At 63.3% G+C, this 110,841-nt stretch carries 118 protein-coding genes, 1 tRNA gene and 3 pseudogenes (2 of these 122 running past the window's edge); 76 read left to right on the forward strand and 46 right to left on the reverse strand.

What is annotated here, in order from left to right; translation table 11 throughout:
• Positions 1-366: pseudogene (locus tag FJ548_RS03755) on the reverse strand (Kazal-type serine protease inhibitor domain-containing protein); it reaches 38 nt to the left of the window's first position.
• Between the two features lie 478 nt (positions 367-844).
• On the opposite strand from FJ548_RS03755, the gene FJ548_RS03760 reads away from it, so the two are divergent.
• The 3 genes from FJ548_RS03760 to FJ548_RS03770 all read left to right on the forward strand — a co-directional run bounded on the left by FJ548_RS03760 (position 845) and on the right by FJ548_RS03770 (position 2,211).
• Entirely contained in the window at positions 845-1,057 is a 213-nt protein-coding gene (locus FJ548_RS03760) for a cold-shock protein (RefSeq protein ID WP_006202520.1), read from the forward strand.
• Between the two features lie 323 nt (positions 1,058-1,380).
• Entirely contained in the window at positions 1,381-1,593 is a 213-nt protein-coding gene (locus FJ548_RS03765; RefSeq protein WP_006202521.1) for a cold-shock protein, read from the forward strand.
• Positions 1,594-1,779: 186 nt separating this feature from the next.
• Positions 1,780-2,211: a BA14K family protein gene (locus tag FJ548_RS03770; RefSeq protein ID WP_140776891.1), complete on the forward strand. Its 432-nt coding sequence runs from the start codon at positions 1,780-1,782 to the stop codon at positions 2,209-2,211.
• A gap of 377 nt (positions 2,212-2,588) precedes the next feature.
• On the opposite strand, the gene FJ548_RS03780 is transcribed toward FJ548_RS03770, so the two are convergent.
• The 3 genes from FJ548_RS03780 to FJ548_RS03790 form a co-directional block, all read right to left on the reverse strand.
• Positions 2,589-3,227, reverse strand: coding sequence for an MBL fold metallo-hydrolase (locus FJ548_RS03780; RefSeq protein WP_140776893.1), 639 nt, complete (start codon positions 3,225-3,227; stop codon positions 2,589-2,591).
• A 139-nt stretch (positions 3,228-3,366) separates the two neighbouring features.
• The gene (locus FJ548_RS03785) at positions 3,367-3,684 is read right to left on the reverse strand and encodes a hypothetical protein (protein ID WP_140776895.1); all 318 of its coding nucleotides are present in this window, start codon (positions 3,682-3,684) and stop codon (positions 3,367-3,369) included.
• A gap of 145 nt (positions 3,685-3,829) precedes the next feature.
• Positions 3,830-4,723 carry a branched-chain amino acid aminotransferase gene (locus tag FJ548_RS03790; protein ID WP_140613158.1) on the reverse strand — a complete coding sequence of 298 codons (894 nt, stop codon included), beginning with the start codon at positions 4,721-4,723 and terminating at the stop codon, positions 3,830-3,832.
• Between the two features lie 263 nt (positions 4,724-4,986).
• On the opposite strand from FJ548_RS03790, the gene FJ548_RS03795 reads away from it, so the two are divergent.
• The 5 genes from FJ548_RS03795 to FJ548_RS03810 all read left to right on the forward strand — a co-directional run bounded on the left by FJ548_RS03795 (position 4,987) and on the right by FJ548_RS03810 (position 9,021).
• Positions 4,987-5,520, forward strand: a complete 534-nt coding sequence (locus FJ548_RS03795; RefSeq protein ID WP_181165768.1) for a MarR family transcriptional regulator — start codon at positions 4,987-4,989, stop codon at positions 5,518-5,520.
• Positions 5,507-6,226 carry a response regulator transcription factor gene (locus FJ548_RS03800; protein WP_140613160.1) on the forward strand — a complete coding sequence of 240 codons (720 nt, stop codon included), beginning with the start codon at positions 5,507-5,509 and terminating at the stop codon, positions 6,224-6,226. Before FJ548_RS03795 ends, FJ548_RS03800 begins: the two co-directional genes overlap by 14 nt.
• A 46-nt stretch (positions 6,227-6,272) precedes the next feature.
• Positions 6,273-7,688: an ATP-binding protein gene (locus FJ548_RS03805; protein WP_140613161.1), complete on the forward strand. Its 1,416-nt coding sequence runs from the start codon at positions 6,273-6,275 to the stop codon at positions 7,686-7,688.
• Positions 7,689-7,846: 158 nt separating this feature from the next.
• A complete protein-coding gene (locus tag FJ548_RS29750; RefSeq protein WP_181165769.1) occupies positions 7,847-8,011 on the forward strand; it encodes a hypothetical protein in 165 nt (54 codons plus the stop codon).
• Complete coding sequence (locus FJ548_RS03810) at positions 7,999-9,021, forward strand: glycosyltransferase family 1 protein (RefSeq protein WP_140692190.1); 1,023 nt, start codon at positions 7,999-8,001, stop codon at positions 9,019-9,021. Before FJ548_RS29750 ends, FJ548_RS03810 begins: the two co-directional genes overlap by 13 nt.
• A 61-nt stretch (positions 9,022-9,082) precedes the next feature.
• Here the strand turns inward: FJ548_RS03810 and FJ548_RS03815 are convergent, their stop codons facing one another.
• The 3 genes from FJ548_RS03815 to FJ548_RS03825 form a co-directional block, all read right to left on the reverse strand.
• On the reverse strand, positions 9,083-9,442 hold the full coding sequence (locus FJ548_RS03815) for a tRNA-binding protein (RefSeq protein ID WP_064980596.1): 360 nt from the start codon (positions 9,440-9,442) through the stop codon (positions 9,083-9,085).
• A gap of 19 nt (positions 9,443-9,461) precedes the next feature.
• Complete coding sequence (locus FJ548_RS03820) at positions 9,462-9,962, reverse strand: YbjN domain-containing protein (RefSeq protein ID WP_013893499.1); 501 nt, start codon at positions 9,960-9,962, stop codon at positions 9,462-9,464.
• Between the two features lie 324 nt (positions 9,963-10,286).
• On the reverse strand, positions 10,287-10,589 hold the full coding sequence (locus tag FJ548_RS03825) for an accessory factor UbiK family protein (RefSeq protein ID WP_140613163.1): 303 nt from the start codon (positions 10,587-10,589) through the stop codon (positions 10,287-10,289).
• Positions 10,590-10,803: 214 nt separating this feature from the next.
• Between FJ548_RS03825 and FJ548_RS03830 the strand changes: the two genes are divergently transcribed.
• The 7 genes from FJ548_RS03830 to FJ548_RS03860 all read left to right on the forward strand — a co-directional run bounded on the left by FJ548_RS03830 (position 10,804) and on the right by FJ548_RS03860 (position 16,969).
• Positions 10,804-11,043, forward strand: a complete 240-nt coding sequence (locus FJ548_RS03830) for a BrnA antitoxin family protein (RefSeq protein ID WP_140776897.1) — start codon at positions 10,804-10,806, stop codon at positions 11,041-11,043.
• A 134-nt stretch (positions 11,044-11,177) separates the two neighbouring features.
• On the forward strand, positions 11,178-12,071 hold the full coding sequence (gene lgt / locus FJ548_RS03835; protein WP_140776899.1) for a prolipoprotein diacylglyceryl transferase: 894 nt from the start codon (positions 11,178-11,180) through the stop codon (positions 12,069-12,071).
• On the forward strand, positions 12,068-13,156 hold the full coding sequence (locus FJ548_RS03840) for a class I SAM-dependent methyltransferase (protein ID WP_140776901.1): 1,089 nt from the start codon (positions 12,068-12,070) through the stop codon (positions 13,154-13,156). The genes lgt and FJ548_RS03840 overlap by 4 nt, the downstream gene beginning before the upstream one ends.
• Positions 13,157-13,259: 103 nt before the next feature.
• The gene (gene pgeF / locus FJ548_RS03845) at positions 13,260-14,054 is read left to right on the forward strand and encodes a peptidoglycan editing factor PgeF (protein WP_140776903.1); all 795 of its coding nucleotides are present in this window, start codon (positions 13,260-13,262) and stop codon (positions 14,052-14,054) included.
• A complete protein-coding gene (locus FJ548_RS03850; protein ID WP_140692183.1) occupies positions 14,054-15,205 on the forward strand; it encodes a Xaa-Pro peptidase family protein in 1,152 nt (383 codons plus the stop codon). The genes pgeF and FJ548_RS03850 overlap by 1 nt, the downstream gene beginning before the upstream one ends.
• A gap of 43 nt (positions 15,206-15,248) precedes the next feature.
• Positions 15,249-15,878 (forward strand): hypothetical protein, encoded by a 630-nt coding sequence (locus FJ548_RS03855; protein ID WP_140692180.1) that lies wholly within the window; start codon positions 15,249-15,251, stop codon positions 15,876-15,878.
• Positions 15,879-16,033: 155 nt separating this feature from the next.
• Positions 16,034-16,969: a ribose-phosphate pyrophosphokinase gene (locus FJ548_RS03860; RefSeq protein WP_140613170.1), complete on the forward strand. Its 936-nt coding sequence runs from the start codon at positions 16,034-16,036 to the stop codon at positions 16,967-16,969.
• On the opposite strand, the gene FJ548_RS03865 is transcribed toward FJ548_RS03860, so the two are convergent.
• Positions 16,966-17,856: a helix-turn-helix transcriptional regulator gene (locus FJ548_RS03865; protein WP_140613180.1), complete on the reverse strand. Its 891-nt coding sequence runs from the start codon at positions 17,854-17,856 to the stop codon at positions 16,966-16,968. The genes FJ548_RS03860 and FJ548_RS03865 overlap by 4 nt on opposite strands.
• 179 nt (positions 17,857-18,035) lie before the next feature.
• Between FJ548_RS03865 and FJ548_RS03870 the strand changes: the two genes are divergently transcribed.
• Positions 18,036-19,277, forward strand: a complete 1,242-nt coding sequence (locus FJ548_RS03870; protein ID WP_181168705.1) for an MFS transporter — start codon at positions 18,036-18,038, stop codon at positions 19,275-19,277.
• 135 nt (positions 19,278-19,412) lie between these two features.
• Here FJ548_RS03870 and FJ548_RS03875 read toward each other — a convergent pair whose 3' ends face one another.
• Positions 19,413-20,270 (reverse strand): alpha/beta hydrolase, encoded by an 858-nt coding sequence (locus FJ548_RS03875; protein WP_140692175.1) that lies wholly within the window; start codon positions 20,268-20,270, stop codon positions 19,413-19,415.
• Positions 20,271-20,417: 147 nt separating this feature from the next.
• Here FJ548_RS03875 and FJ548_RS03880 point away from each other — a divergent pair, with 147 nt between their 5' ends.
• The 7 genes from FJ548_RS03880 to FJ548_RS03910 all read left to right on the forward strand — a co-directional run bounded on the left by FJ548_RS03880 (position 20,418) and on the right by FJ548_RS03910 (position 26,144).
• Entirely contained in the window at positions 20,418-20,846 is a 429-nt protein-coding gene (locus FJ548_RS03880; RefSeq protein ID WP_140692173.1) for a MarR family transcriptional regulator, read from the forward strand.
• A gap of 236 nt (positions 20,847-21,082) precedes the next feature.
• A complete protein-coding gene (locus tag FJ548_RS03885) occupies positions 21,083-21,724 on the forward strand; it encodes a 50S ribosomal protein L25/general stress protein Ctc (protein ID WP_140776907.1) in 642 nt (213 codons plus the stop codon).
• 23 nt (positions 21,725-21,747) lie between these two features.
• Positions 21,748-22,473, forward strand: a complete 726-nt coding sequence (gene pth / locus FJ548_RS03890) for an aminoacyl-tRNA hydrolase (protein ID WP_140692167.1) — start codon at positions 21,748-21,750, stop codon at positions 22,471-22,473.
• 96 nt (positions 22,474-22,569) lie between these two features.
• Complete coding sequence (gene ychF / locus FJ548_RS03895) at positions 22,570-23,673, forward strand: redox-regulated ATPase YchF (RefSeq protein ID WP_140776909.1); 1,104 nt, start codon at positions 22,570-22,572, stop codon at positions 23,671-23,673.
• 308 nt (positions 23,674-23,981) lie between these two features.
• Positions 23,982-24,956, forward strand: coding sequence for a magnesium/cobalt transporter CorA (gene corA, locus FJ548_RS03900; protein WP_140692155.1), 975 nt, complete (start codon positions 23,982-23,984; stop codon positions 24,954-24,956).
• A 226-nt stretch (positions 24,957-25,182) separates the two neighbouring features.
• Positions 25,183-25,680, forward strand: a complete 498-nt coding sequence (locus FJ548_RS03905) for a MaoC family dehydratase (RefSeq protein ID WP_181168706.1) — start codon at positions 25,183-25,185, stop codon at positions 25,678-25,680.
• Positions 25,677-26,144, forward strand: a complete 468-nt coding sequence (locus FJ548_RS03910) for a MaoC family dehydratase (RefSeq protein WP_140692153.1) — start codon at positions 25,677-25,679, stop codon at positions 26,142-26,144. The genes FJ548_RS03905 and FJ548_RS03910 overlap by 4 nt, the downstream gene beginning before the upstream one ends.
• A gap of 111 nt (positions 26,145-26,255) precedes the next feature.
• On the opposite strand, the gene FJ548_RS03915 is transcribed toward FJ548_RS03910, so the two are convergent.
• From FJ548_RS03915 to petA, 5 genes are all read right to left on the reverse strand, one after another.
• Positions 26,256-26,801, reverse strand: a complete 546-nt coding sequence (locus FJ548_RS03915) for an adenine phosphoribosyltransferase (protein WP_140610724.1) — start codon at positions 26,799-26,801, stop codon at positions 26,256-26,258.
• Positions 26,802-26,876: 75 nt separating this feature from the next.
• Positions 26,877-27,332, reverse strand: a complete 456-nt coding sequence (locus tag FJ548_RS03920) for a hypothetical protein (RefSeq protein ID WP_140692150.1) — start codon at positions 27,330-27,332, stop codon at positions 26,877-26,879.
• Positions 27,333-27,473: 141 nt separating this feature from the next.
• Positions 27,474-28,331: a cytochrome c1 gene (locus FJ548_RS03925; RefSeq protein WP_140692146.1), complete on the reverse strand. Its 858-nt coding sequence runs from the start codon at positions 28,329-28,331 to the stop codon at positions 27,474-27,476.
• Positions 28,332-28,358: 27 nt separating this feature from the next.
• Complete coding sequence (locus FJ548_RS03930; protein WP_140692143.1) at positions 28,359-29,660, reverse strand: cytochrome b N-terminal domain-containing protein; 1,302 nt, start codon at positions 29,658-29,660, stop codon at positions 28,359-28,361.
• Positions 29,661-29,676: 16 nt separating this feature from the next.
• Positions 29,677-30,237 carry a ubiquinol-cytochrome c reductase iron-sulfur subunit gene (gene petA, locus FJ548_RS03935; protein WP_140692140.1) on the reverse strand — a complete coding sequence of 187 codons (561 nt, stop codon included), beginning with the start codon at positions 30,235-30,237 and terminating at the stop codon, positions 29,677-29,679.
• A 290-nt stretch (positions 30,238-30,527) separates the two neighbouring features.
• On the opposite strand from petA, the pseudogene FJ548_RS03940 reads away from it, so the two are divergent.
• Positions 30,528-30,869 (forward strand): annotated as a pseudogene (locus tag FJ548_RS03940) (cupin domain-containing protein).
• Positions 30,870-30,938: 69 nt separating this feature from the next.
• Complete coding sequence (locus FJ548_RS03945) at positions 30,939-31,823, forward strand: alpha/beta hydrolase (RefSeq protein WP_140776911.1); 885 nt, start codon at positions 30,939-30,941, stop codon at positions 31,821-31,823.
• On the opposite strand, the gene FJ548_RS03950 is transcribed toward FJ548_RS03945, so the two are convergent.
• Genes FJ548_RS03950 through FJ548_RS03970 form a run of 5 tightly spaced genes read right to left on the reverse strand, consistent with a single transcriptional unit; the run spans position 31,804 to position 36,809 of the window.
• Positions 31,804-32,115, reverse strand: a complete 312-nt coding sequence (locus FJ548_RS03950) for a DUF6665 family protein (RefSeq protein WP_140776913.1) — start codon at positions 32,113-32,115, stop codon at positions 31,804-31,806. The two genes, FJ548_RS03945 and FJ548_RS03950, sit on opposite strands and share 20 nt — an antisense overlap.
• Position 32,116: 1 nt before the next feature.
• Positions 32,117-32,584 (reverse strand): GNAT family N-acetyltransferase, encoded by a 468-nt coding sequence (locus FJ548_RS03955; protein WP_140776915.1) that lies wholly within the window; start codon positions 32,582-32,584, stop codon positions 32,117-32,119.
• A 4-nt stretch (positions 32,585-32,588) separates the two neighbouring features.
• Positions 32,589-34,472, reverse strand: coding sequence for an ABC transporter ATP-binding protein (locus tag FJ548_RS03960; protein ID WP_140776917.1), 1,884 nt, complete (start codon positions 34,470-34,472; stop codon positions 32,589-32,591).
• 10 nt (positions 34,473-34,482) lie between these two features.
• Positions 34,483-36,384, reverse strand: a complete 1,902-nt coding sequence (locus FJ548_RS03965) for an ABC transporter ATP-binding protein (RefSeq protein ID WP_140776919.1) — start codon at positions 36,382-36,384, stop codon at positions 34,483-34,485.
• Positions 36,385-36,413: 29 nt separating this feature from the next.
• Positions 36,414-36,809 (reverse strand): hypothetical protein, encoded by a 396-nt coding sequence (locus FJ548_RS03970; protein WP_140776921.1) that lies wholly within the window; start codon positions 36,807-36,809, stop codon positions 36,414-36,416.
• A gap of 470 nt (positions 36,810-37,279) precedes the next feature.
• Here FJ548_RS03970 and FJ548_RS03975 point away from each other — a divergent pair, with 470 nt between their 5' ends.
• The gene (locus FJ548_RS03975) at positions 37,280-37,738 is read left to right on the forward strand and encodes a tRNA (cytidine(34)-2'-O)-methyltransferase (protein ID WP_140692122.1); all 459 of its coding nucleotides are present in this window, start codon (positions 37,280-37,282) and stop codon (positions 37,736-37,738) included.
• Positions 37,739-37,897: 159 nt separating this feature from the next.
• Positions 37,898-38,344 (forward strand): redox-sensitive transcriptional activator SoxR, encoded by a 447-nt coding sequence (soxR, locus tag FJ548_RS03980; RefSeq protein WP_140776923.1) that lies wholly within the window; start codon positions 37,898-37,900, stop codon positions 38,342-38,344.
• Here the strand turns inward: soxR and FJ548_RS03985 are convergent.
• Entirely contained in the window at positions 38,341-38,598 is a 258-nt protein-coding gene (locus FJ548_RS03985; protein ID WP_023770299.1) for a hypothetical protein, read from the reverse strand. The genes soxR and FJ548_RS03985 overlap by 4 nt on opposite strands.
• A gap of 215 nt (positions 38,599-38,813) precedes the next feature.
• Here FJ548_RS03985 and hemF point away from each other — a divergent pair, with 215 nt between their 5' ends.
• The 5 genes from hemF to FJ548_RS04010 all read left to right on the forward strand — a co-directional run bounded on the left by hemF (position 38,814) and on the right by FJ548_RS04010 (position 42,650).
• Entirely contained in the window at positions 38,814-39,728 is a 915-nt protein-coding gene (gene hemF / locus FJ548_RS03990) for an oxygen-dependent coproporphyrinogen oxidase (RefSeq protein WP_140776925.1), read from the forward strand.
• 293 nt (positions 39,729-40,021) lie between these two features.
• Positions 40,022-40,282, forward strand: coding sequence for a DUF1344 domain-containing protein (locus FJ548_RS03995; protein WP_140610739.1), 261 nt, complete (start codon positions 40,022-40,024; stop codon positions 40,280-40,282).
• A gap of 243 nt (positions 40,283-40,525) precedes the next feature.
• Positions 40,526-40,711 carry a DUF1059 domain-containing protein gene (locus FJ548_RS04000; protein WP_140610740.1) on the forward strand — a complete coding sequence of 62 codons (186 nt, stop codon included), beginning with the start codon at positions 40,526-40,528 and terminating at the stop codon, positions 40,709-40,711.
• A 295-nt stretch (positions 40,712-41,006) separates the two neighbouring features.
• On the forward strand, positions 41,007-41,585 hold the full coding sequence (locus FJ548_RS04005; protein WP_140610741.1) for a hypothetical protein: 579 nt from the start codon (positions 41,007-41,009) through the stop codon (positions 41,583-41,585).
• Between the two features lie 6 nt (positions 41,586-41,591).
• The gene (locus FJ548_RS04010; RefSeq protein WP_246671537.1) at positions 41,592-42,650 is read left to right on the forward strand and encodes a S8 family serine peptidase; all 1,059 of its coding nucleotides are present in this window, start codon (positions 41,592-41,594) and stop codon (positions 42,648-42,650) included.
• Between the two features lie 103 nt (positions 42,651-42,753).
• Here FJ548_RS04010 and FJ548_RS04015 read toward each other — a convergent pair whose 3' ends face one another.
• From FJ548_RS04015 to FJ548_RS04025, 3 genes are read right to left on the reverse strand one after another with little or no spacing between them, the layout of a single operon-like run.
• Positions 42,754-44,016 (reverse strand): CCA tRNA nucleotidyltransferase, encoded by a 1,263-nt coding sequence (locus FJ548_RS04015; RefSeq protein WP_140776927.1) that lies wholly within the window; start codon positions 44,014-44,016, stop codon positions 42,754-42,756.
• Complete coding sequence (locus FJ548_RS04020; RefSeq protein ID WP_140776929.1) at positions 44,013-44,645, reverse strand: CoA pyrophosphatase; 633 nt, start codon at positions 44,643-44,645, stop codon at positions 44,013-44,015. Before FJ548_RS04020 ends, FJ548_RS04015 begins: the two co-directional genes overlap by 4 nt.
• Positions 44,645-45,274 carry a DUF1285 domain-containing protein gene (locus FJ548_RS04025; RefSeq protein WP_140759949.1) on the reverse strand — a complete coding sequence of 210 codons (630 nt, stop codon included), beginning with the start codon at positions 45,272-45,274 and terminating at the stop codon, positions 44,645-44,647. Before FJ548_RS04025 ends, FJ548_RS04020 begins: the two co-directional genes overlap by 1 nt.
• A 142-nt stretch (positions 45,275-45,416) precedes the next feature.
• Between FJ548_RS04025 and FJ548_RS04030 the strand changes: the two genes are divergently transcribed.
• The 4 genes from FJ548_RS04030 (at position 45,417) to FJ548_RS04045 (ending at position 52,380) form a co-directional block, all read left to right on the forward strand.
• Entirely contained in the window at positions 45,417-46,421 is a 1,005-nt protein-coding gene (locus tag FJ548_RS04030) for a MoxR family ATPase (RefSeq protein ID WP_140610744.1), read from the forward strand.
• On the forward strand, positions 46,421-47,419 hold the full coding sequence (locus tag FJ548_RS04035) for a DUF58 domain-containing protein (RefSeq protein ID WP_246671538.1): 999 nt from the start codon (positions 46,421-46,423) through the stop codon (positions 47,417-47,419). The genes FJ548_RS04030 and FJ548_RS04035 overlap by 1 nt, the downstream gene beginning before the upstream one ends.
• Positions 47,416-50,238: a DUF4159 domain-containing protein gene (locus tag FJ548_RS04040; RefSeq protein WP_140610745.1), complete on the forward strand. Its 2,823-nt coding sequence runs from the start codon at positions 47,416-47,418 to the stop codon at positions 50,236-50,238. Before FJ548_RS04035 ends, FJ548_RS04040 begins: the two co-directional genes overlap by 4 nt.
• 63 nt (positions 50,239-50,301) lie before the next feature.
• A complete protein-coding gene (locus FJ548_RS04045; RefSeq protein ID WP_140610746.1) occupies positions 50,302-52,380 on the forward strand; it encodes a hypothetical protein in 2,079 nt (692 codons plus the stop codon).
• Positions 52,381-52,549: 169 nt separating this feature from the next.
• Here the strand turns inward: FJ548_RS04045 and clpS are convergent, their stop codons facing one another.
• From clpS to FJ548_RS04065, 4 genes are all read right to left on the reverse strand, one after another.
• On the reverse strand, positions 52,550-52,855 hold the full coding sequence (clpS, locus tag FJ548_RS04050) for an ATP-dependent Clp protease adapter ClpS (RefSeq protein ID WP_010911143.1): 306 nt from the start codon (positions 52,853-52,855) through the stop codon (positions 52,550-52,552).
• Between the two features lie 140 nt (positions 52,856-52,995).
• Complete coding sequence (locus FJ548_RS04055; protein ID WP_140610747.1) at positions 52,996-53,310, reverse strand: hypothetical protein; 315 nt, start codon at positions 53,308-53,310, stop codon at positions 52,996-52,998.
• Positions 53,311-53,473: 163 nt separating this feature from the next.
• Entirely contained in the window at positions 53,474-53,746 is a 273-nt protein-coding gene (locus tag FJ548_RS04060) for a hypothetical protein (RefSeq protein ID WP_140610748.1), read from the reverse strand.
• Between the two features lie 38 nt (positions 53,747-53,784).
• Positions 53,785-54,084 carry a hypothetical protein gene (locus FJ548_RS04065; protein ID WP_140610749.1) on the reverse strand — a complete coding sequence of 100 codons (300 nt, stop codon included), beginning with the start codon at positions 54,082-54,084 and terminating at the stop codon, positions 53,785-53,787.
• A gap of 280 nt (positions 54,085-54,364) precedes the next feature.
• Between FJ548_RS04065 and FJ548_RS04070 the strand changes: the two genes are divergently transcribed.
• Positions 54,365-55,081: a response regulator transcription factor gene (locus FJ548_RS04070; RefSeq protein ID WP_140610750.1), complete on the forward strand. Its 717-nt coding sequence runs from the start codon at positions 54,365-54,367 to the stop codon at positions 55,079-55,081.
• Positions 55,078-56,487 (forward strand): ATP-binding protein, encoded by a 1,410-nt coding sequence (locus FJ548_RS04075; RefSeq protein ID WP_140776931.1) that lies wholly within the window; start codon positions 55,078-55,080, stop codon positions 56,485-56,487. The genes FJ548_RS04070 and FJ548_RS04075 overlap by 4 nt, the downstream gene beginning before the upstream one ends.
• A 65-nt stretch (positions 56,488-56,552) precedes the next feature.
• On the opposite strand, the gene choV is transcribed toward FJ548_RS04075, so the two are convergent.
• From choV to FJ548_RS04090, 3 genes are all read right to left on the reverse strand, one after another.
• Entirely contained in the window at positions 56,553-57,734 is a 1,182-nt protein-coding gene (gene choV, locus FJ548_RS04080) for a choline ABC transporter ATP-binding protein (RefSeq protein WP_140610752.1), read from the reverse strand.
• On the reverse strand, positions 57,731-58,585 hold the full coding sequence (gene choW, locus FJ548_RS04085) for a choline ABC transporter permease subunit (RefSeq protein WP_140610753.1): 855 nt from the start codon (positions 58,583-58,585) through the stop codon (positions 57,731-57,733). The genes choV and choW overlap by 4 nt, the downstream gene beginning before the upstream one ends.
• Before the next feature lie 135 nt (positions 58,586-58,720).
• Positions 58,721-59,656 (reverse strand): choline ABC transporter substrate-binding protein, encoded by a 936-nt coding sequence (locus tag FJ548_RS04090; protein WP_140610754.1) that lies wholly within the window; start codon positions 59,654-59,656, stop codon positions 58,721-58,723.
• Between the two features lie 261 nt (positions 59,657-59,917).
• Between FJ548_RS04090 and FJ548_RS04095 the strand changes: the two genes are divergently transcribed.
• The 9 genes from FJ548_RS04095 (at position 59,918) to FJ548_RS04135 (ending at position 70,575) form a co-directional block, all read left to right on the forward strand.
• The gene (locus FJ548_RS04095; RefSeq protein WP_140692097.1) at positions 59,918-60,529 is read left to right on the forward strand and encodes a thymidine kinase; all 612 of its coding nucleotides are present in this window, start codon (positions 59,918-59,920) and stop codon (positions 60,527-60,529) included.
• A 99-nt stretch (positions 60,530-60,628) separates the two neighbouring features.
• Complete coding sequence (locus FJ548_RS04100) at positions 60,629-61,012, forward strand: cytochrome c family protein (protein ID WP_140692094.1); 384 nt, start codon at positions 60,629-60,631, stop codon at positions 61,010-61,012.
• A gap of 276 nt (positions 61,013-61,288) precedes the next feature.
• Complete coding sequence (locus FJ548_RS04105; RefSeq protein ID WP_140692092.1) at positions 61,289-62,377, forward strand: hypothetical protein; 1,089 nt, start codon at positions 61,289-61,291, stop codon at positions 62,375-62,377.
• 39 nt (positions 62,378-62,416) lie between these two features.
• On the forward strand, positions 62,417-63,562 hold the full coding sequence (locus FJ548_RS04110) for a hypothetical protein (RefSeq protein WP_140776932.1): 1,146 nt from the start codon (positions 62,417-62,419) through the stop codon (positions 63,560-63,562).
• Between the two features lie 24 nt (positions 63,563-63,586).
• Positions 63,587-65,497, forward strand: a complete 1,911-nt coding sequence (locus FJ548_RS04115) for an ATP-binding protein (protein ID WP_140776934.1) — start codon at positions 63,587-63,589, stop codon at positions 65,495-65,497.
• 124 nt (positions 65,498-65,621) lie between these two features.
• Entirely contained in the window at positions 65,622-66,038 is a 417-nt protein-coding gene (locus FJ548_RS04120) for a DUF559 domain-containing protein (RefSeq protein WP_140610759.1), read from the forward strand.
• Positions 66,039-66,147: 109 nt separating this feature from the next.
• Positions 66,148-67,449 (forward strand): DUF6638 family protein, encoded by a 1,302-nt coding sequence (locus tag FJ548_RS04125; RefSeq protein WP_140776936.1) that lies wholly within the window; start codon positions 66,148-66,150, stop codon positions 67,447-67,449.
• Between the two features lie 14 nt (positions 67,450-67,463).
• Complete coding sequence (locus tag FJ548_RS04130; protein ID WP_140610761.1) at positions 67,464-68,582, forward strand: DUF2333 family protein; 1,119 nt, start codon at positions 67,464-67,466, stop codon at positions 68,580-68,582.
• A 313-nt stretch (positions 68,583-68,895) separates the two neighbouring features.
• Positions 68,896-70,575 (forward strand): formate--tetrahydrofolate ligase, encoded by a 1,680-nt coding sequence (locus FJ548_RS04135; RefSeq protein WP_140692086.1) that lies wholly within the window; start codon positions 68,896-68,898, stop codon positions 70,573-70,575.
• 65 nt (positions 70,576-70,640) lie between these two features.
• Here the strand turns inward: FJ548_RS04135 and FJ548_RS04140 are convergent, their stop codons facing one another.
• Positions 70,641-71,285 (reverse strand): cysteine hydrolase family protein, encoded by a 645-nt coding sequence (locus FJ548_RS04140; RefSeq protein ID WP_140690082.1) that lies wholly within the window; start codon positions 71,283-71,285, stop codon positions 70,641-70,643.
• A 126-nt stretch (positions 71,286-71,411) separates the two neighbouring features.
• On the opposite strand from FJ548_RS04140, the gene FJ548_RS04145 reads away from it, so the two are divergent.
• A complete protein-coding gene (locus FJ548_RS04145; protein WP_140776938.1) occupies positions 71,412-72,392 on the forward strand; it encodes a helix-turn-helix domain-containing protein in 981 nt (326 codons plus the stop codon).
• A 14-nt stretch (positions 72,393-72,406) separates the two neighbouring features.
• Here the strand turns inward: FJ548_RS04145 and FJ548_RS04150 are convergent.
• Positions 72,407-72,962, reverse strand: a pseudogene (locus FJ548_RS04150) (sugar O-acetyltransferase).
• 143 nt (positions 72,963-73,105) lie between these two features.
• Between FJ548_RS04150 and FJ548_RS04155 the strand changes: the two are divergent.
• From FJ548_RS04155 to FJ548_RS04180, 6 genes are all read left to right on the forward strand, one after another.
• On the forward strand, positions 73,106-73,567 hold the full coding sequence (locus FJ548_RS04155; protein ID WP_140610765.1) for a DUF4126 domain-containing protein: 462 nt from the start codon (positions 73,106-73,108) through the stop codon (positions 73,565-73,567).
• Positions 73,564-74,940 (forward strand): FAD-containing oxidoreductase, encoded by a 1,377-nt coding sequence (locus FJ548_RS04160; RefSeq protein ID WP_140776940.1) that lies wholly within the window; start codon positions 73,564-73,566, stop codon positions 74,938-74,940. The genes FJ548_RS04155 and FJ548_RS04160 overlap by 4 nt, the downstream gene beginning before the upstream one ends.
• A gap of 179 nt (positions 74,941-75,119) precedes the next feature.
• Positions 75,120-76,298: an MFS transporter gene (locus FJ548_RS04165; RefSeq protein ID WP_140610767.1), complete on the forward strand. Its 1,179-nt coding sequence runs from the start codon at positions 75,120-75,122 to the stop codon at positions 76,296-76,298.
• 86 nt (positions 76,299-76,384) lie between these two features.
• Positions 76,385-77,440: a succinylglutamate desuccinylase/aspartoacylase family protein gene (locus FJ548_RS04170; RefSeq protein ID WP_140610768.1), complete on the forward strand. Its 1,056-nt coding sequence runs from the start codon at positions 76,385-76,387 to the stop codon at positions 77,438-77,440.
• Positions 77,441-77,671: 231 nt separating this feature from the next.
• Positions 77,672-79,861: an anthranilate synthase gene (locus FJ548_RS04175; protein WP_140610769.1), complete on the forward strand. Its 2,190-nt coding sequence runs from the start codon at positions 77,672-77,674 to the stop codon at positions 79,859-79,861.
• 5 nt (positions 79,862-79,866) lie between these two features.
• Complete coding sequence (locus FJ548_RS04180; RefSeq protein ID WP_140690088.1) at positions 79,867-80,814, forward strand: cation diffusion facilitator family transporter; 948 nt, start codon at positions 79,867-79,869, stop codon at positions 80,812-80,814.
• 2 nt (positions 80,815-80,816) lie between these two features.
• On the opposite strand, the gene FJ548_RS04185 is transcribed toward FJ548_RS04180, so the two are convergent.
• From FJ548_RS04185 to FJ548_RS04195, 3 genes are all read right to left on the reverse strand, one after another.
• Entirely contained in the window at positions 80,817-81,203 is a 387-nt protein-coding gene (locus FJ548_RS04185; RefSeq protein WP_140690090.1) for a type II toxin-antitoxin system VapC family toxin, read from the reverse strand.
• A complete protein-coding gene (gene vapB, locus FJ548_RS04190; RefSeq protein ID WP_140690092.1) occupies positions 81,200-81,445 on the reverse strand; it encodes a type II toxin-antitoxin system VapB family antitoxin in 246 nt (81 codons plus the stop codon). Before vapB ends, FJ548_RS04185 begins: the two co-directional genes overlap by 4 nt.
• A 68-nt stretch (positions 81,446-81,513) precedes the next feature.
• A complete protein-coding gene (locus FJ548_RS04195) occupies positions 81,514-82,614 on the reverse strand; it encodes a hypothetical protein (RefSeq protein WP_140690094.1) in 1,101 nt (366 codons plus the stop codon).
• Between the two features lie 100 nt (positions 82,615-82,714).
• On the opposite strand from FJ548_RS04195, the gene FJ548_RS04200 reads away from it, so the two are divergent.
• The 6 genes from FJ548_RS04200 (at position 82,715) to FJ548_RS04225 (ending at position 86,273) form a co-directional block, all read left to right on the forward strand.
• The gene (locus tag FJ548_RS04200) at positions 82,715-83,152 is read left to right on the forward strand and encodes a DsrE family protein (protein WP_140690097.1); all 438 of its coding nucleotides are present in this window, start codon (positions 82,715-82,717) and stop codon (positions 83,150-83,152) included.
• Positions 83,153-83,213: 61 nt separating this feature from the next.
• Positions 83,214-83,996, forward strand: coding sequence for an SDR family oxidoreductase (locus tag FJ548_RS04205; protein WP_140690099.1), 783 nt, complete (start codon positions 83,214-83,216; stop codon positions 83,994-83,996).
• A gap of 63 nt (positions 83,997-84,059) precedes the next feature.
• A complete protein-coding gene (locus FJ548_RS04210; protein ID WP_140776942.1) occupies positions 84,060-84,368 on the forward strand; it encodes a putative quinol monooxygenase in 309 nt (102 codons plus the stop codon).
• Between the two features lie 77 nt (positions 84,369-84,445).
• Positions 84,446-84,691, forward strand: a complete 246-nt coding sequence (locus FJ548_RS04215; RefSeq protein ID WP_140690616.1) for a type II toxin-antitoxin system prevent-host-death family antitoxin — start codon at positions 84,446-84,448, stop codon at positions 84,689-84,691.
• The gene (locus FJ548_RS04220) at positions 84,688-85,074 is read left to right on the forward strand and encodes a type II toxin-antitoxin system VapC family toxin (RefSeq protein ID WP_140610776.1); all 387 of its coding nucleotides are present in this window, start codon (positions 84,688-84,690) and stop codon (positions 85,072-85,074) included. Before FJ548_RS04215 ends, FJ548_RS04220 begins: the two co-directional genes overlap by 4 nt.
• Before the next feature lie 95 nt (positions 85,075-85,169).
• Positions 85,170-86,273, forward strand: a complete 1,104-nt coding sequence (locus FJ548_RS04225) for an AbrB family transcriptional regulator (protein ID WP_140776944.1) — start codon at positions 85,170-85,172, stop codon at positions 86,271-86,273.
• A gap of 23 nt (positions 86,274-86,296) precedes the next feature.
• Here FJ548_RS04225 and FJ548_RS04230 read toward each other — a convergent pair whose 3' ends face one another.
• Both FJ548_RS04230 and FJ548_RS04235 read right to left on the reverse strand, forming a co-directional pair.
• Positions 86,297-87,073 carry an alpha/beta hydrolase-fold protein gene (locus tag FJ548_RS04230; protein ID WP_140610791.1) on the reverse strand — a complete coding sequence of 259 codons (777 nt, stop codon included), beginning with the start codon at positions 87,071-87,073 and terminating at the stop codon, positions 86,297-86,299.
• Positions 87,074-87,078: 5 nt separating this feature from the next.
• Positions 87,079-88,245, reverse strand: a complete 1,167-nt coding sequence (locus tag FJ548_RS04235) for an ATP-grasp domain-containing protein (RefSeq protein ID WP_140610778.1) — start codon at positions 88,243-88,245, stop codon at positions 87,079-87,081.
• Positions 88,246-88,756: 511 nt separating this feature from the next.
• Here FJ548_RS04235 and leuA point away from each other — a divergent pair.
• The 4 genes from leuA to FJ548_RS04260 all read left to right on the forward strand — a co-directional run bounded on the left by leuA (position 88,757) and on the right by FJ548_RS04260 (position 94,192).
• Positions 88,757-90,433, forward strand: coding sequence for a 2-isopropylmalate synthase (gene leuA / locus FJ548_RS04245; RefSeq protein WP_181168712.1), 1,677 nt, complete (start codon positions 88,757-88,759; stop codon positions 90,431-90,433).
• A gap of 241 nt (positions 90,434-90,674) precedes the next feature.
• Positions 90,675-92,438, forward strand: coding sequence for a hypothetical protein (locus FJ548_RS04250; RefSeq protein ID WP_140776948.1), 1,764 nt, complete (start codon positions 90,675-90,677; stop codon positions 92,436-92,438).
• Positions 92,439-92,661: 223 nt separating this feature from the next.
• Positions 92,662-93,465 carry an alpha/beta fold hydrolase gene (locus tag FJ548_RS04255; RefSeq protein ID WP_140759781.1) on the forward strand — a complete coding sequence of 268 codons (804 nt, stop codon included), beginning with the start codon at positions 92,662-92,664 and terminating at the stop codon, positions 93,463-93,465.
• A gap of 112 nt (positions 93,466-93,577) precedes the next feature.
• Positions 93,578-94,192, forward strand: coding sequence for a hypothetical protein (locus FJ548_RS04260; RefSeq protein ID WP_140776950.1), 615 nt, complete (start codon positions 93,578-93,580; stop codon positions 94,190-94,192).
• Here the strand turns inward: FJ548_RS04260 and FJ548_RS04265 are convergent.
• Entirely contained in the window at positions 94,176-95,105 is a 930-nt protein-coding gene (locus FJ548_RS04265; protein WP_140759778.1) for a metallophosphoesterase, read from the reverse strand. The two genes, FJ548_RS04260 and FJ548_RS04265, sit on opposite strands and share 17 nt — an antisense overlap.
• Positions 95,106-95,176: 71 nt before the next feature.
• Between FJ548_RS04265 and FJ548_RS04270 the strand changes: the two genes are divergently transcribed.
• On the forward strand, positions 95,177-95,671 hold the full coding sequence (locus FJ548_RS04270; RefSeq protein ID WP_140776952.1) for an NUDIX domain-containing protein: 495 nt from the start codon (positions 95,177-95,179) through the stop codon (positions 95,669-95,671).
• Position 95,672: 1 nt separating this feature from the next.
• On the opposite strand, the gene FJ548_RS04275 is transcribed toward FJ548_RS04270, so the two are convergent.
• Positions 95,673-96,662 (reverse strand): glutathione S-transferase family protein, encoded by a 990-nt coding sequence (locus tag FJ548_RS04275; RefSeq protein ID WP_140776954.1) that lies wholly within the window; start codon positions 96,660-96,662, stop codon positions 95,673-95,675.
• Between the two features lie 259 nt (positions 96,663-96,921).
• On the opposite strand from FJ548_RS04275, the gene FJ548_RS04280 reads away from it, so the two are divergent.
• The 5 genes from FJ548_RS04280 (at position 96,922) to FJ548_RS04300 (ending at position 100,587) form a co-directional block, all read left to right on the forward strand.
• Positions 96,922-97,458 carry an N-acetyltransferase gene (locus tag FJ548_RS04280; RefSeq protein ID WP_140776956.1) on the forward strand — a complete coding sequence of 179 codons (537 nt, stop codon included), beginning with the start codon at positions 96,922-96,924 and terminating at the stop codon, positions 97,456-97,458.
• Positions 97,459-97,612: 154 nt separating this feature from the next.
• Entirely contained in the window at positions 97,613-98,374 is a 762-nt protein-coding gene (locus FJ548_RS04285; protein WP_140610787.1) for a 3-hydroxyacyl-CoA dehydrogenase, read from the forward strand.
• Between the two features lie 27 nt (positions 98,375-98,401).
• On the forward strand, positions 98,402-99,181 hold the full coding sequence (locus FJ548_RS04290) for a HugZ family protein (RefSeq protein WP_140776957.1): 780 nt from the start codon (positions 98,402-98,404) through the stop codon (positions 99,179-99,181).
• A gap of 156 nt (positions 99,182-99,337) precedes the next feature.
• Positions 99,338-99,682, forward strand: a complete 345-nt coding sequence (locus FJ548_RS04295; protein WP_140610792.1) for a metalloregulator ArsR/SmtB family transcription factor — start codon at positions 99,338-99,340, stop codon at positions 99,680-99,682.
• A gap of 107 nt (positions 99,683-99,789) precedes the next feature.
• Positions 99,790-100,587 (forward strand): RNA methyltransferase, encoded by a 798-nt coding sequence (locus FJ548_RS04300; protein ID WP_140776959.1) that lies wholly within the window; start codon positions 99,790-99,792, stop codon positions 100,585-100,587.
• A 33-nt stretch (positions 100,588-100,620) separates the two neighbouring features.
• On the opposite strand, the gene FJ548_RS04305 is transcribed toward FJ548_RS04300, so the two are convergent.
• Complete coding sequence (locus FJ548_RS04305) at positions 100,621-101,772, reverse strand: hypothetical protein (protein ID WP_140776961.1); 1,152 nt, start codon at positions 101,770-101,772, stop codon at positions 100,621-100,623.
• 156 nt (positions 101,773-101,928) lie between these two features.
• Positions 101,929-102,465, reverse strand: a complete 537-nt coding sequence (locus FJ548_RS04310) for an EipA family protein (RefSeq protein WP_226890392.1) — start codon at positions 102,463-102,465, stop codon at positions 101,929-101,931.
• A gap of 389 nt (positions 102,466-102,854) precedes the next feature.
• Between FJ548_RS04310 and FJ548_RS04315 the strand changes: the two genes are divergently transcribed.
• Together FJ548_RS04315 and FJ548_RS04320 are read left to right on the forward strand one after the other, a co-directional pair.
• The gene (locus FJ548_RS04315; protein WP_140607089.1) at positions 102,855-103,484 is read left to right on the forward strand and encodes a histidine phosphotransferase family protein; all 630 of its coding nucleotides are present in this window, start codon (positions 102,855-102,857) and stop codon (positions 103,482-103,484) included.
• A gap of 249 nt (positions 103,485-103,733) precedes the next feature.
• Positions 103,734-104,102: a response regulator gene (locus tag FJ548_RS04320; protein ID WP_140607090.1), complete on the forward strand. Its 369-nt coding sequence runs from the start codon at positions 103,734-103,736 to the stop codon at positions 104,100-104,102.
• 114 nt (positions 104,103-104,216) lie between these two features.
• Here the strand turns inward: FJ548_RS04320 and ctrA are convergent, their stop codons facing one another.
• Positions 104,217-104,912, reverse strand: a complete 696-nt coding sequence (ctrA, locus tag FJ548_RS04325) for a cell cycle two-component system response regulator CtrA (RefSeq protein WP_006203583.1) — start codon at positions 104,910-104,912, stop codon at positions 104,217-104,219.
• 451 nt (positions 104,913-105,363) lie between these two features.
• Here ctrA and FJ548_RS04330 point away from each other — a divergent pair, with 451 nt between their 5' ends.
• Positions 105,364-105,741: a flagellar export protein FliJ gene (locus FJ548_RS04330; RefSeq protein WP_140776963.1), complete on the forward strand. Its 378-nt coding sequence runs from the start codon at positions 105,364-105,366 to the stop codon at positions 105,739-105,741.
• Between the two features lie 108 nt (positions 105,742-105,849).
• Here FJ548_RS04330 and FJ548_RS04335 read toward each other — a convergent pair whose 3' ends face one another.
• On the reverse strand, positions 105,850-106,146 hold the full coding sequence (locus tag FJ548_RS04335; protein WP_246678550.1) for a helix-turn-helix domain-containing protein: 297 nt from the start codon (positions 106,144-106,146) through the stop codon (positions 105,850-105,852).
• Between the two features lie 8 nt (positions 106,147-106,154).
• On the opposite strand from FJ548_RS04335, the gene FJ548_RS04340 reads away from it, so the two are divergent.
• A complete protein-coding gene (locus FJ548_RS04340) occupies positions 106,155-107,081 on the forward strand; it encodes an NADP-dependent oxidoreductase (protein ID WP_140776967.1) in 927 nt (308 codons plus the stop codon).
• 89 nt (positions 107,082-107,170) lie between these two features.
• Here FJ548_RS04340 and FJ548_RS04345 read toward each other — a convergent pair whose 3' ends face one another.
• Positions 107,171-107,446, reverse strand: a complete 276-nt coding sequence (locus FJ548_RS04345) for a DUF1153 domain-containing protein (protein ID WP_006203587.1) — start codon at positions 107,444-107,446, stop codon at positions 107,171-107,173.
• 285 nt (positions 107,447-107,731) lie between these two features.
• On the opposite strand from FJ548_RS04345, the gene mnmA reads away from it, so the two are divergent.
• Positions 107,732-108,922, forward strand: coding sequence for a tRNA 2-thiouridine(34) synthase MnmA (gene mnmA / locus FJ548_RS04350; RefSeq protein ID WP_140776969.1), 1,191 nt, complete (start codon positions 107,732-107,734; stop codon positions 108,920-108,922).
• Between the two features lie 63 nt (positions 108,923-108,985).
• Here the strand turns inward: mnmA and FJ548_RS04355 are convergent, their stop codons facing one another.
• A complete protein-coding gene (locus tag FJ548_RS04355) occupies positions 108,986-109,945 on the reverse strand; it encodes a Gfo/Idh/MocA family oxidoreductase (RefSeq protein ID WP_140777062.1) in 960 nt (319 codons plus the stop codon).
• Between the two features lie 240 nt (positions 109,946-110,185).
• Here FJ548_RS04355 and FJ548_RS04360 point away from each other — a divergent pair.
• A tRNA-Met gene (locus tag FJ548_RS04360) sits at positions 110,186-110,262 on the forward strand.
• A gap of 250 nt (positions 110,263-110,512) precedes the next feature.
• Here FJ548_RS04360 and FJ548_RS04365 read toward each other — a convergent pair.
• Positions 110,513-110,841, reverse strand: the final stretch of a protein-coding gene (locus FJ548_RS04365; RefSeq protein ID WP_140776971.1) for a PcfJ domain-containing protein. The gene runs 847 nt beyond the window's last position; the window shows 329 of its 1,176 coding nt (coding positions 848-1,176); its start codon lies beyond the right edge, outside the window; its stop codon occupies positions 110,513-110,515.

The following is a 110,841-nucleotide window of genomic DNA, read 5'->3' on the forward strand; positions in this document are numbered from 1 at the left end:
CGCGGGCTTCGCAGGCGTTGGGGAAGGTACGCGTCTCGCCATGCCGACGGGCGCAGACGGGCGCGTATTCACGAGTACAGAAGGTTTGCTCTTCGCCACCACCACCGCCGTCGCGGCAGGGGCCGTCGCGCACGATGCGATAGCCGGCGCGGTCGGCAAGGCAGGCATTGGCGAAGGTCTGGCGGTCGCCGCCGCGCCGGGCGCAGACCGGCTCGTACCGCTTGGTGCAGAATTGCGGTTCGGGACGTGGCGGACGCGGACGGGGTCCAGGCCTTTCGTCGACGACGACGGTGCAGGCGGCCAGAATCGCCGACAGGAACAGGACGGCCAGCCTTGCCGCGAAAGGATTGACGCCAGAAACTTCATGCTGATCTCTCCCCAAATCCTGGCCATTCCCTTGTCAAATGCAACCCCGTCGCGGCTCCCCACACGGGAAAAGGGGTATGGACCGTGGCGGGCTGGGTCGAAGATCTCCCTGGCCCATGCGTGACTGCGGCTGTGGGCCGATGACCCGCCAGGCGACGAGGCTTATCTGCGGCCGGTCGACGCTCAAATCGGTCGATTCTCGCGTCGGGATGCGCTCATAATGGCGGCCCGCGGCGCTATCTTGCAACCTTCACGTTTCCATGCGATAAATTCCGTGTTCGGGCATTTGCGACCCGGAGAGCGGAACGTTTTGGACGACCTTTCCCCGATACTGTGAATCTCTGACGGCCCCGTTTTTCGGCGGGGGGTTTTGACCATGCGCCAATGCATGACTGCCGAAGCAACCACCGGGAACTGCCCTCGACGCCAGGTGGCGGGCAGGACCACCAAAGACTGAACGGGTGAAGGAGTTTCCCCAATGGCCCAGACCGGCACCGTTAAATTCTTCAACGCGACCAAAGGCTTCGGTTTCATCACGCCCGATGGCGGCGCCAAGGACGTGTTCGTCCACATTTCCGCGATCGAGGCATCGGGCCTGCGCACGCTCGTTGACGGCCAGAAGGTTACCTTCGACGTCGAGCCGGACCGCATGGGCAAGGGCCCGAAGGCGGTCAATCTCCGCGCGGCCTGAACCATCGGGACGCCGCCCGCTCTTGATGGCGGGCGAATGAGGGGGCGGAGCTTGCCCAGCCTCTGGGCACGCAGACAGATTTTTGAAGGCGCGGCGTTTTTTGTCGCGCCTTTTTCATGTCCGCGGGACAGCATAAAAGCATGTCGCCCAAAACGGTTCCGGTTTTGGGTCAACGACATGCGTCATAACAAGGACTTAAAGCGCAACGCGCTTTAAGTCTCCGCAAAACTTTCTCTTGCCGATGACGCTAAAATAAAGGACAAATTTCCTCTCGGGCATTTGCCGGCCCGAGACTGGAGTTTATGGGATCAAAGGAGCTTCCCATGCCGCAGACCGGCACCGTCAAATTCTTCAACCATGCCAAAGGCTTCGGCTTCATCACGCCGGACGATGGCGCGAAGGATGTCTTCGTCCATATTTCGGCCGTGCAGGCGTCGGGTCTTCCCGGTCTCGAAGATGGGCAGAAAGTGACATTCGACACCGAGCCGGATAAACGCGGCAAGGGTCCGAAGGCCGTCAACCTGTCGATCGGCTGAGCCGGCTTCAGGCCGAACGCTCCGGCAGGCCAGGTCCGCTCCCCGGAGCGTGCGTTTTTTGATGCTTGTGGCGGCGCGGCACATAAAATCCGTTCAGCCCCCGTTCAGCCACGGTCTCATATTAATCTTCGTAAAGCCGGACCGCATTCCCGAAAAATCATACGGGCTGGCACGAAGGAGATCGACATGAACCGAATTTTCAAGACAGCCGTGCTGTCTGCCGCCGTGGCCGCCACGATGCTTGTGGCCCTGCCCGCGGCCAACGCCGATGACTGGCATCGTTGGCATCATCGCGGTCACGGCCATGGCGACGCCGTCGCAGCCGGCGTCCTCGGCCTCGCCGCCGGCGCGCTGATCGGCGGTGCATTGGCCAACCAGCAACCGCCGCCGCCAGACTATTACGATGACGGTTACTATTACGATCGTGACGTGAGCGTGCGCCCGGCCCCTGTCCGCCGCTACTACGCGGAGCCTCGGGTGGTGTACGCCGACCGTTATGCCGAACCGTGGACGCGCGACTGGTACGAGTATTGCTCGGACCGTTACCGCACCTTCAATTCCCGCACCGGCACCTTCACCGGCAATGACGGCGAACAGCATTTCTGCACGGCCAACTGAGGCTTCCCTGCCCCAAAACAAAAAGCGCTGACCGCGAGGTCGGCGCTTTTTGTTTGGGCTCTAGGATTTCGAGGGCAATCTGCGGCTGCAAAAGTCAGCGCCGCCCCTCATCCGCCTGCCGGCACCTTCTCCCCGTATAGGGACGGGGAGAAGAGAACTGGCCGCAATGCTGGCGCTGGTACTGCGACGCTGGAGATTGGCGAAATCCTCTGTGCAGGCTGTCTTTCTCCCCGTCCCTATACGGGGAGTTGAGAAGTGGTCCGCACAGCGGACGAAAAAGCCAATTGCTTGGCTTTTTCAACGACGAACGTCCGGCGGCGCCAGCTTTCGGAAACGGCCTGGTCAAGTTGTTCGGGATCGTCTGAATCCCTACCGAATTAGACCAAAAACGGATTGGTCCGCCGCTCCTCGCCGAAGCGGCCGCCCGGCCCATGGCCGCAGATGAAACCGATATCGTCGCCGAGCGGCAGAAGCTTGTCCTTTATCGAAGCGATCAGCGCCGCATGGTCGCCACCCGGCAGGTCGGTGCGGCCGACCGAGCCGCGAAACAGCACGTCGCCGACATGGGCGAATTTGGCCGCCCGGTTGTAATAGACGACGTGGCCCGGCGCGTGGCCGGGGCAATGCAGCACCTCGAAGCGATGCGAGCCGAACGACACCGTCTCCCCCTCGGTCAGGAACCGGTCGGGCACGCAATTGCGCGAACCGGCGATGCCGTAGCGCCTGCCCTGGTTTTCCAGATTGTCGAGCAAGGGTTTGTCGGCCTCGTGCGGGCCGACGATCTCGACGCCCAGCGCCGCCTTGAGCTCCATCGCACCGCCGGCATGATCGATGTGGCCATGCGTGATCCAGATGGCCCCGGCCGTGATCGCGTTGTCCTTCAACACGCCCAACACCTTGTCGATGTCGCCGCCCGGATCGACGACGACGCCGTGCTTGTCGTCCATGTCGAACAGGATGGTGCAGTTCTGCTGGAACGGTGTGACCGGTACGATGCCGGCGTTGAGCTGACCCATGATCGTCCTTTCGATGTCCAAGCGGTCATGTAGAGGCGCCGGTGAAAGGCGTCCACCCCTCGAAAGACGAACAGTCAGTCGTCTTAAAACGGAATGGGCGGCCGAAGCCGCCCATTTGAAAACCTTAGACAGAAATCGCCTACTTCTTCATGGCGCCCATGACCGCGCCGACGATGGCGGTCAGGATCGCGCCGCCGCCGGCGCCGCCGACGATGTTCTTCAGGTTGAGCGCGCTGCCGAGACTGCTCGTCGCCGCCGCGGCTGCGTCCGGAGTGATCGTGCCCCCGCCGAGCAGGCTGCCGAGGATCGCCGCGCCGCCGACGCCGCCAACCGCGCCGGCCAGGATTTTGGGAAGCTGCCCCATCGCTGCCGTCTTGATCGCCGCGCCGACCGCCTGACCACCGATAATGCCTGTAATGATCTGAATGATGATCGGAAGAAGCGTGTTCGTGTCCATATTGCCAGTCCCTCCATAGCTGCCAGCCTCCCGGGCCGACGCCATCATGAGACGCCGAATTGGATGAAAGTCAAATGCACAGACGCTGAAATAAAAGGGGCGGTTCGAAAACCGCCCCTACTTGCGCGAAAAGCTGTGACTTTCGTTATTCTGCGGCGATCGCATGCTTGGGCTGAACGGCGACAGAATAGTCGTTCATCAGGTTCTTGGCGATCTCGCCGACCTCGAATCGGTAGGGGCCGATCTCAGAAACCGGCGTGACTTCCGCCGCGGTTCCCGTCAGGAAGCATTGCTCGAAGCCTTCGAGTTCCTCCGGCATGATCGCGCGTTCGACGACCTCCAGCCCGCGATCCCTGGCCAGGCCAATGACGGTGCGGCGGGTGATGCCGTCGAGGAAGCAGTCGGGCTTCGGGGTATGGATCTTGGCGTCCTTGACGAAGAAGATGTTGGCGCCGGTTGCTTCGGCGACCTGGCCGCGCCAGTCGAGCATCATGGCGTCGGCATATCCGTTGGCCTCGGCGGCATGCTTGGACATGGTGCAGATCATGTAGAGGCCGGCGGCCTTCGACTTGGACGGCGCCGTGCGCGGGTCGGGCCGGCGCCATTCCGCCACGTCGAGCCGAATGCCTTTCAGCTTCTGCGCCGGATCGAAATAGCTCGGCCATTGCCAGATGGCGATGGCCACATTGATGCGGTTGTTCTGCGCCGAAACACCCATCTGCTCGCTGCCGCGCCAGGCGATCGGCCTGACATAGGCGTCCTGGAAACCCTGCTTTTTCAACAGTTTGGTCGAAGCATCATTGAGCTCGGCCACCGAATAGGGAATCTTGAAGCCGAGCAGGCGCGCCGATTCATGCAGACGCTCGGTGTGCTCGTTGAGCTTGAAGATCACGCCGCCATAGGCGCGTTCGCCTTCAAACACCGCGCTGGCGTAATGCAGGCCATGGGTCAGCACATGAATCTTGGCGTCGCCCCATGGAACGAACTCGCCGTTCATCCAGATGAAGCCGTCCAGTTGATCGAAGGGAACGGATGCCATGATAACCTCCCGCGGGCGCCGGCCCGCATATCTTTACAGTGTCGTTGCGTGTTCTTTTTGGCCGCGCCGTGAGATTGGAGACGCCAGCCGGTGTCTCGAAGCGTAAGCGGATAATCGCGCTCTGGCGAACTCAGGAAATTCCGGAAAAACCCGCCGGTCTTGCCTTTTCGTTCGCAATCCGCCCAAAAGCTTGTCAAAAATTATCATTGCAGGGAAATTACGTCAATAGTACTGACATAATCTCCTGTTCCCGTGGAGAAATGATGACGGATCGAAGCCCAGCCGCCGGAAAACCGATCAGGACCGCGATGTCAGTCGAGGACGGCATCGACTTCGCCATCATCGAGCTGTTCTTCTTCGCCTACCGCGACTTCACTTCCGATCCCGATCAGATCCTGGCCGACTATGGCTTCGGCCGCGCTCATCACCGTGTGCTGCATTTCGTCAACCGCAGGCCAGGCCTGACGGTCGCCGAACTGCTCGACGTGCTGAAGATCACCAAGCAGAGCCTGGCGCGCGTGCTCAAGCAACTGATCGACACCGACCATGTCGTGCAGCTGCAAGGTCCGCGCGACCGCCGCCAGCGTGAGCTCTATCCGACGGCCAAGGGCCGTGCGCTGGCGCTGGCGCTGGCGCGGCCACAGTCGCGCCGCATCCGTGCTGCATTGGAAGATTCCGGCGCCACCGAACGGGCTTTGGTGGAACGCTTCCTCGAAGCGATGGTCAATCCGGAACTGAGAGCTCAAATCGACGTTGGGTCCGCAAAAATGTCAGGAAAAAGCCATGGAGAGCAGTGAGAGGGTCGACCAGGCGACCGCACCGGATGACGACGCACCGCATTTGCTCGTGGTCGACGACGACACCCGCATCCGCAATCTTCTCAAGCAATATCTGACCGAAAATGGTTTTCGCGTCACCGTCGCCGGCAATGCCGGTGAGGCCCGCCGCAAGCTCGCCGGCCTCGACTTCGACCTGCTTGTGCTCGATGTCATGATGCCGGGCGAAAGCGGCGTCGATCTGACCAAGGCGCTGCGTGCAGAAAAGAACGTGCCGATCCTGATGCTGACGGCGTTGTCGGAAACCGACAGCCGCATCTCGGGGCTCGAGGCTGGCGCCGACGATTATCTGCCAAAACCCTTCGATCCGCGCGAGCTGATCCTGCGCATCAACAACATCCTGCGCCGCGGCGGCCCGGCGGCGACGCCAAAGGTCGAACAGTTGGTCTTCGGCCCCTACACCTTCCAGATCGCCAGGCGCGAACTGAAGCGCGGCGGCGAGGCGCTGAAGCTGACCGACCGTGAGCAGGAGATTCTGGCTATCTTTGCCGCGCGCGCTGGCGAAACCATCCCGCGCCACGAACTCGTCGGCGACGATTCGGAGGTCGGCGAGCGCACCATCGACGTTCAGATCAACCGGCTGCGCCGCAAGATTGAGCGTGATCCCTCCAATCCGGTTTGGCTGCAGACCGTGCGCGGTATTGGGTATCGGCTCAGCGTGGAATAGAATACCGGCCGCGGCCGCAATGGCCGCCGACGGATGAGACGGGCCAATGGCGACCACGGAACTGGAACAGCCGGGAAATGACGGCTTGAGCGCACGCGCCACGCGAACGCTCAAGGCGGTGCCGCGCATCTGGAACCGGTTCTGGCGCCTCGTCTCGCTCTATATGCCCAAGCGCCTCTATGCGCGCTCGCTGATCATCGTCATCGCGCCGATGATCCTTTTGCAATCGGTGGTCGCCTTCGTCTTCATGGAGCGCCATTGGGCGACCGTGACGCAGCGCCTGTCGCAGGCCACCGTACGCGACATCGCCGCCATCATCGACATGATCGAGACCTATCCGCACGACGCCGACTACGCCAACATCATTCGCATCGCGCAGGACCGGATGCAGCTGAAGGTCGACCTCCTGCCGCCCGATCCGTTGCCACCGCCGGGACCCAAACCGTTCTTCTCGATCCTCGATGACGTTCTTTCCGCCGAGATCACCCGCCAGATCAACCGGCCGTTCTGGATCGACACGGTCGGCAATTCCAACATCGTCGAGGTGCGCGTCCAGCTCGAGAACAGAGTGCTGCGCGTCTTCGTGCGCCGCAGTCAGGCCTATGCCTCCAACACCCACATCTTCCTGATCTGGATGGTCGGTACCTCGCTGGTGCTCTTGATGATCGCCATCCCCTTCCTGCGCAACCAGATCCGGCCGATCCTGACGCTCGCCGAGGCCGCCGAAAGCTTCGGCAAGGGCCGGCCGATGCCGCGCGATTTTCGCCCGCGCGGCGCCGAGGAGGTGCGCCGCGCCGGCTTTGCCTTCATCCAGATGCGCGAGCGCATCGAGCGCCAGATCGAGCAGCGCACCGCGATGCTCACCGGCGTCAGCCACGATCTCAGGACCATCCTCACCCGCTTCAAGCTGCAGCTGGCGCTGGCCGGCGGCAAGGCCGAGACCAAGGCGGCGCTGAACCAGGACATCGACGACATGCAGTCGATGCTCGAAGGCTATCTCTCCTTCGCCCGCGGCGAGGCCTCGGAGGATCCCGGGCGCTTTGATCTCGACGCCTACTTCCAGAAGCTCAGCGAAGAAGCGAGCCTGCGCAAATGCAAGCTGTCGACGACGCTTTCCGGCGACCCGACCGTGCATGTGCGGCCCAACGCCTTCGCCCGGCTATTGTCCAATGTCATCGGCAACGCCTTCCGCTATGCCAAGACGGTGGAGGTCAGCGCCAATCATGGCCGTGGCTCGCTTGTGGTCACCATCGACGATGACGGCCCGGGCATTCCGGCCGACAGGCGCGAGGATGTGTTCAAGCCCTTCGTGCGGCTCGACGAGGCCCGCAACCTCGATGCCAGCGGCACCGGTCTCGGCCTGTCGATCGCCCGTGACATCGCCCGCAGCCATGGCGGCGACATCACCCTCGACGTCAGCCCGCTTGGCGGCCTGCGCGCGGTGATCAAGGTTCCGGCCTAAGCGCAATTCCAGGAAAAGTGTGAAACGGTTTTCCGTCCGGACTTGCGTCAAGACAAAGAGTTAAAGGAGTTCGCCGTTTCCGCGAACGGTGGGCTGCTCTATGCACTTCAAGCATCTGGCTTCATCCGCCCGTCATGAAATCGTGGTGAAGAGCGCGCATGAAACGTGCGATCACACTCGATTCGTCCTTGCCGGCCCATTTCGACCCCGTGCCCGCCCGGGTGCGCTGGAGCGAAGCGGTTGTAGCCGGCTGGTCGCCGTTCCGGCATCGCTTCAAGGCAACCGTCGACCTTTCCAGCAAAGGGCCGCCATGCGCATATTGATGGTCACCGACGCCTGGCGCCCACAGGTCAATGGCGTCGTCCACACGCTGGAGCGGCTCACCGAAACCCTGAAATCCTTTGACGTCGGGGTGGATTTCCTGACGCCAAACATCTTTCGCACGCTGCCCTTGCCGACCTATCCCGATATAAGGCTGGCGCTGACCACGCCCGGCCACGTGGCACGGCTGATCGATGGCTACAAGACCGACCACATCCACATCGTCACCGAAGGGCCGCTCGGCATCATGGCGCGGCGCTATTGCCGCAATGCCGGCCGGCCATTCACCACCAGCTATCACACGCGCTTTCCCGAATATCTGAGCGCCCGCTTGCCGGTACCGGAAAGCTGGGCCTATCGCTGGCTGCGCGACTTCCACAATTCCGGCCAAGGCACGCTGGTCGCAACCCAGTCGCTCGCCGACGACCTTTCGGCGCGCGGTTTCAACAAGCTGAGGCCGTGGACGCGCGGCGTCGACACCGACCATTTCCGGCCGGACAAACGGAAGGACCTCGGCTTCCCCGGCCCGGTCTTCCTCTGCGTCGGCCGGGTCGCCATCGAAAAGAACCTCTCGGCCTTCCTCGACCTCGACCTGCCCGGCAGCAAGGTGGTCGTCGGCGAAGGTCCGGAGCTTGCAAAGCTCAAGGCGCGCTATCCCCAGGCGCATTTCCTCGGCCATCGCCCTAACGACGAACTGGCCGAGATCTATGCCTCGGCCGACGTCTTCGTCTTCCCCAGCCGCACCGACACATTCGGCAACGTCATCATCGAGGCGCTGGCCAGCGGCACTCCCGTCGCCGCCTATCCGGTCACCGGGCCGATCGACATCGTTGGCGACGGCATTGGCGGCGCGGTTTCCAACGATTTGCGCGAAGCATCGCTCGCCGCCCTCAAGGTCGACCGCGCCCAGGCCCGCGAACGCGCCATGCGCTACAGCTGGAAAGCCTGCGCGGAAATGTTCCTCGACACGGTCGGGGAAGCGCTGGGGACGCCGCGCAAACTGGCGGCGTGACACCATGCTTCGTCATCCACGGGCGAAGCCGACGCCCGAACCGTGGATGAGATGACGAAAACTAAAACAAACGCCCGCCGTCCGGCACCTTGCGCTCGATGGCGCCAAGCACGACAGCACCCTCCTCGTCAGGAAAGCCCAGCGTCAGCACTTCCGACATGAACGGCCCGATCTGGCGCGGCGGGAAATTGACCACAGCGAACACCTGCCGCCCGACCAGCGTTTCCGGCGTATAGTATTTGGTGATCTGCGCCGACGATTTCTTGATGCCGATGTCGGGCCCGAAATCGATCTTCAGCTTGAATGCCGGCTTGCGCGCCTCGGGAAACGGTTCGGCCTCGACGATCGTGCCGGCGCGGATGTCGACACGATCGAAATCGGCAAAACTGATCTCGGGCTTGCGCTCGCTGCTCGAACTCATGACACTGTCTTACCGATGCTCAGGCGTTGCCGTAGGTCTCGAACAGCACACCGGCCAGCGCATCCTTGGCCGAGGTTCCCGACCAGACGACGAACTGAAACGCCTGGAAATAGCATTCGCAGGCTTCCAGCGCCGAGGACAAAAGCACCTCGACCTGCTGGCTCGACGGCTCGACTCCGCCCGCCAGCAGCAACGACTGGCGGAACATGATCGCGCCTTCCTGCTCCCAGAGGTCGAAATGACCGAACAGCATCTGCTCGTTGATCAGCGACAACAGCCGCATCACTTCCAGCGCGCGGGTCTCCGGCACCTTGATGTCGAAGGCGCAGGCCAGATGCAGTGCCTCGAAATCCTCCATCCAGGAGAAGGAGACGTGATAGTCGGTCCAGCTGCCAGCGACCGAGATCGAGATTTCGTCATCGCCGGCCCGTTCGAAGGACCAGTCATTGTTGTGGGCCACCTGCTCGATAACATCCACCGGATGGATTTCGCGGGAGAATTCGAGTTCGAGAAGTTCCATGGAATGCTTCCTGTCGTTCTAAGGAGCGCCGCCACACGCTCCGCGGGAGGGCACACACAACGAACAATCTGATCTAGAACTCGGACGGCCAGGACTTCTCGACGCAAAGACCCCCAGACCGGACCCCACCGCCCGGCCGCATGACCCTGCTCCGAATCATGCAACAAATTCAGTCTATTGATCGGGAGTCGCGTGAACAGCCCAATTTTTCGCACTGCGTCATTCGCATGTGGAAAGGCGCTGTCACAAAGATTCATGCAATGCCGTTAAGCGATTCACGGCAAAGCGCTTTTCAGAATTGGGCTATGTGGAAAAGTTTAATGATTATTTTTTTGCACGCGGCTTCGCCGCCGCCGCTGGCGCGGTATCACCGGCCAGTTCGGCGAGCCTGGCTTCGAGCGCTTCGATGCGGGCGGCAAGACGGGCATTCTCGTCGCGGGCCTTGGCTGCCATCTCGCGCGCGGCCTCGAATTCCTCGCGCTGCACCACGTCCATCGAATTGAGGATACGCTCCGCCTGCCCCTTGAAGGCGGTTTCCACCTCGCGCCGCACGCCCTGGGCGGCACCGGCTGCATCGGTCATGAGCTTGGCGAATTCGTCGAGAATGCGGTTCGGTCCGGTCGACATGGCAAATCCTCGCTTGCTCGAAATGACGTAGTGGCGCCGCGCGGAGAATGCAAGAACGTTGAAGCTTGGTGCGGCATCTGCGTTGCTATGGCGCATGGCGCTGCCGTGCCTATAGGCAGTTGTCAAACAGCTCCAACCTGTACTCGAGGACGCCAAATCGCCTATTGTGTTGTCGTCTCATGTTGCGTCAGCACACTCCAATCAGGGTCAATCAATGGCAACGCCTCCACGCCGACCAACAAATCCGATGGCAGCCGCCGAAGCGGCCTTCAAGCCGGTCAAGAAGCCGGCGGCACTGCCCCGGGAACCCTCGACCGCCCCGAATGTCCGCGAGCTCGTTTCGATCAGGATCGACCGAGCCGTGCTGGACTATTTCCAGGAGGATGGCCCCGGCTGGCAGGACAGGATCAACGACGCGTTGCGGCAGGTGGTGGCTGCCAAGTCTCAGGGTTGAACTTACCGCCTGCACGGCGATGGCCCGAAAGGATGACCCGCCCCGACAATTGACGGCAACCACCTTGCCTTGACCCTGCCCAAACCCTGCCGCATGGTCCGCGCGCAAACGCGTTTCGCAACCGAGAGCTCCCGTTGAACGACTATTTCCTGCTGCCGCTGGCCTCGCTGCCCTTTCCCAACATCAACCCGATCCTCGTCCAGATCGGGCCGCTGGCGGTGCACTGGTACGGCGTCGGCTACATCGTCGGCATCCTGTTTGCCTGGTGGTATGCCAAGCGGCTTGCCTTCAATCCAAGGCTCTGGCCCGACGGCATCCTGCCGATGAAGCCCGAGGACCTCGACGATTTCATCGTCTGGGCGGCCATCGGCGTGGTGCTGGGCGGCCGCACTGGCTATGTGCTGTTCTACGACCTGCCGCGCTACATCGCGCATCCGCTCGACATTTTCGCCGTCTGGCAAGGCGGCATGTCATTCCATGGCGGCCTGCTCGGCGTCATCCTCGCCATGACGCTGTTTTCCATCAAGCGCGGCATCCGCACCTGGTCGCTGTTCGATGTCGTGGCCGCCGGCGTGCCGGTTGGGCTTGGACTGGTGCGCGTCTGCAATTTCATCAATGCCGAACTTTGGGGTAGGCCGACCGATATGCCCTGGGGGGTGGTCTTCTGCAACGATCGCCTCCAGCAGGCGCTAGGGCAATGTCCGGCCGGCCTCGACCCTCGCCATCCGAGCCAACTCTACGAAGCGCTGCTCGAGGGTCTGGTGCTGTTTGTCGTGCTGCGCATCCTCACCCATTCGCGCCTCAAGCTGAAGACGCCGCGCTTCGTCGGCGGCGCCTTCATCTGCGGCTACGGCCTGTCGCGCATCTTCGTCGAGTTCTTCCGCGAGCCGGACCAGCAGCTCGGCTATCTCCTCGGCACCAACTGGCTGACCATGGGCATGATCCTGTCGACACCGATGGTGCTGGCCGGCATCTGGGCGATGGCCACCGCCAAGCCGGTGACGCAATCGCAGCCGCAGGCGACATGACGCGGCTGAAGACCCGGATCGTCGACCTGATCGAGGCACTTGGTCCCCTTCCCGTCAACGAATACATGGCGATGTGCCTGTTCGACCCCTCGGACGGCTACTACACGACGCGCGAGCCCTTCGGTACCGCCGGCGATTTCGTCACCGCGCCGGAGATCAGCCAGATGTTCGGCGAACTGGTCGCCGTCTGGCTCTACCAGGCGTGGCTGGCGATCGGCCGCCCGATGCCGGTGACCATCGCCGAGATCGGCCCAGGCCGTGGCACACTGATGAAGGACATGCTGCGCACCCTGTCGCGGCTCGACCCGGCGCTGGCCAATGGTGCTGACTTCGCCATGATCGAGACCAGCCCGCGTCTGGCCGAGGTGCAGAAGCAGACGCTTGCCGCGACACCGCTCGCGGTTCGGTGGCACGAGACGATCGAGACCCTCCCTCATCAGCCGCTGCTGATCGTTGGCAACGAACTGTTCGATGCCGTCCCCATTCGTCAGTTCGTGCGCGCCGGCGCCGGCTGGCGCGAGCGGACGATCGGCCTCGATGATGAGAACAATCTTTGCTTCTTCGCCGGCGCCGGCTCGGTCGATCCGACTTTGCTGCCTGCCGACGCCGCAAATGCACCGCAAGGCGCGGTCGCCGAAGTGGCACCGGCCCGCACGGCTCTGATGGCAGCCATCGCCGAGCGCATGGCCCGAGACAATGGCGCCGGGCTGTTCCTCGACTACGGCCATCTGCAGCCGGGTGTCGGCGACACGCTGCAGGCCTTGCGCCGGCACAATCACGAAGATGTGCTGGCCAATCCGGGTGAAGCCGACCTCACCTCCCATGTCGATTTCGCCGCCCTTGCCGAGATCGTGCGCGCGCACGGTCTCGATGCCCACCTGTCGACGCAGGGCGATTTCCTGCTCGGCATGGGCATCCTCGAGCGTGCCGGCAGGCTTGGCGCCGATGCCAGCCAGGCGGCGCGCGACAAGATCACCGGCGATGTCGAACGCCTCGCCGGGCCGCAGGCCATGGGCGAACTGTTCAAGGTGCTTGCCGTCCTGCCGCGCGGCGCCGCCGTCCGGCCTTTTGCCACGACGGATTGACTTTTCACCGCTCCCCCTCCCAATCTCCCGTCCGGTAAAAGAGCGGCCGGACCGCCGGCCGCTTTTTCTTGACGAAACCGCTCACACGGACAACAACGCCCGCATGCTGAATCAGACCAAACCGGATCCTGTTCGGTCGCCGCTGCTGGACAAGGCGCAGGCACAAGGCATCCGCCACGGCTATTTCACCCGCGTCGGCGGTGTCTCGGCTGGCATCTACCAGGGCCTCAACATCGGCACCGGATCGGATGACGACCAGGCGCTGGTCGCCGAGAACCGCCGCCGTGTCGCCGCCTGGATGGGCGTGCCGGCGAACCATCTGCTGACCGCCTGGCAGATCCATTCGCCCGACGTCATCATTGCTCGGGAGCCCTTTGCCGGCGAGCGGCCCAGGGCCGATGCCATCGTCACCGACCGGCCCGGCATCGCCATCGGCGCCTCGACCGCCGACTGCGGCCCGGTGCTCTTTGCCGATGCGCAAGCGCGCATCATCGGCGCGGCGCATGCCGGCTGGAAGGGCGCCTTCACCGGCGTGCTCGAAAACACCGTTCTTGCCATGGAAAGCCTTGGCGCCCGGCGTGAGAACATCATTGCCGTGCTCGGTCCTTCGATCGGCCCGGACAATTACGAGGTCGGTCCTGAATTCGTCGCCCGCTTCGTCGAGGCGGATGCTGAAAACGCCGCCTATTTCACACCCTCCGCCAATGCCGGCCACGCCATGTTCGACCTCAACCGCTACACGGTCGACCGGCTGACCAGGGCCGGCGTTACCGCCGAGGGCCTCGGCCGCTGCACCTATGCCGAGGAAGATCTTTTCTACTCCTACCGGCGCACCACGCACCGCAAGGAGCCTGATTATGGCCGGCAGGTTTCGGCGATTGTTTTGGAGAGGGAATAATGGCGCTGCATTTTGAACGATCCGAATTTGACGCGCGGCGCGACCGGCTGATGATCGAGATGGCCGAGAAGAAGCTCGATGCCATCCTGTTGTTCGCGCAGGAGAGCATGTACTGGCTGACCGGCTATGACACGTTCGGCTTCTGCTTCTTCCAGTGCCTGGTGGTGAAGGCCGACGGCTCGATGGTGTTGCTCACCCGCTCGGCCGATCTGCGCCAGGCACGCCAGACCTCGATCATCGATAACATCGTGCTGTGGACCGACCGCAATGGCGCCAACCCGGCGGTCGACCTGCGCAACCTGCTCAACGAACTCGACCTGCTTGGCGCCCGTATCGGCGTCGAATACGACACCCACGGGCTGACCGCCTACAATGGCCGCCGGCTGGACGAGCAGTTGCAGACCTTCGGCCAGATCGCCGACGCATCCGGCATCGTCGGACGGCTGCGCCTGTTCAAGAGTCCGGCCGAGATCGCCAAGGCCGAGAAGGCCGCCAACCTCTCCGACGACGCGCTGGACGCGGCCCTGCCGCTGATCAAGCAAGGCGGCGACGAAGCCCTGATTCTGGCCGCCATGCAGGGCGCCGTCTTTGCTGGCGGTGGCGACTATCCGGCCAACGAATTCATCATCGGCTCCGGTGTCGACGCGCTGCTGTGCCGCTACAAGGCCGGCCGCCGCAAGCTCACCAAGAACGATCAGCTGACGCTCGAATGGGCCGGCGTCTTCCATCATTATCATGCGCCGATGATGCGCACGGTGCTGACCGGAAAGGTCTCCAAGCGCCATCAGGAACTGTTCGACGCGGCGCGCGCCGCGCTTCTCGCCGTCGAAAAGGCGATGACGCCCGGAAACACATTCGGCGACGTCTTCGACGCCCATGCCCGCACCATGGAGGCGCATGGCCTGACCAAGCATCGGCTGAACGCCTGCGGCTATTCGGTCGGCGCGCGCTTCACACCGTCCTGGATGGACATGCCGATGTTCATCCAGGGCAATCCCGAGCCGATCGCGCCGAACATGACCCTGTTCGCCCACATGATCATCATGGATTCCGACACCGAGACGGCGATGACGCTTGGCCGCACCTACCTGACAACCGAATCCCAGCCGAAGCCGCTCTCCCGCCATGATCTCGACTTGATCGTGCAGTGAAACCACAATGGGAGGCGTTCTTCGCCAAGGAGTTAGAAGGCAAATGAGACGATCGCGTCTGACGACCGTGTCATTGCTTGTGGCATTGGCTCTGGCGGCCTGCACCAACGCAAAGGACGTTCTCGAACCTTCCGCAATCACCCCACCGGCCACCTCGGCGCCGGCAGCGCAAGGCGGAGCGGCGGCTGGTGTTTCGGTCCCGGCGTCATCAGCCGCGCCTGCCACCACGGCGGGTGCGCCTGCCGCCACCACTCCGGTCACGCCCGCACAGGCCGCCGCCATCCTTGCCAAAACCCGGCTGCAGATCGCGCCGATCGTTGGCGCTTCGGTGGAAGCCGCCACCCCGCTGACGGCGGAACTGCAGGCGCGCGCCAAGCAGCGTGGCATCACGCTTGCAGGCAGCCAGGATCAGACCGCGACCCACGTGCTCAAGGGCTACTTCTCGGCGATTTCGGAGGGCAAGGACACCACCATCATCTATGTCTGGGACGTCTACGACCCCTCCGGCAACCGCCTGCACCGTATCAACGGCCAGATGAAGGTGCCTGCGGTCAATTCCGGCAACAGCGGGAGTGCCGACAGCTGGAAGGCGGTCTCGCCCGCCACCATGCAGGCGATCGCCGACCAGACCATCGACCAGTTCGCGGCGTTTCTTGGCGGCAAGGCGAGTTGAGATGTTGTCAGCCGGCGATGCCCAACAGCTTTCTTGAGCTTAGCCGGCGGATTCCCGATCTCGGCGCTTGCAATACCAGCGCGGGCCGCTAAAAGCCCGGTTAAAAGGTACAGGAGAGTCCGTCAGGCCTCTCCACCCTCCACCAGGAACGGTGCATGAAACTCTTCGCGGGCAATTCCAACAGGGTGCTGGCCGAAGCGGTCGCCCGCTATCTCAACATCCCGCTGGGCAAGGCCAGTGTCAGGCGCTTCGCCGACCAGGAAATCTTCGTCGAAATCCAGGAAAACGTGCGCGGCGAGGATGTCTTCATCCTGCAGTCGACCTCGTTCCCGACCAACGATCACCTGATGGAACTGCTCATCATGATCGACGCCTTCATGCGCTCGTCGGCCCGGCGCATCACGGCGGTCATCCCCTATTTCGGCTATGCAAGGCAGGATCGCCGCGCCTCCGGCCGCACGCCGATCTCGGCCAAGCTGGTGGCCAACATGATCACCCGCGCCGGCGTCAACCGGGTTTTGACGCTGGACCTTCATGCCGGCCAGATCCAGGGCTTCTTCGACATCCCGACCGACAATCTGTTCTCGGTACCGGTGATGGCCCGCGACGTGAAGGCGAAATACAAGCAACTCGGCAATGTCGTGGTGGTATCGCCCGATATTGGCGGCGTGGTGCGCGCGCGTGCGCTGGCCAAGCGCTTCGACGCGCAACTCGCCATCGTCGACAAACGCCGTGAGCGCCCGGGCGAATCGGAAGTCATGAACATCATCGGCGCGGTCGCCGGCAAGGACTGCCTGCTGATCGACGACATCGTCGATTCCGGCGGCACGCTGTGCAATGCCGCCGATGCGCTGCTGGCCAACGGCGCCACCAGCGTCACCGCCTATATCACCCACGGCGTGCTCTCGGGCGGCGCGGTCGCCCGCATCAGCGGCTCGAAGTTGCAGGAACTGGTGATCACCGATTCCATCCAGCCGACCCAGGCCGTGCTCGATGCCCCCAACATCCGCGTCATCTCGATCGCCGACCTGATCGGCGAAGCCATCTCGCGCACGGCGACCGAAGAGTCGGTGTCGAGCCTGTTCGATTAACCTCCCGGCGGCGGCAATCTGGTTCCGGCACCGGGTACCATCCGCCGCGGGCTTTCCCCGCTGTCACGGGCACCGCGCATGTAGCCACGCGGCGAGGAGCCGAGCATGCGCTTGAACATGGTGATGAAAGCCGGCACGCTGTCATAGCCGAGATCGAGCGCCACCCTGGTGATCGGCTCGCCATCGGCCAGCCGCGGCAGCGCCGCGAACAGGCAGGCCTGCTGCCGCCATGTCGACAGCGACAATCCGGTCTGACGCTGGAAGGCGCGCGTGAAGGAGCGCCGGCTCATGCCGACGGCATCGGCCCATTCGTCGATCGTTGCGTGTGGCGAGGGTGCCGCGACAAAGCGCCGGCAGAGCGCCGCCAGTTTGGGATCGGACGGGAACGGCAGGCCCAGTGGCCGTTCCGGCAGCTGCGGAATCTCATGCAGCAGAAGGTTCATGATCAGGCCGCCGCGCCCTTCCAGTTCGCCGCCTTGCGGCAGCTTCTCGGATTCCACGATCAGGCTGTGCATCAGGTCGGTGATGCCGACCACGCGCATGCCTTCCGGCAGGCCGGGAATCGCCTGCGGCACGACATAGACCGAGCGCATCGAGACATCACCCAGCATCTCGACGGAATGTTCGATGCCGGCCGGAATCCACATTGCATGGTCGGGCGGCACCATCCAGCGCCCGTGCCGCGTCGTCACTAGCACGACGCCCACCAGCGCATGCAGCAACTGACTGCGGCTGTGGTGATGATGCGGCACATGGTAGCCATCCGGATATTCGGTCGGCAAGACCACCGCCGGTCCAACCGCCTGCTCCAGCCACTGCCAACGCAACCCGTGCAATCGCTCGAGATCGGTACGACCGGCGCCGAAAAGCTCCTTACCGTTCGGCATCATCATGCTCAGCTGGCCCACTTGCGAAACTATTGGACCAAACCACGAAAGAAGTAGCCTGGCAACCAGCTTATAAGGCTGCCCTGCGGGAGCCCCCCGCTATGTTACCGCTGCGGGGCGGGAAAGCCCCGCCGCGTCAGTCCTGCGGCTCTGCCGCCAAAAAGACTACGGAGCCTATCTTGACCGATACGACAGCGAGCAGCGTCGCGACACCGGCGAGCGCCAGTCACGTTTCAGCCCAGGCGACGGCCTTCACCGTCATTCTGGCGGTGAGCCTCTGCCATTGCATCAACGACATCATGCAGTCGCTGCTATCGGCCATCTATCCGCTTCTGAAAGACAATTACGGCCTCGACTTCTGGCAGATCGGCCTGTTGACCTTCACCTTCCAGGTGACGGCATCGCTGCTGCAGCCGATCATCGGCGCAATCACCGACAAGCGGCCGATGCCTTACTCCCTGCCCTACGGCATGGCCGCGTCGCTGATCGGCCTGGTCGTGCTGGCCTATGCCGGGCACTATTACCTGCTCCTGATCGGCGCCTCGCTGATCGGCATCGGCTCGGCGATCTTCCATCCCGAATCCTCACGCATCGCCCGCTTCGCGTCCGGCGGCCGGTTTGGCCTGGCCCAGTCGCTCTTTCAGGTCGGCGGCAATTTCGGCCAGTCCATGGGGCCCCTGCTTGCCGCCTTCATCGTCGTGCCTTTCGGCCAGACCAGCATCGCCTGGTTCACCGGCGGCTCTCTGATCGGCATCTTCATCCTGTGGCAGGTCGGCGGCTGGTACAGCCGTCTGCGCGCCGCGCAGGGCATCCGCAAGGCGCCAAGTTTCGTCTCGCCATTCCCCCGCCGCAAGGTGATGTGGGCGCTGGCGGTGCTGACGCTGCTTGTGTTGACCAAGAACGCCTATATCGCCAGCCTCGCCAGCTACTACACTTTTTATTCCATCCATAAGTTCGGCGTGTCGGTGCAGATGAGTCAAGTGATGCTGTTCCTGTTCCTCGGCGCCTCGGCGCTGGGCATTCTGCTCGGCGGCCCGTTCGGCGACCGCTACGGACAGAAGGCGATGATCTGGTTCTCGATCGTCGGCGTGCTGCCCTTCACGCTTGCGCTCCCCTACGCCAACATGGAATGGACGATGGTGCTGACGGTGCTGATCGGGCTGATCCTGTCATCGGCCTTCTCCAACATCGTTGTCTTCGCGCAGGAACTGGTGCCGGGCCGCGTCGGCATGATCGCCGGCATCTTCTTCGGCTTCGCCTTCGGCGTGGGCGGCATCGCGGCCGCCGTGCTCGGCGTCGTCGCCGACATGAAGGGCATCGACTTCGTCTTCCAGATCTGCTCGTACCTGCCGTTCCTGGGGCTGCTGACGGTGTTCCTGCCCAACATGAGGGAAGCCCGGACCATGGAAGCCGCCTCTTAGAGCAATTTCAGGAAAAGTGCGTAGCGGTTTTCCGTCCGGAATTGCGTGAAAGCAATGGGTTAGACCATTCGCGTTCTGTCCGCGAAAGAGCACCCTACGGTTGGCGGATGCTCTTTCTGTTTGGTCCGGAAGACCTTACGACTTGAAGAAGGCCAACAGGTCGGTGTTGATGACATCGGCATGGGTCGTGGCCATGCCGTGCGGGTAACCCTTGTAGACCTTGAGCTCGCCCTTCTTGAGCAGCTTGATGGTCAGCAGCGCCGAGTCGGCGATGGGAACGATCTGGTCGTCGTCGCCATGCATGACCAGCACCGGCACGTCGATCTTCTTGAGGTCTTCGGTGAAGTCGGTCTCCGAGAAGGCCTTGATGCAATCATAATGCGCCTTGGTGCCGCCCATCATGCCTTGGCGCCACCAATTGTCGATGACCCCTTGCGAAACCTCGGCGCCCGGACGGTTGAAGCCATAGAACGGACCGGCCGGGACGTCGCGGAAGAACTGGGCGCGGTTGGCTGCCTGGGCGGAGCGGAAACCGTCGAACACCTCGATCGGCAGGCCGCCGGGATTGGCTGGCGTCTTGACCATGATCGGCGGCACCGCGCCGATCAGCACCGCCTTGGCGACACGGCCGCCCGAGCCGTACTTCGCGACGTAGCGCGCCACCTCGCCGCCGCCGGTCGAGTGGCCGACATGGATGGCGTCCTTGAGGTCGAGATGCGCGACAAGTTCAGCAACATCGGCCGCATAGGTGTCCATCTCATTGCCGATATCCGTCTGGGTTGAGCGGCCATGGCCGCGCCGGTCATGGGCGATAACGCGGTAACCCTTCGAGAGGAAGAACAGCATCTGCGCGTCCCAGTCGTCGCTGCTCAATGGCCAGCCATGGTGGAAAATGATGGGCTGACCAGTTCCCCAGTCCTTGTAATAGATCTGCGTGTCGTCCTTGGTGGTGATCGTGCCGCTGCCCGAGCCGGACTTGGTCTGCATTGTCATCTCAATCTCCCTTCGCTTGTTATCGCAATAATCATTATAGCGATAACCGATTGCTAACGCGGTTCACACCCTCTGTCCACAAAAATATGTATCGCGATATCATTTTCGTGGTACTTAACCCGTAAGTTGCAAAACAAGGAATGCGTCGTGCCTCTCCCGTTGGACAATCAGCTCTGCTTCACGCTTTATGCCACGAGCATGGCCATCAACCGCACATATAAACCCATGCTGAACGAGATGGGCATCACCTATCCGCAATATCTGGTGCTCAACGCCCTGGGTGAAGCCGACGGCATGTCGGTCGGCACGATTGCGGACCGGCTCGCCCTGGAATCGAGCACCATCACGCCGCTGGTGAAGCGGATGGAGCAGGCCGGACTGGTGACCCGCCAGCGCAGCCGGACCGACGAGCGCCAGGTTCAGGTCGACCTGACCGCCGCCGGGCGCGCCCTGCTTGTCCGGTGCAACTGCCTCAACGAGACCCTGATCGAGCGCTCAGGCATGACGCTCTCCGAGCTCAACGCCCTCAACCGGCAAGTCCAGGCGTTGCGCGATGCCTTGACCGGCGACCAGTAGCCAGCCTCTCCGGCCATGGCTTGCACCCCCCGCCGCCTTCCGCTATAGAGCCGCCACCCGCGTAGACACCCTTGGAGGCAACGCGGCGGAAGGCTGTCTTCCCCTTGTGATCCCGAACAAAGATCCGCTCGCTGCGGTTTCCGGCATTCGGGCATCGAGGTCCGGCGGCTTTCGACGTTTACGGCTTGGGCACACTGCTCTCCGCGAACGCTCCATAACACGCGAAAGGAAAAGCCATGAGCCACGATGCTTACGAGCTCAAGGCCGAAGCGCGCGAACAGGTCGGTAAGGGGTCCGCCCGTGCAGTTCGCCGCGACGGTAAAGTGCCTGCAGTAATTTACGGTGACAAGCAGCCTCCCCTGGCGATCGCTCTCACCTACAAGGACATCTACTACAAGATCCATGGCGGCGGGTTTCTGACCACGGTCGCCACGATCGATGTCGACGGCAAGAAGATCCAGGTCCTGCCGAAGGACTTCCAGCTCGACCCGGTCAAGGACTTCCCGGTGCACGTGGATTTCCTGCGCATCGGCAAGGACACCGAAGTCAATGTCGACGTGCCCGTGCACTTCGTCAATGAAGACAAGTCGCCCGGCATCAAGCGCGGCGGCGTGCTCAACATCGTGCGTCACGAGGTCGAGTTCCACTGCCCGGCCAATGCGATCCCGGAATTCATCACCGTCGATCTCACCGGTGCCGATATCGGCGACTCGATCCACATCTCGGCGGTCAAGCTGCCGGCCGGCGTGAAGCCGGTCATCTCCGATCGCGACTTCACCATCGCGACCATTGCCGGTTCGGCGGCGATGAAGCCGGAGACGGAAGAGACGGCCGAGGCTGAGACCCCTGAAGCGGCTCCTGCCGCCGAAGAGAAGTAAGTCTTTCCCGCCCGGAGCTGACGATGCTGCTGTTTGCAGGACTCGGCAATCCGGGCGCGAAGTACGCCAGCAACCGCCACAATGTCGGCTTCATGGCGGCGGACGCTATCGCCCGCCGCCATTCCTTTTCGCCCTGGTCGAAGAAGTTCCAGGGCCTGATCGCCGAGGGCACGCTCGGCGGCGAAAAGGTCATCCTGATCAAGCCGCAGACCTTCATGAACCTGTCCGGCCAGTCGGTCGGCGAGGCGCTGCGCTTCTACAAGCTCGAACCGTCCGCGCTCACCGTCTTCTACGACGAGATCGACCTTGCCGAGGGCAAGCTGCGCATCAAGACCGGCGGCGGCGCCGGCGGCCACAACGGCATCCGCTCGATCGACGGCCATGTCGGCAACGCCTATCGCCGCGTGCGCATCGGCGTCGGTCATCCCGGCATCAAGGAAATGGTCCAGCACCATGTACTCGGCGATTTCGCCAAGGCCGACCGCGAATGGCTGGAACCGCTGCTGGACGCGATCGCCGACAACGCCGCCATGATCGTCAAGGGCGATGAATCCGGTTTCATGAACAAGGCAGCGCTCGCCGTCCAGGGCAAGGCCGCGGCCGAGCCGGACAAGCCGGCGCAGAAGCAGCAGGGGCCAAAACAGCAGAGCCACATCCGCCAGGCGCGGCAGCAGCAGGCGCCTGCCAAGCTGCCTGAAACGGGCCCGATGGCCGCCATGCTGAAAAAGCTATTCGGCGGCAAGGACTGAGCCTCAGGCGTCCCGGGCGTTACAGGGCTTGACGTTCCTCACCCCTACCCCCATAGCCCTGATCAAATTTCGATTTCCCGATAGGACTGGACGAAAATGGGTTTCAAATGCGGCATCGTTGGCTTGCCCAACGTCGGCAAGTCCACGCTCTTCAACGCGTTGACCAGAACAGCTGCGGCGCAGGCCGCCAACTATCCGTTCTGCACCATCGAACCGAACACCGGCGAGGTGGCGGTGCCCGATCCGCGCCTGCAGAAGATCGCCGAGATCGCCAAGTCGAAGGAGATCATCCCGACCCGCATCTCCTTCGTCGACATTGCCGGCCTGGTGCGCGGCGCCTCCAAGGGCGAAGGGCTGGGCAATCAGTTCCTCGCCAACATCCGCGAGGTCGACGCCATCGTGCACGTGCTGCGCTGCTTCGAGGATGACGACATCACCCATGTCGAGGGCCGCATCGATCCGGTCGCCGACGCCGAGACGGTCGAGACCGAGCTGATGCTCGCCGACCTCGACAGCATGGAGCGCCGCATCGTGCAGATCCGCAAACGCGCCTCGACCAAGGACAAGGAAGCGACATCGGTGCTGCCGATGATGGAGGCCGCGCTCGAGCTGCTGCAGGCCGGCAAGCCGACCCGCATCCTGCTCAAGGGCATTTCCGCCGAGGACCTGCGCATCCTGCAGGGGCTGAACCTGCTGACCTCGCACCCCGTGCTCTATGTCTGCAACGTCGCCGAGGCCGATGCCGCCACCGGCAACGAGCACACAAGGGTCGTCGAGAAAATGGCGACCGCGCAAGGCGCCCGTACCGTCGTCATCTCGGCGGCGATCGAGGCCGAAGTCGCCCAGCTCAGCGATGAGGAAGAGATGGAATTCCTGTCCTCGCTCGGTCTCGACGAGCCGGGCCTCAACAAGGTCATCCGCGCCGGCTACGAGCTGCTGCAGCTGATCACCTATTTCACCGCCGGTCCGAAGGAAACCCGCGCCTGGACCATCCACAAGGGCGACAAGGCACCGCAAGCCGCCGGCGTCATCCACACCGATTTCGAACGCGGCTTCATCCGCGCCCAGACCATCGCCTACAATGACTATGTCACGCTGGGCGGCGAAGTGGCCGCCAAGGAAGCCGGCAAGGCGCGCGACGAAGGCAAGGAATATGTCGTCCAGGACGGCGACGTCATGCTGTTCAAGTTCAACACCTGATCTGACGGAAGGCGCGCCGCCGGTGGCGCGTGACGTTCGATCTTCGGCTGCGGACCGCCGTTCAGCGGCGGTTTGAACGATACGGACCGCCGCAAGCCGAGCCGGCGAAGCTTTCCTGGTACCGGCTGCTGGACGCGTTTTTCTGAGCGGGCGATGCCGGCCCGGCTCCAGTCCGGGCTCGTCTTGATTTTGTCGTGTCAGGGGTCTAAGCGGCGGTCGCACACTCGGCGCATGCGGCAAAGAACCGTGCAATCCGACACGAAGTATCAATCCAAACGCCCTTTAATCCTAGCAGGGGAGATCTGGCGATGATCAAGGCTTTTGTCGTGGACAATGATCGCCTGCGCATCGTCGACGACCTGCTGGCAGATGGCGACAGGGTCGTCTGGGCCGATCTGATCAATCCGACCAAGGAAGAAGAAACCACCATCGAGAGCTGGCTCGGCATCGCCATCCCGACCCGCGAGGAGATGGAGGAGATCGAGATCTCCAGCCGCCTCTACATCGAGGACGGCGCCTACTTCATGACCGCTACCCTGCCCGCTCAGACCGAGGTCGACGATCCCCTGATGTCGCCGGTCACCTTCGCGCTCTCCGGCAACAGGCTGATCACGGTGCGCTATCACGAGCCAAAGGCGTTCAAGACCTTTCCGCTGCGCGCCGAGAAGGTGGCGATGGGCTGCACCAGCGGCGACACCATCCTGATCAGCCTGCTGGAAGCGATCGTCGATCGCCTGGCCGATATACTCGAACGCGCCGGCCGCGATGTCGAGGCCATCTCGCGCGACATCTTCGAGGCACGCTCGACCAAGGTGTCGAAGCGCAACCGCGACTTCCAGGAACTGCTGAAGGCCATCGGCCGCAAGGAGGACATCGCCTCTTCCGTGCGCGACAGCCTGATCTCGCTGCAGCGGCTGGCCGGCTTCCTCGCCCATGTCGCCACACAGACCAAGATGAGCAAGGATGTCCGCGCCCGCATCAAGACGATGTCGCGCGACGTGCTGTCGCTCGCCGACCATGCCACCTTCCTGTCGCAGAAAATTTCCTTCCTGCTCGACGCCACGCTCGGCATGATCTCGATCGAGCAGAACGCCATCATCAAGATCTTCTCGGTCGCCGCCGTCATCTTCCTGCCGCCGACGCTGGTCGCCTCGATCTACGGCATGAATTTCGACGTCATTCCCGAGCTGAAGTGGCAGCTGGGCTATCCCTTCGCCATCGGCCTGATGATCCTGTCGGCGATCCTGCCCTTCTGGTACTTCCGCCGCCGCGGCTGGCTCTGAGCGCCCTCGGCAGCCAAGCAGGTCGCGGATCAGGCCGTTACGATCTTGCCATCCCATTCCCCGCCTGCGGGGATGAGGCGCTCGTGGGGTTTCCACTCTCACCGCCTCGCCCGGTAGGCCCTGCCGGGCCTGGCGCATTAGAAAATACTTGACCTGACCGCCTTCGGCCTGCATCCGGGAATTCCGATCCGTCGCAATCGCTCGTCTTTCAACCGGATTTTGCCTGATGACCGCAAAGATCTCTGTTTCCGAAAAGATCTCTGCTCCCGGAAAGACCTGGACCTATGATGATTTCGTCGAGGGTACGTCGCTCGACCTTGGCACCAAGCTGGTCAGCGCTGAAGAGATCATCGAATTCGCCACGGAGTTCGACGCCCAGCCGATGCATCTCGACGAGCAGGCCGGCAAGGCGTCCATCCTTGGCGGGCTGGCGGCGTCCGGCTGGCACACCTGCGCCATGTTCATGCGCATGTGGTGCGACGCATTCCTGCTGGACTCGACTTCACAGGGTTCGCCGGGCATCGACTATGTCAAATGGAAGAAGCCGGTGTTGGCCGGCGACACGCTGACCGGCCACAGCACCATCATGGCCAAGCGCCTCTCCAGGTCGAGGCCGCAGCTCGGGCTGGTCACCATGCGCGCCGAGCTCTTCAACCAGCGTGGCGAAAGCGTCTTCGAGCTCGAGAACACCGGCATGTTCCTCACCCGCGAGGCCGTCGCGTGACCCTCGACGAATTCTTCCGCATCGGCACCACCGTCACCCTCGGTTCGCACAGATTCGAGCCTGAGGAGATCAAGGCGTTCGCCCGCAAATACGACCCGCAGGTCTTCCATGTCGATGAGGAGGTGGCAAAGGACAGCGTGCTTGGCGGCCTCTGCGCCTCCGGCTGGCACACTGCTGCCACCTGGATGAAATACAATCTGGAAAAGCGTATGGACGCCGAGGGCTGGGATGGTCCAGGCCCGGTGCCGGAATTCGGTCCCTCGCCTGGTTTCAAGAACCTCAAATGGCTGAAGCCGGTCTATGCCGGCGAGACGGTGACTTTCACCCGCACCGCTGTTTCCCACCGCCCGATCACTTCACGCCCCGGTTGGCAGTTGCTGGCGCTGCGTTCGGATGCCTTCGATTCGACCGGCGACAAGGTGCTGGAATTCGAGAGCGCCGTGCTCGTGAAGGTGGGTGAGTAGCCGGTTCGCGTAAGCGAATTCATCGTGCCAGCGGCACGATGAAAGGCCGGCGAACGCCGGGACGCTGCGAAGCAGCGGGGACCCGGCAAGCAGGGTGCCGTCCTCGCCCGCTCAATGTCCCTCGAACCCGATCAGCGTCCGCACCGGCACGCCGAGTGCCTCGAGCTTGGCACGCCCTCCCAGATCCGGCAGGTCTATGACGAAGCAGGCGGCCAGGATGTCGGCCCCGATCTGGCGCAAGAGCTTGACCGCTGCTTCCGCCGTGCCGCCGGTGGCGATCAGGTCGTCGACCAGAATCACCTTCTCGCCAGGTGAAACGCCATCCCTATGCATCTCCATCTCGTCCAGCCCGTATTCCAAGCTGTAGGCCACACGCACCGTCTCGAAGGGCAGCTTGCCCTTCTTGCGGATCGGCACGAAGCCGGCCGAAAGCTGATGGGCGATCGCGCCGCCCAGGATGAAGCCGCGCGCCTCGATGCCGGCGATCTTGTCGATCTTCTGGCCGGCATAGGGATGCACCAGCTCGTCGATGGCGCGGCGAAAGGCGCGCGCATTGCCGAGCAGCGTGGTGATGTCGCGAAACAGGATGCCGGGCCTGGGATAGTCCGGAATGGTGCGGATCGAGGCCAGCAGCGTGTCTTCGAGCGAAGGTTTCATAAGACGGCTCCGGATGATGCAGCTGACAGGTGAGAAACGGCGCAGGGCCGATCGTAACCCGGCCACCGGCAACGGCTAGCGCGATGTCGCGGCCGAGACAAGCGCATCCGGCAAAGGATTGGCCTCGCTCGCTCTGTCCCACGCCTGCGCGGCGATCTTCCACTGCCCTTCGCTCTTTACCAGCAGCAGCATTTCCACGGAGCGGCTGGTCTCGGCTCCGTTCTCGGTCATCTCGGCGGCGGCGGCCGCGATCGCGATATTGCCGAAGACCTGAACGGTGACGCCAAGCACAACCTCATCGAACGTCAGCAGCGACGTCTCCGACAGAGCGCGCATCCGCGCGACGAAATCGGCGACACCGACCGGTCTTGCCGGCCGTGCGGCTGGGTAAAGGCTGGCGCCGGGGAGGAAATCACCGGCAAAATCGTCCCAGCCCGGCGCGACACCGTGGTCCCAGCTCAGACTGGCGAACTGGCGCGCGATGACAACCCGGATCGCATTCTCGTCCGCGCTGCGTTGGCTGTCCTGCATGGTCGGCCCTTCCCGGTCCGCTCCGCCGACATGAACTATAGGACCATTCCGCTGCCGCGAAAACAGTCACCGGCCGCGCTCCGCAAACCAGAAAGGGCGCCTCGCGGCGCCCTTCTGGGTTCCCTTGACTCTGCGCGCGGTTCAGTGCGCCACGCCTTCCCACACCTTGCGTTTGGTCATGTAGACCAGGGCGCCGAACAGAAGCAGGAACACCAGCACACGGAAGCCCATCTTCTTGCGGTCTTCCATGTGCGGCTCGGCCGCCCAGGACAGGAAGGCGGAGACGTCGCGGGCATATTGGTCGATGGTCTGCGGCGAGCCGTCATCATAGGTCACCTGGCCGTCGGAGAGCGGCTTGGGCATCTTCAGCGACACGCCCGACATGAAGTACGGGTTGTAGTGCGTACCCTCAGGGATGACCATTCCGGCCGGCGGCGTCTGGTCGTAGCCGGTCAGAAGCGAATGGATGTAGTCGGGACCGCCGGCGTCATACTGGGTGAAGATGTCGAAGACGAACTGCGGGAAACCGCGCTCGACGCCGCGCGCCTTGGCCAGCAGCGACATGTCGGGCGGAGCAGCGCCGCCATTGGAGGCAGCGGCGGCCTCCTCATTGGCGAACGGCGCCGGGAAATGGTCTGATGGTTTGCCGGGACGGTCGAACATGTCGCCGGCATCGTTGGGGCCGTCATGGATGGTGTATCCGGCCGCCAGCGTCTTGATCTGCGCGTCGTTGTAGCCAAGGTCCGAAAGCGTGCGGAACGCCACCAAATTCATCGAATGGCAGGCCGAGCAGACTTCCTTGTAGACCTTCAGGCCGCGCTGCAGCTGCGCCTTGTCATAGGTGCCGAACGGGCCGGTGAAGCTCCAGCTCATTTCCTTCGGCTCGTTGATCGGGAAATGCGTCGGAGCCGCGGCATTGTGCGCCTCTTCGGCCGCGAATGCCGCCGTACCGGCGGCCACAAGGCCGATCAGCGCAAGTGAGGTGAGAATCTTTTTCATGCCAAATCCCCTTAGATTCTCTACCGCTCAGCCCTTGGTCTGTGGTGCGGCCGTGGCGCCCGCTGGATGCCCGCGGCCACCCTTGTTCTTCTCCAGCACCGCCTCGGTGATCGAGTTCGGCACCCTGCGCGGCGTCTCGATCAGGCCGAGCACCGGCATGACGATCAGGAAGAAGGCGAAGTAGAACAGCGTCGCCATCTGCGCCATGAACACATAGCTGCCTTCCGCCGGTTGCGAGCCCAGCCAGCCAAGCAGGATGGCATCGGCCACGAACAGCCAGAAGAACAGCTTATACCAGGGCCGGTACACCGCCGAACGCACCTTGGAGGTGTCGAGCCAGGGCACCAGGAACAGCATGGCGATGGCGCCGAACATGCACAGCACGCCGCCGAGCTTGGAGTTGATCGGCCCGATGTTGAAGGTGATGGCGCGCAGGATTGCGTAGAACGGCAGGAAGTACCATTCCGGCACGATGTGAGCCGGCGTCTTCAGCGGGTTTGCGACGATGTAGTTGTCGGCATGGCCGAGATAGTTCGGCAGGTAGAAGACGAAATAGGCGAAGAAGAACAGGAACACGATCATGCCGAACGCGTCCTTGATGGTCGCGTACGGAGTGAAGGCGACAGTGTCGGTCTTCGACTGGACCTCGATGCCGGTCGGGTTCGATTGGCCCACGACATGCAGCGCCCAGACGTGCAGCACGACGACCCCGGCGATCATGAACGGCAGCAGGTAGTGCAGCGCGAAAAAGCGGTTCAGCGTCGGATTGTCGACGGCGAAGCCGCCGAGCAGCAGCTGCTGGATCCAGTCGCCGACCAGTGGAATGGCGCTGAAGAAGCCGGTGATGACGGTGGCGCCCCAGAAGCTCATCTGCCCCCACGGCAGCACATAGCCCATGAAGCCGGTCGCCATCATCAAGAGGTAGATGATGCAGCCGAGGATCCAGAGCAGCTCGCGCGGCGCCTTGTACGAGCCGTAGAACAGGCCGCGGAAGATGTGGACATAGACGGCGATGAAGAAGAACGAGGCGCCGTTGGCATGCATGTAGCGCAAGAGCCAGCCGGAGTTGACGTCGCGCATGATCTTCTCGACCGAATCGAAGGCGAGAGTGCTGTCTGACGTATAGTGCATCGCCAGCACGATACCGGTGATGATCTGCGAGACCAGCATGATCGACAGGATGCCGCCGAACGTCCACATGTAGTTGAGATTGCGCGGCACCGGGTAGGCAACGAAGCTGTCATAGACCAGCCGCGGCAGCGGCATGCGGGCATCGAACCAGCGTCCGAGACCGGTTTTTGGCGTATAGGTCGAGTGTCCCTCGCTCATCGAAATATCCCCTGCCTCAACCGATAAGGATCTTGGTATCGGAAACGAACTTGAATACCGGAATCGCCATATTCTCGGGCGCCGGGCCTTTGCGGATGCGGCCGGCGGTATCGTATTGGGAACCGTGGCACGGGCAGAACCAGCCGCCGAAATCGCCTTCCTGGCCGAGCGGGATGCAGCCCAGATGCGTGCAGACCTGAACCATCACCATCCAGGCTTCCTTGCCGGGTGTGGTGCGGTTGGCATCGGTCGCCGGCGCGTCGGACGGGAGGTTGGCGTTGCGGGCGATCGGATCCTTGAGATCGGAAAGGCTGACGGCTTCGCCGTCCTTCATTTCCTTTTCGGTGCGGTTGCGCACCACGACCGGCTTGCCGCGCCACTTGACGATCAGCGAACTGCCTGGCGTCAGCGAGGAGACATCGACTTCGACCGAGGCGAGCGCCAGCGTCGAGGCATCGGGGCGCATCTGGTCGATGAACGGCCAGGCGACAGCACCGGCGCCAACCACGGCGGCCATGCCGGTGGCGACGTAAAGAAAATCTCGACGATTGGGATCGTGGATGTCGGTTGCGCTCACGGGTGCCTGATCCTTTCGCCTCTTCCGCGCCGGTGGCCGAGCCTTGTCCCCGCTCAATCACGCCAACCCGACAGCGCATGGCGAACAGGCTAGCGAATTCCTCCGGCATTTGGACTTCGGTTTATGCGTGAAGCCCGTTTTTGTCCAGACGGGTCAAGGCACATGGGCAGATTGTCGCGGGGACAAAATCCCCTGTTGCGCGGCAAGACGGCGAATGGCCGCAAAAGGCGGCTAAACAGCCGGGAAACAACCGCAAATCCAGTGTCCTTGTGCACCTCGACACAGGAGGCATGGCGCACGTCGTAGACCGCGAGGAACGGGCTGTTCGTTCCGACCGCTGGAAGGCGAACTGCAATGCGGCGCCTGCGGCTCCAACACCTGCCTGATCTTCAACTACTGCCCGATGTCGGCGGCGGCCCGCGCCTGCACGTCCATCCCTATTCCGAGATTTTCATCATCCGCCAGGTCACCGGCCTGTTCACCGTAGGCGATCAGGAGATCGAGGCCTCGGCCGGCCAGATCCTGATCGTGCCGCCGCACACGCCGCATAAATTCACCAATCTCGGTCCGGGGCCCCTGAAACGACCGACATCCACGAGAACGGCACTTTCATCACCGAGTGGCTGGAGTGATGATGCCTTGCTTGTCGGTTTCCGGTTGCCGCCTAGATTCACTGGATGGGCGGTCGACACGGCCAGGACATGCAAACCTCGGACATCGAAATCGAAGGGCTGAGCATTGCCATGCGCGAAGCGGGCCCGGCCGGAGCGCCGGCTTTCCTCCTGCTGCACGGATGGCCACAAAGCTCCTACGCGTTCGAACGGGTGATCGGCCGGCTGGCAACCGAATACCGGGTCGTCGCGCCCGACCTGCCCTGCATCGGCGGTTCGCAGGGCTTGCCCGGCGCTGGCGATAAGAGGACCCTGGCAAGGCTGATGAGAGGCGTGGCCGAGGCTTGCGGCCTGCGGCAACTCGTGGCCGCCGGCCATGATGTCGGCGGCCAGATCGTGTTTGCCTTGCTGCGCGACCATCCCGAGATCCTCTGCGGCGCGGCGATCATGGATGTCGTCATTCCGGGCATTGCGCCGTGGGAGAAGGTCATTGGCAATCCGCGGATCTGGCATTTTGCATTCCATGCCGTCCCGGCCTTGCCGGAAACGCTGGTAAGCGGCCATCAGAGCGCCTATTTCGACTTCTTCTTCAATGCGCTTTCGAAGGACCGGGCCTCGATCCCGGATGATGCCCGGGAAATCTATGCAAAAGCCTATTCCCGGCCCGAAAGCCTCCAGGCCGGATTCGACTGGTATCGCGCCTTCCCCGAAGACGCCAAAGCCAATGCCGCGCGGCCCGCGCAGCCGATCGCGATTCCGGTGCTGTATCTCAGGGGATCGGCGGAGCCCGGCGATATCGGCGACTATGTCGATGGCCTGCTCGCGGCCGGGCTTTCGAAAGTAGAGGGCGACATCATCCCCAACAGCGGACATTTCGTCGCCGATGAAAATCCCGAAGGGCTCGCCAACCGCCTGGCGCGTTTCCACAGGGAAATCAGCGCGGCCAGCGCCGACCCTACATGGCGCCGAGCCTGACCAGCACGGTTTTCGGAATATTGTATTCGCGGATCACGGCGTCGTGCTTTCGAAGGCCGCACAGTTCGCGCTGGATGAAATAGGCGTGAACGGCCACCGTGGCCTCCTTGAGCAATCGGGGGCGCAACTGCTCGTCGGCATTGTCGCGCAACCTACCCAGCGTTTCTTCAACCCGCTGCCCGGCACGCCCGAGTGCCGCCGCCTTCTCGGCCAGGATTTCATGGCCGAGCGCGTCGAAGGCCGCTTCGGCGGCCGAGGCGCCGGCAAGATGAGATGGCGGACGCAAGGACATTTCAGCTTCCCTTTCCGAACACCATGCGGTGGGTGACGAATTCTTCGGCCTCCACGCGCTGAAAGCCAAGCCGCTCATAGAAAGCGAAGGCTTCGCGCGGCGCCCTGGTGTTCAACACGGTGAAATACTGGCGGGCCCGGTCGATGACGGTCTCGACCAGCATGCGGCCAAGGCCGGCGCGGCGGTGACGCGCGCTGACGAACAGATGCCGGACCCGGCCGTGGTCCCTGCCCTCGAAATAAGGATCGATGTTCAGCCCGCAGACACCTGCGAGCTCCGCGCCATGCCATGCTCCAAACAGCGCCTCGCCCCGTTTGAGGAACTTGTCGCGGCCGCTTGCCCAGCCATCCGCCAGGCGCACCAGCATCCAATAGCCTTCCAGCCGGCTCTCTTCCTTCAGCCTGTCGAAGGCCGGCGTTGTTGGCCGCAGTCGCCTGACCCCATAGTCGATCTTCGCCTGTCCACCCATGCGCCTACTCCGCCGGCCGCGTCTCTTCCAGCACGCTTTCCTCATGATAGAGGAAGCCGCCGGACTGGCGCTTCCATAGCCGCGCGTAGAGCCCGTCCAGCGCCACTAGCTCTTCATGCGTGCCTTGCTCGATGATGCGGCCGCCATCGAGCACCACGAGGCGGTCGAGTGCGGCGATCGTCGACAGCCGGTGGGCGATGGCGATGACCGTCTTGTTTTCCATCAGCCGGGTGAGATTCTCCTGGATCGCCGCCTCGATGTCGGAATCGAGCGCCGAGGTCGCCTCGTCGAGGATCAGGATCGGTGCATCCTTGAGAAAGAGGCGGGCGATCGCCACGCGCTGGCGCTGGCCGCCCGACAGCTTCACGCCGCGCTCGCCCACGAAGGCCTCGTAGCCGGCACGGTCCCTGTTGTCTCGCAGGCCCAGGATGAAGTCATGTGCCTCGGCCTTTTTTGCCGCCGCGATCACCTCGGCGTCGGTCGCGTCGGGCATGCCGAGCTTGATGTTGTCGCGCAGCGAACGATGGAACAGCGCGGTGTCCTGGCTGACGACGCCGATATTGGCGCGCAGCGAATTCTGGGTCACCGTGGAGATTTCCTGGCCATCGATTGTGATGGAGCCGTCCTCAAGGTCGTAGAGACGCAGGATCAGATTGGCGAGCGTCGTCTTGCCCGCACCCGATGGGCCGACCAGCCCGACCTTCTCGCCCGGACGCACGACAAGGTCGATGCCGCCCAGCACGCCAAACCCCTTGCCATAGTGGAACTCGATGCCCTTCACATCGATGCGCCCGCCGGTCACGATCAGTTCCTTGGCATTAGGCGCATCGACCAGCCCGAGCGGCTGCGAGATCAGCGCCTTGGAGTTCTCCAGCACGCCCAGATTGCGCAGGATGCTGTTCATCTGCATCATCAGGCGGCCGAGAAGCATGTTGAGCCGCAGCACCAGCGACAGCGTGAAAGCGACGGCGCCGACGGTGATCGAGCCTTCGACCCAGAGATAGACGGCAAAGCAGCCGATCGCCGTGATCATGATGCCCGACAGCGTCGTCAGCGCCATGCGCACGCCGGTAAGCCGGCGGGTGAAGGGACGCAGCGCGTCGAGATAGATGTCGAAGCCGTTCCTGATGTAGTGGTCATCGCCGTCGGCCGCGAACAGTTTCAGCGTCTGCACGTTCGAATAGGAATCGACGATGCGGCCGTTGATCATCGATCCTGCCTCGGCGGTCGCCTCGGCATGCTTGCGGATCGCCGGCAAATAGAGCCTGGCCAGAAAGCCGAACGCCGTGATCCAGACCACCACCAGCGCCGCCAGCCTGAGATCGAGGCCGGCGACCAGCGCCAGCGTGGTCACCGTATAGACGACCATGAACCAGACGACCTCGATGAAGCTTTCCATCAGGTCGCCCGTCGCCTGTCCCGCCTGCCAGACCTTGGTGGCGATGCGGCCGGCGAAATCATTCTGGAAGAAGGCGTAGGACTGGCGCGAGACGTGCCGGTGCGCTTGCCAGCGCACCAGATTGTAGAAGCCGGGCGTGATCGTCTGCTCGTCGACCAGCGCCGACAGGCCGACGACCACGGTGCGGATGACCAGCACCACCGCGACCATGAACACCAGCTCAGGGCCGGCGGCGGTCCACAGCGCATGCCAGCTGCGCTCGCCGGGAAGCTGGTCGAGAATATCGACCAGCTTCCCCACGAAGTAGAACAGGCCGGCCTCGACCAGCGGCGCGATGCCGCCAATGACCAGCATGGCGAAGAAGGCGAACTTCGCCTGGCCGACATAATGCCAGAGAAAACCGCCGACGCTGGACGGTGGCCGAAGATTCGCCGGCTCCCTGAATGGATAGACCCAGTTCTCGAACCACCGATAGACGGCTGTCATCATGCGGCGGCCATCATTCTGCGGCTTGCCCCTTTGCGCCAATATCGTTGGCAACACTATCGTTGGCGGCGTCGGTCGGGATGTCCTCGAGCAGGAACCCGCCCGACTGGCGCTGCCAGAGCTGTGCGTAGAGCCCACCCCTGGCGACGAGTTCCTCGTGCGAACCTTCCTCGATGACACGGCCCTGGTCCATCACAACGAGCCTGTCCATGGCGGCGATGGTCGACAACCGGTGCGCGATGGCGATGACGGTCTTGCCTTGCATGAGCTTGTAGAGATTCTCCTGGATGGCTGCCTCGGCTTCGGAATCCAGTGCCGACGTCGCCTCGTCAAGGATAAGTATCGGGGCATCTTTCAACATAACGCGAGCTATGGCGATGCGTTGCCGCTGGCCGCCCGACAATTTGACGCCACGGTCGCCGACATGGGCGTCGAAGCCCTTGCGGCCATTGTGGTCCGAGAGCGCGCCGATGAAGTCCAGCGCCTCGGCCCGCCGCGATGCCTCCACAAGCATCTCGTCGGTGGCGTCGGGCCGGCCATAGAGAATGTTGTCGCGCACCGAGCGATGCAGCAGCGAGGTGTCCTGCGTGACCATGCCGATCTGGGCACGCAGCGAATCCTGCTTCACCCCGGCGATCTCCTGGCCGTCGATCAGGATGCGGCCGGCTTCCAGGTCGTAGAAACGCAGCAGAAGGTTGACCAGCGTCGACTTGCCGGCGCCCGAGCGGCCGACAATGCCGACCTTCTCGCCCGGCTTCACGGCCAGCGACAGGTTTTCGATCACGCCTTTCTGCTTGCCATAGTGGAAGCGGATGTCCTCGAAACGGATCTCGCCTTTGGAAACCGTGATCTCCTTCGCATCCGGCCTGTCCTCGACCAGGCGCGGCAGCGAGATCGAGGCGATGCCGTCCTGCACCGTGCCGATGTTCTCGAACAGGCCTGACATTTCCCACATGATCCACTGCGACATGCCCCACATTCTGAGCACCAGGCCGATGACCACGGCGACCGCGCCGATCGTTACCGCCTGGCCAAGCCACAGCCACAGCGAGATGGCGGTAACCGAGAACAGGAGAAGCGCGTTCAGGATGTAAAGCGAGCCGAAAAGCACCGTCACCAGCCGCATCGACCGATAGACCGTGTCGAGGAAGCCCATCATGCCTTCCCTGGCGAAGGCGGCCTCGCGGCGCGAATGGCTGAACAGCTTGACCGTCTGGATGTTGGTGTAGCTGTCGACGACGCGGCCGGTCATGGTCGAGCGTGCATTGGCCTGTTCCTCGCCGACCTTGCCCAGGCGCGGGATAAAGAAGCGCAGCAACAGGACATAGCCGACCAGCCAGACAGCCAGCGGGGCGGCCAGCCGCCAGTCGGCCGAACCGACGATGAACAGCATGCCGAGGAAATAGACGATGACGTAGTTCAGGACATCGATCACCTTGATGACGCATTCGCGCACGGCGAGCGCCGTCTGCATCAGCTTGGTGGCGATGCGGCCGGCGAATTCGTCCTGGTAGAAGCTCATCGATTGTTTGAGCAGGTAGCGATGCACCTGCCAGCGGATGCGCATGGGATAGTTGCCCATCAGCGTCTGCTGGTTGAGCAGCGAATGCAGCCACACCGTGCCCGGCAGCGCAAACAGCACGATGAAGGCCATGCCGGCGAGCTTCCAGGCCTCCGTCTGCAGGAAGGCTTCGCGGTTCTGCCCCGACAGCCAGTCGACGATGCGGCCGAGGAAGCCGAACATCCACACTTCGGCGATGGCGATCGCCGTCACCAGCACCGCATCGGTCAGGATATAAGGCCATGCGCCGCGCGTATAATGCAGGCAGAAGGCGACCAGCGTCTTGGGCGGCTCGACCGGTTCCCCCGCGGGGAACGGATCGAGCCTTCTTTCAAACCAGCTAAACAACAACATAGGTCATGCCTGTGAAATCTGTTTTCCGCTTAGGCGGCCTGACGACGTACGAAGTCCCCGGACCGCATGGCGCCAGGGGCCGACGGTCCGGAATCATCCGGACCGTCGGCCCTGCTTCGCGCAATATAGGGACTCGCGGGCTTTTCGCCGACAGCATCGTTCGATGATGCCGTCGGCGTGGTGCCGACAATCCGGATCTTCGCGCCGGGCCGGATCAGCCGGATGATGCGGCGCACCAGCGACGGCCGGCTCGGATCGGGAACCGCTCGCGAGAAATCGACATCCGGCAGCATGCCGCGATGCGGGCGTCGGCGGACTTCGGCATGAACCGCCGACGAATAGGTATCGCCGATCAGCAGCGTCCAGGTCGGCAGCCGGTGGATATGCAGGCTCCTCGAGCCCGGTATTCTGTAGGGATCGAACATCCGTCCGTCCTCCGTGTGAAAATAGAGATGAAAAGGCGAAGCAACATCGTCCGCCGGCATTCGGCCGGAGGCGCGGATTGCATCGGTCCGGACACGATGCCGAGCATCGATCTGGACACGACTGAACGTGTCGGTCCGGACGTCTTCAGGTGGGGCGTTCAGCCCTTTTGACTTTTTGAAAAACATCGCAGGATTCCTTCAGGAGCCGAAAAAACGTTTCGGCGGGAATCGGTGCGATCAAGTCTTAGAGAGTCAGGAGAATTGTCGTACCGAAACCGCCAGCAGGCAGGTAAGCCCACGGGAGGGGCGCTGGATGTGCATGGTCATCATGAAATACCCCTCCATCGGTTCGGGTTGACAATGGTGCTGACATACCCGACTTCGCAGAAAATGGCCACCCGCAGGTCCAGGAATTTCCAAAACCGCCAGCCCGCTGTGGCCGATCTGCCACTTATTAGAAGGATGCGGAAATGAACTGTCGTCTCCGCATCGCGCTCTACCAGCCTGACATTGCCGGCAATACCGGCACAATCCTGCGCTTCGCCGCTTGCCTTGGCCTTGGCGTCGACATCATCGAACCGGCCGGCTTTCCGCTCTCCGACAAGGCGCTCAAGCGCGCCGGCATGGACTACCTCGAAATGGCTGCCCTGACCCGGCATGTCGACTGGCAGGCCTTCGAGGAATGGCGTAAGGCCGGCGCGCGCAGGCTGGTACTTCTGTCGACCAAGGCGACCACCGCCTATACCAGCTTCAGCTTCGCCGACGGCGACATATTGCTGTTCGGCCGCGAATCCGCGGGCGTGCCGGATCAAGTCCACCAGGCGGCGGACGCACGGCTGACTATCCCCATGCAAGGCACCGCGCGCAGCATCAACGTCGCGCTTTCCGTCGCCATGGTGGCTGGCGAAGCCGTCCGGCAGCTCGGATAGGATCCGATGCCCATCGACGGCACCGCCCTTGCCGCCGCCGACGACAGCGGTTTCTCCAGTCATTCTCACCCAGGCGCACATCGCCTCTCCTTATTTGCTCAATCGATATCTCTTCGCTACAAGCTCAACTTAACTTGAGGTCAAGCGGAAAAGTGGGACATGGCAGCTGTAACGGAATTGACGGTCGGCCAGGTGGCCAGGCGCAGCGGTGTCGCCGTGTCTGCGCTGCATTTCTACGAAGCGCGCGGGCTGATCCGCAGCCACCGCACGTCAGGCAACCAGCGGCGCTACGGCCGCGACGTGCTGCGTCGGGTGGCGATCATCAAGGTGGCGCAGGAGGTCGGCATTTCGCTTGCTGAAATCAGTGCCGCACTTGAATCTTTACCTGAATGCCGCACGCCGACACGTGAAGATTGGAATCTGCTTTCAACGGCTTGGCGCGATAGCCTCGACCTGAAAATCAGCCAGCTAAAGAAGCTGCGCGACGGGCTGACCGACTGCATCGGCTGCGGCTGCATGTCGATCGACAAATGCCCGCTCAGGAACAAGGGGGATCGGCTGGCCAGCGAAGGAACGGGCGCGAGGCGCCTGTTGGTCGAGCGTTAATCCGCTGCCGGCAGCCGCCTGATGGTGAACTCGATCAGATCCCCCGGGCGCTCGAACCAGCTTTCGATCTCGGTCCAGTAGGCCTGTTTGGGGAAGCGCTCGAACCATTCCTTGGCCTTCAGGCGGGCATCGGAGCGCGGCAGGACGAAGGTCTCGCGCAGGAAACCGTCACGCGGCATGCGCGCGCGTTCGGCCCGGCTCTGGTCGAGCCTTTTCTTCAGGCCATCCAGCGGCGGTCTTGCCGGGGTGCGCATGAAAAAACTCCTTGCACCGCAGCACATGGCCCCGAAACCGGACCCGCGTTTCGGAAAGGACCATGCGCCAAAACCAAGTCTTGCGGCGTTCCTTGCGCGTCCAAAGGACGCGTGGTGCCGCAATGACACTTGACCGTGTTCCCTAAGAGATTAGGGATCGCGCCCGGAAAAGACGAGTCTTTTGTGGACTCACCGCCCGCAACCGGAGACGGCACTTGGAACGACCCGAAATACCGGCTGGCCTGCCGGCCGACATCGAAGAGAAGAAGGTGAAGGCACGCCTGTGGTTCGAGGCGCTGCGCGAACGTATCTGCGCGGCCTTCGAGCAGATCGAACAGGATCTGCAAGGCCCTCTGGCCTCATGGTCGCCAGGCCGCTTTGAAAAGACGCCTTGGGAACGCGATGCCGGCAGGGGTGGCGGCGGCACCATGTCGATGATGCACGGCCGCGTCTTCGAGAAGGTGGGCGTCCATACTTCGACGGTCCATGGCGAGTTCTCGCCCGAATTCAGGAAGCAGATGCCCGGCGCCGAGGAAGACCCGCGCTTCTGGGCCTCCGGTATCTCACTCATCGCGCACCCCTGGAATCCCAACGTGCCGGCCGTGCACATGAACACGCGCATGGTGGTCACCTCAAGCCAATGGTTCGGCGGCGGCGCCGACCTGACGCCAGTGCTCGACCGCCGCCGCGCCCAGGACGATCCCGACACGGCAGCCTTTCACCGCGCCATGGAGTTCGCTTGCGAGAGGAACGCCGGCATTGCCGACTACCCGAAGTTCAAGACCTGGTGCGACGAGTACTTCTTCCTGTCGCACCGCAATGAGCCGCGCGGCACTGGCGGCATCTTCTTCGACTGGCTGCATTCAGCCGAGGACAAGGGCGGCTGGAATGCCGACTTCAACTTCGTCCAGGATGTCGGACGCTCCTTCCTGGTCGTCTACGGCCACCTCGTGCGCGCCAATTTCAACGAGAACTGGACCGACGGCGACCGCGACGAACAACTCATTCGCCGTGGCCGCTATGTCGAATTCAACCTGCTTTACGATCGCGGCACCATTTTTGGCCTGAAGACCGGCGGCAATGTCGCATCGATCCTGTCCAGCCTGCCGCCGGAGGTCCGCTGGCCGTAACAAGATGGTGAGCCCGGTGTGAGCCGCATTGCTGTCCCATTTCCCCGAAATGGGGGGCGAATGTGGCGTCGGGACTTTCTTTTCGTCTAATAGCCATCGGAAAAGATTGGGCTATTTGTCGGGGCGGGTCGGGAAGCGCCGGCGGTTTGCCTAAGCATTCCAGGAAAACTGCAAAGCGGTTTTTCGTTCGGAATTGCATCAGGACAAAGCGAATCGCGACTCGACGGATCCGGATGGCCCAGGACGATGCGGGCGCCAAAAGGATGCCCGCCCTTTCCCAGGAGTATTTCGCAATGCGCAAGATCATTGTTTCGACTGCCGCGGCTGCCCTTCTTGCTTCCGGTTCGGTGGCGTTCGCCGCCGTCAAGCACACCACTGGAACGGTCAAGACATTCGACGCGGCGGCCATGAGCCTTGTGCTCGACGACGGATCTTCTTTTACGCTCTCCAAGGCCTTCAAGGATCCTGGCCTGAAGGCCGGCGAAAAGGTCAGAGTTTCATGGGACATGAGCGGCAAGAACAAGGTTGCCGAGGCGATCAAGATCGTGAAGTGACGCCTGTCCGCAAGGGCGCGGCGAGACGATGTCCGGCCTGCCGCCTGCGGTAGGCGTACGAGGGGTAAGCGTAACGGGGCGGAGCAGTGCTGCTCCGCCTTTTGCCCATTGACGGCAACCAACATCGCCCCATCTGTGTTATGCTCACCCGCTCGATGATCCGGAGGTGCAACTCGGACGGGCCACGAGCCAAAAAGCGTACCGGAGCCTGACCAGGTTTCACGGAGGAAAGGGAGAAATCCGATGAAGGAATTTCACTGCGGGTCGCTCGTTCCCGGCTGTGAATGGCACACCCGTGCCAACGAGGAAGCCGAAGTGATGCGCCGTGCCGTCGAACATATGCGCGAGACACATGGTGAGACCATCATCCGCGAGACGATGATCGAGGCGATCCGTTCGCGTATCCAGAAGGCTCGCGACGCGGCGTAGGTCTTGGCGCCTGGGTTTGTGGCAAGAGATAAGCGTCGGCGCTCAAGATTGGCTGTAAAGCAGGCAGATAGAACAGCGTTGGGCCACGGCGTCCGCGATGGCGTTCGACGCGATCGCGAACGTCATGCCGCCAGACCTCGCAGGGCCAAAAAATTACATTCGCCTTAACTAAAGTAAACCCGGCGGTAACCGATCCATGCCATTGTCGCACCGATAATCCGGCTACAGCGGGCTGCAAGAGGAGCCCGTCGCCATCAGGCACTGGTCCGGAATCGGTAGGCGAGGTGTTTCGCGCATGCGCGAAAAGTCCGGCAATCGAGAGAGTTTCCGCTCGGCGGCGCTCCTCCTGTGCGCGCTCCTTGAGGGGTCGCCGGCTATTGCCCAGGAAATGACGACATCGTTGGTCGACATCCATCAGGGCTCGCCACTCAGCGATCGCGCGAAGGGCCTGGGCAACGGCGGTTACGAACTGCAGAACGGAAACCGGGTATCGTTCAACCAATGGTACCGCGCAAGCTGGGTCGACATGCACGTGGACCTGCTGACCCAGGTCACCGAGGATACCGGCATCCTTTGGGGCTTTGGAACCGGAGAAGAGGGCGAGAAGTATCGGATCCAGCCCAGCCTGAAGCTTGGCTTCCTCACCCAGATGCATCCGAATCCGAACAGTACGCTTTCCCTGTCGCTCACCACGACCTTCGGCGGCAAGCTCACCGAAAAGGCCTGCGAAGCCGATTATGGCGACTTCGGTACCTACAGCGTCAATTGCCGCCTCGCGGCCAGCCAGATGGCACCTGAGGAAACGCTGAAATATCTGGTTAACGCTAAACCGGAGAGCCAGCATCTCTGGCTGAACTACCGTGTTAGTTTCTGATCGCCGATGCCTTGGATCGAGAAAACCATCTCGCCGAAGTTCGCGATCGCCCGTCCCAGTTTCTTGTTTGACCGGAGTTGGAACATGTCAGGTAATCACTTGAAATTCGGTATCGCCCTCGCTTTCGCCATGCTGTCGGCGCCGATCGCGTCGGCACAGGAGGCTCCCGATGCGGAGGAAATGGCCGCGCTGTGCCATGGCGGCCTATCCATATGCGTGAGCGCAACAATCCCGACCGCGCGTACGCAAGCTGCCACACCAGGATGGATGAGCCCCGACGTCGGTGCCGCATGGGCGGCAGGCTACAAGGGGCAGGGCGTCACCATGACCATCGTCGACGACTTCAGCAGTTCGTCGCGCTTCTCCGGTAACTTCGGCGTCGGGGTTCAAAACCAGCGGCACGGTGAATGGACCCGCGAGGAAGCCGGCATGATCGCGCCCTGGGCGAGCATCAGATCTAAAGACTTCTCCACAGGTTCGGCGGTCTCGCTAGCGCCCGGCCGTAACGTGCTCAACCTCAGCTACGGGATGTACACGACCGCAGGCTACAGCGTGAACCAGATCGGGTGGGCACCGGAAGAGGCGTCGATCATCTCCTATGCCAGCAGTGGATCGGCCATCATCTCAAAGGCGGCCGGCAACGACTCCGTCGCGGTCGGGGGTGTCACGAACGGCCAGCAGGACTATCTCAATCTCGCCCTGATCGGCAAGCAAACAGCAATCTTCGTCGGTGCGCTGTCGACGAATGGCACGACAACCAACAAGGCGCAGCTTGCCTGGTACTCGGACTACGCCGGCTCCAATCCGCTGGTGCAAAGCCACTTCCTTGTTGTTGGTGTCGATGGAAGCAAGACAGGCCTTTATGGCACCTCCTTCGCCGCGCCGATCATTTCAGGATATGCGGCGATAATAGGCAGCAAGTTCACCAAGGCCACGCCGACCCAGATCACCAACGATCTGCTCAATACGGCTCGGACCGACACCCTGGTCAACTATAGGGCCTCCGTCTATGGCAAAGGCGAAGCGAGCCTGTCACGCGCCCTGGCTCCCGTGGCAATCAGGTAGATGGGCAATGCATATCTCCCAAAGTGGCCTTGGGAGAACGACAGGCATCGAGACAAAGACCTGATCCAAAGCGCGGCGCGTGATCCGTTTCGACGCGACGCGTTCAGGTTTCAAGTGCCTTTGCGGCGCGCTCAAGCAACGCGCCGCGATCAAGCGCAAACCCCGCGTCGATCCATTCCGCCTCAAGGTTCTTGAGGATTTCACCGAGCTTTGGCCCCGGCGTTGCGCCGAGCGCGGTCAGATCGGCGCCCTTCAGCGGAAACACTGGTTTTTCCCATTTGAGCGCGAAGGCAAGCAGGCGCGAAAAACCGCCGGCTTCGAGCAGCGCGTCATTGTCCTCGGCGGCGCGCATCCGCACCGATGCAAGCGCCAGCCGCAGGCGATCGACAAACCCCTGCCGGTCGCCACGGTACAGCCTTTTCGCCAGTTCGCCCTCGGTCGTCCTCGACGCGACGGCGGTGGCCACCGCCCAGTGGCGCAACCGGTCTGCTTCGCCGGTCGACAACCTGAGGCGCTCGGTGAGCGTTTTCATGCGCGCGGCGTCCGGCGGCACGATCGCCTCCAGCCGCAGCATCGGATCTGTCGCCCAGCCCAGATCCTTCTCGGCCTTGGTCAGCCCGTGGATCGCATCGATGCCCCATTTCTCGCTTTCCGGCAGTGCGGCGGTCAAGACGCTCGCCTGGCGCATCCAGAGCAGCGCCCGCGAGGGATCAGGCGCCGACAACAGCTTCTTCAGTTCGGACCAGATGCGTTCGGCCGAAAGTTGCGCCAACCCGTCCTTCAGCCGGGCGCAGGCCTTCAGCCCCTCGGCGTCCGGCCGGCCTTCGCCATACCAGGCGAAGAAGCGGAAGAAGCGCAGGATGCGCAGATAATCCTCGCGGATGCGCGCCTCCGTGTCGCCGATGAAGCGCAGCCGGCGGGCCTCGATGTCGGCGATGCCGCCGACAAGGTCGACAACCGTCCCGTCAGCCTCGGCGTAGAGCGCGTTGATGGTGAAATCGCGCCGCTCGGCATCGAGCTTCCAGTCGCGGCCGAACGACACCCTGGCGCGACGGCCATCGGTTTCGACATCGGCGCGCAAAGTGGTGATTTCATAGGGCTTGCCGCCGGCGACCACCGTGATCGTGCCATGCTCGATGCCGGTCGGCACCGTTTTGAAGCCTTCCGCCTCGGCGCGGCGGACCGTTTCCTGCGGCAGGCAGGTGGTGGCGATGTCGATATCGGCGACCGCCTGGCCCATCAGCGCATTGCGCACGGCGCCACCGGCGACACGCGCCTCCTCACCGCCCTCGGTGAGCGCGCCAAGCAGGCGCTGCAGATGCTTGTCGCCGAGCCAGTCGGCCCTGCCCGCGATCGATACACTCACGCATAGAGCCTTTCATAGAGCGTGCGGATGATGCCGGCGGTGACGCCCCAGATGCGCCTGTCGCCATAGGGCATGTCGTAGAAGAACCATTCGAGATCGTTCCACATGCGGCTGTCGCGTTTGTGGTTCACCGGGTCCATCAGGAAGCGCAGCGGCACTTCGAAAGCGGCATCGACCTCGTCGGCGTTCAAGGTCAGCTCGAAGCCGGGTCGCACGATGCCCAGCACCGGCGCGATGCGGTAGCCGCTGCCGGCGACATAATCGGGCATGCGGCCGAGGATCTCGATGCGATCGCCGCCGAGGCCGATCTCCTCGAAGGTCTCGCGCAGCGCCGTTGCTTCCGGGCTCGCGTCGGTCGGGTCGATGGTGCCGCCGGGAAAGGCCACCTGCCCTGAATGGCTGCGCAGCTTCTCGGCCCGTTTGGTCAACAGAACCGTCGCCTCGCCGTCATGATCGACCACCGGGATCAGCAGCGCGGCATTGCGCAGCGCCTTGTTCTGGGTGAGGCGCGGGTGGCCGGGATTGAAGCGGTGATCGCCATAGTCGTCGTCGGCATGCGCTTGCGGCTGCGCGGCGAAGCGCGTGCGAAAATCCGCCGATGAAAACGGCGCCGGCGCCATATGGTCCATCACGCGCTCAGCTGTTTCAATTGGTCGGCCGGCATGATCGCGAACACCGCTCCCTTGGAGCGCACGGCGAACATCGTCCTGCCGTCGATCTCGACCTCCTCGCCATGGCCGACCAGCTCGTACATGACAGGCCGCGCCACCAGCGCCTCCAGCCTGCCGCGCACCAGCACATAGGGCTTCAGGCCTCCGGTCTCGTCCTCGTCGACGAAACGCAGCGGCCGCTCCGGTCCGGCCTCGACCACGTCGCCGACATTGGTGCGGAAGGTGATGATCTGTTCGCCGCCGCGGCCCGAAACATCCATCTCGACGGCGATGAAGGGCGCATCGGCGACGCGGATGCCGACCTTTTCCACCGGCGTTACCAGATAGGTCCTGCCGTCGGCATCCTTGCGCAGCACTGAGGAAAAAAGCTGGACCAGCGGCATGCGGCCGATCGGCGTTCCCAGGTAGAACCAGGTGCCGTCAGCCTTGATCTCCATATCGAGATCACCGCAAAAGTCGGGATTCCAGTGCTCGACCGGCGCCGCGCCCTTGCCGGCACGGGCCGCACGCGCGATCAGCGCCTCGAGGCCCCGCGCCTCGGTGGCATCGGTAAGGCTTTGTTCGCGATGTGGCGAGTGTTCCGTCATGGTCACGAAATAGTCACTGTTGTTCCGCTTGTCAGCCTAAGTCTGTGATTTAAATTCGAACATAGGCGCTACGCGAGGCCGAATCGCGGCACCTATGGTATGGTGCGAGCCGGTATTTCCAAACCAAAGGGATCGATGCGGCATGAGCGTGATTGTCAAGGAAAGCCCGATCAGCGAAAAGGACATGGTCGCCGAGGCCGAGAAGGCGCTCGCCGACATTTCCAGGATCCGCGACGGGGTCGGCCGGGTGATCTTCGGTCAGGAGAACGTCGTCGAGCGTACGCTGGTGGCGCTGCTTGCCGGCGGCCATGCGCTTCTGGTCGGCGTGCCGGGCCTTGCCAAGACCAAGCTGGTCGAGACGCTGGGCGTCGTGCTCGGCCTCGATTCGCGCCGCATCCAGTTCACGCCCGACCTGATGCCGTCCGACATCCTCGGCTCCGAGGTCATGGAGCAGGACGAGACCGGCAAGCGATCCTTCCGCTTCATCTCCGGGCCGATCTTTGCCCAGCTTCTGATGGCCGATGAGATCAACCGCGCCTCGCCGCGCACCCAGTCGGCGCTGCTGCAGGCGATGCAGGAGTATCACGTCACCATTGCCGGCGCCCGCCATGATCTGCCCTCGCCTTTCCATGTGCTGGCGACGCAGAACCCGCTGGAGCAGGAAGGCACCTATCCGCTGCCCGAAGCCCAGCTCGACCGCTTCCTGATGCAGGTCGACATTCTCTATCCCGAGATCGAAGCCGAGCGCCGCATCCTGCTGGAGACCACCGGCGTCGAGGACGCCAAGGCGACCAATGTATTGCAGCCCGCCCGGCTGAAGGAGATCCAGACGCTGATCCGGCGCATGCCGGTGCCCGAAAGCGTCGTCGAGGCGATCCTAACCCTGGTGCGCTCGGCGCGCCCGGGCCAAGGCAATGCCGAAACCGACAAGCACGTCGCCTGGGGTCCCGGTCCGCGCGCCAGCCAGGCGCTGATGCTGTGCACGCGTGCCCGCGCTCTTTACGATGGGCGCCTGGCACCTTCGGTCGACGACGTGCGCGCGCTGGCCGAGCCGGTGCTACAGCATCGCATGGCGCTCACTTTCGCCGCCCGCGCCGAAGGCACCAGCGTTCGCGACGTGGTGGCGAAACTCGTGAAAGGGATTTGATGGCGCGAATCGGCGAGGTCCAGGCTCCGGCAGCGACGCGCGACGCGCTCGCCCGCGGCCGGTTGCGGGCTTCGCTTGTGCCGGACCTGCTGGTCGAGGCGCGCCGCATCGTCAACACCGTGATCGCCGGCTGGCACGGCCGCCGCAAACGCGGCATCGGCGAGAATTTCTGGCAGTTCCGGCCCTATGTGGAGGGTGACGCCTCGCGCATCGACTGGCGCCGCTCGGCCCGCGACGACCACACCTATGTGCGCGACCGCGAATGGGAAGCCGCCCATACGGTCTGGCTGTGGGCCGATCCCTCGCCCTCCATGCTCTACAAGTCGACGGGCGCCGGCGTCTCCAAGCAATCGCGCGCGCTGGTACTGGCGCTGGCCATGGCCGAACTGTTGTCGCGCAGCGGCGAACGCATCGCCTGGCCTGGCCTGACCGATCCGTTCACCGCGCGCAACGGCGCCGAGCGCATCGCCGCCCAGTTGATGCATGCCGGCGACTTGCCGGCAAAGCCTGACCTGTCCGATATCAGGCGCTTCTGCGACATCGTCATCGTCAGCGATTTCCTCGATTCCGTCGAGGAAACCATGGCCTGGCTCGACGTCCTCGCCCGCCACGGCGTGCGCGCCCATCTGATCGAGGTCGCCGATCCGGCCGAGGAAACCTTCCCCTATGCCGGCCGCACGGAGTTCACCGATCCGGAGACCGGCGACAAGCTGACCGCGGGACGTGCCGAGGTGCTGGGCGATGAATACCGCCTGCTCTACACCGCCCGCCGCCAGGAACTGGCCGGCTGGTGCAAGCGGCTCGGCTGGAGCTTCACCGTCAACCACACAGACCGGCTGGCTTCCGACGCCCTGGTGCGCCTGCACATGGCAATGACCGCCGATGGCTCTTATGCCCGGCCGACCTCTGGTCGTGCCCGGCCGACCTCTAGTCGTGCCGGGCTGCCCTCTGCTCTTGCCGGGCCGACCTCCGGTCAGCCTGGAAAGGCCGTGGCATGAGCTGGCTGCCGCTCTCCTTTGGCGCTCCCATGGTGCTGTGGGGCCTGCTGGCGCTGCCGGTGATCTGGTGGCTGCTCAGGCTGACGCCGCCCAAGCCGCAGACCGAGATCTTTCCGCCGCTGAAGATCCTGGCGCGCGTGCTGAAGCGCGAGGAGACGCCGCAGCAGAGCCCCTGGTGGCTGACGCTGCTCAGGCTGCTAATGGCGGCGCTCATCGTCGCAGCATTGGCCGAACCGGTCTTCAATCCGCGCGAGAAATTGCCGGCCGAGGGTGCGGCACTTGCACTGGTCGTCGACAATGACTGGGCCAGTGCCGCCGACTGGAGCAAGCGCGTCGCCACCGCCGAACGGCTGATCGCCGATGCCGGCTCCAACGGCGTGCCGGTCATCCTTGCCTTCACGGCCGAAAAGCCCAATGCCGAGATCGGCCCCTTCGATGCCGCCGCCGCGCTGAACCGGCTGCGTGCCGCCAAGCCGCGGCCGATCCCGACCGACCGGCCCGCTGTCTATACCCGCGTCGCCGGCGCGCTGGAGACCTTGCCCGGCGCCAGCGTCGCCGTGCTGGCTGACGGCCTGGCCGCCAAGGGCGACGAGGCCGCCTTCAACACGCTCTTGTCGAAAAATGCCGCCCGCATCGTCTGGGCAACCGCTGACCGGCTTTCCCTGACCGGCCTGACCGCGGCCGACAATCAGGTCGACGGCTTTGCTCTGACCGCTATCCGCGCGCCGGGCGATCCGGCTCCGGCGCAGGTCACCGCCGGCGCTTTCGACGATAAGGGGCGCCGCATCGCCGATGCGACGCTGACCTTCGCGCCCGGCGAAGCCACGGCCACGGGCACCATGACGGTGCCGTTCGAGTTGCGCAACGACTTCGCCTCGATCGCGCTCGACGGCGAGCGCCACGCCGGTGCGGTGCGCGTTCTGGATGAAAGCTCCAAGCGCCGCCGCGTCGGGCTGCTGTCGCAGGCCGAAGCCGACCAGGCGCAGCCGCTCCTGTCGCCGCTCTACTACATCAGGCGTGCGCTGCAGCCTTTCGCCGATCTGGTCGAACCCTCCAGCGCCGATCTAGCCGACGCCATCCCGCAGATCCTCGACCAGAAGCCGGCGATGATCATCATGGCCGATATCGGCACCATTCCGGCGCAGGTCCGCCAAAGGCTGGTCGATTGGGTCGACAATGGCGGCACGCTGGTGCGTTTCGCCGGCTCGCGGCTGGCGGCCGCCGGCAATGACGACGACCTTCTGCCGGTCCGCCTGCGCACAGGCGAGCGCTCGCTCGGCGGCGCATTGTCATGGACCTCGCCACAGCCGGTGACCGAATTTCCGAAGGCCGGCCCCTTCGCCGACCTGGCGCCGCCCACCGAAGTCACAGTGAGCAGGCAGGTGCTGGCCGAGCCGACACCCGACATCGTCGAGCGCACCTGGGCGGCCCTTGCCGACGGCACGCCGCTGGTCACCGGCCTGAAGAAGGGCAAGGGCACGCTGGTGCTGTTCCACGTCACGCCCGAGGCGACATGGTCGAACCTGCCGATATCGGGCAGCTTCGTCGAGATGCTGCGCCGCATCGTGCAGCTGTCACGCAACCAGGGTGCGGCGATCGCCAATGCCGAAGCCGCCGCCACGTCGCTGGCGCCCTATCGCATGATCGCGGCCGACGGCTCGCTGGTGCCGCCGACACCGGATGCACGTCCACTGGTGCCAGGCGCCGGCGCGCTGCCGGTGACTATCGAGAATCCGCCCGGCCTCTATGGCTCGGAGACCGGTGTCTTCGCTCACAACCTGCTTGATGCCGCGAGCACCTTCGCGCCGCTGGCGCGCCCGCAAATCACCGTGCCGGTTACCACGATCCAGTATGCCTTCGACGAATCGCGCAACCTGAAGGGTGGGCTGGTCGCGGCAGTCCTGGTGCTGATGCTGCTCGACACGCTGGCGGTGTTGTGGATGGGCGGCCTGTTTTCGCGCCGGCCGCGCCGTGCCGGCGCGGTGGCAACCACCGCCGCGATCCTGATTGCGCTTGGCGCGCTGTTCGGCCATGCCGATCTGGCCCGCGCCGATGACGCCAAGCCGGGCGACGAGGCCGCGATCGCGGCGATCTCTAAGACCCGCATCGCCTATGTGCTGACCGGCGTGCCGGGCGACGATTCGATCAGCCGCGCCGGGCTCGAGGGCCTGACCCGTTTCCTGATCGAGAAGACCGCCCTGGAACCGGGCGCGCCAGCCGGCGTCGACATATCGAGGGACGAACTGTCCTTCTATCCCCTGATCTACTGGCCGATCAATCCGGCGGCGCCCATGCCGAGCCAGGCCGCGATCGCCCGCATCGACGCCTATATGCAGCAGGGCGGCACGGTGCTGTTCGACACGCGCGACCAGTTCGCCAACGGCATCGGCGCCAATTCCACCAGCCCGGCGACGGAACGGCTGCGCGACATCCTCGGCAACCTCAACGTGCCGCCGCTGGAGCCGGTGCCGTCGGACCATGTGCTGACAAAATCCTTCTTCATCCTGCCCGAATTTCCCGGCCGTTTCGCCGGCAGCCCGCTCTGGGTCGAGGCATCGCTCGACGCCAGCAATGCCGACAACCGGCCGGTGCGCACTGGCGACGGCGTTTCGCCGATCATGATCACCGCCAATGATTTCGCCGGCGCCTGGGCGGTCGACGAGAATGGCGACCCTCTGCTGCCGACCGTGCCGGCCGACCCGATGCAGCGCATGTATGCGCTGCGCGCCGGGGTCAACATCATGATGTACATGCTGACCGGAAACTACAAATCCGACCAGGTGCATGTGCCGATACTGCTCGAACGGCTGGGGCAGTAGGATGAGGTTCTTTGTTACGCTCCCCACGCGGATCGGCCCCTCCCCACAAGGGGAGGATAAGGCATGAACTGGTCGATCTCCTTCGAACCGCTGATCTCCTGGCCGCTTTGGGCCCTGGTGCTTGTGCCGCTGGCGCTGCTTGCGCTTGTCGGCCTGTGGTTTCGCCAGCGCGGCGCGGTCCTTCGCTTCGTCGCCCTGCTGGCGCTCGCCGCCGCCCTCTTCAATCCGGTATTCCTCAATGAGGAGCGTGATCCGCTGAAGAGCGTGGTTGCCCTCATCGTCGACCGCAGCCAGAGCCAGGATATTGGCGACCGCACCAAGCAGACCGATGAGGCGCTCGCCGGGCTGCAACAGCGTCTTGGCCGCTTCAAGCAGTTCGACGTCCGGGTCGTCGAGGCCGGCAAGTCCGACGCCGCCGAGGAGCGCACTGAAACCCGGCTGTTCAGCGCGCTGGAAGGCGCCTTCCGCGACGTGCCGCCCTCGCGCGTCGGCGGCGCCATCATGATCACCGATGGCGAGGTGCATGACGCGCCTCCGGGCGCTGCCGACTTCAACGCCCCGCTGCATGCGCTGATCACCGGCAACGAGCACGAAAAGGACCGCCGCATCCGCTTCGAGAACGCGCCGCGCTTCGGCCTCGTCGGCAAGCCGCTCGACATGACCTACCGCGTCATCTCGACGGAGAACGAGAGCGGACCTGTCGATGTGCGCGTTTCCGTCAATGGCGAACAGGTTTCGGTCGAGCACGCCACCGTCGGCCAAGCGATGCCGCTGCAGGTGACCATTCCGGGCGCCGGCCGCAACATCATCGAACTCGCCATCGACCGCGAACCGGGCGAATTGACCGATACCAACAACCGCGCCATCGCGCTGGTCGACGGCATCCGCGAGAATTTGCGCGTGCTGCTCGTCTCCGGCGAGCCGCATGCCGGCGAGCGCACCTGGCGCAACCTGTTGAAATCCGACGCCTCGGTCGATCTCGTCCATTTCACCATTCTGCGGCCGCCCGAGAAACAGGATGGCACGCCTATCAACGAATTGTCGCTGATCGCCTTCCCGACCCGCGAACTGTTCGTCGAGAAGATCAAGGATTTCGACCTCATCATCTTCGACCGCTACCAGCACCGCGACGTGCTGCCGATCCTCTATTACGACTACATCTCCGAATATGTCGAAAAGGGCGGCGCGCTGCTGATCGCCGCCGGCCCCGAATATGCCGGAGAAAGTTCGATCGCGCGTACGCCGCTGATGTCGGCCCTGCCCGCCATGCCGACCGGCGAGGTGGTCGAAAAGGCCTTCTATCCACGCTTGACCGATCTCGGCCAACGTCACCCGGTGACGCGCGGCCTCGACGGTTCGGCCACAGAACCGCCGCACTGGAGCCGCTGGTTCCGCACCATCGGGGTGCAGAACCCGCAAGGCGAAGTGGTGATGAAGGGGGCCGACAACCGGCCGCTGCTCCTGCTCGACCGCAAGGGCGAAGGCCGTGTCGGCATGCTCCTGTCCGATCAGGGCTGGCTGTGGGCGCGCGGCTTCGAGGGCGGCGGTCCGCATGTCCAGCTCTACCGGCGCATCGCCCACTGGCTGATGAAGGAGCCTGAGCTCGAGGAAGAGCGGTTGACCGCCGAGGGACGCGGCATGGTGCTGGAGATCCGCCGCCAGACGATGGCCGACCAACCCGGCCCGGCACAGATCATCACCCCCTCCGGCAAGACCTTGACCGTCAAGCTCGAGAAGTCCGAGCCCGGCGTCTTCCTCGGCAGCGTCCAGACCAGCGAGATCGGCCTCTTCCAGGTCGCCAATGGCGATCTCACCGCGCTGGCCCATGTCGGACCGGTCAACGCGCCGGAATTCGCCGATGTCGTCTCCACCGAGGACCGGCTGAAGGCGCCGGCGGAAGCCACCGGCGGCAGCGTGCGCCGGCTGACCCCGTCCGCCGCTACTGGCAGCGAGGTGAGCCTGCCTTCCATCGTGCCGGTGCGCTCGGCCGGCGCAGCCTCCGGCAGCGACTGGATCGGCCTGCGCACCACCGACGACAGCGTCCTGAAGGCCGTCTCGCGCGTGCCGCTGTTCGGCGGCTTCCTCGGCCTCGGCCTGTTGCTTCTGGCGATGGGCTCGATGTGGTACCGCGAGGGAAGATAGCGGCGGCGCCCTTTTCCATCTCCCCGTTTGCGGGAGATGATGCCCGAAAAGGCGGACGAAGGGCAGCCTACGCTGGGACGACCGGCCCTGCCCTCCGCTATGGCTCCGGGCGTTCGTCGCTTTAATCGACAAATTGTTGTCGATTAATCGCCCGGCGGGCGACCACTCCTCACTCCTCCGGCTCCGTCGTGAACAGCAGCGGGTAGCCCTTGGCCTTGCCGGCGTCGGTGGCCCGCGTCGCCTTGGTTTCGGCGACATCCTTGGTAAAGACCGCGACGACGCAGACGCCGCGCCGGTGCGCGGTGATCATGATCCGGTGCGCCTGGTCTTCGCTGAGCTTGAACTCGCCCTTCAGCACCGTCACCACGAATTCGCGCGGGGTGAAATCGTCATTGATCAGGATGACCTTGTAGAGCTTCGGCCGCTCGGTCTGCGGCTTGACCTTGGTTCGCGGTTTTGTGGTGATTTCTGGCATCGGAACCGGCAGTTTCCCGATCGGGCTTCGCCTCGCATTTTGCCACGCGCGGCAGCGATCGTCCATTTTGGATTGGCATGCAGACCGTCGGCGGGCCGGCCCGGTCATTCACGTTCATGTGGGAAATTGTCGGTCGCGGTTCAACGGCCCTGACGGCCGAAGATGCGGCGATTTGCGTCGGCATCCGCCCGGTGTTCCATCCATGCCGCGATCGGCCACGCGACGACGCAGATCAGCGTCACGCTGGTGAGCAGGATCAGCAGCCAGGTCTGTGCCGGCGTGATGTAGTCCCACTTGCTGGAAATGGCTGGCGCAAACAGCGAAGGCTCTGTGCGCCCGCTCGCCGGATCCGGCACCGGGCTGGCGGTGAGCAGGATCAGCACCCTGGCAATGCCGGTGGCAACCAGGCCGCCGAACACTATCGAGCGCAAAATGGACGAAAGCCGCTTCTTCATGCGGGCAGTCCTACAGGGCCGGCGTTGCAAACGGGTTAAGGCAGGTCGAAGCGCGTGACCGGAAGCCACCGGTGCTCAGTTTCCGATCAAGCGCATGGCAGAAGGCCGCCCCAGCCGGTTTGCGGCTGGGGCGGCCTTGATGGAGAGGTGTCCTGGGACCTGATTAGGCCTTCTTCGGAGCAGCCTTCTTCGGAGCAGCCTTCTTGGCGGATTTCTTGACCGGGCACTTATGCTTCTTGGTCACCTTGCAGGCCTTCGCGGCCTTCTTCATCGGAGCAGCCTTCGCGGCCGGAGCGGTGGCGGCAGGCGCAGTGGTGGTCGTGGTGGCAGCCGGAGCAGTGGTCGTGGTCGTGGTGGCGGCGGCGTTGCCGAGAGCCGGCATCGAGAAGGCGAGAGCAACGGCGAGGCCGAGGGCGGACAGGAGGGACTTTTTCATGGCTACGTTTCCTTTTTCTTGCGGGTCGAGTTTGAGCGTCACTGAACTGGGTCGTTCGGTGTCACTCCAAGCAGCTTCAAAGCGTTGGCGAGCATCCGGATGCCCTGCGCCTGTTTCTTGGCGGCGCAGTACCGGTTGCCCTTTCTCTGAAGTGCCTTTGCCGCGGTGACCTGCGTTGCCGTGGCATGGGTTTCGAGTGCTTCATCAAATTGGTGGCTGAGATTGGCGCACCGTTCAGTCCGGGTGAGCGGCGCCTTTGCATCGGATTGTCCAACAGCGGTGGTGACCAGGCCAAGACCCAGCAACGCACCCAAGAGACTGATCGACAACCTTGGCATCGGTTTATCCGCGAACCCGGAGACTATCGTCGCAGCCAATGACCTGACCGCCACGGCACCGTTATGCCGCCCTACCTTTTCAGGAGTTTTTCCGGATTGTAGAATTTTGTTTCTGGATTGTTTCTGGCTCGCCGGCGGAAAGCCGCCAAATGCTCTCTATGCGGGAAAGCGGTATTCCTTCCACCTTGAAATGCAAGGCACTGGCCAACATATGGCCCGAATTCTATCGTGTGGCTCAGCCACCAAGAATCGCTTTGCCGGCAACCGAGACGGGGCACCTGTGAAATCCGACGCACACATACTGATCGTCGACGACGACAAGGGCATCCGCGACCTGCTGCAGGAGTTTTTCCAGAAGCGGGGCTTGCACACTTCGGTTGCCGCCGATGGCACCGAAATGGAAACCATCCTGCGCCGTGCGCAGGTGGACCTCATCGTGCTCGACGTCATGTTGCCCGGCAAGAGCGGGCTGGAATTGTGCCGCGAACTGCGCGCTCAGTATTCGACGCCGATCATCATGCTGACCGCCGTCACCGAGACGACCGACCGGGTGGTCGGGCTGGAGATGGGCGCCGACGACTATGTGCCCAAACCCTTCGATCCGCGCGAGCTGCTGGCGCGCATCCGCGCCGTGCTGCGGCGCAATGGCGCCGCCGAGCCGAAGCGCGCCACCCCCAAGCAGATCTACCGCTTCGCCGGCTGGACGATGGACTGTTCGCGGCGCCGGCTGACCGCGCCCGACGATGTCAGGGTCGAGCTGACCATGGCCGAGTTCAACCTGCTGCAGACTTTCGTCAGGAGCGCGCAGCGCGTGCTGACCCGCGACCAGCTCATCGAGCTCTCCGGCGGCGATAGCGACTATTCCTTCGATCGCAGCGTCGACATCCTGGTCAGCCGGTTGCGGCGCAAGATGGAAGACGATCCCAAGACGCCCAAACTGATCCTCACCGTGCGCAGCGGCGGCTACCAGTTCCTGCCCGAGACGACCTCCGAATGAGACGTTTCCTGCCGCAGACCTTGCCTGTCTGGGTGCTGCTGATCGTCATTGCCGGCCTTTTGATCAGCCAGGTGGCGACGCTCTATATCGTGGCGCACGACCGCGCCGCCGCCAATGACGTGGTCGACCTCTACCGCCTCAACGACCGCGCCTATTCGCTGGTGCAGTTGATGAGCGGCGCCACGCCCGAGCAGCGCAAGGCGACCGCCGCGGGCCTGTTCAACTCGACCTATGCGCTCACCGTGTCGGACACCCCCGCCGTCACCTCCTCGATCGCCGGCGACGACGAACTGGCCGAACTGGAAGACATCCTCGTCGGCCGGCTGTCGAAGTTCGGCGTCACCGACGCGCGCGTGCGGCGCGACCCGGCGACGCGCGAGGCAGACGACGCCGGCGGCATGGTGTCGGGCCCCGATATCGGTCAGGTGGAACGCGACCTGCTGGTCCTGGCCGCCGACTTTGCCCAGAGCGACAAGCTGACTGCCTCGCTGCGCTTCGCGGACGGCCAGTGGCTGAACTTCACCGAGCCGATCACGCCCGTCGGCCCGATCCTGAGCGTCGACAGCCTGCCGCTCTACTCGCTGATCGCCGGCCTGGTGGTGATCATGTCGATCTGGTCGCTGCGCCGGCTGACGGCGCCCTACCGGATGATGGAAACCGCCGTGAACCGGATCGGCAAGGACCTGAAGAGCCCGCCGATCGCCGAGTCGGGCAGCCGGGAGGTCCAAGCAGCCGCTAGGGCAATCAACGCCATGCAGGCCAGGCTGCGCGAATATGTCGAGGATCGCGAACATCTTGCCGCCGCACTCGCGCATGACCTGCGCACGCCGATGACGCGCATGCGGCTGCGCCTGGAACTGTTGCGCAAATCGGCGGTTCGCGAGGCGCTGGCGCATGATCTCGCCGATGTCGAGAGCATCGCCAGTTCCGTGATCGACTTCGCCACCTTCGAGGTGACCGAGGAGAAGAACGAACGCATCGACTTCTGGTCGCTGGTTGAATCGATCGCCGACGCCTATCCGGATGTCTCCTTCGACAATGACGATACCCGCTCGCGCGGTCTGATTTGCATGGCGCGGCCGGTGGCGCTCAGGCGCTGCGTCACCAATCTGGTGCAGAACGCCGTCACCTACGGCAAGAAGGCACATCTGAGCCTCCATCGCTCGGACGGCACGATCACGCTCGCCATTCGCGACGAAGGGCCTGGCATACCGCAGGCCCAGATCGATGCCGTGTTCGGCTCCTTCGTCCGGCTGGAACAGTCCCGCAACCGCCAGACCGGCGGTCTTGGTCTCGGCCTCACCATCGCGCGCAACATCGCGCGCGCCGCCGGCGGCGAGATCCGCCTGTCCAATCATCCGGATGGTGGACTGCTGACGGAGTTGCGCCTGCCGCTGGCGACCTGAATTAAGCTATCTTCCGGCGACCAATTCCAGACGGAAAGCCGTTTCACACTTTTCTTGGAATTGCTCTATCGCCGGAGCACCGCGCTCAGCACGTCGCGGATGCCGATCGCGCCGACAAAACGCGACTGGTCGTCGAACAGCGCCACCGGTGCCGTCTGCGAACGGTGCATGGCCAGCATCACGGTCTTCAGCGACGTGCCGGGATTGGCCCAGAATACCTGGGCGCTCTCCTCCGGCTGTCTCTCGACGTCGGCGCAGGACACCCACACCGCCGGCTTGCCGTCGCGTTCGGCCGCCGCCACCAACCCGTGCTCGTCGATTTTGAAGCGCGTCGTCTTGCGCCGGTCGAGCCACACCCAGCCGTCAGTGCCGTGTTCGAGGTCGCGGCGGTCGCGCATCACGTTCCAGGCGGTCAGCACCGACAGCGGGTTCACATTGGCGATGAAGTCGCGGACATAGTCGTTGGCGGGCCTGAGCACGATGTCCTCCGGCGCGCCGGTCTGGACGATGCGGCCGCCCTCCATGATGGTGATATGGCTGCCGATCTTCAGCGCCTCCTCGAGGTCGTGGCTGACGAAGATGATGGTTTTCTTCAATTCCGCCTGCAGCTGCAGCAATTCGTCCTGCAGCTTGGTGCGGATCAGCGGGTCGAGCGCCGAGAACGGCTCGTCCATCAACAGGATCGGCGCCTCGGTGGCGAAGGCGCGCGCCAGGCCGACGCGCTGCTGCATGCCGCCCGAGAGCTCATGGGCGTATTTCTTCGACCACTGGTCGAGATTGACCAGCTTGAGCTGCCTGTGCACACGTTCCTTGCGTTCGGCGTCCGGCACGCCGGCGAGTTCGAGACCGAGGCCGACATTTTCCTCCACCGTGCGCCAGGGCAGCAAGCCGAACTGCTGGAACACCATCGCCACCTGCTTCTGCCGCAGCCGCCGCAAGGTCGCCTCGTCGCAGGTGACGACATCGACCGTGCGGTCGCCGTCCTTGACCAGGACCTGGCCACGCGAGACGACGTTCAAGCGATTGACCGCCCGCAGCAATGTCGACTTGCCGGAGCCCGACAGCCCCATGAGGACGGAAATCTCGCCCTCGTGCACGGTCAGGCTGGCGCCGGCGCAGCCCAGCACATTGCCGGTCTTCTCGAGGATCTCGGCGCGCGTCGCGCCCTTGTCGATCATCGCCAGCGAGCCCGCCTGATCGGCGCCGAAGACGATGTCGACGTTCCTGAAATCAACGGCGACGGTCATTTCTTGCCTCCAACGCCAATGCGGGTCATTCGGTCGAGCACGATGGCGAGAACGACGATGGCCAAGCCTGCTTCAAGCCCGAGATCGATGCGGCGTGAGCCGAGCGCGCGGTTGATCTCGGTGCCGAGGCCGCCGGCGCCGATCAGGGCGGCGAACACCACCATCGACAGCGACAGCATGATCGACTGGGTCAGCCCCGCCATGATGGTGGGCAGGGCCGAGGGCAATTCCACCTTCCACAGGAGCTGGCGCTTGGTGGCGCCGAACGCCTCGCCTGCCTCGATGATCGACTTTGGCACGGAAACGACGCCGAGATGAGTAAGCCGGACAGCGGTCGGGATGACGAAGATGATGGTGACGATGAGGCCGGGCGCGTTGCCGAGACCGAACAGGGTGAGCACCGGGATCAGGTAGACGAAGGTCGGCAGCGTCTGCATCAGGTCGAGCACCGGCAGCATGACGCGATAGACCTTCGGCTTGTGCGCCGCCCAGATGCCGAGCGGCACGCCGATCGCCATCGCCATCGCGGCGGCGGCGACGACCAGCACCAGCGTCTGCACCGTCTGCTTCCAGAGGTTCTGGTTGATGATGAAGATCAGGCCGAGGAAGACGGCAATGGCGAGCGGCCGCGAACGCTGCAGCAGCCAGGCAATGACGGCGATGACGAGCGCCAGCAGCACCGGCGGGACCATCAGCAAAAGGTTGACCAGCCCGTCGAGGATGAAATTGAGCCCGTTGGAGAAAGCTCTGAAGACGGTGTCGAAATTGTCGGTGAGGAAACCGAAAAACGACTTTCCCCAGGCGCCGATCGGGATCTTGTGATCGACCATGAATTTGGAAATCGGATCCATCTTACCCCTCTTCCGCCGGAGCTCTGTCTTTGGCTCCGTACTGTCGCGACGTCATCTTGTCACAGCATATGAAAAAGGGCAGCCTTTTCCAGATGGCTGCCCTTTTCTTTCGGTCATGCCGAAATCAAAGCCGGCTCAACCTCCAAGCGCGGTCTTGACCGCCGCCGCCGCATCGCCGCCGTCGAAGGTGGTGACGCCGGCAATCCATGGCTTGACCGCGTCCGGATTTTTCTTCAGCCAGTCGGTCGCGACCGTCTGGGCGTCGCCGCCCTTCAGGATGGCGTCCATCATCTGGCCTTCCATGTCGAGGTTGAACTTCAGGTTGGCGATGAACTTGCCGGCATTCGGGCACTCGGTTGTGTAGCCCTTGCGCACATTGGTATAGACGGTGGCCGCGCCGAAGCCGCTGTCGCCCATGCCGTCCAGATAGGTGATCTTCATGGCGCCCATCACCGGATGCGGCGTCCAGCCGAGGAAGGCGATCCACTCATTGTTCTTCATCGACTGCTCGGCCTGCGTCAGCATGCCGGCCTCCGAGGACTCGACCAGCTCGAACCCGGCGAGGTTGTCTTTCGGATTCTTGATCATGTCGAGGATGATGCGGTTGCCGTCATTGCCGGCTTCGATGCCGTAGATCTTGCCGTCGAACTTGTCCTTGAACTTGCCGAGGTCGGTCAGCGACTTGACGCCGGCATCCGCGACATAGGTCGGCACGACGATGCCATAACCGGCGCCGGTCAGGTTCGTGCTGATGGTCTCGACCGAACCGTCGGCGGTGTAATCCTTGATGTCGTTGGTCATCGACGGCATCCAATTGCCGAGGAAGACGTCGAGGTCCTTGTTCTTGAGCGACGCCATCGTCACCGGCACCGACAGCTGGATGACCTTCGGCTCATAGCCGAGCGCGGTAAGCAGCACCGAGGCGAGGCCGGTGGTGGCCTGGATGTCGGTCCAGCCGACATCGGAGAGACGAACAGTCTTGCAACTCGCCGGATCGCCGGCAAAGGCGGCACTCGTGGACAGGAAAGCCGCCAGGCCGAGGCCGGCGACGAAAGAATTCATACGCGACATGTACTTTCTCCCATTGCGATTCTTTGCGAGGCGAAGTTACGGTTTTTCTGCCCGCCTTGTTTCGTCAGCCAAACACCATTCTCGTGCGGTTTCAAGCATCAAGGCAATCACGATCAACGGCGCGGGCTGGCCAATCAGCGACACGGCCGACGCTATGCCGACCCGGCCTGACCTTGTCGGCGCCGGCCCGTGACGGCTTTTTCAGGGGAATGCGGCGGCAGGCCCTCCCCGCGCCGCGACAAGTCGGCTTAAAAGAGCCGCATGGCAAAGCTCTATTTCCACTACGCGACGATGAATGCCGGCAAGACGACCATGCTCTTGCAGGCATCGTACAATTATCGCGAGCGCGGCATGACGACCATGCTGTTCGTCGCCGGCCACTATAGCAAGGGCGACAGTGGCCTGATCTCGTCGCGCATCGGGTTGGAGACCGAGGCCGAGATGTTCCGTGACGGCGACGATCTGTTCGCCCGCGTCGCCGAACATCACGGGCGCAGCGCCGTCCATTGCGTCTTCGTCGACGAGGCGCAGTTTCTCGAGGAGGAGCAGGTCTGGCAGCTCGCCCGCATCGCCGACCGGCTCGACATCCCAGTCATGTGCTACGGCCTGCGCACCGATTTCCAAGGCAAGCTGTTTCCCGGCTCGCGCGCCTTGCTGGCGATCGCCGACGAGCTGCGCGAGGTCCGCACCATCTGCCGCTGCGGCCGCAAGGCGACGATGGTCGTGCGCCTCGGCCCGGACGGCAAGGTTGCCCGCCAGGGCGAACAGGTGGCGATCGGCAAGGACGTCTATGTCTCGCTCTGCCGCCGCCACTGGGAAGAGGAAATGGGCCGCGCCGCGCCCGACGATTTTATCGGCTTCACCAGGGCCTGACCTGGCGCGCGGACCACGCATCGCCCCCGATCTGCCGATGCAGCGTTTGTTAAGGCCTCCGTCCTACAAGGCCGTCAGCCAGAGCTCCCCGGGTCAGCCATGCTTCGAGCCGTTTTGTCAGCCAGCACCCTTCTGCTTGTCACCTCGCTTGCCGCTCATGCTGGCGGTGACCCGGTGCTGGGCAAGCACGTCTTCAACCGGTGCGTTGCCTGCCATGAAGCGGCTACCGACCGCGACAAGGTCGGCCCGCATCTGATGGGTGTCGTCGGCCGCACGGCCGGAACCGCCGAAAGCTTCCTCGGCCACTATTCGGAGGCCATGAAAAGCGCTGGCGCCGCCGGTCTTGTCTGGGATGAGGCGAATCTTGCCGAATACCTCAAGGCGCCCAGGCTGAAGGTGCCCGGCAACAGGATGGCTGGCCTCAGCAGCGATGACGACATCGCCAACGTCATTGCCTATCTGAAGGCCGACCCAAAACCCTGAGCCGGCTGCAACTGGTCAGTTATTTGTCGAATTCGGAGGGCATCCGCCTCGGCGGAGACTGATTGCTTTGCCGGCATGAAAGTTCAAAATCAGCTGAACTACGACTGGCTGGCCAGTTGATCACGCTATGACCACGGCTCCATTGGTTTTCAAGGGCGCGGCCGGATATTTTGTTTTCGCTCCGCCCTTGTCGTCGCGCCTTTCAATCCCCGGATGCCCCACTTATATTCGCCGCTGTTCGCGACCAGCGACCTGATGCCGAAGTGGGAGGCCCTTATGGCGACATTGCAGGATTTCGACGCCGAAATTGCCAAGACCAAGCAGGTCGTCCAGGACATGCGGGCCAGGATCGAGCAGTCCGGCACCATGCTCGACACGCTCGCCACATCGGACAAGAAGATCGGCGACGCCAATTTCGACATCGAGAACGCCCGCATCGAGGACGTGCTGAAACAGCAGAAGGTGATGGAAGGCAACATCGCCGACCTGATCATCGGGCTCGAGGACGCGACCAATGTCTTCGGCGCCGAATTCGAGAGCATGAAGAACTATACCGGCTGGGAGAACTTCGTCGGCGTCTTTTCGGCGCAGCGCAAGCAGCGCATGCGCACCGACCGCGTCCGCAACATGTCGCTGGCCGGCAATCTGCAGGAATTGCTGGCCAAGTCCGACACCATCGTCGGCATCCTCAAGGCGCAGAAAGAGATTCTCGACCAACGCTACAAGACCTCCGAGGCCAGCCTGTCGCAAGTGATCGAGCGCCGCAAGACCACCATGACGAACCTCGAAGCCGTGCAGAAACGCATCGAGGAGCTCAACCCGATGCTGCTCGACATCGAGAACAAGATCGCAGCCTCGACCAGCCAGAAGGATCGCACCCAGCTCGAAGGCGAGCGGTCGAAACTGGCCACCGAATACAATGAGAAGCAGGCCAAGGAGCAGGAACTGCTGGCTGAGAGCCAGACGCTGGAGCGCTACACCTCGATGTTCCAGACCTTCGTCGATTCGCTCAACAACCAGATCGCCGCGCAGTCCACGCTGATCAACAAGCTGACCATCGATACCGAGCAGCGCATCGTGCTCTACAAGGCGCTGGAGGATTCGCTGAAGACCGCAGCCCAGCAGGACGTTGCCCACAAGATCAACACGCTGGGCAGCCAGGTCGACAACACGGCCGAGGAAACCATGGCCGGCATTGGCGCCGCCTCGCAGAAGCACATCGGCGATCTGCTTGAGATGCACGAGAAGAACATGGTCGCCACCGCCGACATCCAGCGCCGCAAGAAGCTCGCGGACGACGCCTTTGCCCGCCGCTTCGACGAGGTGCTGAAGAAGCACAATTCGGCCAATTACGTGCAGTCATAATTGCCGCGCGCACCGGTGCGACAATCCAGGGCCAGTAGCATGACCTCCGAAAACGACGCGGCGGCGCGGTATTTCTCGGCGATCACGGCAGCGCTCAGCGGCCTTGAAGTGTTCATGCGCGACGACCGTTCGCCGCTCTACCGGCACGGCATCGTCGCCAGGGTCGTCGCCGAATATATCGCCCGGCTCGACAAGTCCTTCTCCTGCTGGCGCAACCGGCTGGGCTTCATGGACACGTTTCGCATTTCGCGCGCCGAAAGCGGCTTCCCGGTGTTCCAGAACCTGCTCGAACTGGAAAACGACCGCCGCCAGGCCGACGCGCGGCTCGCCAACATCCCACTGGCCAGCGAACTGCGCGAGGAGATGGCGGACTTCATCCTGCGCCACAAGGAATTCCCCGAGGCGCTGCAGCGGTCGATGGCTGAGCGGCTCTACCTCGAGGACGTCAAGAGCGAGCAAACCTTCGGCCCGTTCATGCTGGCGCAAACCGCGAATGTTTCGGTCAACCCGAAGACAGCGCGGCCCTATTATCTCGTCCATTGGGCGACCTTCGACGGCAGCGCCAACCTGCCGCTGGTCTACATGGCGACGGTGGAGGACTCATCCGAGAACATGATCCACCAGCTCGTCGACAGGAACGGCAAGCTCAACGACAAGGTCGACATCCCGCTGCCCGTCGACGGCCTGCTCAATCCCGAGCTTGCCCACCGTTTCGACGATTTCACCGAGAAGAACTCCGCCTACACGCTGTCGCCGGCCACCATCGCGGTCAACCTCGACAAGGATTTCCCCGAGCTGCATCCCAAGCAGCTGCGCCGCGTGGTGCTCGGTCCCTTTTATTCGGCCGGCATCACCGAGAACAATTCCGTCGTCGCCGAAGTGCTGGCCAAGGTTCGCAAGCCCGACAATGCCTGGCTGCTGACCTGGACCATCCAGGAAGTCTCTTCGAAGAGCGAAAAGCCCGGCCGCAGGGGCCTTTGGTCGAGCGAGCCGTCGTCCCAGGAATTCTTCATCAACACCGACGATTTGGAAGCCGCGCGCCAGGGCGTGTCGAGCTACGAGAACCATGCCTTGATCCCGCACGAGGCCTACCAGGCGCTCTACGCCGCCGGCGAGGCGCAGAAGATCTTTGGCGGCTACAAGGTCCACATCCTGTCCAACGGACAGGTGATCTCGGACGTCTGACCGCCACACCACGGAGCATCCTTCATGGACACCGGCCTGACCACCATCCCGGAAGCGGCGATCGAGAAGCACCGCGCCATCGCGCAAAGCTTCATCACCCGCATAGTCGTGCTGGAGGATCCCTCGCGCGAATCCGGCACGGCATTGGCCGGCACCAACCGCCGCTTCGTCTCGACGGTATCGGTCGGCTCGGTGCGCCGCACGCGTGAGGTCGAGCTGTCGAAGACCGTCGGCGCCGTCCATCCCGACGACCAGTTGCTCACCATCCTGCAACACACGCTGTTGTTTCGCGCCCGGCGTGGCACGGCGATCGCGCTGGCGATATCGGATGTTTTTGCCGAGGGCTCGGATCTCGAAAGCCTGCAGGCGAAAAATGCCCGCGCGCCCCTCGAAGGCAACGATGCCGCCATCTTCAAGAAGCTGCTGTCGGCCTCGGCCTACATTTCGGCCTTCAGCCTCGCCTCCTACCTGTTCCAGCTGATCGACAGCGACGGCGAGGCGCCGAATGACATCCCCGAGCCGGATTTTCTCTTCGACACACCCCAGGATGCGGTGAAGTCGATCATCGCCGGCCTCGACAAGGCGATAGCAGGCTTGTCCGACGATGCCGACCTGATGACTCGCGCCCGTGCCTTCGCCCGCGTCGCCATAGACGGGCTGCTTGCGCGCAAGGGTCGCTTCGACGGCATTGGTCCATTCGAGAACGCCCATATCCGCATCGACGTCGACGATTTCACCCTCGACGGTTTCGATGTTGCGCCTGGCAAGCGCTCCAAGCCGCTGGTGATGACCTTCAAGAAGCCCGAAGAGGTTGTCGGCAACCACATCGCCAAATACCAGTCGGTCAAGCTGGCCAAGATGCTGATGGCCTATGATTTCGAGCGCGAACTCAATCCTTTCGTCGAGCTTGGCGGCTTCCTCTTCACCTTCATCGGCGACGGTGCGCCCGGCACCGGCAAGACGACGCTGATCCAGATGATCGCCGGCCTTGTCAACGGCTACTGCCAGGTCGCAGGCTACCCCTTCGCCTATGAGAATTTCGGTGTCGACCAGATCTCGTCCTATCAAGGCAAGTCGGGCCAGAACTGCCGCCAGTTCATCAACAATGTGCTCAATCCGCGCGTCATCGGCTTCGGCACTATCGACGACATCGACCAGGTGGCGGCGCGCCGCTCCGACGACCGCGCCTCGGCCGGCCAGCAGGAAATCACCGGCGTCCTGATGGACGCCTTCGGAGGAGCGTCCACGGTCGTGCGTGGCAACTGCTCGTTCGGCATGTTTTCCAACTATCCTGAAAATGTCGACGACGCGCTGCGCCAGCGCGCCGGCGCCCGCTGGCTGGTCGACGGACCGCAGACGCGCGACGACTACATCGACATTTTTGTCCTTCTCGCCGGCAAGAACCACAAGATTCCGCTGGGCGACCACAAACTCTACGCAGCACAGGAAATCCAGCGCGCCGTCGCGGAAGCCTATGAGCAGCACGAGAAGCCGCGGGAGGACGGGCTGATGCGGGTCTATGAACGCTACATGAAGGAGAACGGCGCGCCCAGGACCATGGCCGATATCGGCACCTATCTGCGCCTGATCAAGGATGCCGAGCCACGCTTCACCGGCCGCGCCATCAAGAACATCACCGACGCCATCAAGATGCGCGCCATGGACATCGAACTTCCCGACGACTGGTTCGAGAAGCCCGAAGCCTTCATGCACAAGAGCTACGACGACAAGAAGGCGATGATCGAGGACCTGCGCGGGCCGTTTTCGATGGACATGGTGATGCAGGAGATCAACCGCTACGCGGACAGCGAGTTCCGCTATTCCGACAAGTCCGACGATGCCGCGGTGGAAAAACTGCTGCGCGACACCCGCCTGCGCGAACGCGCGGCCCGCGAGATGGAGGAGATGAAGAAGAAGGGGCTTTGGAATGCGTGAGCTTCCTTCTCCCGTGAACCATCGATGGACAGGCTGCAATCACAACGTCGAAGGACGAGAGGCCGACGTTGACGCCCCCTCTCCCCGTCCTTCACGGGGAGAGGGTAAGGGTGAGGGGCGGCGCATGCGTGGACCGAAAATCGCGACAACAAAACGGGCAAGACGTCTGCGCCAGTCGGACAACGATGCCGAAGGCGCACTTTGGACGGAATTGCGCGACCGCAGGCTAAACGGCCATAAATTCGTGCGGCAGTTTCCGATAGGAACCTTCTTTGCTGACTTCGCATGTAGAGAATGCCAGCTGATTGTGGAGGTCGATGGAAGCCAGCATGCGGGCAACAAATACGATCAGGCGAGGGATCGCTTCATCGTCTCAAATGGCTGGTCTATCCTACGTTTTTGGAACATCGATGTTTTGAAAGATCGGGAAGCCGTGCTCGAAACGCTATTGGCTGCTATTGAGCAGCGCTTGGAGCGCAATATCGACACGCACGACCTTCGATTTATTGCCGCCGAGGGCTATGGGGAGACATGTCTTTGACCGTCTGCGCTGCCCCTCACCCTTACCCTCTCCCCGTGAAGGACGGGGAGAGGGAGGCGTCAGCGTTGGCGCTTCGCCTTATCAGGCAAAGCCCCTCGGACCCTTCAACATGATCAGCAAAAAACCTGACCTCCTCCGCGACAATGAGCTGATCTACGGCCGGCTGCTTACAGTCGACGAGCCGCATCTCATCCAGCGCTACAACAAGGCGCTTGCCGCCTTCGGCCTCGAGCCCACCAGGCTGGAGAGCTTCCAGATCGACCGCACCGGCTTCTCGCCGGAAGTGGCCGAGGAGTGCGGCGACTATGACTATCTCGACCCCAACGAGGTCAATCGCCGCTTCATCATCCTGACGCCCTCGCAGATCGACCTGCCGGTGGTGCACACCGCCTTCTCCAACACCTCGCAGCTGATGTTCGAGTTCATGACCAGGAACCAGCGCGCCATCGACGCGCTGACCATCAAGGACGTCATCTACGGCGAGATCGAGGACTCCGTTCCCAAGGTCAACGATATCGAGGATCTGCTGTCGATCAACCAGGTCGAGTTCAAGGTGCTGTCGGCCGAGAATGTGCTGGGCAAGGCCGCCGAACTCGGCAAGCTCGTCGACCGGCTGAAACAGGAACCCGACGCCTGGCGCGACAATGCGATGCTGACCCGCATGGTGGACCTGGCCAAGGTCTGCGGCGACATCCGCGAGAACGCGCTGGTGCCCGACCAGGTGATCTTCCGCCATAGCGCCTACTGGACCAGCCATTTCGGCGGACTCTATGTCTTCGTCGATCCCGACATGACGACCGTGATCAGCGACCCGGCCGCCCCCGGCTTTCGCCGCTCGCGGCCATGGCAGGTGAGCTATCTCTCGATCAACGATGCCGACAAGGTGTTCAAGTTCCTGGCCGCCACCGGCCGCGTCGAGCTGCCCCGCGCTTCCTGGATCGAGGCGTCCGGCTATCTCGAACACCGCGCCGAGATGGTGGTGCGCACGCTGATCCGTGACGCCGAGCCGAACCGCAACCTTACCGATGTCGACAAGATCTGGCTGCAGACCTGGATCCAGAGCCATGCCGACCTGATCACCAGGGACGGCAATTTCCCCTTCCTCAACGCCGCCAAGCGCGAGATCGCCCAGCTCGGCCATCTCAAGATCGAGGACGTCCTGCCGCGGCAGCGTTTCCTGGTAATCCGCGCCAAGCCTGACCATCCCGACGCCTGGCTGACCAACAGGCTGATTTCGGATTTCGTGCCGGCGGACTTCGTCTCGCGCTACATCTTCAACAAGGACCGATTCTACAAGGACTATGACGGCTTCAGCGACGCCTGGCGATCGCATGTTGTCGACGTTCTGAAAACCACATATTTGAAGGACAAAGTGGCGTTTCGCACGCGCCTCTACGGCCTGACTGACTGAGGGGTGACACAGCCATGCTCGATCCGATCGTGAACTTTTTCACCCGGATTTTCCAATGGATCGGCCGCGGCATCGGCCTCGTCATCGGAGTCATCCTGTGGCCGTTCATGTGGGCCGGGCGCTGGTACACGCAGCGCGGCTGGATCCTCAAGGCCTTGGTCGCCCTCGCGCTGCTGGTGCTTGTCGGCCTCTACGCCAACTTCTTCTACGCCACCCAATGGTGGCGCAATTTCAACCCGAACTATCCCGACACCTACAGCTTCGAGAAACGCAATGTTTCCGCCGGCGAACAGGTTGCCGCCGGCGCCGGCACCGACACGGCAAAGACCTGCGGCAACTCCGGCATCGCTCAGATTGCCGCCGACCTGATCGACTTCAACGTCAATCAGAACGCCTGGGTCTCGTCGATGGTCCTCTACAAACTCGGCCTGTTCGGCATCGACTGGGACGACACGCCATGGATGGACAACAAGGCTTCGTTCCAGCGCGGCATCAATCAGGCGGTGCGGCGCACAGCCACCGAGCTTGCCGACAACCTCGGCCGTGTGCGTACCACCTCGCAGATCGACACCAATCTCCAGGATGCCCGCGGCCAGCTGCAGTATGACGAGTCCATCTGGTATATCAGCCGCAACGGCATGACCGCTACCACGCCTAGCATGTATCGGCGCGCGATGGGCAATCTGCGCTCTTTCAACGCCCGCCTCGCCACCTGCCAGGCGACTTTCGATGCCCGCGCGGATAATCTGAAGCAATATATCGATCGCATCGCCAGCGACATCGGCTCGACCTCGGCCATCCTCAAGGAGCGCGCCGAAAACCACAACAATGGCTGGTTCGACTTCCGTGCCGACGACCGCTACTGGTTCGCCTATGGCCAGCTCTATGCCTATTATGGCCTGATGAAGGGCGCCCAGGCCGATTTCGAGGGCGTCATCAAGGAAAAGCACCTGCAGAGCCTGTGGGACACGATGGACGCGCAGTTCGTCTCGGCGCTGCGCATCCAGCCTTTCATCATCGCCAACGGCCGGGAGGATGGCTGGCTGCTGCCGACACATCTGACGACCATGGGCTTCTACGTGCTTCGGGTGCGTTCCAACATGGTTGAAATCAGCAACGTGCTGACGCAGTAACGCTGTTCGGCTACAACCTCCGGTAATGGCGAATTTGCGCCGTCGCTTCTGTCGCATTCCGTGCATTGTGCGGCTGTTTTGAGACGGCGGAGACGCCCCTGCTCTGGCTTCTATACGGCGCGGCAAGCGGAGCCAGAAAGAACCGAGGAGAGGTCGGCCGGCCGCGGATAAATTTTCTTCATAGGAAACATAGTTGCATGAAAGTTGACGCCACGGCTGCGACAGGGTTAGATGCCCGCGCGTCCGGTTCCAGCCTTCTTGCGAGCGACATCAACCCCGTCCCCTCCACCGTCCAATCCAGAGGAAAGCCGTCATGGCCGAAGTGAAGTCCGACATCGAGATCGCGCGTGGCGCCAAGAAAAAGCAGATCCAGGAGATAGGCCAGAAGATCGGCATCCCGACCGAACATCTGCTGCCCTACGGCCACGACAAGGCCAAGATATCAGCCGAATTCATCAAGTCGGTGAAGGGCAACAAGGACGGCAAGCTGATCCTGGTCACCGCCATCAACCCGACCCCGGCCGGCGAAGGCAAGACGACCACCACCGTCGGCCTTGGTGACGGCCTGAACCGCATCGGCAAGAAGGCCATCATCTGCATCCGCGAGGCCTCGCTCGGCCCGAATTTCGGCGTCAAGGGCGGTGCCGCCGGCGGCGGCTACGCGCAGGTCGTGCCGATGGAGGACATGAACCTCCACTTCACCGGCGACTTCCACGCCATCACCACCGCGCACAATCTTCTGTCGGCGCTGATCGACAACCACATCTACTGGGGCAACGAGCTCGGCATCGACACGCGCCGCGTCGTATGGCGCCGCGTCATGGACATGAACGACCGGGCGCTGCGCGAGATCATCTGCTCGCTCGGCGGCGTCGCCAACGGTTTCCCGCGCGAAGCCGGTTTCGACATCACCGTCGCCTCGGAAGTCATGGCCATCCTGTGCCTTGCCACCGACCTGAAGGATCTGGAAAAGCGCCTCGGCGACATCATCGTCGCCTACCGCCGCGACAAGTCGCCGGTCTATGCCCGCGACCTCAAGGCCGACGGCGCCATGGCCGTCCTGCTCAAGGACGCCATGCAGCCCAACCTGGTGCAGACGCTGGAAAATAACCCCGCCTTCGTCCATGGCGGCCCGTTCGCCAACATCGCGCATGGCTGCAACTCGGTCGTCGCCACCACGACGGCGCTGAAGCTCGCCGACTATGTCGTCACCGAAGCAGGCTTCGGCGCCGACCTTGGTGCTGAAAAATTCTTCGACATCAAGTGCCGCAAGGCGGGCCTCAAGCCGGCAGCTGCCGTCATCGTCGCCACCGTGCGCGCCATGAAGATGAATGGTGGCGTCAAGAAGGAAGACCTTGGTAAGGAAAACATCGAGGCGGTGAAGAAGGGCTGCGCCAACCTTGGCCGCCACATCGAGAATATCAGGCAGTTCGGCGTGCCGGCGGTGGTTGCCATCAACCACTTCTATTCCGACACCGACGCCGAAATTCAGGCGATGAAGGACTATGTCGCCTCGATGGGCGAAGAGGCGATCCTGTGCAAGCACTGGGCCAACGGCTCGGCCGGCATCGAGGACCTCGCCAATAAGGTGGTGGCACTGGCCGAATCCGGCGCCTCGCAGTTCGCGCCGCTCTATCCCGACGCCATGCCGCTGTTCGAGAAGATCAACACCATCGTCCAGCGCATCTATCGCGGCTCCGAAGCGATCGCCGACAAGTCGGTGCGCGACCAGTTGCATGCCTGGGAACAGGCTGGCTACGGCAACCTCCCGGTCTGCATGGCCAAGACCCAGTATTCATTCTCGACCGACCCGAACCTGCGCGGCGCGCCGACCGGCCACACCGTGCCGGTGCGCGAGGTCAGGCTTTCGGCGGGTGCCGGCTTCGTCGTCATCATCTGCGGCGAGGTCATGACCATGCCGGGCCTGCCCAAGGCGCCGTCCTCGGAAAAGATCTTCCTTAACGAGGCTGGCCAGATCGAAGGCCTGTTCTAAGCCTCGTGGTATCGACGGACAAAAGGGCGCCGGGTGGCGCCCTTTTTTCATTCGGGACGACCCGTCTACGCGGCGTTGCGCGCCAGTGCCCGCTGGTTCGATGCATAGATCGTATCACGCTCCGGCAAAGCGCCCGTCTTCAGGCATTCGATCCATTCGGCGGTCTTCAGCACCGCCGCGAAGCGCGACTGCAGGATGATCGTGATCACGCGGTGGATCTCCTCGGCCGAGGCATAGCCGGCGCTGTTGGCGTAGGACACCGAACCGGCCGCATCGGACAGGAACTCGACCGCAAAGCCCATATGCACGGCATGGATGATGGTCGACAGGTCGCAATTGTGCGTCATGTAGCCGACGACCGTGATCGTATCGATGACATTGGCCCTTAGCCATTCCTCAAGGTCGGTGCCGGTGAAGGCCGATGGCAGCATCTTCTCGACATAGTGGTCACGGCCGCGCCGTGCGATTTCGGGATGCAGTTCGCCGCCATGGCTGCCCTTGGCGAAGACCGGTGACGTCTCGGGCGCCATCTGCTTGACGACGACCACCTTGATACCGGCCGCTGCCGCCGCGTCCATCGCACGCGCCACATTGACGACGCTGTCAGGGAATGGCGGATGCTGGATGGCGAGATTGCCACCATCATAGTCGTTCTGGACGTCGATGACGACGAGCGCGCGGCGCGGCGTTGCGGTGGCAGGGTCAGACATGGTGTTTTCCTTTCCGGCTTGAATGCGATGACCGAAAATAGGCAGGTCGCCGAGCTGCCAAAAGTGACCCAATTGACATCATCCGAAAGAATTGGGACAATCCGCATTCAACTGTCGGAAATGCCCATGACCGCCCCGATCATTGCCGTGCTTGCCTTCGATGGCATCAGCCCGTTCCATCTCTCCGTGCCCTGCCTGGTGTTCGGCGCCGACCGCACCAGGCTCGGCCTGCCGCGCTTCGACTTCCGCGTCTGCCGGGTCGAGGACGGGTTGATCCAGACCGATGCCGGGCTGAGCATTGTTGTCCGGCACGGGCTGTCCGCGCTCGACGATGCCGATATCATCATCATTCCAAGCTGGAAGGATCTGGAAGCCCCGCTGGCCAGGCCGCTCTATGAAGCGCTCGGCCGCGCGCACCGGCGCGGGGCGCTGATTGTCGGCCTCTGTCTCGGCACCTTTGCCATCGCCGCCGCCGGCCTGCTTTCGGGACGGAAAGCAACCACGCACTGGGCCTATACGGACCAGCTGCGGGACCTGCACCCCGACATTTCAGTCGATGCGGATGTGCTCTATGTCGATGAAGGCGACATCGTCACCTCCGCCGGCGTCGCCGCCGGCCTGGACTGCTGTCTGCATATCGTGCGCGCCCGTTACGGCGCCGAGGCGGCGCTGCGGCTCGCCCGGCACGTCGTGCTGTCGCCGCACCGGCAGGGCGGGCAGGCGCAGTTCATCGAACGCCCCGTCGCGAAAAGTGCGAACGCCGACCGCTTCACCGGGGCCCTCGACGCGGTGCGCGCCACGCTCGGCGAGGCGCACAGTCTCGACAGCGTCGCCGAGGCCGCCGGCCTGACCCGGCGTACCTTCACCCGCCGCTTCCAGAAATCGATCGGCACCAGCTTCGGCGACTGGCTGACCGGTCAGCGCCTCGAACTGGCGCAGCGGTTGCTGGAAGCCACGGAAAAATCGATGGACATGGTGGCCTTCGAGGCCGGCTTCGGCAGCGCCACATCGCTGCGCCAGCACTTTGCCGCAAGGCTCAGGACGTCGCCGGCGCAATACCGGCGGGAATTCTCAAGGCGGGCTGACGGACAGATAGCGCATGCCTGATCGGTTGAAGAGACTCAGCCACGCTTGACCGGTCGCGCCGGATTGCCAACGACGGTCGCTTGGCCGGCACGTCGCGCGTCACCACAGCGCCCGCCCCGACGATGGCGCCTTCGCCGATGCTGACGCCGCCGAGGATGACGGCGCTGCCGCCGATCCAGGCTCGGCGCCGATCTCGACCGGCCTGGCGATCTCCAGCCCGGCTCGCCGCCCGGCCGCGTGCCTGTGATGCTCGGCGCAATAGATCTGCACATTGGGGCCAAGCAGCGTTCCCTTGCCGATGCGCACGCTTGCCGTGTCGAGGATAGTGCAGCCGGCATTGAGGAAGACGCCATTGCCGAGGAAGATGTTGAAGCCGTAGGCGCAGTGGAACGGCGCCTCGACGCGGGCACCCTCGCCCACGCCGCCGAGCAGTGCCATCAAGCCCGGCCCGAGATTGCCGCGCAGTCGCGGCGGCAGCGAATTGTGCTCGAACAATGCGTCACGCGCCGTGACGCGCAGACTCTCCAGTTCGCCATCCAGGCAGGTGTACCATTCGCCATCGGCCATCTTGCCGCGCTCACTTTCGGACATGGCGATATCTCCTCTTCGAATTGCAGCCAAAGCACAGTCGGTTCCGACGGGAAAACACCAAGGTCTATATCGCAGCTGGTCAAATACCCGGCTATGGTGGCGTGTCTTTGCCGGACAGCCTGTCCGGCATTTGAGGGGGAATCATGCTGTACATACTTGCACTTCTGATCGGCGTCATTGCCGGTCTTCGCGCCATGACCGCGCCGGCCACTGTTGCTTGGGGCGCGTATCTCGGCTGGCTGCCGGTCGCCGGCACGTGGGCCAGCTTCATGAGCCATTGGGCCGCCGTCGGCATCTTCACCATCCTGGCCATTGTCGAGCTCATCACCGACCAGTTGCCGTCGACGCCGAGCCGCAAGGTGCCGCAGCAATTCGGCGCCCGTATTTTGCTTGGCGCCTTCAGCGGCGCGGTGATCGGCGCGACCGGCGGCGCCACCATCGTCTGCCTGTTCGCCGGCGTCATTGGCGCGGTCATCGGTACGCTGGGCGGTGCCGAGGCGCGTGGCCGGCTGGTCGCCGCCTTCGGCAAGGATCCGCCCGCCGCCTTCATCGAGGACGCGGTGGCGATCATCGGCGGCCTGCTGATCGTGGCGGCGGTGGCATGACGACGAAAACCTTCGACGCCATTGTCATCGGCGCAGGACAGGCAGGCCCTTCGCTAGCCGGCCGGCTGAACGCGGCGGGCATGAGCGTCGCGCTCATCGAGCGCAAGCTGATCGGCGGCACCTGCGTGAACACCGGCTGCATGCCGACCAAGACCATGGTGGCCAGCGCCTATGCCGCGCATCTCGCCCGCCGCGCCGCCGATTACGGCGTGACGCTCTCCGGCCCCGTCGCGGTCGATTATGCCAGAATCAAGGCGCGCAAGGACAAGGTGACGATCGACGCCCGCACCAATCTGGAGACGTGGATCGCCGGCATGAAGGGCTGTACGCTCTATCGTGGCCATGCGCGTTTCGAATCCGCCAACACGGTGCGCGTCGGCGACGACCTTCTGACCGCCGAAAAGATCTTCCTCAACACCGGCGGCCGCGCCGCGGTGCCCGACCTGCCCGGTGTCCATGACATCGACTATCTGACCAATTCGTCGATGATGGACCTCGATGTGCTGCCGCGCCATCTCATCGTCGTCGGCGGCAGCTACATCTCGCTCGAATTCGCGCAGATGTTCCGCCGCTTTGGCTCCGAAGTGACGGTGATCGAAAAGGCCTCCCGGTTGACCGGCCGCGAGGACGAGGACGTCTCGGCCGCCATCCTGTCGATCCTCGAAAACGAGGAGATCGAGGTTCATCTCGGCGCCGACGAAATCGCCTTTGCCAAGCAAGGCAAGGATATCGCCGTGACCTTCTCGGCCGGCAAGCCACCTGCTGTCGGCTCGCATGTGCTGCTGGCGATCGGACGCGTGCCCAACACCGACGATCTCGGCTTGGACAAAGCCGGCGTCGCGGTCGACACACGTGGCTTCGTCATCGTCGACGACCAGTTGCGCACCAGCGTGCCCGGCATCTGGGCGATGGGCGACTGCAACGGCAAGGGCGCCTTCACCCACACCTCCTACAACGACTATGAGATCGTCGCCGCCAACCTATTGGACAACGACCCACGTAAGGTCAGCGACCGCATCGAGGCCTATGCGCTCTACATCGACCCGCCGCTCGGCCGCTGCGGCATGACCGAAGCAGCCGTGAAGAAATCCGGACGCCGCGCGCTGGTCGGCCAGCGGCCGATGACCCGCGTCGGCCGCGCCGTCGAAAAGGGCGAGACGCAAGGGTTCATGAAGATCCTGGTCGATGCTGACACCAGGCAGATTCTCGGCTGTTCGGTGCTTGGCCCCGGCGGCGACGAAGCGGTGCATTGCGTGCTCGACCTGATGTACGCCAAAGCGCCCGTCGACACGCTGGCGCGCGCGGTGCACATCCATCCCAATGTCTCGGAACTGCTGCCCACGATTGCCCAGGAATTGAAGCCGCTGGGGTGAACTTGTCCCCTGTGATGTCGGGAAGCCTGCTTGCCGAATGCGCCCAGGACCAGGCGCTTCGGCGCCTCGTTCTCTTCTGCTCTCTGTTTTCTGCATTGCTGCATTGCGGCAATAACCGTTGTGCCCGGTAGGGATCTTCGCGCAGTCTGCAAATTGAACCGATTCAGACTGGACGCCACATGCCGTTGCCGATCCTTGCGCTTGCCATTGCATCCTTCTGCATCGGCACCACCGAATTCGTCATCATGGGCCTGCTGCCGGAGGTCGCCGCCGACCTTGGCGTGACGATCCCGGCCGCCGGACTGCTGGTCACCGGCTATGCGCTGGGCGTCGTCTTCGGCGCGCCCATCGTGGCGATGGCCACCGCGCATCTGCCGCGCAAGCCGGTGCTGGTCGGGCTGGCCGCTTTGTTCGTCCTCGGCAATCTGTTCTGCGCCATAGCGCCCAATTACTGGCTGCTGATGGCGGCACGCGTCTTCACCGCCTTCGGCCACGGCGCCTTCTTCGGCATCGGCTCTGTCGTCGCCGCAAGCCTGGTGCCGCGCAACAAGCGAGCCAGCGCCATTGCGCTGATGTTTGCGGGGCTGACGCTGGCCAACATCCTCGGCGTTCCGGCCGGCACGGCGCTGGGCGAGGCCTTCGGCTGGCGCGCCACCTTCCTGGCCGTGGTCGGCATCGGCCTGATCTCGGTCGCTGCCATCGCCTTGCTGGTGCCGTCAGACGTCACTGAACCGAGCGGCGGCGGCCTGCGCGCTGAAGTCCGTGTGCTGGGCAAGCTGCAGGTGTGGCTGGCGATGCTGATCGCGGCGTTGACCTCGGCCAGCCTTTTTGCCGTCTTCACCTATATCAAACCCTACCTCACCGATGTGTCGGGCCTGTCGACCTCGGCGGTCACCTGGGTACTGCTGCTGTTCGGCGCCGGAATGACCATCGGCAACATCATCGGCGGCAGGCTGGCCGACTGGAAGCTGATGCCGACCGTGATCGGCACGCTGCTTTTAATGGCGCTGCTCTTCGTCTGCTTCATGCAGTTCGGCGCGATCGCCTCTGTTGCCATCGGCATTGTCTTCCTGTGGGGCCTGCTCATCTTCGTCGTGGTGCCGCCGCTGCAGATCCGCGTCGTCGAGGCGGCATCAGAGGGACCAAACCTTGCCGCCACCCTGAACCAGGGCGCCTTCAATGTCGGCAATGCCGGCGGCGCCTGGATCGGCGGCGTGGCTCTTTCCGCCGGCGTGTCCTATGCCAATCTGCCGCTGGTCGGCGCGGTGCTCGCTCTGCTGGCGGTCGCCGTGGCGGTGCTTTCGCAGGCACTGGACCGGCGCGCGCCGGTCGCCGCCCTTCAGCCTGCCGCCGAATAACCACTTGCGCCCATAGCGCGGCGGGCTGGACCAATCGACATCGGCACCTTCAATGGGCATGTCTTCTCACTCTGATGGAGGACGTCATGCAGAGATCGATCGAACGCATCGCCGGCGACAGCGAGGGCGTTTCCTACGAATTCCCGGTGTTCCGCTTCGCCGGATCCGACAGGGCCGCACCTTCGGCCTATCTGCAGGCAGCCCTCCATGCCGGCGAACTGCCGGGCGTCGTCGCCATCGACGCCTTGATGCCGGCGCTGAACAAGGCCGAGGCCGAAGGCCGCATCAGGGGCAACATTACCATCGTCCCCTGGGCCAACCCGATCGGCCGCGCGCAATATCATTTCGGCGAGCACCAGGGCCGCTTTCACCTGGGCACCCGCACCAACTTCAACCGCGGCTTTCCGCTGCTCCCGGCACCGGATGCCGCCCTCTTGCCCAACACCATCCTTGGCGGCGCCGACCAGCGGCTGAAGTCACGCCTGGTGCAGCTATCGCTCGGCCACGACATCGTGCTCGACCTGCATTGCGACGACGAGGGTCTTGCCTATCTCTACATCCACACCAGCCTATGGCCAGCCATGGCCGATTGCGCCGCCGCCATGGGCGTCGACGCGGTGGTGCTGTGGAGCGAGGACACTGACGGCACCTTCGAGGGCGCCTCCATCATGCCTTACCAGAACGCGCCCGCCGGCGTGGCGAAATTCGACCGCCGCGTCGCCACCACGGTCGAATATCGCGGCATCCTCGATGTCGATGGCGCGCTCGCCGCAGCCGACGCCGAAGGGCTCTACCGCCTGCTCGTCGCGCGCGGCGTGGTCGCCGACAAGGCCCTGCCCGCTCCAGCTTCCTTCAAAGGTGCCGTCGCTCCGCTTGAAAACATCGACATGATGCCGGCGCCCCGCTCCGGTGCCGTCCTCTACGACGTCAAGCCCGGCGACCGCGTGGCTAGGGGAGCACGTCTCGCCACCATCATCCATGCGCCGGGCGAAGCCGATGGCCGCACGGAAGTCTTCGCGCCGCAGGACGGCATCATCCTGACCCGCCGCTCGCGCCGCATCATCCGCGCTGGCGAGGATCTGCTGAAATTGGTCGGCGACAGAAAGAGCGCCGACGCAAGGTCGGGCACTCTGGAGGATTAAGGCCGGGCGCCTTCGCACCGAATCCAGTTGCGTGGCCACTCAATCGCCGCTATGGGAATCCCATGAAGATGCGTTCGACCAAGACCATTTGGTGGTGGGCCTGCTGACAGCGGCCTGTTCGAACGCGTGCGCGTGAAAAGAGAGGGTGGCCGCAACGGAATGTCCGGGCGGCCATTTGTTTTTTAAAGCCATTCCCGGGTCCGTTGCCCCAAGTAGCTGATGGAGACGGCAATGACGATGCAGGTTCTGGAAAACGGCGCTGAACGCTTCGTAACCGCGGGTGGCGTCACCATTACCCGCGAACGCCACGACCGACCTTATGAAGGTGCGATCGACGCCTATGTCGACGGGCTGAATGCGCGCCGCGGCGCGGTGTTCTCCTCCAATTACGAATATCCCGGCCGCTACACGCGCTGGGACACCGCCATTATCGATCCGCCTTTGGTGATCTCCGCCCGCGGCCGCGCCATGCGCATCGAGGCGCTGAACAGCCGTGGCGAGGCGCTGCTGCCGGTCATCGGCAAGACGCTCGGCGCTCTCTCCGAGGTCACGATTGCCGAGACTTCGAAAAGGCTGATCCGCCTCGACGTTGCCAAGCCCGGCCGTGTCTTCACCGAGGAAGAGCGCAGCCGCGTTCCCTCCGTCTTCACCGTGCTGCGCGCCATCACGGCCTTGTTCAAGACCGCCGAGGACGCCAATCTCGGCCTCTACGGTGCCTTCGGCTACGACCTCGCCTTTCAGTTCGACCCGGTCGACCACACCCTCGTCCGCAAGGAAAGCCAGCGCGACCTGGTGCTGTTCCTGCCTGACGAGATCCTGGTCGTCGACCATTATTCGGCCAAGGCCTGGACCGACCGCTACGATTATTCGGGCGAAGGCTTTTCGACCGAAGGCCTGCCGCGCGATGCGGTGGCCGAGCCGTTCAAGACCGCCGACCGCATCCCGCCGCGTGGCGATCATGAGCCGGGCGAATACGCCAATCTGGTCCGCCGCGCGATGGAGAGCTTCAAGCGCGGCGACCTGTTCGAGGTGGTGCCCGGCCAGATGTTCTACGAGCGCTGTGAGACGCAGCCGTCCGAGATTTCGCGCAAGCTGAAGTCGATCAACCCCTCGCCCTATTCCTTCTTCATCAATCTGGGCGAAGGCGAATATCTGATCGGCGCCTCGCCGGAGATGTTCGTGCGCGTCAACGGCCGCCGCGTCGAGACCTGCCCGATCTCCGGCACCATCAAGCGCGGCGACGACGCCATCTCGGACTCCGAGCAGATCATCAAGCTGCTCAATTCCAAGAAGGACGAATCCGAGCTGACAATGTGCTCGGATGTCGACCGCAACGACAAGTCGCGCGTCTGCGACCCAGGCTCGGTGCGCGTCATCGGCCGGCGCCAGATCGAGATGTATTCGCGCCTGATCCATACCGTGGATCATATCGAAGGGCGCCTGCGCGAAGGCATGGACGCCTTTGACGCGTTTCTCTCGCACGCCTGGGCGGTCACTGTCACCGGCGCGCCGAAATTGTGGGCCATGCGCTTCATTGAGCAGAACGAGAAGAGCCCGCGCGCCTGGTATGGCGGTGCGATCGGCATGGTCAACTTCAACGGCGACATGAACACGGGGCTCACGCTGCGCACCATCCGCATCAAGGACGGCATCGCCGAGGTGCGTGCCGGCGCCACGCTGCTTTTCGACAGCATTCCCGAGGAAGAAGAAGCCGAAACCGAACTGAAGGCATCCGCCATGCTCTCCGCCATCCGCGACGCCAAATCGGGCAATTCGACCAGCACCGAGCGCACCACCGCGCGCGTCGGCGACGGCGTCAACATCCTGCTCGTCGACCACGAGGATAGCTTCGTCCACACGCTGGCCAACTACTTCCGCCAGACCGGCGCCAACGTCTCGACCGTCCGCTCGCCGGTGCCGGAGGAAGTGTTCGAGCGGCTGAAGCCCGACCTTGTGGTGCTGTCGCCCGGTCCCGGCACGCCGAAGGACTTCGATTGCGCCGCGACCATCAAGAAGGCCAGAGCCCGCGACCTGCCGATCTTCGGCGTCTGCCTTGGCCTGCAGGCGTTGGCCGAAGCCTATGGCGGCGAACTGCGGCAGTTGCATATTCCCATGCACGGCAAGCCGTCGCGCATCCGCGTCTCCAAGCCGGGCATCATCTTCTCCGGCCTGCCCAAGGAAGTCACCGTCGGCCGCTATCACTCGATCTTCGCCGATCCGGTGCGCCTGCCCGATGACTTCATGGTCACGGCCGAAACGGAGGATGGCGTCATCATGGCCTTCGAGCACCGCAAGGAGCCGATCGCCGCGGTGCAGTTCCACCCGGAATCGATCATGACGCTCGGCCACAATGCCGGCATGCGCATCATCGAGAACATCGTCGCCCACCTGCCGCGCAAAGCCAAGGAAAAGGCAGCCTGACCTCGATGGCCGAAGCCGAGAACTCGGTGGCGATCGCTGCCAGGGAGGCCGCGAAGCGCAAGGTCGCAAACCTTGCCTTCTGGTCGATCGTGGTCGCCTTTGTCGTGCTCGCGCTGAAAGCAGCCGCCTGGTACATCACCGGCTCCGTCGCGCTCTATTCCGACGCGCTGGAATCCATCGTCAACGTCATTGCTTCGGTCGCCGCCTTCTGGGCGATCCAGGTCAGCTACAAGCCGGCCGACCAGGACCATCCGTTCGGCCATCACAAGGCCGAATATTTCTCGGCCGTGCTGGAAGGCGTGCTGATCGTGCTGGCCGCGCTTCTGATCCTCAACGAAGTCTGGCGCTCCTGGCAGGCACCCGCGCCGCTCGAACAGCCCTGGGAAGGTCTTGCCGTCAACGGCGTCGCCACTGTCATCAATGCCTTCTGGGCCTGGACGCTGATCCGTGCCGGCAGGACCGAGAAGTCGCCAGCGCTGGTCGCCGACGGCAATCACATCATGACCGACGTGGTGACCTCGATCGGCGTCTTCGGCGGCCTGGTCGGGGCGATCCTGACCGGTTGGCGGATCCTCGATCCGGCGCTGGCCGTCATCGTCGCGCTCAATATCCTGTGGCAGGGCTGGCATGTCATCGGCTCGTCGATGAACGGCCTGATGGACCGCGCCGTCGACACAACGGAAAACATGCGCATCCGCGACATCATCTCGTCCAATTGCAAGGGCGCGCTGGAGGTGCATGATCTCAAGACCCGCATCGCCGGCCGTGCCACCTTCATCGAATTCCATCTGGTTGTCGACGCCGACATGTCGGTCGGCGCCAGCCATGTCATCTGCGACCGCATCGAGGATGCGCTGAAGGCCGAGATCCCCTCCGTGCGGGTGACCATCCATGTCGAGCCCGACGACGAAGCCAAGCTGCCGAAGGGCACGACGGCGGTGCCCTTCGCCTAAATTCACCACGTCTCCAGTGAGAGAGCCTTGATCCGCTCGAATTCCCGGACATTGCGGGTTATCAGGGTTAGTCCTCTGGCGCGCGCCTGGCCCGCGATCAAAACATCATAGGGCCCAATGGGGGTTCCGAAAGCCGCTAGCATCGCGCGAATTTCACCGGCATGTCTTGCGTCTTCATGGTCGAACTCAATTACCGGAAACCGAAGCGCTTCAATTCGCTCCAGATTGCCAGCTTGTTGCTGACTCTTGTAAGCGCCATAGTACAGTTCATGGGCGACAATCGTTGAAAGCGCGTAGTCCTGCGGCCCGTGCCGCTTGAGCCGCTTCAACAAATCCGCGTCTCGTTTTACGACCGCAATAATAGCGTTGGTGTCGAGCAAATAGATCACTTGAATACATCGTCGAGAGCCGGCCGCACCTGTTCAGCAGGTTGCTCCGAAACAGCCTCGACAAAATCGTCGTCCACCGGTCCGGTGAGTTGGTCGAGCCATGCCCAGTCTTGCGCCAGCGGTTCGAGAATAACAGTTTTCCCGTGGCGCCGAATTGAAACCTCGTCGGTTTCGAAACGGAATTCCTTCGGCAAGCGTATCGCTTGCGAACGACCCGACCAGAATACCTTTGCCTTTTCCATCACTCTATTCCTCAGATGAGATATAGCAAAGATATATGCCATCGGAGCACCGTAGACAAGATGGGCGGTTATGGCGCACAGGCCGATTGCGGCATTGCCTCCAGCCGGTAGACCTTGTCGTCCGATTTCGTCTTGCCGTCGGCGGCCTTCGAGCAAAGATCGACGACCGCCAGGCTGCTATTGGGATTGGCCAGCATCATCGTGCCGTTGGCGCCGCGCTTGAGGAAGATTTCCTTTTGCGCGATGTCGCAGGAGAAATTACTCATCTTCGAGCTCGCGGCACAACGCCACTGGTTGGCCTCGCCCTGGCAGGAATAGGTCTGTGTGACCTTGCCCGACTTCTCCCTTGTCGTGACAGAAACCGCGATGTCGGCGCCATCCGGCCAGTTGGCCGCGTCCCCGCCCGAAGCGAAGGATGCCAGTTCCACCGGCCCGCGAAACACCCGGATCGATTGCGTCAGCTGGTTGGGATGCGAGGCTAGGTGCGCCGCATCGTAGTCGTGCCCGTAGCAGAAGGCCTGATCGGGCTTCAGCCGCTCGCGCAACGGCGACCCGAGCGCCGGATCGATCGGATCTATGCGCGCGAACTCGGCCTTGCAGGTCGCGGCCGGCATCGGGTCGAGGCGGAAATTGTCGTCCTCCGAGCCGAGCGCCTGCCTGTTGTATTCCGCCGTGCCGAGTTCCTCCTCCGAATCGGCGTCGAGATAGATGTCGGGTTGCAGGTCCGAGAGGATCAGCCGGCCTTTGTCGTCGACCTTCAGCGACGCCAGCGTCCGGTCGCAGTCCATGCCGCAATGGATAGGGCCCGATTTGCCGTCCTCGGACTGGTGGTTGCACCAGCCGCCCGCCCATTGAGGCGCCTTGGCGCCGCGCACGGTGGTGGTGACGAAGCCATTGTAGGAGGTGTCGGAGTGCGCCGGTTCCTCGTTCGGACGGCTGACCGGATCGTGCCCGTAGTAGAAGAAGATCCGCGCCACCTTCTGCTTCGGGTGCGCCTTCAGGTGTGCCGCGTCATAGACATGGCCGAAGCAGGCATCCGCCCCGTTCGGGCTGAGTTCGGTGAGCTTGAGGGCATCATCGGCGCAAGCCGGACCGGAAAGCGCGCCAAGCAGCGCTACGCTCAATCCGGCGGTGAAGACGGCCCTCCAATCCAGCCCCTTGAACGCCATGTGATCCCCCTCGCCTCGACAAGACGCTGCGTCATTTTATGCTAGTATCGCCCCGGGAGCCACGGATTTTGCGGTGGGCCGCCAAGCGGAGGAGGATGCCATGCGCCGGCGCGACATGTTCCGCGCGGTTCTTGCCGGAACCGGAACGTTCCTTGGCCTGCGCGTGGTGCGGGCGGCGGCGACCGAGCCCACAAGGCTCAAGGTCGCCTATCACCTGAGCGACCTCGACAAGGTCAATTTCGTGCTCGGCAACATCAAGAACCACTATGAGGGCACGGGCGGCAAGGTCGACATCGTGCTGGTCGTGCATGGCCCAGCTCTTGCCGCCTTCAAATCGAAAGGCATATCGGCCGCGGTCTCCGGCCGCTTCGCCGGTCTCGTGCAGCAGGGGCTGGAGCCGCAGGCCTGCGCCAACACCATGCATGGCATGGATATTTCTCTGACCGACCTCCTCGAAGGCTTCCATGCCGCCGACAAGGGTGGCGTCGTCAAGCTCGCGGAATTGCAAAGCCAGGGCTATGCCTATCTCAGGCCATAGTGCACAGTCTTGACCATGGGCCGGGAACGACTGGTCCCGTTGAACCTCCGGAGGACCGGCATTGCCCGCCACGACCGCGCTCACCATCCCCGATCTCGCCGGCAAGGCGGTGCTGGTCACCGGTGCCTCGACCGGCATAGGCGCGGCTTTGGTGCTGGCCTACGCCGCTCAGAAGTGCCGGGTAGCGCTGCATTACAATTCGAGCCATGAGGCGGCCGAAAAGCTTGCCAAGACAATCACCGGGAATGGCGGCGAGGTCTTCCTCGCCCAGGGCGATTTCTCCGTTGCCGCCGACGTCGAGCGCGTCGTCGAGGACAGCGCGCGGCACTTCGGGCGCCTTGACGGGCTGGTCAACAATGCCGGTGGCATGCTCGGCCGCGTGCCCTACGCCGAGCAGACCGAGGCGCATTACGATGCGGTCATGGACCTCAACGCGCGTTCGGTGCTGACCGCCTCGCGCAAGGCTATGCCATGGCTGAAGAAGCAAGGTGGCTTCATCATCAACACCTCGTCGATCGCGGCGCGCAATGGAGCGGGCGGCGGCGCCGGCCTCTACGGCTCGGCCAAGGCCTTCGTCTCCAACGTGACGCGCGGCATGGCCAAGGAACTGATCGGTTTCGGCATCCGGGTCAACGCTGTGGCGCCGGGCACGATCCTCACACCCTTCCATGAGCGCTATTCGACCGGCGAGCAGATGAAGGGCATGGTGGCCACCATTCCGCAAGGACGCGCCGGCACCGCGGAGGACTGCGTCGGCGCCTATCTGTTCCTCTCATCCGATCTCCTGAGCGGCTACATCACCGGCCAGGTGATCGAGGTGAATGGCGGCCAGTTGATGCCGTGACCGGCTATCTGCATACTGGCGACCCGCATACTCTTGTCGGAGACTTCAAAGGGAGGCAACAGAATGTACGGACTGATCGGCAAGATGCGGGCGTCGCGCGGCAAGCGCGACGCGGTCATGGAGGTCCTGCGTGCCAGCACCGGCGCCCTGCCCGGCTGCCTGAGTTATATCATCGCCACCGACCCGGCCGATGCCGATGCGATCTGGGTCACCGAAGTGTGGACGGATCAGACGAGCCACAAGGCCTCGCTGCAACTTCCGGAAGTCCAGGCGGCCATCGCCAAGGCCCGGCCCTTCATCGCCGGCTTCGAATTCCAGGTGGAGACCCACCCTGTTGGCGGCTTCGGGTTGGCCGACGGTAAGACGGGCTGATCCTGTCGGGAACCTACTTGCAGTACCCACACAAAAGACTAAGTTCTGTGGACTAAGTCTGTTGGGAGTAGGCCGTGATGCAGACCGTGAACATCCACAATGCGAAGACCAATCTGTCGCGTCTCGTTGACCAGGCCGCCAAAGGTGAGCCGTTTATTATCGCCAAGGCTGGCAAGCCACTGGTCAAAGTCGTGCCCATCGATCAGCCGGCTTCGGCGCAGATACGGCGGGTCGGCTTCATGGCCGGCCGGTTTTCTGTCCCCGACGATTTCGACCGCATGGGCAGTGAGGAGATCGAGCAACTGTTCGGCATCAAGACGTGAAGCTGCTGCTCGACACCCATTTGCTATTGTGGGCGGCCAGCGAACCGGACCGACTGCCCCTTGCTGCCCTCGCAGAGATTGAAGACCCGTCGAACGAATTGCTGTTCAGCGCTGCCAGCCTGTGGGAAGTGGCGATCAAACGAGGGCTTGGGCGAGACGACTTCACTGTGGACCCGCGCTTACTGAGGCGAGGCCTTTTCGACAACGGCTATCATGAGGTGCCCGTCACCAGCGAGCACGCCGTTGCCGTCGATGGACTTCCGCCGATCCACAGAGACCCCTTCGATCGAATCCTTGTAGCTCAGGCTAATATAGAAGGCATTACCTTGTTGACGACGGACAATATTGTAGCCCGCTACCCGGGCCCTATTCGAAAGCTCTGACCCGGAGCCCCTAGGCAGCAAGGCTGAAGCGCGGAAACATACTCTTTTAGGTATACGGGGTTCGCATTTTTTGTGCCTCGGTCTAAGACCAGACGATGGATTCCTCGCCCGAGCAGCCAATCCCGGACCAGCCCGCCATCGAGCGCATGGCGCGTTTGCGCAGGCCTTGGCAATGGCTGATCCTCCTCGTCATCTCGACCCTGCTCGCCGGCGCGCTCGAATTCGCCGCCTTGCCGGCGGCGCTGCTGATCGGGCCAATGCTGGCGGCCATCGTCGCCGGCACCAATGGTGCCACGGTGCGCGTGCCGCGCCTTTTGTTCGGCTCCGCCCAGGCAGTTGTCGGCTGCCTCGTCGCCGCCTCGATCTCGGCCGACATCTTTCCCGTCTTCTACGCCGAGTGGCCGCTGTTTCTCGGCGTGGTGATCGCCACGGTCGCGGCCTCCAGCCTGCTTGGCTGGCTGATCAGCCGTTGGCGCATTCTGCCCGGAACCACCGCCGTCTGGGGCTCCTCGCCGGGTGCCGCCACCGCCATGGTGCTGATGGCCGGGGCCTTCGGTGCCGACCAGCGGCTCGTCGCCTTCATGCAGTATCTGCGCGTCATCTTCGTGTCGATGACGGCGGCTATCGTCGCCAAGATGTGGGTCGACACGTCGGGCATCGAAATCCCGCCCGTCATCTGGTTTCCGCCGATCGATGGGCAGGCTTTCGCCGCCACCATCGGCATCGCGCTGGTCGGCGGACTGGCGGGGAAGCTCTGCCGGCTGCCCTCGCCCTTTTTCCTCGGCACCTTCATCTTCGGCGCCGTCATCCATCTTGGCCTTGGCGTCGGGATGCAGTTGCCGCCCTGGCTGCTGGCAATCAGCTACGCCATGGTCGGCTGGTCGATCGGGCTGAATTTCACCAGGCCGATCCTGCGCCACGCGACACGCGCGCTGCCGCAGATCATCGCCTCGATCGTGGCGCTGATCGCCTTTTGCGCCGGGCTCGCCTTCATCATCAGCCATCTGCTCGGGATCGATCCGCTCACAGCCTATCTGGCGACCAGCCCCGGCGGCATGGACAGCGTGGCCATCATCGCCGCCGCGGCACAGCATGTCGACATCTCCTTCGTCATGGCGCTGCAGTCGGCGCGCTTCCTGATCGTGCTGCTCGTCGGCCCGAGCGTCGCGCGGCTGGTGGCCAGAAGCATCCGGGAATAGGTACCTTCGAGCCGGCCTGGAGTTCAATCCAGCCTGTGCATCAGATCCTCATCCAGCCAGCGGCCGAAGAAATAGACCAGCTGCTTGTGCCACCACGGCCAGTCATGACTGACGTCGCCGCCCCAATAGTCGACCCAGGCGGGAATGGATTTGTGGCGCAGGATCTGTTCGAGCTGGCGCGTCTCCACCAGCATGCGCTCTTCCCAGGCGCCCTGCCCGCAGCAGAAGATCAGCCTGAGCGCCTTCAGCCGGGCCAGCAGCTTCGGGTCGACGATCCCGGGCAGGTAGTCGAGCGGCGAGTTGTAGAAGATGTCGCCCTCCAGCGCCTTGCCGAAGAAATCGCGGGCCGAATAGACGCCCGACAGCGCGATGACGCCGCTGGCCAGTTCCGGAAAGCGGAAGACGAAGTTCGAGGAATGATAGCCGCCCATCGAACAGCCTGAAAACAGTGGCTTCAGCTTGCGCCCACCATTGGCCTGCGCCGCCGTGGCGAGGAACTCCGGCAGTGCCTCCTCGCGCACATAGCGGAAATAGGCCTCATGGCGGCCGATGCGATGCGCCTTATCGGCATGCCTGTCGAAGAAGGATTCCGAATCGATGCCGTCGACTGTAAACAGCTGGATGCGACCGGTGTCGATGAACTCGGCCAGCGCGCCCACCCCGCCGGAATCCTCGAATTGGTAGAACCGCCCCTGCGAGGTCGGAAACACCACCACCGGCCGGCCGGCATGGCCGTAGCGCTTGTATTCCATGTCGCGGCCGAGATTGCGGGCGAAAGCCTTGTGATAGGAGATGTCCATTGGCTTCAAGCCTTTTCCGCGTGGATGAAGGCAACCGCCTCGCGCAGCGCCACCTGATCCTTCGAGCGCATCTGGTAGGCGTAATTTCCCATGGCGCGGCTGAAAACCTCTTCTATCGGTTGATGATGGACGATCTTGTCCTTGTGGGCGGCTAACACGTCCTCATGGCTGTGCAAATAGTGGAGATGCCGCTTGCGGCTGGCATAGGCGGTGAAATACTTGCCCTCATAGGGCCCGCCAGCGGCGTCCTTGACCACCATGTCGGCCCATGCCGCATAGACATCGATATCGAACGTATAGTTGATCGCGTCCGTCATCCAGGCGCCGGGCGGCCGCATGTTGACCTCCAGCGCGATGATCCGATCATCCCGGGTCTCGAACAGCTCTATATGGAAAAAGCGCTCGCGCACATCGAACGCCTTCAGGATCTTGCGGCCGGCTTCCTCGACCACGGGCCTGATGTGGGGAAAGCAGGTGTAGCTCATGTGCCGGTCCTTGTTGACCACCTCCATGACGCTCTGGTCGTAGCGGTGGCTGGCCGCCAGCACCACTTCGCCGTCGCGGTTGACCAGCCCGTCATAGGTCACCACCAGCCCCTCGATGAACTGCTCCATGACGAAGGTGACGTCCTCGGGCTTGTCCCGGAAGAACTGGTCGAGCTCCCTGGCATTGGAGATCTTGAAAGTGTTCGAGGCGCCGGAACCCGAATCGGGCTTCACCACAACGGGGTAGCCGACGCGGCGGATGAAGGTCATGGCGCCGGCACGATCGGAGCATTTGCGCTGCGCTATGGTCTCGACGCCGCTCTTGCGGAAGAAGGCGCGCATGCGGCTCTTGCGCTTCAAATTCTTCACGAAATCGAGCTTGGTGCCATAGATGTTGAAGTCGGTGCGGATGTTGGCTTCCAGCTCCAGCCAATGCTCGTTGAGCGATTCGAACCGGTCGATGCGGCCCCATTTGTGGATGAAATGCCCCATCGCCCGGAACACCGGATCGTAGTCCTCCATGTCGGGGAGGCGATAGTATTCCGAAAGCGCTGCCTTGAGCTTGCTGTCCAGCGCCTCGTAGGGCGCGTCGCCGATGCCGAGCACAGTGGCGCCGGCCTTCTTCAGCCGGTCGCAAAAATCGGCGCCGTTGGCGGGAAAATGCGGCGAGAAGAACACGAAATTCATGGACACCCCCCTCTCGACGGCAGAGCACCGCAGCCCCGCCGGCGCTCAAGTCTGGCGCATTTGCGGCGCGCGGGGAAGAGCATCCGCATTAGGAATAATATGCGACGGATGCCGGCCCGCTTGCCTCCCACAGACCGCTCCTGTATGAGAACCGCCATGAACACGCGCGCCACCACCGCTTCCCGTCAGACCGGCTTTGCCGGCGAGACCGTGCGCGCGCTGGCCTCGACGCTGCTTCTTCTCGGCCTTATCGGCGATCGCCGGGTTCGCTGAAGGAGCGCCCGGCGGTCGAACCGCCGCGCAAGCGCATGCTCCTTAGCCAGTCTCAAAATTGGCAGTCACATCAAGCGAACGAAAATCTGGTAAAGGCGCCACTCGCCATCAATCCGCCCGAGGCGGATCCGAGGGCCGCCGGGAGAACAAGACGATGAACGCACGAGAAGAGATCCGCTCCGATGCCGCGGTAGCCGGCAACGAGTCAGCCCGGGGCATGACCGAATCAGCCCGGGGCATGTCGGACGCGGCCCACAAATACCAACCCTATCCGACTGTCGGCCTCACCGACCGGACCTGGCCTTCGAAGGTCATCGACAAGGCGCCTATCTGGTGTTCGGTCGACCTGCGCGACGGCAACCAGGCGCTGATCGACCCGATGGGTCATGAGCGCAAGGCGCGCATGTTCGCGCTGCTGCTCGACATGGGTTTCAAGGAGATCGAGATCGGCTTCCCCTCGGCCTCGCAGACCGATTTCGACTTCGCGCGCTGGTGCATCGAGGAAGGCAACGTCCCCGCCGACGTGTCGCTGCAGGTGCTGGTGCAATGCCGGCCCGAGCTGATCACCCGTACTTTCGAAGCGCTCAAGGGCGCGACCAACCCGATCGTGCATTTCTACAATTCGACCAGCGAATTGCAGCGCCGCGTAGTCTTCGAGAAGGACGTCGGCGGCATCAAGCGCATCGCCACCGATGCGGCCAAGATGATCACCGACATGGCGGCCAAGGCCGGCGGCGGCTATCGCTTCGAATATTCGCCGGAGAGCTTCACCGGCACCGAACTCGAGGTCGCGCTGGAGATCTGCAACGCCGTCACCGAGATCGTCAGGCCGACACCAGACAACAAGCTGATCGTCAACCTGCCGTCGACGGTCGAGATGTCGACGCCCAATGTCTATGCCGACCGCATCGAATGGATGTGCCGCAATCTCGACAACCGCGAAAACCTGATCATCTCGCTGCATCCGCACAATGATCGCGGCACCGGCATCGCCACCACCGAACTCGGCCTGATGGCCGGCGCCGACCGCGTCGAAGGCACGCTGTTCGGCAATGGCGAGCGCACCGGCAATGTCGACATCGTCACGCTGGCGCTCAACATGTACACGCAAGGCGTCGATCCGGGCATCGACTGTTCCGACATCAACCGGATGAAGGACGTCTATGAATATTCGAACCAGCTGAAGATCCCCGAGCGCCATCCCTATGTCGGCGAACTCGTCTACACGGCGTTTTCCGGCTCGCACCAGGACGCCATCAACAAGGGCATGAAGGCCCTGAAGAAGGCCAACACCAGCCTGTGGGAAGTGCCTTACCTGCCGATCGACCCGGCCGATGTCGGCCGCAGCTACGAGGCCATCATTCGCATCAACTCGCAGTCCGGCAAGGGCGGCATCGCCTATGTGCTGCAGGCCGATTACGGCCTCAACCTGCCGCGCAACCTGCAGATCGAGTTCAGCCAGGCGGTCCAGGCGATCACCGATGCCGAGGGCAAGGAGGTTCCGGCCAAGCGCATTTATGAGCGCTTCCTCGAGACCTATGTCGACCAGCCGGGCGCGCGCCTGAAATTCCTCGACCACCACACCTATCCCGACACCGAGGTGAAGGGCCGGCGGGTGATCGAGGCGGTCATCCTCGACAACGGCAAGGAGGTGACCATCACCGGCACCGGCACCGGCCCGATCGATGGCTTCGTCGACGCGCTGTCGCGCCATGTCGGCGTCGAAATGTCGGTGCTCGACTATTCCGAACACTCGATGCAGCGCGGCTCCAATGCCTCGGCCATCTCCTATGTCGAGATGGAATATCCCGGGGGCAAATTGTTCGGCGCAGGCATCAACACCAACATCGTCGCAGCCTCGCTGGAAGCGGTGATGTCGGCCGCCAACCGTATCGTGAGCCGCAAGGCAGGATAGCGTCCGCCGATGATCGGAGCGAGAGGCCGAACCGGCCTCTCGCGCCGCTGTTTTCCAAGCCCGAACAAGGCTTTGGCTGCCCCTTTGGTTGTTGTTTTGGAGCCAGCGGCGGCCCCGGCCATTAACCACCGGAAAATTATCCGGTTAGGTACGCGATCGCATAATGGGTGCATACTTGTGCGGCGATGCGGGCACTATATGATCGTGCCTTAACCTGTGCCGACTTCGAAAGGATCGACACTTGCAGCATGCCACGCCTGCCGCCCCCGCAGTGCGCGAGACACTAGAGCGACTGCTTGCCAGCGAAACGTTCGGAAGGTCCGAGCGTGCGCGCAAACTGCTCCGTTATCTTGTCGAACGCGAACAGGCCGGCGAGGCCGACAGGCTCAAGGGCTTTTCCATTGCCATGGATGTCTTCGGCAAGGACGGCGATTTCGATCCGTCGACCGACGCCGTCGTGCGGGTGCAGGCTGGCAGGCTGCGCGAGTTGCTGCAGCAGTATTTCGCCAATGAAGGCATCGCCGAGCCCGTCCGCATCGCCATCCCGCGCGGCGGCTACGTCCCCGCTTATGAGCTCAACGCGATCCGTCTGCCGGAAACGGCGAAACCCGCCGGGCGGTCAGACGCGGCAACGGCACCGGCCGAGCACTCCGGCGCTGCCGACGACGCCATTGCGGCCGCTGCATTGCTGGCACCGGCGCCCTCGGTGGCGCGCCACCTCAGGTTCTTCTGGATGGCGATCGCCCTGGTCATCGCCATGCTCGGTGTTCTGATCCTGCGTCAGGGCAGCGGCGCCCTGCTGGCAGGCGGCGAGATCCCCGCTACGTTCGAGGCCACCGGCCTGACCAGCAGCATCGCGCCGTCCTCCACGCGTGAGGCCTTGCCGCTCGTCTACATCGCCGTCAAGGCCGATGGCCCTGACGCCAGCCGTGTCGCCACTTCGCTGCGCGCCGGCCTGAGCGGCTTCGACACGATCGACTTCATCGGTCGCGACACCGTCGACGAGACTGATCCGGTCGCCAGCGCGACGAGCTTCATCTTCGACATCCTGCCTGGACCGGACGCGGGCGATATCACCATCGAACTACAGAGCGTGGCGACCGGACGGGTGCTTATGTCGCGCAACCTGGCGGCCACCGACAGCGCGCCATCCGTCATCGAGGACCGTATCGCCGGCATCCTGAGTTCGGCGCTGCCCGCGTCTGGCACGATCTACAGCTATATCGAGCAGAGCGGCATTCAGACCGCGCTGACGCAATGCCTGCTGCTCAACGACAAATATTACCTCGACCAGAACGCCAAGACCCACGAGGCTGCCTATCGCTGCCTCGAAACCCTTGCCGATAATGGCGCCAAATCATCACTGGTCTATTCGGAGCTGGCCTCGCTGCACGTGGAAGCAGTGAACGACCACTACGCCTATCCGCCGGATGCGACGGTCGAGAAGGCGATGACATTCGCTCATCGCGCCGTGCAGATGGGACCGACCAGCCCCTATGCGCATCGCTCCTACGGCTACATCAATTCGCGTCTTGGCAATGCCGACGAAGCGCTGCGCTGGACGCGCAAGGCCTATGACCTCAACCCCTACGATCTCGCCATGGCCGCCGCATATGGCTACGGGCTGATTTTCGCCGGGCGATACGCCGAGGGCACGCCGATCCTGGCCCATGCGGTCGATGCCTCAAGCGGTCATCCGACATGGTGGGATTTCGGACTTTTCGCCGGCGAACTCATGCTTGGCGACACGAACAAGGCCGCGATCGCCAGCTCCTCGCTGAGAACAACCGCAACGAAATCACATTATCTCGCCGCCCGGCTGATCGGCGCCAGCATCACCGGTCAGGACAAGCTGGCGCACAAGCTGCTCGATGAGCTGACCGTCAAATTCCCGAAATTCGCCGCCAATCCACGCGCGACCTTCATCGACCGAAAATACCCGGCCGATCTGATCGAACGGCTGGTTGGCGCCTTGCGCGCGGCCGGGCTCGGCAACGCGAGTTAACATGTCGCGTCGAGGGGCCGATGCGTGGGATAGCGACATGCGGGGACAAGAACTTAAGCCGCGCCGCATATACTTGCCCAGGCGCAACAGGCTCTAGCAAAAAAGCCGGCTTACTGTCGGCAGCTCCCGCCAATCGCGAAAATTTTACTGGCCATCGCGCTGGACAAGGAGCAATCCAGCTGCATTCCCAACGCGCAGTCCCGCAATAAAGCTTTCAGATTTCATGGTCGCATCGCTTCATGCCGCCGAACAGGGTGTTGGCTCGAAGGCCATCGTCCTGCTGCATGGTTTCGGCGGCTGCCACGATGTCTGGCGCGACGTGATCTCATTGCTTGCGCCTCCCGCGCGCACGCTTGCCTATGATTTGCCGGGCCACGGGCTCTCGCTCGATTTCCCGGGTGCCGGCCCGGCCAGAGTGGCGGCAAGGGCCATTCTCGCCGATCTGTCCGCACGGGCACTGAAGCGCGTTCATCTGGTCGGCCACTCGATGGGCGGCGCGGTGGCGGCGCTGATGGCGCTGGCAGAGCCTGAAAGAGTCGCCTCGCTGACACTTCTGGCGCCCGGCGGCTTCGGCCCCGAGATCAACGGCCCGCTGTTGCGCCGCTTTGCCGCCGCAAAGGACCTGTCCGAGATCCGGGCGTGCCTCGCCGCCATGTCGGGTCCACTGACCCGGCCATTCGATCACACCATCGACGTCCTCCGCGACATGCGCGGGCGACCCGGCCAGTTGCGGAAACTCGTCGAGATCGCTGCCGCCATGACCAGGGACGACCGGCAGGGTGTCATCCCACGCGACCAGTTGGACAGGCTGACCATGCCGGTCATGGTGGCGTGGGGAAGTGACGACGCGGTGCTGCCCATTGCCCAGTCGGATGACCTGCCGGCGCACTTTCATGTGCATCACGTGCTGGAGGCCGGCCATATGCTGATCGAGGAAGCGCCTGATCTGGTTGCAAGCATCATTCGGCGCAATACGAGCCGCCGCGCCAGGCCGCCGCGCCCGAAACTCATCGCCGCGACCGGCTGACTTTTTCGCATCCGGCATCCGCTGGGCGCCCCCGATCCCTGTGATCTCGCCAGTGCATTTTGCCGGCGTCTGTGTTAACTCGCTCTTAACCAAACCCGCGAGGCAGACGCCGATGAAGGACGCAGGCGAAAAGATCGATCCGTCAGGGAAACTCTCCGATGCCATCCGTGATGTGAAGAATGCCTTCGCCGATCGCGACGATGTCGTCGTCGACATGCGCGAGGCGCATCGCATGCGCCTCGATCTGCTGGCCGCCGAACTCGCGCCCGTCTTCGCCGATGTTCCGGCCGACATGGACAATTTCGACTTCGTCGTTTCCTCCGGACTGCAGCCGCGCCTGTGGATCGACGCCGTCAGCCATGTCGCCATGGGGCGCGACCGCCGAACCTACCGCTTCCTCAGGGACACCCGGATCGGCCGCGTGGTGCTGGCTGAATCGACCGAGATGAAGCCGGTTGCCGATTCCGTTACACGCTACGTCGCCGAGCGCATCGTCGAACGCCAGAGGATGATGGAAGGCGGGGTCGAACCGGCCGTGGCCGGCATCAGGCGGGCCGAGGTGGCGGAAGCCGAGCCGCCGCTGCGATCGCCGCAGCACGGCAAGGGCTGGTCGGCCTTCCTTTCTGGCGTTGGCCTGATCGCCGCCGGCGCCCTGGTCGGCCTGGCTGTGTCGATCGCCCTGTTCTGGGACCGCCTCGTGGCTATGGGGCTCAGCCTGCGGCGGTAGCCGCCGCGGCCTCGACGCCAATCTCCAGCGTCTGGAGGTCGGCGGGCGGTATTGCGGGTCCGGTCAGCCCGCGCCGCGTCAGGCGGATGCGCCAATCGCCTTTTTCGCCATCGATATCGAACAGATTGTATTGCGCTGCCGGATGCTTGCCGCCCGGCGCCTGGCCGGCCGCGGCGACACCGACCACCGGAACCTTGGCACTGCGGGCCCCGATCTGGAACAGCGATGGCAGATGCGAATGGCCGTGCAGGACGAGTTCGGCGCCCTGCCGGCGGATGATCTTGTGGAAGCGCGCGATGCCGAACAGCCGCTTGTGCTGGGAGACGGCGCCGCGCACCGGCGGATGGTGGATCATGATGGCACGAAACAGGCCTTGCCCGCCGGTGTCGCGAAGGATCTTGCCGAGCCGCTCCGCCTGCCGTTCCATGAAGAAGCCGTTGGCCATGAAGGGGGCCGTGGCGCGCGCCGTCGAGACCCCGATCAGCGCGACATTGTCCCGCACGCGCAGATAGGGGAATGCATTGCGATCGACCGGTGTGTTGACGCCGTCGCCGCTCATCCAGGCGGCCCACGACCGGCAGATCTTGTCGAAGGCGCCGGGCACGTAGGCATCGTGGTTTCCTGGAACCACCGAAACGTCGTGCGGCGGTCCCAGCGTCTCCAGCCAATGCTTGGCCATCTCGATCTCGCCATCGAGCGCCAGATTGACGAGGTCGCCGGTGACGGCGAGATGGTCCGGATTTTGCGCCTTGATGTCGGCGACGATGCTGTCGATGACGGCATCATGCATGTGGCGGCGGCGATTGCGTTGCCAGTTGACGTAGCCGAGCACCCGCTTGGAGGCGAGATCGCGATAGGATACATCGGGGAGCGGCCCCAGATGGACATCGGAAATATGCGCGAGCCTGAACATGCATCCTTCATAGGCGACCGGCGCCCCCCTTTCCACAAAAGCTTGTCTTTCCACCCGCGGTTTCGCACCTGATGGCGGACCCGGAAGACGCCTTCCGCCAGACAGGTTGGGCGGGGTTCAGGGCAAGGCTGTTCCATCTCTACTTCGTGCTGCGGCGGCCGATGACGCTCGGTGTGCGCGGTCTCGTTTTCGACACCGCCTCCAATTCCGTCTTTCTCATACGCCACACCTATGTGCCCGGCTGGCAGCTTCCCGGCGGCGGCGTCGAGGTCGGCGAGACGATGGACGAGGCACTGGCCCGCGAACTGGCCGAGGAAGGCAACATCGCGCTGACCACGCCGCCGGTTTTCAAATCGATGCATTTCAACCGCCGCGCCAGCCGCCGCGACCATGTCGGCTTCTATCTGATCGAGCAGTTCAGCCAAACGACGCCGAAGCTGCCGGATCACGAGATCGCCGAGGCTGGCTTTTTCCCACTCGACCGCCTGCCGCAAGACACGACGCCGGCGACTTTGCGGCGGATCGCCGAGGTTTTTGGAGGTGAAGTCGTATCGGTCTACTGGTAAATCAGGACGCTTCGTTAAACCGCGCCCGGTCATGCGGCGCACCATAGTCCAGTTCCGGCCCCAGCGGCACGATCCGCGTCGGGTTTATCGTTTCGTGGCTACCATAATAATGCGCCTTGATGTGATGTAGGTTCACCGTGTCGGCGACACCGGGCACCTGATAGAGGTCGCGCAGATAGTTCGACAGGTTTGGATAGTCGGCGATGCGGCGCAAATTGCACTTGAAATGGCCGACATAGACCGGGTCGAAACGCACCAGCGTGGTGAACAGCCGCCAGTCGGCCTCGGTGATGCGGCCGCCGACGAGATAGCGTTGCGTCGATAGCCGATCCTCCAGCGTGTCGAGCGCCGCGAACAGCTCGCCGAACGCTTCCTCATAGGCGTCTTGCGTGGTGGCGAAGCCGGCGCGGTAGACACCGTTGTTGACGGCGGGATAGACCAGCGCGTTGATCGCGCCGATCTCGCCGCGAAGCGCCTGCGGATAGAAATCAAGGCTGGCATCGCCCCACTCATCGAAGACTGAATTCAGCATCCGGATGATTTCGGAGGATTCGTTGGAGACGATGGTCTCATCCTTTTTGTCCCACAGCACCGGCACCGTCACCCGTCCCGAATAGATGGGATCGGCCTTGGTGTAGATCTGGTGCAGGAAATCGAGGCCGTAGAGCGTGTCGCCGGTCGCGCCGTCCTCGGCCAAAAATGTCCAGCCATTGGCGCCCATGAAATGATGCACGACCGACATCGATATTATGCTGTCGAGTCTCTTCAGTGCGCGGAAGATCAGCGTCCGGTGCGCCCAAGGGCAAGCGAGCGAAACATAGAGGTGATAGCGGCCGGGCTCCGCCTTGAAACCGCGGCTGCGGCCTCCGGCGGGCTTGCCGTCGCGGGTGATCCAGTCGCGCCATTGCGATTGCGTCCGCACGAACTTGCCGCCGCTGCTCTTGGTATCGTACCAGCGGTCCTGCCATTTGCCTTCGACCAGCAATCCCATGGGGTGTCCTTTCGCCTTTCGCCTCATGTAGAGCGTCACAGGCCCAGGTGGAAATCATCCAGGCTGAACAGATCGTCAAGGGCCACGCAAAGGGTCGATTGCGGCGGCCGGAAATTGATGCTAGCGGACACTCCGCATGTTCGACTTTGCTTTGATCCGGTTCGACCGACGACGAAAGGGCGCCCGCGCTTGATGAAGCGCTGACTGGCGAATGCTGCCGTTTGCAGCAATCTTTCCTCCTGACCGGATCGCAAAGACCATGAGCCTTGCCGACGTTAAATACCTGCCGGAAACTCCGGCGCACGACCCTGAAATTGAAGCCATCAATGACGAGGCCTTCGGGCCCGGCCGCTTCGTGCTGGCCGCCTACAAGATCCGCGAGGCCGGCGGCCACGAGCGCACGCTGTCCTTTGTCGCCGTCGATGGCGATCTTGTCGTAGCTTCGGTGCGCATGACCCGCATTGCCGCCGGTACCGGCCGCGCCCTGATGCTCGGACCGCTCGCGGTGCGGCCTGCCTTCAAGAATCTCGGCATTGGCCGCCGCCTCGTGGCGATCGCGCTGGAAGCCGCCGCCAAAGCCGGCGCACCGGCCGTCATTCTGGTCGGCGACGAGCCTTATTACGGGCCGCTCGGCTTCAAGCGCATTCCGCGCGGCCAGATTTCGATGCCCCGTCCTGTCGATCTCGACCGCCTGCTGTCACATGAGATCACGCCGGGCGCGGTTGCCAGGCTCACGGGCGAGGTCTGTCATGCCAGTCAGGCCAGGGTCGCCGAGCATATGTCGGCAGTGGCTTGACCTTGCCCGTCGATCTGGGCCTGATCCATCCCCGTTCTCTTGGAGCAATTCCAGGAAAAGTGTGAAACGGTTTTTCCGTCAGGAATTGCGGCAACAAAATCGAGCGTTCGGCGCTTCCGTGAAACGATGAACCGCCCTTGGAAAGGATGACGCCATGAACCCGAACGGCCAGATCGCGATCGTGACCGGCGGCGGCTCCGGCCTTGGTGAAGCCACGGCGCGTGCGCTTGCCGCGAAGGGTGCCCGCGTCGCCATTTTCGATGTCGGCATCGACCGCGCCGCAAAAGTAGCGGCCGAGATCGGCGGTATTGCCGTCCAATGCGACGTCAGCAGCGCCGACAGTGGCGCCGCCGCCCTCGCCGAGGTGACCGGCAAGCTTGGCGAGCCGCGCATCCTAGTCAACTGCGCCGGCATCGCCATTGGTGTGAAGACGATCGGCAAGGATGGGCCTCATCCGCTCGACCAGTACCGCAAGGTGATCGAGGTCAATCTGATCGGCACCTTCAACATGATCCGCCTTGTCGCCGACCGCGCCGCCAGGCTCGAGCCGCTGCAAGGCGGCGAGCGCGGCGTCATCGTCAACACCGCCTCGGTCGCCGCCTATGATGGCCAGATCGGCCAGGCGGCCTATTCCGCCTCCAAGGGCGGCGTGGTCGGCATGACGCTGCCAGTCGCACGCGACCTTGCCCGTTCGGGCATTCGGGTCTGCACCATCGCGCCAGGCATCTTCAAGACACCGATGATGGCTGGCATGCCGCAGGACGTGCAGGATTCGCTCGGTGCCGCCGTACCCTTCCCGCCCCGCCTCGGCGAACCATCCGAATATGCCGCCCTTGCCCTGCACATCATCGAGAACCAGATGCTCAACGGCGAGACCATCCGCCTCGACGGCGCCATCCGCATGGCGCCGAAGTAATCTGATAAGTGGTAGCAGGGGGAGGACGTGGACGACAAAAAGAAGGACGTGATCCGCGAGACCGACGCCGAGGCGATCCGGTTGGCGAAGACACTTCTGCGCACTGCCCGCTTCGGCGCATTGGCCGTGCTGGAGCCGCAAACCGGATCGCCGCTGGCGAGCCGGGTCGGCGTGGCCACCGACATTGACGGCGCGCCGCTGATCCTGGTGTCGATGCTGTCGGCGCATACGCCTGCTTTGCTTGCCGATCCGCGCTGTTCCCTGCTGCTCGGCGAGCCTGGCAAGGGCGACCCGCTGGCACATCCGCGCCTGGCGCTGATCTGCCAGGCGTCACGGCTCGAGCGTGGGTCGGACGCGCACGCTCGAGCCGAGCGCCGCTATCTCAACCGCAATCCCAAGGCGAGGCTCTATGCCGGACTTGGCGACTTCTCTATCTTTCGCCTTGAGCCGCAACGCGCCAGCCTCAACGGCGGCTTCGGCAAGGCCTATCTGCTCGATCGGCCCGATCTCGTCACCGGCGGACCGGTCGTCGAAGAGCTTGCGGCGAGTGAACAACCCGCTATCGAGCACATGAACGCCGATCATCTCGACGCGATCGCCGTTTATGCACATCATTTTGCCGGGGCAACCGGTGACGGCTGGACCATCGCCGGTTTGGACGCCGATGGCATGGATCTGGTGTCCGGGGACAATGTTTGCCGGGTATTCTTCCCGCAACCTTTGGCGGTCGCACAGGAATTGCGGCCCGTTCTGGTCGATATGGCCAGGAGCGGCAGGGCGGCAGCACGGCCACAGAGCGAGATTTAAATTGCATTTGATCGAAAGCAACGCTTGAGATTTGAAAGAAATGTTCTAGGTTTTAGCTATGGCGCTGACTCGTCGGCGGCCTTTCGCGAGTGAATTTATGGATTCAGGCACCATTGCCCCCATGGTGCCTCGATGAGCAAACAGCATGGGGCATTCATGGTCTCGACAAAGCTAATCGCCAACGCCGAATCGGCGGCCGAATTTCTTATGCTGATGGGCAACGAAAAAAGGCTGTTGATCATGAGCTATCTGATCGACGGTGAGATGTCGGTCGGCGCTATCGCCGAAAAGGTGATGCTCAGCCAATCCGCGCTCTCGCAGCATCTGGCCAAGTTGCGGGCTCTCGACCTCGTGGACACCCGCCGCGACCGTCAGATGATCTACTATTCCTGCAAATCCGATGCGGTGCGCGAACTGCTTGTCATGCTGGACGGTATTTTCGGCAGCGGCAAGGAGGACTTGTCCCAGATGGCGCAGAGATTGCGCCGCGCCGGCACTTGACCGGACGCTGCCGCGGCCTTTTACCTCGCTGACGATTTCCGGAGCGCGGTTGGTGCGTCTTTCCCGACGCACCAACCGCGCTCTCGATCTTTGAGCAGAGGACATCTTTGGACCCAATCCGCATCGACGATCCACGGGATCCACGCGTCACAGCCTATCTCGATATCCGCGAACGCGATCTCGCGGGCCGGCAAGGCCGTTTCGTCGCCGAAGGCAAGGTGGTGCTCGACCTGCTTTTGTCGTCCGGCCGCTTCGGGGCGGAATCCGTGCTGGTCCTGGAAAACCGGTTCGGCGGCCTGAAGGACATATTGCACAAGGCGCCCTCGGACCTGCCGGTCTACGTCGTCGCCGGCGCGGTCATGGACGCGATCGCCGGCTTTCACATGCATCGCGGCATCCTGGCCATCGGCCGCAAGGGAACGCCGCAGCCGGCCGGGATATTGCTGGACGCCTTGCCGGCTCAAGCCCTGGTCGTGGTGCTCGTCGGCATTGCCAATCACGACAATATGGGCTCGATCTTCCGCAACGCCGCCGCTTTCGGCGCCGATGCGGTATTGATGGATGCGACATGCTGCGATCCGCTTTATCGCAAGGCGATCCGCGTTTCGGTCGGCGCCGCGCTCAAGATCCCTTTCGCCTCCTTCACCGACACCGCGGGTTTCACGGCGACGCTCGCCGAACGGGGCTTTGAACAATTCGCGCTCTCGCCCCGCGGAAAGACCGACATACGCGATGCAAGGCCAGCCGCGCGCCTGGCGCTTTATCTCGGCACCGAGGGCGAAGGCCTGCCCGAAAGCCTGCTTGAGCGCCTGCGGACCGTGCGGATCACCATGTCGGAAGGCTTCGACAGCCTGAATGTCGCGGCGGCCTCAGCTATTGCGCTGCATCATTTCTCGCGTCGTTAGGCAGGCCACAACACCGATAGCCGCACAACCGCCTCAGTTCGCGGCCGCCTTCTGCAAGGCCCGCACACGGTCGGCGAGGCTGCGGTCCCCGCCATCGGACCGGCTGTCCGTCGGTGCTGCCAGCGCCTTGGCGATCGGCGAGTCAGGTCCTTCGAGCTTCGCCGTCAGGTGGACGACTTTGGCCGCCAGCTCGTTCATCTGCTCGCGCAGCGCGGCGCTGCCATTCGTCGACCCTGACGATGCCGTGGCAGCGAGATCCGCCTTCAGCCGCTTGTTCTCACGCGCCAGCGCCGTCAGCCTGGCCTCCAGCCGTTCGCGATCACTGTCGAGCTTGGCGATCGCCCGGTCCACGTCGTCGCGCCTGCTGGCCTCGTCATGCCGGTCCGCTTCATCCGGCTTGCCGACCAGCCGCAAGGCCGGCGAGCCGTCCTCGGTCTTCGTTTTTTCACGCAGCCGGGCCAATTCCTTTTCGCGGCGATCGAGCTTGTCTTCGCGGTCGGCGAGCGTCGCGAGCAGCCGTTCAACTTTCTTGTCGAGTTCCGCAGCTCTCTTCTTCTCGGCCTTCAGGGCATCGCGCACGGCCTTGCTTTCGGCCGCGATCTCCTGATGGCGCCGGTCTGCTTCCTTGCGCTGGCCGCGCAGCAGCGCAATGTCGCTGGCGAGCTTCTGCAACTCGGATTCGCGCGCCACGAGTTCGATCTGGCGGCTGCTGGAGGAGAAGCTGGCGTCATCATACATGAGCTCCAGCTTTTCGAACTCGAGCGCCCGCTTCTCCAGCTTGCGTTCGGTCTCCTTGAGCCGCTCCGAAAGCTGATGCAATTCCTCCTCGCGCTGGCGCAGCGCCTCGTTCTTGGCGCCGAGTTCGGCGAGCGCCTGATTCTTGTCCGTGCGCTCGACCGCCAGCCCCTTTAACGCCTCGCGGCCGCGATTGATCTCGACGAGTTGTTCGGCCGCCTTCTCGCGCAGCGCCTTGACGTTCATTTCGAGGCGGCGCGTGGTCATGGCATACTCGGCGCGGATCCGGTCCTTGTCGGCCTGAATCTCGGATTTCGTCAACGGGATCGAGGCTTCGATGCGCCTGCGAGTCAGCGTGACGGCGCGCCGCCAGACGGCCGGAGCCACGATCAGCGCCAGAAAGCCGGCACAGAGAAAGCCGAGGGCGAAGAACAGGACTGACTGAACCAAAGGACTACTCGCTATCGGTGGCAACCGCCTGAACTGGACCGCATCATACTGGCATGGCGGAAATCCGGCGCTGCGGCAAGGTCTTGCCACAGCGCATTGGGCACGGGCCTACAAATCCCATCGAAAAGCCGGCTTTGCGATCACGACGGATTGAAATCAGAAGGGGTTCCAGGTCGCCCGCTCGGTCAGCTTCAGGTAGCCGAGATTGACGCCGAGCCTGGCGCCGACACCGGTGCGGATCGGCACCAGAAGCACATTGTTGTTTTTCAGCACGTTGAAGCCGATCCCCGCCACCACATAGGCCGATCCGGCCACACCGCCATAGCGGTTGTAGAGGTTGCCGACATCGTCGAGATTGTAGACCAGCATCATCACCCGGGACCCCTCGCCGCCGAAATCCCAGCCCAGCGACGGGCCTTGCCAGAACACTTTGTGATCGCCGGCATTCTTGGTGTAGAGCGTGCCTTCGCCATAGGTCAGGCCGCCGATCAGAGCGCCCGACCCTTCCTCACCAAGCAGATAGCCATTGGGCAGCCCGTAAGAAGCGAAGATTTTCTCGATGACCGTTGCGAGCCCGCCTGATGTCGCGCCGAAGAACTTGTGGCCGGAATCGATAATCTCCTGAGCGGTATATTCCTGGGCTCGCAGGGCTGAAGTCGAGAAGACGAGAACGCCCATGAGCGTGACCGCCATTGTAAGGACGCGGAGGAAACTCCGGTCATAGAATCGGGAAAACATGCTTCCAATCTCCGTCATGGAGCACTTTCGCCGACGCCTCGCACCCGGTCCGGCTCTTTAGGCGGCCGTTAAGGATGACTGTTAGGGGCAAACTATGCCGTAATTCTTTTTCAACCATTAACTCCCACAGGAAGATGGCGGTTCGAAGGCTGACTTTGAGGCGCGCCCGGCGCTGGCAGCCGGCGCGAACACGCCATTTGGCCCGACGACAATTTTGGATTTGTTGCTGTACATACGAGTGCTGTGTATTCAGAAAGCCTCGGGTTGGAGCGTGATTCGTGTGGGCAGGCGCGACAATCGATCGCTCGGCCACGAATTGTGGAATTTTGCAGGGATTTTCACCGATGGCCGATCTGTTCACCCTTTCCGCCCCTGACCTGGCGGCGCTTCTGTGCAGCCGCGTCTGCCACGACATCATCTCGCCGGTCGGCGCGATCAACAACGGGCTTGAACTGCTCGACGAAGGCGGCGCCGACGAAGACGCCATGCGGCTCATCCGCCAGAGCGCCAGGAATGCCTCGGCCCGCCTGCAGTTCGCCCGCATCGCCTTCGGCGCGGCCGGTTCTGCTGGAATGCTGATCGACACCGGCGACGCCGAAGCGGTTGCCATTGCTTTCCTCAAGAATGAAAAGCCGGAGCTGACCTGGAAAGGGACCCGCGCGCTGCTGCCCAAGAACAAGGTCAAGCTTCTGCTCAACCTGATTCTGGTTGCCAATGCCGCCATTCCGCGCGGCGGCAAGCTGGTCGTGACCCTCGAGAATCTCGAAACCGAGCCGCGCTTTTCCCTTTCGGCAAGCGGGCCGATGCTGCGCGTGCCGCCCAAATTCCTCGAATTGCATTCCGGGCACAAGCCGGAAGAGCCGATCGATGCGCATTCGGTGCAGCCCTATTACACGCTGCTTCTGGCTCGTGAGGCCGGCATGACGATATCGATCCATGCGACGGCGGAAGAAATCGTGCTTTCGGTAGCCTGAGTACCCGGCCGGTTTGACGGGAGCGCAAAGTATTTCAGCGGCGAAATATTGCCGTGACAGCTCGACCGGAAGCGTTAAGCTTTTCCTAAGGGGCAGCATCCAAGCATCCGCAAAGAAAAGCCAGCCGGATGGCATCTTTGCAAAAATTTTACCCAAAGGCTTTTCGGCTTCTTTACCGGATCGGTCTAGGGTGCACGCCAGGTGCCCCGACACGACCGGATTGCCCCAGGGCAAAGAGGACCCGGAAAAATGAAACGCTGCATGTTCGTCGACGATTCAAGCGTCATCAGGAAAGTTGCAAAACGCATCCTGGGCGGTTCCGACATGGTGGTCATCGAGGCAGCCAGCGGGCTTGACGCGCTGGAGATGTGCGCCGCCGATATGCCCGACATCATCGTCGTCGACGGCGCCCTGCCGGATGTGCAAGCGGTTGACCTCATCCGCCGCGTGCGCGCCATGGAAAGCCCGATAAAGCCGCAGATCCTGATCTCGCTGGTCGAGCTCGATATCGCGTCGATCATGCGGGCCAAGCGCGCCGGCGCCCAGGGCTATCTGCTGAAGCCCTTCAATCGCCCGCAGCTGCTCGAGCGCTTCCGCACGCTGAAGATCGCCGCCTGATACGGCAGCAGCCCACCCTTAGTGCCGATCCCACCTATCACCGGCTAAGGACGCAAAAAACCCGGCCGGAGCCGGGTTTTTTGTCGAATTGGATATTCGGACGGCGCTCGCCGCTCAGGCGCTGACGCGGATGTCTTCGGGCTCGCGCAGCACATAGCCGCGGCCCCAGACCGTCTCGATGTAGTTCTGGCCACCGGACGCGGCATCGAGCTTCTTGCGCAGCTTGCAGATGAAGACGTCGATGATCTTCAGTTCCGGCTCGTCCATGCCGCCATAGAGGTGGTTGAGGAACATTTCCTTGGTGAGCGTGGTGCCCTTGCGCAGCGAGAGCAGCTCCAGCATCTGGTATTCCTTGCCGGTGAGGTGCACGCGCTGGCCGCCGACTTCGACGGTCTTGGCGTCAAGGTTGACCACCAGGTCGCCGGTGGTGATGACCGACTGGGCGTGACCTTTGGAGCGCCGCACGATGGCGTGGATGCGCGCCACCAGCTCGTCCTTATGGAACGGCTTGGTCATATAGTCGTCGGCGCCGAAACCGAGGCCGCGCACCTTGTCCTCGATGCCGGCCATGCCGGAAAGGATGAGGATGGGCGTCTTCACCTTGGAGAGGCGGAGCGTTCTCAAGACCTCGTAGCCGGACATATCGGGCAGGTTGAGGTCGAGAAGGATGATGTCATAGTCGTAGAGCTTGCCCAGATCGACGCCCTCTTCACCGAGGTCGGTCGTATAGACGTTGAAACTTTCCGATTTCAGCATCAGCTCGATGCTTTGTGCGGTTGCACTGTCATCTTCTATCAGCAGAACACGCATTTCATTCCCCTTTTCTGCCGCCGGACCATTTCACGACCCGTCCTGAACCCGGAGCAGTGGTTGCCTTTGCAGAGGCTGCCATCGAATGGTTAACAAAACCTAATTTCTCGTCCATGACGGTATCAGATTTTTTAACCTCTTGCTACACCCTCTTGAATCCAATAATGAATCACGGACCCAAATTCCTAATGCAACACATTAACAACCTGGACTAAGCGACTCCAGGGACTCATCGACGCGCCTTCGCTTCGGCGGCCGGAATTTTTACCCGGCCTTAAGCCCTGACCCGTATGATTAACAATGCCCGTAAACGAATGGTTACCGTCGGCAAAAAACTTTAGGGTTTTGTTTCCCATAGTGCGGGGAAAGCCGGTGGACACGGGCAGAGCTTGGGCCTTTCCAAGTGGTTTGGACGATATGTGCGGGTGTGCGTTTCCGGGAGTACCGAATCATGAAGTCACGTGAAAACCTCGTTCGGCTGAAACAGTTTCAGGTGAATGAGAAGCGGCGGCAGCTGCTGCAGCTCGACATGATGATCGCCGAGTTCGAGCGCATGGCTGTCGAACTGGAGCTTCAGATCACCGCCGAGGAAAAGAAAGCCGGCATCATCGACATCAATCATTTCGCCTATCCGACCTTCGCCAAGGCGGCGCGCTTGCGCCGCGACAACCTCAGAAACTCGCAGAGCGACCTCGCCCAACAGCGAAGCACTGCCGAATCATTACTCGGCGAAGCTGAAGCGGAGCTTTCCAAGGCTGAAATGCTGGAATCGCGCGACACCAAGATCCGCGACGCCGAAACCGGCGGCCGCAGCGCGATGATCGGCTGAACCGGCCGACCATATCGTCGAGCGCGCCCGCCGGCGCGCGGCTCCGCGCGGTTCTCGAGCGGCGACTTCGAACCGGCTCCGGCCGAATTGCCGCGGAAGATTTCCGATCTAAGCGGCCCATTCCCCTTCATTCGCGGCAATCGCCTTTGCACGGGCATCCTTGATGTCCGGCGTGTGCTGTTCGGCCCATGACCTGATCTGGGTGAGCAGCCCCGCCAGGTTCTGGCCAAGCTCGGTCAATTCATATTCGACGCGCGGCGGAATGACGGCAAAAACCTCGCGCCGCACAAGGCCGTCACGCTCCAGCACGCGCAGCGTCTGCGTCAGCATCTTGGGCGTAATGCCTTCGAGCTTGCGGGCAAGCTCGCCATTACGGTGACGGCCTTTGCGCAGCGCGCAGACCACCAGATCCCATGCGTGCCGTTATCCAGAATTCCGTTGGCGGACCCGACGTGCTCGTCATTGCCGATCAGCCAGATCCGACGCCGAAGGCGGGCGAAGTGCTGGTCCGCGTCCGGGCAGCCGGCATCAATCCGGTCGATGGCGCCGTGCGCGCCGGCCGTTATAAGCTGCTTGGCGAACCGCCCTTCATCCTCGGCTGGGATATTTCCGGAACGGTCGAGACACTGGGGCCTGGTGTCATCGGCCTTAAGGTCGGCGACGAGGTGTTCGGCATGCCGCGCTTCCCCAAGCAGGCGGCGGCTTATGCCGAGCTGGCGGCTGTGCCCGCCAATGAGATAGCGTTGAAGCCGAAGAGCGCCGACCACCCCCAGGCCGGCGCATTGCCGCTGGCCGGCCTCACCGCCTGGCAAGGCCTTGTCCGCCATGGTGGGCTGAAATCCGGCCAGCGCGTGCTGGTGCATGCGGGTGCCGGCGGCGTCGGCCATCTGGCGGTGCAGATCGCCAAGGCGCGCGGCGCCTGGGTCGCCTCGACGGCCAGCCCTGACAAGCTCGACTTTGTCCGCAAGCTCGGCGCCGACGAGGTGATCGACTACACCAGCGGTGATTTCACTGAGAAAGTTCGTGACGTCGACCTGGTGCTGGAGGCGGTGGGCGGTGACCAGACCGAGCGCTCGTTGAAAGTGCTCAGGCGCGGCGGCGTGCTGGTGTCGCTGCTCAATGTCAGCGATGCCGCGAAGGCGAAGGCCAGCGCTGAGGGCATCCGGGTCGAGCGCATGTCGGTCGTGCCCGACCGCGAAGCCCTCCTGGAACTCGGCCGGTTGATCGATGCCGGAAAGCTCACCGTCCATGTGGCGAAGCGCTTTCCGCTTGAGCAGGCCGGTGCCGCCCACGCTTTCCTGGCCACCAAGCCGATTGGCAAGGTGGTGCTGGCGGTCTGACCGCCAGAAGGCGCGCTTCCAGGAATGAAGAATCGCGATGGAAAACAAAAGAGCGCGGAGTCCGCGCCCTTTTTCCAAACTCTCTACAGTCAGTGCCGGTATTGCTGGATGCGCGTGGTGCGCAGCCCGGCGAGGCCGTATTCGTCGATCGACGCCTGCCAGGACAGGAATTCCTCGGTGGTCAGCTTGTAACGCTGGCATGCCTCTTCGAGACTCAAAAGCCCGCCGCGCACCGCCGCAACCACTTCCGCCTTGCGCCGAATAACCCAGCGACGCGTGTTCGTCGGCGGCAGATCGGCGATCGTAAGTGGGCTGCCGTCGGGCCCGATAACATATTTAACTCTAGGTCTAACCAGATCGGTCATCGTACTCTCTACAAAAACATCAAAGACCCAATCCCCGCCACGTTACCGCCACAGCTTTAAAAATTGCCTAAGCAGTCCGTAATGACTAGGTAAGGATCGTGAACGCGGCGTTAGTCTTTTCGCAAGCATTTGAAACATCCGGCTGCAAGCCTTGAATCGGCTGGGGAAACCTGTCCGCTCCCGGCATTGGCCAGTCCAGTGAATCGCCCCGCAGCTGGCGCCGTGGGAAAGCTTGACCTATATTCTCGACATTGGCATTCAGGCGTCGCGCAGAATGAAAGCATCATGAACAGTCTCGATCTTCCCGGACGTCCCGAAAACACCCGCATCGTCGTCGCCATGTCGGGCGGCGTGGATTCGTCCGTGGTCGCCGGCCTGCTGAAGCGCGAGGGCTATGATGTCGTCGGCGTCACCCTGCAGCTTTACGACCACGGCGCGGCGACGCACCGGGCCGGTTCCTGCTGCGCCGGGCAGGACATAGACGATGCCCGCCGCGTTTCCGAGACGCTGGGAATTCCCCACTACGTGCTCGATTATGAGGAGCGCTTCCGCAAGGCCGTCATCGACCCCTTCGCCGAAAGCTACGTCGCCGGCGAAACCCCCATCCCTTGCGTCTCCTGCAACCAGACGGTGAAGTTCGCCGATCTCCTGGCCACCGCCAAGGAGTTGGGCGCCGATGCGCTCGCCACTGGCCATTATATCCGCTCCGGCGCCAATGGCGCGCACCGTGCGCTGTTCCGGCCGGTCGATGCCGACCGCGACCAGAGTTATTTCCTGTTCGCCACCACGCAGGCGCAGATCGACTATCTGCGCTTTCCGCTCGGTGGCCTGTCGAAGCCGCAGGTCCGCGCCATTGCCGAGGAGATGGGGCTCACGGTGGCCGCCAAGCAGGACAGCCAGGACATCTGCTTCGTGCCGCAGGGAAAATATTCCGACATTATCGCCAAGCTGAAGCCGGCCGCCGCCAATCCCGGCGACATCGTCCACATCGACGGCCGCGTGCTTGGCCGCCATGAAGGCATCCTGCGCTACACGATCGGCCAGCGCCGCGGCATCGGCATCGCGTCCGGCGAGCCGCTCTATGTCGTCCATCTCGACGCCGAACGGGCGCGCGTCGTGGTCGGTCCGCGCGAGGCGCTGGAGACGCACAAGATCTACCTGCGCAACATGAACTGGCTTGGCGACGGACCTCTGGCCGATGTCCCCGCCGGCGGCCTCGAGCTGTTCGCCAAGGTGCGCTCGACCAGGCCGCCACGTCCCGCGGTGCTGCGCCATGAGGCCGGCGTGACCTCGGTCGAATTGGCCGATGGCGAGTCCGGCATCGCGCCCGGACAGGCCTGCGTGCTCTATTCCGACGATGGCAACGAGGCCCGTGTCTTCGGCGGCGGCTTCATCGAGCGCTCCGAGCGCGGCGCCGAGGCCGAAGCCATGCTGAGCCGTCTTGCCGTGCGGCCCGCGCAGGTTCCCGCCGAATAAGCGCTATCCTCTCGACGCCGTCCGAAATCCGCTCCGCCCGTCGGGGCAGAATTTCCCTACGGCTCAGGACTTGGTGTGGGTGACTGTGCCCGCGGTCAGGATGCGCAGCACCCTGATCGCTTCCTCGCCGCTGGTGCGCGGTTCGGCGCGTGTCTCGATGCACTGGATGAAATGCTCCAGCTCGCGCGTCAGCGGCATGCCTTGCGCGACCGCGACATAGGACGGCTCGTTGGTGGTAAACGCCCATTGGCCGCTGTCCTGCCAGACCGCGTGGCGATAGACGGCAAGCTTGCGTTCCCACGGCTCGACATCGTCGAACACCGCCATCGCCTTGGTGCCGACCACGGTCAGCCGCCGCTCGCGATAGGGGTTGAGCCGCGACGTGAAAAGATGGCTGCGCAAGCCGTTGGGAAAGCGCATGTGCAGATGCGCGAAATCGCTGAGGCTATCGAGCAGCGCCGCGCCCTCGCCGCGCACCTCGATCGGCTCCGTGCCGGTGATGGCGAGGATCATCGACAGATCGTGCGGCGCCAAGTCCCAAAGCGCATCGTTCTCGGTATGAAACTTGCCGAGGCCGAGCCGATGCGAATGGATGTAGCGGACCTCGCCGAGCTCGCCTTTGTCGATCAGCCCCTTCAGCGTCTCGAAGGCGGGGTGGAAACGTAGGACATGGCCGACCATGAAGACGCGGCCGTTGTCCTTGGCCGCTTGCACCGAGCGCTCCGCGTCCGGCACCGTCAGCGCGATCGGCTTTTCCACCAGCACGTCCTTGCCGCTCTCGACGGCGCGCACGGAAAGATCGGCATGGAACTGCGGCGGCAAGGCCATGACGATGGCGTCGATATCGTCGCGAACGAACAGCTGGTCGGGCTGGATCGCCAGGCAGTCCTGTTCGCTGGCAAAGCCTTCGGCGCGGGCCCGGTTGGCGTCGGAAACCGCATGCAGCGCGCCGAGCGCCTTGAGGGTGCGGATATGGTTGCTGCCCCAGTATCCGCAACCGAGGACTGCAATGCGCGGCTTCATCTGTTTCAAACTCTAAAAACTCGTGGCCGAGACATAGCGACGTGCCTCTTCGAACTCAACCCCGGCGGTTGCAACCAAATGGCCACGCGGCAAAGCTTTTTCCGCAATGAGAATATGCGCCGATATAGAATGTTTCGAAGCTTGACAGGCTCGCCCTCGCAACCTTATATCCGCGCGACCTTGGCGAACGCCTCGAACTGCCTTTAGATTGAAGGCGGATTTCAGGCCTTCTGCCGCCCTGGCGGGGTAGCTCAGTTGGTTAGAGCACGGGAATCATAATCCTGGGGTCGGGGGTTCAAGTCCCTCTCCCGCTACCAAGATCTTCTAATGTATTCAGAGGTTTACGGAGCGATGCGGCAGCTAAGCCGCGTTAGCTTCATAAGTCTCGTATGCCCAACACCACTCTTACACCATTTCCCGATCCGTTCAGCCATGTCTACATCGGTCAACAAAGTGGTGCCGCCGTCCTCATTCGGAGAACCTTCTGCGTATCCCCACGGCTAGGTCTCGGGGTGCGGCACGTCCAATGTCAGCACGGACGGCTACAACAGTCGACGTCGCTCTTGATCAGCAGGAGGGACCGCGAGATGGAGCCCTGTCCCCGTCGTCGAGCCCCTCGTCGGTTTCGGTCCACTTCAGGGATTCCAGCCGCTCCCGGCCCATGATCTTGATGATGGAGTACATGTGCGTCGGTATCGGCCGCGCTAGGTCGCCCGACATGGAAATCCGAATCTCCATGTCGACATGGAGGCTCTCCGGCAGGACGACACCGTCGTAGTCGTCGGGTATCATCCAGTCGCGCCGCTCGATCTCCAAGAACCCGCTCACCGTCAAATTCTCCGGGATGCAGAGTTTCGGCGACACGGTGACATCGCCCAGCACCGTGAGATCCGTCG

Source organism: Mesorhizobium sp. B2-4-17 (genome assembly GCF_006441275.1).
Lineage (GTDB): Bacteria > Pseudomonadota > Alphaproteobacteria > Rhizobiales > Rhizobiaceae > Mesorhizobium.

Coding starts and splice junctions, on each gene's coding strand:
- FJ548_RS04020 (WP_140776929.1), bottom strand. CDS start 44,645: ATGGACCATATGGCGCCGGCGCCGTTTTCATCGGCGGATTTTCGCACG.
- FJ548_RS03865 (WP_140613180.1), bottom strand. CDS start 17,856: ATGCCGAACGGTAAGGAGCTTTTCGGCGCCGGTCGTACCGATCTCGAG.
- FJ548_RS03985 (WP_023770299.1), bottom strand. CDS start 38,598: ATGCGCACCCCGGCAAGACCGCCGCTGGATGGCCTGAAGAAAAGGCTC.
- FJ548_RS04120 (WP_140610759.1), top strand. CDS start 65,622: ATGCGTGGACCGAAAATCGCGACAACAAAACGGGCAAGACGTCTGCGC.
- FJ548_RS04115 (WP_140776934.1), top strand. CDS start 63,587: ATGGACACCGGCCTGACCACCATCCCGGAAGCGGCGATCGAGAAGCAC.
- FJ548_RS03970 (WP_140776921.1), bottom strand. CDS start 36,809: ATGTTCGATCCCTACAGAATACCGGGCTCGAGGAGCCTGCATATCCAC.
- FJ548_RS04270 (WP_140776952.1), top strand. CDS start 95,177: ATGGCGGACCCGGAAGACGCCTTCCGCCAGACAGGTTGGGCGGGGTTC.
- FJ548_RS03885 (WP_140776907.1), top strand. CDS start 21,083: ATGAGCCACGATGCTTACGAGCTCAAGGCCGAAGCGCGCGAACAGGTC.
- FJ548_RS29750 (WP_181165769.1), top strand. CDS start 7,847: ATGAAACGTGCGATCACACTCGATTCGTCCTTGCCGGCCCATTTCGAC.
- FJ548_RS04295 (WP_140610792.1), top strand. CDS start 99,338: ATGGTCTCGACAAAGCTAATCGCCAACGCCGAATCGGCGGCCGAATTT.
- FJ548_RS04320 (WP_140607090.1), top strand. CDS start 103,734: ATGAAACGCTGCATGTTCGTCGACGATTCAAGCGTCATCAGGAAAGTT.
- FJ548_RS03805 (WP_140613161.1), top strand. CDS start 6,273: ATGGCGACCACGGAACTGGAACAGCCGGGAAATGACGGCTTGAGCGCA.
- FJ548_RS04265 (WP_140759778.1), bottom strand. CDS start 95,105: ATGTTCAGGCTCGCGCATATTTCCGATGTCCATCTGGGGCCGCTCCCC.
- FJ548_RS04155 (WP_140610765.1), top strand. CDS start 73,106: ATGCTGTACATACTTGCACTTCTGATCGGCGTCATTGCCGGTCTTCGC.
- FJ548_RS04200 (WP_140690097.1), top strand. CDS start 82,715: ATGCGCCGGCGCGACATGTTCCGCGCGGTTCTTGCCGGAACCGGAACG.
- soxR (WP_140776923.1), top strand. CDS start 37,898: ATGGCAGCTGTAACGGAATTGACGGTCGGCCAGGTGGCCAGGCGCAGC.
- pgeF (WP_140776903.1), top strand. CDS start 13,260: ATGCTGAATCAGACCAAACCGGATCCTGTTCGGTCGCCGCTGCTGGAC.
- FJ548_RS03810 (WP_140692190.1), top strand. CDS start 7,999: ATGCGCATATTGATGGTCACCGACGCCTGGCGCCCACAGGTCAATGGC.
- FJ548_RS03760 (WP_006202520.1), top strand. CDS start 845: ATGGCCCAGACCGGCACCGTTAAATTCTTCAACGCGACCAAAGGCTTC.
- FJ548_RS04175 (WP_140610769.1), top strand. CDS start 77,672: ATGACGATGCAGGTTCTGGAAAACGGCGCTGAACGCTTCGTAACCGCG.
- FJ548_RS03925 (WP_140692146.1), bottom strand. CDS start 28,331: ATGAAAAAGATTCTCACCTCACTTGCGCTGATCGGCCTTGTGGCCGCC.
- FJ548_RS04165 (WP_140610767.1), top strand. CDS start 75,120: ATGCCGTTGCCGATCCTTGCGCTTGCCATTGCATCCTTCTGCATCGGC.
- FJ548_RS04030 (WP_140610744.1), top strand. CDS start 45,417: ATGAGCGTGATTGTCAAGGAAAGCCCGATCAGCGAAAAGGACATGGTC.
- FJ548_RS03770 (WP_140776891.1), top strand. CDS start 1,780: ATGAACCGAATTTTCAAGACAGCCGTGCTGTCTGCCGCCGTGGCCGCC.
- FJ548_RS04280 (WP_140776956.1), top strand. CDS start 96,922: ATGAGCCTTGCCGACGTTAAATACCTGCCGGAAACTCCGGCGCACGAC.
- FJ548_RS03920 (WP_140692150.1), bottom strand. CDS start 27,332: ATGCAGGACAGCCAACGCAGCGCGGACGAGAATGCGATCCGGGTTGTC.
- FJ548_RS04215 (WP_140690616.1), top strand. CDS start 84,446: ATGCAGACCGTGAACATCCACAATGCGAAGACCAATCTGTCGCGTCTC.
- FJ548_RS03825 (WP_140613163.1), bottom strand. CDS start 10,589: ATGTCGACCGGACCGAACCGCATTCTCGACGAATTCGCCAAGCTCATG.
- choW (WP_140610753.1), bottom strand. CDS start 58,585: ATGGATCCGATTTCCAAATTCATGGTCGATCACAAGATCCCGATCGGC.
- FJ548_RS04225 (WP_140776944.1), top strand. CDS start 85,170: ATGGATTCCTCGCCCGAGCAGCCAATCCCGGACCAGCCCGCCATCGAG.
- FJ548_RS04065 (WP_140610749.1), bottom strand. CDS start 54,084: ATGCCAAGGTTGTCGATCAGTCTCTTGGGTGCGTTGCTGGGTCTTGGC.
- FJ548_RS03960 (WP_140776917.1), bottom strand. CDS start 34,472: ATGATGACAGCCGTCTATCGGTGGTTCGAGAACTGGGTCTATCCATTC.
- FJ548_RS03995 (WP_140610739.1), top strand. CDS start 40,022: ATGCGCAAGATCATTGTTTCGACTGCCGCGGCTGCCCTTCTTGCTTCC.
- clpS (WP_010911143.1), bottom strand. CDS start 52,855: ATGCCAGAAATCACCACAAAACCGCGAACCAAGGTCAAGCCGCAGACC.
- FJ548_RS04035 (WP_246671538.1), top strand. CDS start 46,421: ATGGCGCGAATCGGCGAGGTCCAGGCTCCGGCAGCGACGCGCGACGCG.
- FJ548_RS04340 (WP_140776967.1), top strand. CDS start 106,155: ATGCGTGCCGTTATCCAGAATTCCGTTGGCGGACCCGACGTGCTCGTC.
- corA (WP_140692155.1), top strand. CDS start 23,982: ATGATCAAGGCTTTTGTCGTGGACAATGATCGCCTGCGCATCGTCGAC.
- FJ548_RS03875 (WP_140692175.1), bottom strand. CDS start 20,270: ATGACAATGCAGACCAAGTCCGGCTCGGGCAGCGGCACGATCACCACC.
- FJ548_RS04055 (WP_140610747.1), bottom strand. CDS start 53,310: ATGAAGAAGCGGCTTTCGTCCATTTTGCGCTCGATAGTGTTCGGCGGC.
- mnmA (WP_140776969.1), top strand. CDS start 107,732: ATGAACAGTCTCGATCTTCCCGGACGTCCCGAAAACACCCGCATCGTC.
- FJ548_RS04025 (WP_140759949.1), bottom strand. CDS start 45,274: ATGACGGAACACTCGCCACATCGCGAACAAAGCCTTACCGATGCCACC.
- FJ548_RS04285 (WP_140610787.1), top strand. CDS start 97,613: ATGAACCCGAACGGCCAGATCGCGATCGTGACCGGCGGCGGCTCCGGC.
- FJ548_RS03930 (WP_140692143.1), bottom strand. CDS start 29,660: ATGAGCGAGGGACACTCGACCTATACGCCAAAAACCGGTCTCGGACGC.
- FJ548_RS04060 (WP_140610748.1), bottom strand. CDS start 53,746: ATGAAAAAGTCCCTCCTGTCCGCCCTCGGCCTCGCCGTTGCTCTCGCC.
- FJ548_RS04100 (WP_140692094.1), top strand. CDS start 60,629: ATGCTTCGAGCCGTTTTGTCAGCCAGCACCCTTCTGCTTGTCACCTCG.
- FJ548_RS04040 (WP_140610745.1), top strand. CDS start 47,416: ATGAGCTGGCTGCCGCTCTCCTTTGGCGCTCCCATGGTGCTGTGGGGC.
- FJ548_RS04130 (WP_140610761.1), top strand. CDS start 67,464: ATGCTCGATCCGATCGTGAACTTTTTCACCCGGATTTTCCAATGGATC.
- FJ548_RS04000 (WP_140610740.1), top strand. CDS start 40,526: ATGAAGGAATTTCACTGCGGGTCGCTCGTTCCCGGCTGTGAATGGCAC.
- FJ548_RS03905 (WP_181168706.1), top strand. CDS start 25,183: ATGACCGCAAAGATCTCTGTTTCCGAAAAGATCTCTGCTCCCGGAAAG.
- ychF (WP_140776909.1), top strand. CDS start 22,570: ATGGGTTTCAAATGCGGCATCGTTGGCTTGCCCAACGTCGGCAAGTCC.
- choV (WP_140610752.1), bottom strand. CDS start 57,734: ATGACCGTCGCCGTTGATTTCAGGAACGTCGACATCGTCTTCGGCGCC.
- vapB (WP_140690092.1), bottom strand. CDS start 81,445: ATGGAAAAGGCAAAGGTATTCTGGTCGGGTCGTTCGCAAGCGATACGC.
- FJ548_RS04005 (WP_140610741.1), top strand. CDS start 41,007: ATGCGCGAAAAGTCCGGCAATCGAGAGAGTTTCCGCTCGGCGGCGCTC.
- FJ548_RS04180 (WP_140690088.1), top strand. CDS start 79,867: ATGGCCGAAGCCGAGAACTCGGTGGCGATCGCTGCCAGGGAGGCCGCG.
- FJ548_RS04195 (WP_140690094.1), bottom strand. CDS start 82,614: ATGGCGTTCAAGGGGCTGGATTGGAGGGCCGTCTTCACCGCCGGATTG.
- FJ548_RS04210 (WP_140776942.1), top strand. CDS start 84,060: ATGTACGGACTGATCGGCAAGATGCGGGCGTCGCGCGGCAAGCGCGAC.
- FJ548_RS03950 (WP_140776913.1), bottom strand. CDS start 32,115: ATGTCCTTGCGTCCGCCATCTCATCTTGCCGGCGCCTCGGCCGCCGAA.
- FJ548_RS03820 (WP_013893499.1), bottom strand. CDS start 9,962: ATGGAACTTCTCGAACTCGAATTCTCCCGCGAAATCCATCCGGTGGAT.
- FJ548_RS03780 (WP_140776893.1), bottom strand. CDS start 3,227: ATGGGTCAGCTCAACGCCGGCATCGTACCGGTCACACCGTTCCAGCAG.
- FJ548_RS03795 (WP_181165768.1), top strand. CDS start 4,987: ATGACGGATCGAAGCCCAGCCGCCGGAAAACCGATCAGGACCGCGATG.
- FJ548_RS04105 (WP_140692092.1), top strand. CDS start 61,289: ATGGCGACATTGCAGGATTTCGACGCCGAAATTGCCAAGACCAAGCAG.
- FJ548_RS04140 (WP_140690082.1), bottom strand. CDS start 71,285: ATGTCTGACCCTGCCACCGCAACGCCGCGCCGCGCGCTCGTCGTCATC.
- FJ548_RS03785 (WP_140776895.1), bottom strand. CDS start 3,684: ATGGACACGAACACGCTTCTTCCGATCATCATTCAGATCATTACAGGC.
- FJ548_RS03850 (WP_140692183.1), top strand. CDS start 14,054: ATGGCGCTGCATTTTGAACGATCCGAATTTGACGCGCGGCGCGACCGG.
- FJ548_RS04260 (WP_140776950.1), top strand. CDS start 93,578: ATGAAGGACGCAGGCGAAAAGATCGATCCGTCAGGGAAACTCTCCGAT.
- FJ548_RS03955 (WP_140776915.1), bottom strand. CDS start 32,584: ATGGGTGGACAGGCGAAGATCGACTATGGGGTCAGGCGACTGCGGCCA.
- FJ548_RS04045 (WP_140610746.1), top strand. CDS start 50,302: ATGAACTGGTCGATCTCCTTCGAACCGCTGATCTCCTGGCCGCTTTGG.
- FJ548_RS03855 (WP_140692180.1), top strand. CDS start 15,249: ATGAGACGATCGCGTCTGACGACCGTGTCATTGCTTGTGGCATTGGCT.
- FJ548_RS04235 (WP_140610778.1), bottom strand. CDS start 88,245: ATGAATTTCGTGTTCTTCTCGCCGCATTTTCCCGCCAACGGCGCCGAT.
- ctrA (WP_006203583.1), bottom strand. CDS start 104,912: ATGCGTGTTCTGCTGATAGAAGATGACAGTGCAACCGCACAAAGCATC.
- FJ548_RS04075 (WP_140776931.1), top strand. CDS start 55,078: ATGAGACGTTTCCTGCCGCAGACCTTGCCTGTCTGGGTGCTGCTGATC.
- FJ548_RS03830 (WP_140776897.1), top strand. CDS start 10,804: ATGGCAACGCCTCCACGCCGACCAACAAATCCGATGGCAGCCGCCGAA.
- FJ548_RS04275 (WP_140776954.1), bottom strand. CDS start 96,662: ATGGGATTGCTGGTCGAAGGCAAATGGCAGGACCGCTGGTACGATACC.
- FJ548_RS04125 (WP_140776936.1), top strand. CDS start 66,148: ATGATCAGCAAAAAACCTGACCTCCTCCGCGACAATGAGCTGATCTAC.
- FJ548_RS03765 (WP_006202521.1), top strand. CDS start 1,381: ATGCCGCAGACCGGCACCGTCAAATTCTTCAACCATGCCAAAGGCTTC.
- leuA (WP_181168712.1), top strand. CDS start 88,757: ATGTCGGACGCGGCCCACAAATACCAACCCTATCCGACTGTCGGCCTC.
- FJ548_RS03915 (WP_140610724.1), bottom strand. CDS start 26,801: ATGAAACCTTCGCTCGAAGACACGCTGCTGGCCTCGATCCGCACCATT.
- FJ548_RS03840 (WP_140776901.1), top strand. CDS start 12,068: ATGACGCGGCTGAAGACCCGGATCGTCGACCTGATCGAGGCACTTGGT.
- pth (WP_140692167.1), top strand. CDS start 21,748: ATGCTGCTGTTTGCAGGACTCGGCAATCCGGGCGCGAAGTACGCCAGC.
- FJ548_RS04330 (WP_140776963.1), top strand. CDS start 105,364: ATGAAGTCACGTGAAAACCTCGTTCGGCTGAAACAGTTTCAGGTGAAT.
- FJ548_RS04090 (WP_140610754.1), bottom strand. CDS start 59,656: ATGTCGCGTATGAATTCTTTCGTCGCCGGCCTCGGCCTGGCGGCTTTC.
- FJ548_RS03800 (WP_140613160.1), top strand. CDS start 5,507: ATGGAGAGCAGTGAGAGGGTCGACCAGGCGACCGCACCGGATGACGAC.
- FJ548_RS04145 (WP_140776938.1), top strand. CDS start 71,412: ATGACCGCCCCGATCATTGCCGTGCTTGCCTTCGATGGCATCAGCCCG.
- FJ548_RS03860 (WP_140613170.1), top strand. CDS start 16,034: ATGAAACTCTTCGCGGGCAATTCCAACAGGGTGCTGGCCGAAGCGGTC.
- FJ548_RS04110 (WP_140776932.1), top strand. CDS start 62,417: ATGACCTCCGAAAACGACGCGGCGGCGCGGTATTTCTCGGCGATCACG.
- FJ548_RS04310 (WP_226890392.1), bottom strand. CDS start 102,465: ATGGCGGTCACGCTCATGGGCGTTCTCGTCTTCTCGACTTCAGCCCTG.
- FJ548_RS03790 (WP_140613158.1), bottom strand. CDS start 4,723: ATGGCATCCGTTCCCTTCGATCAACTGGACGGCTTCATCTGGATGAAC.
- FJ548_RS04095 (WP_140692097.1), top strand. CDS start 59,918: ATGGCAAAGCTCTATTTCCACTACGCGACGATGAATGCCGGCAAGACG.
- FJ548_RS03815 (WP_064980596.1), bottom strand. CDS start 9,442: ATGAGTTCGAGCAGCGAGCGCAAGCCCGAGATCAGTTTTGCCGATTTC.
- FJ548_RS04230 (WP_140610791.1), bottom strand. CDS start 87,073: ATGGACATCTCCTATCACAAGGCTTTCGCCCGCAATCTCGGCCGCGAC.
- FJ548_RS03975 (WP_140692122.1), top strand. CDS start 37,280: ATGAACTGTCGTCTCCGCATCGCGCTCTACCAGCCTGACATTGCCGGC.
- FJ548_RS03965 (WP_140776919.1), bottom strand. CDS start 36,384: ATGTTGTTGTTTAGCTGGTTTGAAAGAAGGCTCGATCCGTTCCCCGCG.
- FJ548_RS04255 (WP_140759781.1), top strand. CDS start 92,662: ATGGTCGCATCGCTTCATGCCGCCGAACAGGGTGTTGGCTCGAAGGCC.
- FJ548_RS03945 (WP_140776911.1), top strand. CDS start 30,939: ATGCAAACCTCGGACATCGAAATCGAAGGGCTGAGCATTGCCATGCGC.
- FJ548_RS04160 (WP_140776940.1), top strand. CDS start 73,564: ATGACGACGAAAACCTTCGACGCCATTGTCATCGGCGCAGGACAGGCA.
- FJ548_RS04345 (WP_006203587.1), bottom strand. CDS start 107,446: ATGACCGATCTGGTTAGACCTAGAGTTAAATATGTTATCGGGCCCGAC.
- FJ548_RS04170 (WP_140610768.1), top strand. CDS start 76,385: ATGCAGAGATCGATCGAACGCATCGCCGGCGACAGCGAGGGCGTTTCC.
- FJ548_RS04135 (WP_140692086.1), top strand. CDS start 68,896: ATGGCCGAAGTGAAGTCCGACATCGAGATCGCGCGTGGCGCCAAGAAA.
- FJ548_RS04315 (WP_140607089.1), top strand. CDS start 102,855: ATGGCCGATCTGTTCACCCTTTCCGCCCCTGACCTGGCGGCGCTTCTG.
- FJ548_RS04355 (WP_140777062.1), bottom strand. CDS start 109,945: ATGAAGCCGCGCATTGCAGTCCTCGGTTGCGGATACTGGGGCAGCAAC.
- FJ548_RS04010 (WP_246671537.1), top strand. CDS start 41,592: ATGCCTTGGATCGAGAAAACCATCTCGCCGAAGTTCGCGATCGCCCGT.